The organism is Ditibartonella apihabitans (genome assembly GCF_002007485.1).
Lineage (GTDB): Bacteria > Pseudomonadota > Alphaproteobacteria > Rhizobiales > Rhizobiaceae > Bartonella > Bartonella apihabitans.
Genome location: NZ_CP015820.1, coordinates 1 through 115,343, shown reverse-complemented (window position 1 = coordinate 115,343; position 115,343 = coordinate 1). Strand labels below are relative to the sequence as shown.

General features: G+C 45.3%; 105 protein-coding genes (1 of these 105 running past the window's edge). 47 read left to right on the top strand and 58 right to left on the bottom strand.

What is annotated here, in order from left to right:
* The 4 genes from rpoN to lptC all read right to left on the bottom strand — a co-directional run.
* Nucleotides 1–960, bottom strand: the 5' portion of a protein-coding gene (gene rpoN / locus BBC0178_RS00525; protein WP_078038823.1) for an RNA polymerase factor sigma-54. 603 nt of this gene lie to the left of the window's left edge; the window shows 960 of its 1,563 coding nt (coding positions 1–960); it begins with the start codon at nt 958–960; the stop codon falls past the left edge of the window.
* Between the two features lie 876 nt (nt 961–1,836).
* Entirely contained in the window at nt 1,837–2,574 is a 738-nt protein-coding gene (gene lptB / locus BBC0178_RS00520; RefSeq protein WP_149867498.1) for an LPS export ABC transporter ATP-binding protein, read from the bottom strand.
* A 73-nt stretch (nt 2,575–2,647) separates the two neighbouring features.
* The gene (locus BBC0178_RS00515; RefSeq protein ID WP_078038821.1) at nt 2,648–3,304 is read right to left on the bottom strand and encodes an LptA/OstA family protein; all 657 of its coding nucleotides are present in this window, start codon (nt 3,302–3,304) and stop codon (nt 2,648–2,650) included.
* 56 nt (nt 3,305–3,360) lie between these two features.
* Nucleotides 3,361–4,008 (bottom strand): LPS export ABC transporter periplasmic protein LptC, encoded by a 648-nt coding sequence (gene lptC, locus BBC0178_RS00510; RefSeq protein ID WP_078038820.1) that lies wholly within the window; start codon nt 4,006–4,008, stop codon nt 3,361–3,363.
* A gap of 405 nt (nt 4,009–4,413) precedes the next feature.
* Between lptC and BBC0178_RS00505 the strand changes: the two genes are divergently transcribed.
* From BBC0178_RS00505 to BBC0178_RS00475, 6 genes are all read left to right on the top strand, one after another.
* Nucleotides 4,414–4,695, top strand: a complete 282-nt coding sequence (locus BBC0178_RS00505; protein WP_078040284.1) for an integration host factor subunit beta — start codon at nt 4,414–4,416, stop codon at nt 4,693–4,695.
* Between the two features lie 4 nt (nt 4,696–4,699).
* Nucleotides 4,700–5,035, top strand: a complete 336-nt coding sequence (locus tag BBC0178_RS00500; RefSeq protein ID WP_077969819.1) for a lipopolysaccharide assembly protein LapA domain-containing protein — start codon at nt 4,700–4,702, stop codon at nt 5,033–5,035.
* Between the two features lie 684 nt (nt 5,036–5,719).
* Complete coding sequence (locus tag BBC0178_RS00490; protein ID WP_149867496.1) at nt 5,720–6,649, top strand: RsmD family RNA methyltransferase; 930 nt, start codon at nt 5,720–5,722, stop codon at nt 6,647–6,649.
* 1 nt (nt 6,650) lies between these two features.
* Entirely contained in the window at nt 6,651–7,502 is an 852-nt protein-coding gene (locus BBC0178_RS00485; protein WP_078038818.1) for a TrmH family RNA methyltransferase, read from the top strand.
* Nucleotides 7,499–7,987, top strand: a complete 489-nt coding sequence (gene lspA / locus BBC0178_RS00480) for a signal peptidase II (RefSeq protein ID WP_077969816.1) — start codon at nt 7,499–7,501, stop codon at nt 7,985–7,987. The genes BBC0178_RS00485 and lspA overlap by 4 nt, the downstream gene beginning before the upstream one ends.
* 476 nt (nt 7,988–8,463) lie before the next feature.
* Nucleotides 8,464–9,201, top strand: a complete 738-nt coding sequence (locus tag BBC0178_RS00475) for a hypothetical protein (protein WP_078038817.1) — start codon at nt 8,464–8,466, stop codon at nt 9,199–9,201.
* 256 nt (nt 9,202–9,457) lie between these two features.
* Here the strand turns inward: BBC0178_RS00475 and BBC0178_RS00470 are convergent, their stop codons facing one another.
* Nucleotides 9,458–10,282, bottom strand: a complete 825-nt coding sequence (locus BBC0178_RS00470; RefSeq protein WP_149867383.1) for a transporter substrate-binding domain-containing protein — start codon at nt 10,280–10,282, stop codon at nt 9,458–9,460.
* A gap of 83 nt (nt 10,283–10,365) precedes the next feature.
* Nucleotides 10,366–11,247, bottom strand: coding sequence for a LysR family transcriptional regulator (locus tag BBC0178_RS00465; RefSeq protein WP_078038816.1), 882 nt, complete (start codon nt 11,245–11,247; stop codon nt 10,366–10,368).
* Between the two features lie 104 nt (nt 11,248–11,351).
* Here BBC0178_RS00465 and BBC0178_RS00460 point away from each other — a divergent pair, with 104 nt between their 5' ends.
* A complete protein-coding gene (locus BBC0178_RS00460) occupies nt 11,352–12,368 on the top strand; it encodes a YeiH family protein (protein WP_078038815.1) in 1,017 nt (338 codons plus the stop codon).
* A gap of 94 nt (nt 12,369–12,462) precedes the next feature.
* On the opposite strand, the gene hslU is transcribed toward BBC0178_RS00460, so the two are convergent.
* Both hslU and hslV read right to left on the bottom strand, forming a co-directional pair.
* Complete coding sequence (gene hslU, locus BBC0178_RS00455; protein WP_075915317.1) at nt 12,463–13,773, bottom strand: ATP-dependent protease ATPase subunit HslU; 1,311 nt, start codon at nt 13,771–13,773, stop codon at nt 12,463–12,465.
* Nucleotides 13,774–13,852: 79 nt separating this feature from the next.
* Complete coding sequence (hslV, locus tag BBC0178_RS00450) at nt 13,853–14,410, bottom strand: ATP-dependent protease subunit HslV (protein WP_075869579.1); 558 nt, start codon at nt 14,408–14,410, stop codon at nt 13,853–13,855.
* Nucleotides 14,411–14,674: 264 nt separating this feature from the next.
* Here hslV and BBC0178_RS00445 point away from each other — a divergent pair, with 264 nt between their 5' ends.
* The 9 genes from BBC0178_RS00445 (at nt 14,675) to BBC0178_RS00405 (ending at nt 22,238) form a co-directional block, all read left to right on the top strand.
* Nucleotides 14,675–15,682: an asparaginase gene (locus BBC0178_RS00445; protein WP_149867495.1), complete on the top strand. Its 1,008-nt coding sequence runs from the start codon at nt 14,675–14,677 to the stop codon at nt 15,680–15,682.
* Between the two features lie 200 nt (nt 15,683–15,882).
* A complete protein-coding gene (gene hisB / locus BBC0178_RS00440) occupies nt 15,883–16,479 on the top strand; it encodes an imidazoleglycerol-phosphate dehydratase HisB (RefSeq protein WP_077969792.1) in 597 nt (198 codons plus the stop codon).
* Between the two features lie 4 nt (nt 16,480–16,483).
* Nucleotides 16,484–17,134 (top strand): imidazole glycerol phosphate synthase subunit HisH, encoded by a 651-nt coding sequence (gene hisH, locus BBC0178_RS00435; protein WP_078038813.1) that lies wholly within the window; start codon nt 16,484–16,486, stop codon nt 17,132–17,134.
* Nucleotides 17,131–17,889, top strand: a complete 759-nt coding sequence (gene hisA / locus BBC0178_RS00430) for a 1-(5-phosphoribosyl)-5-[(5-phosphoribosylamino)methylideneamino]imidazole-4-carboxamide isomerase (RefSeq protein WP_078040281.1) — start codon at nt 17,131–17,133, stop codon at nt 17,887–17,889. The genes hisH and hisA overlap by 4 nt, the downstream gene beginning before the upstream one ends.
* Complete coding sequence (hisF, locus tag BBC0178_RS00425) at nt 17,886–18,680, top strand: imidazole glycerol phosphate synthase subunit HisF (RefSeq protein ID WP_078038812.1); 795 nt, start codon at nt 17,886–17,888, stop codon at nt 18,678–18,680. The genes hisA and hisF overlap by 4 nt, the downstream gene beginning before the upstream one ends.
* Nucleotides 18,677–19,000: a phosphoribosyl-ATP diphosphatase gene (locus tag BBC0178_RS00420; RefSeq protein WP_078038811.1), complete on the top strand. Its 324-nt coding sequence runs from the start codon at nt 18,677–18,679 to the stop codon at nt 18,998–19,000. Before hisF ends, BBC0178_RS00420 begins: the two co-directional genes overlap by 4 nt.
* Entirely contained in the window at nt 18,993–19,988 is a 996-nt protein-coding gene (gene coaA, locus BBC0178_RS00415) for a type I pantothenate kinase (protein WP_077969781.1), read from the top strand. Before BBC0178_RS00420 ends, coaA begins: the two co-directional genes overlap by 8 nt.
* Before the next feature lie 7 nt (nt 19,989–19,995).
* Nucleotides 19,996–21,387: a leucyl aminopeptidase family protein gene (locus BBC0178_RS00410; protein WP_078038810.1), complete on the top strand. Its 1,392-nt coding sequence runs from the start codon at nt 19,996–19,998 to the stop codon at nt 21,385–21,387.
* Nucleotides 21,387–22,238 carry a C40 family peptidase gene (locus BBC0178_RS00405; RefSeq protein WP_078038809.1) on the top strand — a complete coding sequence of 284 codons (852 nt, stop codon included), beginning with the start codon at nt 21,387–21,389 and terminating at the stop codon, nt 22,236–22,238. Before BBC0178_RS00410 ends, BBC0178_RS00405 begins: the two co-directional genes overlap by 1 nt.
* Before the next feature lie 192 nt (nt 22,239–22,430).
* Here BBC0178_RS00405 and BBC0178_RS00400 read toward each other — a convergent pair whose 3' ends face one another.
* Both BBC0178_RS00400 and BBC0178_RS00395 read right to left on the bottom strand, forming a co-directional pair.
* A complete protein-coding gene (locus BBC0178_RS00400; RefSeq protein ID WP_078038808.1) occupies nt 22,431–23,444 on the bottom strand; it encodes a zinc-binding alcohol dehydrogenase family protein in 1,014 nt (337 codons plus the stop codon).
* Nucleotides 23,445–23,640: 196 nt separating this feature from the next.
* Nucleotides 23,641–25,419, bottom strand: coding sequence for an ABC transporter ATP-binding protein (locus BBC0178_RS00395; protein WP_078038807.1), 1,779 nt, complete (start codon nt 25,417–25,419; stop codon nt 23,641–23,643).
* Between the two features lie 344 nt (nt 25,420–25,763).
* Here BBC0178_RS00395 and BBC0178_RS00390 point away from each other — a divergent pair, with 344 nt between their 5' ends.
* Nucleotides 25,764–27,455, top strand: coding sequence for a rhamnan synthesis F family protein (locus BBC0178_RS00390; protein ID WP_078038806.1), 1,692 nt, complete (start codon nt 25,764–25,766; stop codon nt 27,453–27,455).
* 141 nt (nt 27,456–27,596) lie between these two features.
* On the opposite strand, the gene BBC0178_RS00385 is transcribed toward BBC0178_RS00390, so the two are convergent.
* From BBC0178_RS00385 to infC, 3 genes are all read right to left on the bottom strand, one after another.
* Nucleotides 27,597–28,562, bottom strand: a complete 966-nt coding sequence (locus BBC0178_RS00385) for a hypothetical protein (protein ID WP_078038805.1) — start codon at nt 28,560–28,562, stop codon at nt 27,597–27,599.
* A 111-nt stretch (nt 28,563–28,673) separates the two neighbouring features.
* Nucleotides 28,674–30,125 (bottom strand): amino acid permease, encoded by a 1,452-nt coding sequence (locus BBC0178_RS00380; protein WP_078040280.1) that lies wholly within the window; start codon nt 30,123–30,125, stop codon nt 28,674–28,676.
* A gap of 214 nt (nt 30,126–30,339) precedes the next feature.
* On the bottom strand, nt 30,340–30,876 hold the full coding sequence (gene infC / locus BBC0178_RS00375; protein WP_078038804.1) for a translation initiation factor IF-3: 537 nt from the start codon (nt 30,874–30,876) through the stop codon (nt 30,340–30,342).
* A gap of 321 nt (nt 30,877–31,197) precedes the next feature.
* Here infC and BBC0178_RS00370 point away from each other — a divergent pair, with 321 nt between their 5' ends.
* A complete protein-coding gene (locus BBC0178_RS00370) occupies nt 31,198–31,971 on the top strand; it encodes an alpha/beta hydrolase (RefSeq protein WP_078038803.1) in 774 nt (257 codons plus the stop codon).
* A 328-nt stretch (nt 31,972–32,299) separates the two neighbouring features.
* Nucleotides 32,300–32,986, top strand: coding sequence for a M48 family metallopeptidase (locus BBC0178_RS00365; protein ID WP_225868326.1), 687 nt, complete (start codon nt 32,300–32,302; stop codon nt 32,984–32,986).
* 162 nt (nt 32,987–33,148) lie between these two features.
* On the opposite strand, the gene tenA is transcribed toward BBC0178_RS00365, so the two are convergent.
* The 7 genes from tenA to BBC0178_RS00325 all read right to left on the bottom strand — a co-directional run bounded on the left by tenA (nt 33,149) and on the right by BBC0178_RS00325 (nt 40,496).
* Nucleotides 33,149–33,829, bottom strand: coding sequence for a thiaminase II (tenA, locus tag BBC0178_RS00360; RefSeq protein WP_078038801.1), 681 nt, complete (start codon nt 33,827–33,829; stop codon nt 33,149–33,151).
* Nucleotides 33,829–34,191, bottom strand: coding sequence for an MliC family protein (locus tag BBC0178_RS00355; RefSeq protein WP_077969754.1), 363 nt, complete (start codon nt 34,189–34,191; stop codon nt 33,829–33,831). The genes tenA and BBC0178_RS00355 overlap by 1 nt, the downstream gene beginning before the upstream one ends.
* 175 nt (nt 34,192–34,366) lie before the next feature.
* Nucleotides 34,367–35,077 (bottom strand): L,D-transpeptidase, encoded by a 711-nt coding sequence (locus BBC0178_RS00350; RefSeq protein ID WP_078038800.1) that lies wholly within the window; start codon nt 35,075–35,077, stop codon nt 34,367–34,369.
* Between the two features lie 142 nt (nt 35,078–35,219).
* Nucleotides 35,220–36,392, bottom strand: coding sequence for a M20 aminoacylase family protein (locus BBC0178_RS00345; RefSeq protein WP_149867382.1), 1,173 nt, complete (start codon nt 36,390–36,392; stop codon nt 35,220–35,222).
* 365 nt (nt 36,393–36,757) lie between these two features.
* Entirely contained in the window at nt 36,758–37,921 is a 1,164-nt protein-coding gene (locus tag BBC0178_RS00335; RefSeq protein WP_078038797.1) for a M20 aminoacylase family protein, read from the bottom strand.
* Nucleotides 37,922–37,970: 49 nt separating this feature from the next.
* Nucleotides 37,971–39,155 carry a M20 aminoacylase family protein gene (locus BBC0178_RS00330; protein ID WP_078038796.1) on the bottom strand — a complete coding sequence of 395 codons (1,185 nt, stop codon included), beginning with the start codon at nt 39,153–39,155 and terminating at the stop codon, nt 37,971–37,973.
* Nucleotides 39,156–39,191: 36 nt separating this feature from the next.
* Entirely contained in the window at nt 39,192–40,496 is a 1,305-nt protein-coding gene (locus BBC0178_RS00325) for an MFS transporter (protein ID WP_078038795.1), read from the bottom strand.
* Nucleotides 40,497–40,661: 165 nt separating this feature from the next.
* Between BBC0178_RS00325 and dapE the strand changes: the two genes are divergently transcribed.
* Complete coding sequence (gene dapE, locus BBC0178_RS00320) at nt 40,662–41,837, top strand: succinyl-diaminopimelate desuccinylase (protein WP_078038794.1); 1,176 nt, start codon at nt 40,662–40,664, stop codon at nt 41,835–41,837.
* A gap of 251 nt (nt 41,838–42,088) precedes the next feature.
* Here the strand turns inward: dapE and dnaJ are convergent, their stop codons facing one another.
* Both dnaJ and dnaK read right to left on the bottom strand, forming a co-directional pair.
* On the bottom strand, nt 42,089–43,249 hold the full coding sequence (gene dnaJ, locus BBC0178_RS00315) for a molecular chaperone DnaJ (protein WP_078038793.1): 1,161 nt from the start codon (nt 43,247–43,249) through the stop codon (nt 42,089–42,091).
* 201 nt (nt 43,250–43,450) lie between these two features.
* Nucleotides 43,451–45,373: a molecular chaperone DnaK gene (gene dnaK / locus BBC0178_RS00310; protein ID WP_077969743.1), complete on the bottom strand. Its 1,923-nt coding sequence runs from the start codon at nt 45,371–45,373 to the stop codon at nt 43,451–43,453.
* Nucleotides 45,374–45,904: 531 nt separating this feature from the next.
* Here dnaK and BBC0178_RS00305 point away from each other — a divergent pair.
* Entirely contained in the window at nt 45,905–46,210 is a 306-nt protein-coding gene (locus BBC0178_RS00305; protein WP_077969741.1) for a hypothetical protein, read from the top strand.
* A 458-nt stretch (nt 46,211–46,668) separates the two neighbouring features.
* On the opposite strand, the gene BBC0178_RS00300 is transcribed toward BBC0178_RS00305, so the two are convergent.
* Complete coding sequence (locus BBC0178_RS00300; protein WP_077969738.1) at nt 46,669–47,511, bottom strand: LOG family protein; 843 nt, start codon at nt 47,509–47,511, stop codon at nt 46,669–46,671.
* Nucleotides 47,512–47,609: 98 nt separating this feature from the next.
* Here BBC0178_RS00300 and dapD point away from each other — a divergent pair, with 98 nt between their 5' ends.
* Nucleotides 47,610–48,458: a 2,3,4,5-tetrahydropyridine-2,6-dicarboxylate N-succinyltransferase gene (gene dapD / locus BBC0178_RS00295; protein WP_078038792.1), complete on the top strand. Its 849-nt coding sequence runs from the start codon at nt 47,610–47,612 to the stop codon at nt 48,456–48,458.
* A gap of 827 nt (nt 48,459–49,285) precedes the next feature.
* Here the strand turns inward: dapD and lepA are convergent.
* From lepA to argB, 4 genes are all read right to left on the bottom strand, one after another.
* Complete coding sequence (lepA, locus tag BBC0178_RS00285; protein WP_077969731.1) at nt 49,286–51,091, bottom strand: translation elongation factor 4; 1,806 nt, start codon at nt 51,089–51,091, stop codon at nt 49,286–49,288.
* 290 nt (nt 51,092–51,381) lie between these two features.
* Complete coding sequence (locus BBC0178_RS00280) at nt 51,382–52,278, bottom strand: DMT family transporter (RefSeq protein ID WP_078038790.1); 897 nt, start codon at nt 52,276–52,278, stop codon at nt 51,382–51,384.
* Complete coding sequence (locus tag BBC0178_RS00275) at nt 52,279–52,947, bottom strand: pyrimidine 5'-nucleotidase (RefSeq protein ID WP_188317743.1); 669 nt, start codon at nt 52,945–52,947, stop codon at nt 52,279–52,281.
* Nucleotides 52,948–52,961: 14 nt separating this feature from the next.
* Entirely contained in the window at nt 52,962–53,867 is a 906-nt protein-coding gene (gene argB, locus BBC0178_RS00270) for an acetylglutamate kinase (protein ID WP_078038788.1), read from the bottom strand.
* A 202-nt stretch (nt 53,868–54,069) separates the two neighbouring features.
* Here argB and BBC0178_RS00265 point away from each other — a divergent pair, with 202 nt between their 5' ends.
* Nucleotides 54,070–55,986: an AMP-binding protein gene (locus tag BBC0178_RS00265; protein WP_418214922.1), complete on the top strand. Its 1,917-nt coding sequence runs from the start codon at nt 54,070–54,072 to the stop codon at nt 55,984–55,986.
* A 385-nt stretch (nt 55,987–56,371) separates the two neighbouring features.
* Here BBC0178_RS00265 and BBC0178_RS00260 read toward each other — a convergent pair whose 3' ends face one another.
* A complete protein-coding gene (locus BBC0178_RS00260) occupies nt 56,372–57,283 on the bottom strand; it encodes a LysR family transcriptional regulator (protein WP_078038786.1) in 912 nt (303 codons plus the stop codon).
* Nucleotides 57,284–57,415: 132 nt separating this feature from the next.
* Between BBC0178_RS00260 and BBC0178_RS00255 the strand changes: the two genes are divergently transcribed.
* Entirely contained in the window at nt 57,416–58,405 is a 990-nt protein-coding gene (locus tag BBC0178_RS00255) for an aldo/keto reductase (RefSeq protein ID WP_078038785.1), read from the top strand.
* 589 nt (nt 58,406–58,994) lie between these two features.
* Here the strand turns inward: BBC0178_RS00255 and BBC0178_RS00250 are convergent.
* Complete coding sequence (locus tag BBC0178_RS00250; protein ID WP_077969715.1) at nt 58,995–60,413, bottom strand: helix-turn-helix domain-containing protein; 1,419 nt, start codon at nt 60,411–60,413, stop codon at nt 58,995–58,997.
* Nucleotides 60,414–60,689: 276 nt separating this feature from the next.
* On the opposite strand from BBC0178_RS00250, the gene BBC0178_RS00245 reads away from it, so the two are divergent.
* Genes BBC0178_RS00245 through mce form a run of 4 tightly spaced genes read left to right on the top strand, consistent with a single transcriptional unit; the run spans nt 60,690 to nt 66,829 of the window.
* On the top strand, nt 60,690–62,222 hold the full coding sequence (locus BBC0178_RS00245) for an acyl-CoA carboxylase subunit beta (RefSeq protein WP_078038784.1): 1,533 nt from the start codon (nt 60,690–60,692) through the stop codon (nt 62,220–62,222).
* An 8-nt stretch (nt 62,223–62,230) separates the two neighbouring features.
* Nucleotides 62,231–64,237, top strand: a complete 2,007-nt coding sequence (locus BBC0178_RS00240; protein WP_078038783.1) for an acetyl-CoA carboxylase biotin carboxylase subunit — start codon at nt 62,231–62,233, stop codon at nt 64,235–64,237.
* A gap of 2 nt (nt 64,238–64,239) precedes the next feature.
* A complete protein-coding gene (scpA, locus tag BBC0178_RS00235) occupies nt 64,240–66,378 on the top strand; it encodes a methylmalonyl-CoA mutase (protein WP_078038782.1) in 2,139 nt (712 codons plus the stop codon).
* 43 nt (nt 66,379–66,421) lie between these two features.
* Nucleotides 66,422–66,829, top strand: a complete 408-nt coding sequence (gene mce / locus BBC0178_RS00230; RefSeq protein ID WP_077969705.1) for a methylmalonyl-CoA epimerase — start codon at nt 66,422–66,424, stop codon at nt 66,827–66,829.
* A 601-nt stretch (nt 66,830–67,430) separates the two neighbouring features.
* Here the strand turns inward: mce and hemW are convergent.
* Genes hemW through rph form a run of 3 tightly spaced genes read right to left on the bottom strand, consistent with a single transcriptional unit; the run spans nt 67,431 to nt 69,969 of the window.
* Nucleotides 67,431–68,591 carry a radical SAM family heme chaperone HemW gene (gene hemW, locus BBC0178_RS00225; RefSeq protein WP_078038781.1) on the bottom strand — a complete coding sequence of 387 codons (1,161 nt, stop codon included), beginning with the start codon at nt 68,589–68,591 and terminating at the stop codon, nt 67,431–67,433.
* Entirely contained in the window at nt 68,591–69,235 is a 645-nt protein-coding gene (rdgB, locus tag BBC0178_RS00220) for an RdgB/HAM1 family non-canonical purine NTP pyrophosphatase (protein ID WP_078038780.1), read from the bottom strand. The genes hemW and rdgB overlap by 1 nt, the downstream gene beginning before the upstream one ends.
* A gap of 14 nt (nt 69,236–69,249) precedes the next feature.
* Complete coding sequence (gene rph / locus BBC0178_RS00215; protein ID WP_075869534.1) at nt 69,250–69,969, bottom strand: ribonuclease PH; 720 nt, start codon at nt 69,967–69,969, stop codon at nt 69,250–69,252.
* A 107-nt stretch (nt 69,970–70,076) separates the two neighbouring features.
* Here rph and hrcA point away from each other — a divergent pair, with 107 nt between their 5' ends.
* The 6 genes from hrcA to grpE all read left to right on the top strand — a co-directional run bounded on the left by hrcA (nt 70,077) and on the right by grpE (nt 76,101).
* Nucleotides 70,077–71,147 (top strand): heat-inducible transcriptional repressor HrcA, encoded by a 1,071-nt coding sequence (gene hrcA / locus BBC0178_RS00210; protein ID WP_078040279.1) that lies wholly within the window; start codon nt 70,077–70,079, stop codon nt 71,145–71,147.
* A gap of 171 nt (nt 71,148–71,318) precedes the next feature.
* Complete coding sequence (locus BBC0178_RS00205) at nt 71,319–72,389, top strand: ABC transporter substrate-binding protein (protein WP_078038779.1); 1,071 nt, start codon at nt 71,319–71,321, stop codon at nt 72,387–72,389.
* A 47-nt stretch (nt 72,390–72,436) separates the two neighbouring features.
* Nucleotides 72,437–73,222: an ABC transporter ATP-binding protein gene (locus BBC0178_RS00200; protein WP_078038778.1), complete on the top strand. Its 786-nt coding sequence runs from the start codon at nt 72,437–72,439 to the stop codon at nt 73,220–73,222.
* A 65-nt stretch (nt 73,223–73,287) separates the two neighbouring features.
* On the top strand, nt 73,288–74,055 hold the full coding sequence (locus tag BBC0178_RS00195) for an ABC transporter permease (RefSeq protein ID WP_078038777.1): 768 nt from the start codon (nt 73,288–73,290) through the stop codon (nt 74,053–74,055).
* Between the two features lie 254 nt (nt 74,056–74,309).
* A complete protein-coding gene (gene hemC / locus BBC0178_RS00190) occupies nt 74,310–75,263 on the top strand; it encodes a hydroxymethylbilane synthase (protein ID WP_078038776.1) in 954 nt (317 codons plus the stop codon).
* Between the two features lie 151 nt (nt 75,264–75,414).
* The gene (grpE, locus tag BBC0178_RS00185; protein WP_078038775.1) at nt 75,415–76,101 is read left to right on the top strand and encodes a nucleotide exchange factor GrpE; all 687 of its coding nucleotides are present in this window, start codon (nt 75,415–75,417) and stop codon (nt 76,099–76,101) included.
* Nucleotides 76,102–76,554: 453 nt separating this feature from the next.
* On the opposite strand, the gene BBC0178_RS00180 is transcribed toward grpE, so the two are convergent.
* The 3 genes from BBC0178_RS00180 to BBC0178_RS00170 all read right to left on the bottom strand — a co-directional run bounded on the left by BBC0178_RS00180 (nt 76,555) and on the right by BBC0178_RS00170 (nt 80,820).
* Nucleotides 76,555–77,922, bottom strand: a complete 1,368-nt coding sequence (locus BBC0178_RS00180) for a serine hydrolase (RefSeq protein WP_077969681.1) — start codon at nt 77,920–77,922, stop codon at nt 76,555–76,557.
* A gap of 1,199 nt (nt 77,923–79,121) precedes the next feature.
* Nucleotides 79,122–80,237: a 3-dehydroquinate synthase gene (gene aroB / locus BBC0178_RS00175; protein ID WP_078038774.1), complete on the bottom strand. Its 1,116-nt coding sequence runs from the start codon at nt 80,235–80,237 to the stop codon at nt 79,122–79,124.
* 13 nt (nt 80,238–80,250) lie between these two features.
* Nucleotides 80,251–80,820 (bottom strand): shikimate kinase, encoded by a 570-nt coding sequence (locus BBC0178_RS00170; RefSeq protein ID WP_225867935.1) that lies wholly within the window; start codon nt 80,818–80,820, stop codon nt 80,251–80,253.
* 134 nt (nt 80,821–80,954) lie between these two features.
* On the opposite strand from BBC0178_RS00170, the gene BBC0178_RS11775 reads away from it, so the two are divergent.
* The 3 genes from BBC0178_RS11775 (at nt 80,955) to BBC0178_RS00155 (ending at nt 83,334) form a co-directional block, all read left to right on the top strand.
* On the top strand, nt 80,955–81,359 hold the full coding sequence (locus tag BBC0178_RS11775; RefSeq protein WP_078038773.1) for a hypothetical protein: 405 nt from the start codon (nt 80,955–80,957) through the stop codon (nt 81,357–81,359).
* The gene (locus BBC0178_RS00160; protein WP_078038772.1) at nt 81,356–82,294 is read left to right on the top strand and encodes a site-specific tyrosine recombinase XerD; all 939 of its coding nucleotides are present in this window, start codon (nt 81,356–81,358) and stop codon (nt 82,292–82,294) included. Before BBC0178_RS11775 ends, BBC0178_RS00160 begins: the two co-directional genes overlap by 4 nt.
* Before the next feature lie 80 nt (nt 82,295–82,374).
* Nucleotides 82,375–83,334, top strand: coding sequence for an acetyl-CoA carboxylase carboxyltransferase subunit alpha (locus BBC0178_RS00155; protein ID WP_078038771.1), 960 nt, complete (start codon nt 82,375–82,377; stop codon nt 83,332–83,334).
* Between the two features lie 598 nt (nt 83,335–83,932).
* Here BBC0178_RS00155 and BBC0178_RS00150 read toward each other — a convergent pair.
* Nucleotides 83,933–84,547 (bottom strand): L,D-transpeptidase family protein, encoded by a 615-nt coding sequence (locus tag BBC0178_RS00150; RefSeq protein WP_078038770.1) that lies wholly within the window; start codon nt 84,545–84,547, stop codon nt 83,933–83,935.
* A 73-nt stretch (nt 84,548–84,620) separates the two neighbouring features.
* On the opposite strand from BBC0178_RS00150, the gene BBC0178_RS00145 reads away from it, so the two are divergent.
* Entirely contained in the window at nt 84,621–85,304 is a 684-nt protein-coding gene (locus tag BBC0178_RS00145; RefSeq protein WP_077969668.1) for a response regulator transcription factor, read from the top strand.
* A 113-nt stretch (nt 85,305–85,417) separates the two neighbouring features.
* The gene (locus tag BBC0178_RS00140) at nt 85,418–85,867 is read left to right on the top strand and encodes a cyclic nucleotide-binding domain-containing protein (RefSeq protein ID WP_188317742.1); all 450 of its coding nucleotides are present in this window, start codon (nt 85,418–85,420) and stop codon (nt 85,865–85,867) included.
* 247 nt (nt 85,868–86,114) lie between these two features.
* Here BBC0178_RS00140 and BBC0178_RS00135 read toward each other — a convergent pair whose 3' ends face one another.
* Nucleotides 86,115–86,888: a class I SAM-dependent methyltransferase gene (locus BBC0178_RS00135; protein ID WP_077969664.1), complete on the bottom strand. Its 774-nt coding sequence runs from the start codon at nt 86,886–86,888 to the stop codon at nt 86,115–86,117.
* A 17-nt stretch (nt 86,889–86,905) separates the two neighbouring features.
* The gene (locus tag BBC0178_RS00130) at nt 86,906–87,232 is read right to left on the bottom strand and encodes a hypothetical protein (RefSeq protein WP_225867934.1); all 327 of its coding nucleotides are present in this window, start codon (nt 87,230–87,232) and stop codon (nt 86,906–86,908) included.
* A 258-nt stretch (nt 87,233–87,490) separates the two neighbouring features.
* On the opposite strand from BBC0178_RS00130, the gene BBC0178_RS00125 reads away from it, so the two are divergent.
* Together BBC0178_RS00125 and cysK are read left to right on the top strand one after the other, a co-directional pair.
* On the top strand, nt 87,491–88,447 hold the full coding sequence (locus BBC0178_RS00125; protein ID WP_078040278.1) for an aldo/keto reductase: 957 nt from the start codon (nt 87,491–87,493) through the stop codon (nt 88,445–88,447).
* Between the two features lie 266 nt (nt 88,448–88,713).
* Complete coding sequence (cysK, locus tag BBC0178_RS00120) at nt 88,714–89,685, top strand: cysteine synthase A (RefSeq protein WP_078038768.1); 972 nt, start codon at nt 88,714–88,716, stop codon at nt 89,683–89,685.
* 11 nt (nt 89,686–89,696) lie between these two features.
* Here the strand turns inward: cysK and BBC0178_RS11660 are convergent, their stop codons facing one another.
* From BBC0178_RS11660 to argH, 6 genes are all read right to left on the bottom strand, one after another.
* On the bottom strand, nt 89,697–89,912 hold the full coding sequence (locus BBC0178_RS11660) for a hypothetical protein (protein WP_149867381.1): 216 nt from the start codon (nt 89,910–89,912) through the stop codon (nt 89,697–89,699).
* 83 nt (nt 89,913–89,995) lie between these two features.
* Nucleotides 89,996–90,379 carry a CopM family metallochaperone gene (gene copM / locus BBC0178_RS00115; protein WP_077969660.1) on the bottom strand — a complete coding sequence of 128 codons (384 nt, stop codon included), beginning with the start codon at nt 90,377–90,379 and terminating at the stop codon, nt 89,996–89,998.
* Between the two features lie 824 nt (nt 90,380–91,203).
* Nucleotides 91,204–93,642: a TIGR02302 family protein gene (locus tag BBC0178_RS00110; protein ID WP_225868325.1), complete on the bottom strand. Its 2,439-nt coding sequence runs from the start codon at nt 93,640–93,642 to the stop codon at nt 91,204–91,206.
* Nucleotides 93,643–93,759: 117 nt separating this feature from the next.
* Complete coding sequence (gene lysA, locus BBC0178_RS00105) at nt 93,760–95,034, bottom strand: diaminopimelate decarboxylase (RefSeq protein ID WP_078038766.1); 1,275 nt, start codon at nt 95,032–95,034, stop codon at nt 93,760–93,762.
* Complete coding sequence (lptM, locus tag BBC0178_RS00100) at nt 95,035–95,223, bottom strand: LPS translocon maturation chaperone LptM (RefSeq protein ID WP_077969654.1); 189 nt, start codon at nt 95,221–95,223, stop codon at nt 95,035–95,037.
* 85 nt (nt 95,224–95,308) lie between these two features.
* A complete protein-coding gene (gene argH, locus BBC0178_RS00095) occupies nt 95,309–96,709 on the bottom strand; it encodes an argininosuccinate lyase (protein ID WP_078038765.1) in 1,401 nt (466 codons plus the stop codon).
* 175 nt (nt 96,710–96,884) lie between these two features.
* On the opposite strand from argH, the gene BBC0178_RS00090 reads away from it, so the two are divergent.
* Nucleotides 96,885–97,445: a TlpA disulfide reductase family protein gene (locus BBC0178_RS00090; RefSeq protein ID WP_225868324.1), complete on the top strand. Its 561-nt coding sequence runs from the start codon at nt 96,885–96,887 to the stop codon at nt 97,443–97,445.
* Between the two features lie 70 nt (nt 97,446–97,515).
* Here BBC0178_RS00090 and BBC0178_RS00085 read toward each other — a convergent pair whose 3' ends face one another.
* Complete coding sequence (locus tag BBC0178_RS00085; protein ID WP_225868323.1) at nt 97,516–98,001, bottom strand: YaiI/YqxD family protein; 486 nt, start codon at nt 97,999–98,001, stop codon at nt 97,516–97,518.
* The gene (locus BBC0178_RS00080) at nt 97,979–98,926 is read right to left on the bottom strand and encodes a YihY/virulence factor BrkB family protein (protein WP_078040277.1); all 948 of its coding nucleotides are present in this window, start codon (nt 98,924–98,926) and stop codon (nt 97,979–97,981) included. The genes BBC0178_RS00085 and BBC0178_RS00080 overlap by 23 nt, the downstream gene beginning before the upstream one ends.
* A 221-nt stretch (nt 98,927–99,147) precedes the next feature.
* On the opposite strand from BBC0178_RS00080, the gene BBC0178_RS00075 reads away from it, so the two are divergent.
* Nucleotides 99,148–99,708 carry a cob(I)yrinic acid a,c-diamide adenosyltransferase gene (locus BBC0178_RS00075; protein ID WP_078038762.1) on the top strand — a complete coding sequence of 187 codons (561 nt, stop codon included), beginning with the start codon at nt 99,148–99,150 and terminating at the stop codon, nt 99,706–99,708.
* 15 nt (nt 99,709–99,723) lie between these two features.
* Entirely contained in the window at nt 99,724–100,596 is an 873-nt protein-coding gene (locus BBC0178_RS00070) for a 3-hydroxybutyryl-CoA dehydrogenase (protein ID WP_078038761.1), read from the top strand.
* A 402-nt stretch (nt 100,597–100,998) separates the two neighbouring features.
* Here the strand turns inward: BBC0178_RS00070 and BBC0178_RS00065 are convergent, their stop codons facing one another.
* Entirely contained in the window at nt 100,999–102,006 is a 1,008-nt protein-coding gene (locus tag BBC0178_RS00065) for a 2-hydroxyacid dehydrogenase (RefSeq protein WP_078038760.1), read from the bottom strand.
* Between the two features lie 191 nt (nt 102,007–102,197).
* Between BBC0178_RS00065 and BBC0178_RS00060 the strand changes: the two genes are divergently transcribed.
* Entirely contained in the window at nt 102,198–102,749 is a 552-nt protein-coding gene (locus BBC0178_RS00060) for an SH3 domain-containing protein (protein WP_077969639.1), read from the top strand.
* 277 nt (nt 102,750–103,026) lie between these two features.
* Here BBC0178_RS00060 and BBC0178_RS11770 read toward each other — a convergent pair whose 3' ends face one another.
* The 3 genes from BBC0178_RS11770 to BBC0178_RS00050 all read right to left on the bottom strand — a co-directional run bounded on the left by BBC0178_RS11770 (nt 103,027) and on the right by BBC0178_RS00050 (nt 104,744).
* On the bottom strand, nt 103,027–103,194 hold the full coding sequence (locus tag BBC0178_RS11770; RefSeq protein WP_188317741.1) for a hypothetical protein: 168 nt from the start codon (nt 103,192–103,194) through the stop codon (nt 103,027–103,029).
* A gap of 57 nt (nt 103,195–103,251) precedes the next feature.
* Nucleotides 103,252–103,938 (bottom strand): fumarylacetoacetate hydrolase family protein, encoded by a 687-nt coding sequence (locus tag BBC0178_RS00055; protein ID WP_078038759.1) that lies wholly within the window; start codon nt 103,936–103,938, stop codon nt 103,252–103,254.
* Between the two features lie 164 nt (nt 103,939–104,102).
* Complete coding sequence (locus BBC0178_RS00050; RefSeq protein ID WP_077973385.1) at nt 104,103–104,744, bottom strand: LysE family translocator; 642 nt, start codon at nt 104,742–104,744, stop codon at nt 104,103–104,105.
* A 184-nt stretch (nt 104,745–104,928) separates the two neighbouring features.
* Here BBC0178_RS00050 and BBC0178_RS00045 point away from each other — a divergent pair, with 184 nt between their 5' ends.
* Together BBC0178_RS00045 and BBC0178_RS00040 are read left to right on the top strand one after the other, a co-directional pair.
* Entirely contained in the window at nt 104,929–106,149 is a 1,221-nt protein-coding gene (locus BBC0178_RS00045) for an argininosuccinate synthase (protein ID WP_078040276.1), read from the top strand.
* A gap of 275 nt (nt 106,150–106,424) precedes the next feature.
* The gene (locus BBC0178_RS00040) at nt 106,425–106,622 is read left to right on the top strand and encodes a YgaP family membrane protein (protein ID WP_077969633.1); all 198 of its coding nucleotides are present in this window, start codon (nt 106,425–106,427) and stop codon (nt 106,620–106,622) included.
* An 80-nt stretch (nt 106,623–106,702) separates the two neighbouring features.
* On the opposite strand, the gene BBC0178_RS00035 is transcribed toward BBC0178_RS00040, so the two are convergent.
* The 8 genes from BBC0178_RS00035 to BBC0178_RS00005 all read right to left on the bottom strand — a co-directional run bounded on the left by BBC0178_RS00035 (nt 106,703) and on the right by BBC0178_RS00005 (nt 115,298).
* Nucleotides 106,703–107,248, bottom strand: a complete 546-nt coding sequence (locus BBC0178_RS00035) for a hypothetical protein (protein WP_078038758.1) — start codon at nt 107,246–107,248, stop codon at nt 106,703–106,705.
* Nucleotides 107,249–107,502: 254 nt separating this feature from the next.
* Nucleotides 107,503–107,655 (bottom strand): hypothetical protein, encoded by a 153-nt coding sequence (locus BBC0178_RS11765; protein WP_188317740.1) that lies wholly within the window; start codon nt 107,653–107,655, stop codon nt 107,503–107,505.
* Between the two features lie 121 nt (nt 107,656–107,776).
* A complete protein-coding gene (polA, locus tag BBC0178_RS00030; protein WP_078038757.1) occupies nt 107,777–110,725 on the bottom strand; it encodes a DNA polymerase I in 2,949 nt (982 codons plus the stop codon).
* Between the two features lie 644 nt (nt 110,726–111,369).
* Nucleotides 111,370–112,071 (bottom strand): DNA polymerase III subunit epsilon, encoded by a 702-nt coding sequence (gene dnaQ, locus BBC0178_RS00025; protein ID WP_077973384.1) that lies wholly within the window; start codon nt 112,069–112,071, stop codon nt 111,370–111,372.
* A gap of 340 nt (nt 112,072–112,411) precedes the next feature.
* Nucleotides 112,412–112,999, bottom strand: coding sequence for a dephospho-CoA kinase (gene coaE, locus BBC0178_RS00020; protein WP_078038756.1), 588 nt, complete (start codon nt 112,997–112,999; stop codon nt 112,412–112,414).
* Nucleotides 113,000–113,857 (bottom strand): shikimate dehydrogenase, encoded by an 858-nt coding sequence (locus tag BBC0178_RS00015; RefSeq protein WP_078038755.1) that lies wholly within the window; start codon nt 113,855–113,857, stop codon nt 113,000–113,002.
* Nucleotide 113,858: 1 nt separating this feature from the next.
* Complete coding sequence (locus BBC0178_RS00010; protein ID WP_078038754.1) at nt 113,859–114,455, bottom strand: Maf family nucleotide pyrophosphatase; 597 nt, start codon at nt 114,453–114,455, stop codon at nt 113,859–113,861.
* A 21-nt stretch (nt 114,456–114,476) separates the two neighbouring features.
* On the bottom strand, nt 114,477–115,298 hold the full coding sequence (locus tag BBC0178_RS00005) for a pyruvate, water dikinase regulatory protein (protein ID WP_077973686.1): 822 nt from the start codon (nt 115,296–115,298) through the stop codon (nt 114,477–114,479).
* Nucleotides 115,299–115,343: the final 45 nt, after the last annotated feature.

Here is a 115,343-nt window from a genome sequence, read left to right as displayed (position 1 = left end):
AAATTCTCCATTCGGATTCTCGGAAATAATCACATCAGGCACGACAGGGATTGGTGTCGATGCGCTATAAGCTGTCCCCGGTTTGGGATCGAGGCTGCGAATCTCGTTCAATATATCGACTACTTCGCTTTCTTCGAGACCGGAAAGTCTGGAAAGCGTGACAAAATCACGTTTGGCCAAAAGCGGGAGATTATCAAGTATGACACTGATTGCCGGATCAAGCCGGTTTTGCCGTTCAAGTTGCAATGACAAACATTCGCAAAGTGAAGTAGCAAATATGCCCGGCGGGTCGAGCTGTTGTAAACGTTTCAGAATATTGTGAACCAATGTTTTTGAAACTGACAATTCATCAGCTACCTTATCAACCGAACCGTTAAAATATCCCGCTTCATCAAGTTCGGAAGAAAGGTAGCAAGCAATATCGTGCTCCTCTTTATTTTTGAATGCAAAGCCGATTTGCTCGGCAACAAAATCCTGCAAGCCAGGTTTATATGCAACCGTTTCGACAATATTCACATCTTCGATTGGCGAAGATCCAATGAAAGAAGTCGTCCAATCGGATGAATATTCTTTTTCCCCAAAATGTTCTGGCGAAGACTTTTGCGAAAAGACAGCCTCATCGCCTCCATCGAACATATTGGATAATGTTTCCGGATCAGGTGTCTCATAGAGATTTTGATCGCTATCGATATTTTGCTCGAAATTTTCAGGTGCGCCAGCCGAATTGTCGAAAACATTATTGGTTTGCGCGTCACTATTTTTAATGGCTTCATTATCGGTTTTTTCTGTAAACTCTTGCCCATTTTGACGCTCGAGCAAGGGATTTTTTTCCAAAGCCTCCTCGATAAAATGTTCAAGTTCCGCGGCCGTCATCTGAAGAAGCTTGATCGATTGCATCAACTGGGGAGTCATCACCAATGATTGTGACTGACGAAGCTCAAAAGATGGTGACAGTGCCATAAACCTTATTCCTCCCCAATGGACCCCACGCGAAACGGCCAATGAACATCACACGAAACGAACCGGTTTTTGTAACCTCGATCGTTTAATTTGTTAAAATTCTTCTCCTTAACGAAAATGGTATGATCCTTGCTTGTCAACTAAAAAATGAGAAAAATAACAAGCTTCAATCCTTGTCCGCAATTTGAAATCGTCCATGTCGTCGCAGAAAAGTAAAATTATATGGCTTTCCCGAACCGCTTCCTGATGATCTAGTTTTCCAATTTTTCAGGAAAAAACAGCCCGATAAAGAGGTTTTCGGGACGCTTGTTTTTCTGTTATATGGCGATCTTTAAAAAGTTATCCAAAACACTTATACAGCGCGTTATGATAAAGCTAATAAGCGGTTTTTAAAAAAATTCCACGGCAATTCTTTTCCTCCCGACTTTTAACCTTTATCGGCAACAAAACGCTTTTCATTGTTTTACTTAGGAAGAACCGGCAAAAAGCCCTCTATATCCGGATCATCAATTCAGATAAATTCTTGGCCGATATCATTTTATCCAAATGCCGGAAGCAACCGCCTATATCTTCATGTTTCTCCAATATGCGGTCGCCTCGTTTCAAAAGCTCTATATTGGAAAATCGCCCCCCGGAATTCGTCAACCTTCCAGAAAATGCGCTTTTTACGATAGTCTTTGAAATAACAAAAACCGGCCACCCCATTTATATTGTGTTGCAGGCTTAATATCCGTGTTTCTCTGCTCACAATTTTTATTTTCGCAAAATAACGTACCACAGACCGACAATAGCTTTACCCAATCGTGAGCCGGTCCGGTCAATCTGTCAAAAAGCACGAAATTTTATATCGGGTAGAGGTTACACGCGATATAAAGATTATAGCGAGAATTGGTCGCCAAGATAAAGGCGGCGTACATCCGCATTGGTGACAATATCATCCGGCTGCCCATGGGTTAAAACCTGACCATCGTGGATAATATAGGCGCGGTCGACAAGGCCCAATGTTTCACGAACATTATGATCGGTTACCAAGACCCCGATACCACGACTTTTCAAATGGCGTACCAATTGCTGAATATCGGCAATCGCAATCGGATCAATACCGGCAAAAGGTTCGTCAAGCAGCATGAAGTTCGGACGAGAAGCGAGTGCACGGGCAATTTCCAGGCGCCGTCTTTCACCACCGGAAAGAGCGAGAGAAGGACTCTTACGCAAATGCGCAATCTTGAATTCATCAAGAAGCGCGTCAAGCTCTTCTGCACGTTTCTTTCGGTCTTTTTCGACCACTTCCAAAACCGCTTTAATGTTGTCTTCCACCGAAAGCCCCCGAAAAATGGAAGCTTCTTGCGGCAAATAACCGATGCCCAAACGTGAACGGCGGTACATCGGCATATCCGTCACATCAAAACCGTCAATCTCGATGCTACCGCTATCAACCTCGACGAGTCCGGTCACCATATAGAAACATGTCGTTTTACCAGCTCCGTTGGGACCGAGAATACCGACAATCTCTCCTGCGCGCACCCCGAAAGACACGCCCTTGACAACTTTACGCCCACGATATGTTTTCGTTAAATCGCGAGCAGCCAGTGTCCCTTTGAGGCGTTCCTTCAGATTGTCGCCCGAACCATCACCATAGGCGATCTGTTCAAAAGCCACTTGCGAATCACTTTGTGACATAAAACGCTCATTTTCCGTTTTGTTCGTTGCGATTCATAATGATCGATACACGACCATTCTGCCCCGCTGATTTACAGCTTTCAAGGAAAGCTTTTCCAGTATCCATATGGGCGGTCAATTTACAACCGGTCGCCACATTATCACCATCTGCCAAAATGACGCGTTTGCCCGTCAAAACCATCAGCTTGGATTTACCATCGAAAACACCTTCATCACCGGTTGCAACCTGTGTTGCTGTTTTGATGTAAACCTTTCCCGAGGCTTCCATTTTTTCGACACCTGTCGAGCCGAGACCTCCGGCACCTGCTGCTGCCGGTTTCGCCGAAGCATTTTGGTTGGCATCTGTGTCTTTATCTTTCCCCTCGCCGGTTTTATCTTTCTTGCCCTCTTCAGGGGCCTTGGCATAATGCACGATCAGTTTTGAGGTTCGCAAAATACGGTCGCCCTGAACAACAGAAACATTGCCGCTGAAAATAGCGACACCTTCTTTATCGCGCATTTCCAGATTATCGGCATTGAGTTCGACAGGCTCTTTTCCACCTGAAAGATTGACACCGAAATTTGTTTGTTGTGCCAATGACGGCGTCTGTCCGAGGCTCATGAAAGCCAATCCCGTTGCCATGACTGCACCAAGGTGAGAAAAGTACTGCTTTAAAGGCTTCATTTTAAAATCCTCAAATAAACCGACACCGCTTTTTTAAAAGACAAGCATTTTATTCCTTATTGCGCATTTGCATTGTCGATGACAAGACTGACACCGCGATTAAAGAATAACACTTGTCCATTATCACGTATTTGTAAACCGTTTGCCTTCAAATGTTGTCCACCGCGAACAATATCAACCGGCTGGTCGGTACTCAATTGGCTTGTCGACAAATTCACGTCGGCTGAATCGAGTTTGGCAACCATCCCGTCATTTGTTTTGATTTCGAACGGCTTATCAAATTGCAAGCGTCCGTTAACATTATCATAAAACGCGCCGATTGCATTGACTGCAGCTTCGCCCCGTTGTCCGAGAGGAAGAGTAGCAATAATCTGTTGCAATTCTATCATGCCCGGATGACGGGGATCTTGAATAGCCTTGTTGGCTTTTAATGAATAAGGCTTGTTGTCCGATGTATAGCCTTCAAGCTTGGGGTCTGTCATTGTCAACTGCCCGTTGCTTCCCTGATCATTGTTTAAAATAACCAAATCAGTTGTGCCGGGAGTTGCAAAAAATGTGAACCATGAGAAAACCAGCGCAATAACAATTGCAATGACGGGCAGCAGAAATTTCAATATATGAACACGTACTGAATGACGCCGAGCAGCATCGAAAACAGCATCGGATTTATAACTCGCTGAAAAAATTTCCGAACTGTCGTCCATTATACCCCTAAAAATTTTTGCCCATTTTCGCGACAATAACCGCCATAAGGAAGTTCCATATACCAGTTCAATATTTAGAGCAATTCTCAACGCTATTCAACATTTGCCGGATTTGATCGATTTTGCATGATTAACCGGAGGAAAAAGCTGGTAACACACTTATTTCTATGATTTTTATATGATTACGCATATTTTTTAACTAAAGAGCGTTGACGAAATGCGATAGACAGACAATAAACTATCACGTCAATTATATTTTGTAATGTTTAAGGACAACTGGCAGAATTTTTAAACGGGAAGTTAAAATACCTGCCAGTCATGGGACTATCGATCGGCGAATCGTCATTGGCCTTGGATTTTAAAAAGGGGCGATCGTCACTGCGCCGATCAAAATTGGAGGCTGTCTTGATTAAGTCGGAACTTGTACAGATTATCGCTAACCGCAATCCTCACCTTTTCCAACGGGATATTGAGAATATTGTCAGTGCTGTATTTGACGAAATATCCACGGCTCTGGCCGAAGGAAACCGGGTAGAGCTGCGCGGATTTGGTGCGTTTTCTGTTAAAAATCGGCCGGCACGTTCCGGTCGCAATCCGCGCACGGGGGAATCTGTTTCGGTTGAAGAAAAATGGGTTCCGTTTTTCAAAACCGGCAAGGAATTAAGGGACCGCTTGAACAACGAGTGACATCATGACCCTAAAGCAGATCGTTAGTCTGATTATATTGATTCCGGTTGGCATTATCCTGATTGCTTTTATCATTGCCAATCGGGCGAGCGTTGCTTTAAGCCTCAATCCATTTGATACAGCCGATACCAGCCTTGTCTACCATGCTCCGCTGTTTGTCTGGCTGTTTCTGGCACTTATAATCGGCATTATTATTGGCGGAATAACTGTCTGGTTTACCCAACATCGCTTTCGTAAAGCCCTGAAAGACACACAAACCGAGTTGCAAGGGCTAAAAATGGATATGTCGAAAAAACCGGATTTGACGAAAACAGATCTCACCGTTGTCGATCATTCCTGAATATCAAGCCCGCTGGCCAAGCAGAATTTTTTCACGCATCTTTCTTTTCTATTCGCGGATTTTTTTAAAATTTTGACCAGCGTCCTTGAACAAAAATACGGCGATTATAAGCGTGTGGCGGTTCAAACACTTTATGCGCATATTTTATTGTTTTTTGCCGGCTTTTTCAGGTCACCGTTATCCGTTGTTTTTGAATATTTGCGACACCAAAAATTGCTTTCGCCATTCAAGTTTCAGAAAAATTTTGGGAATTAACGGCCTATCTCCCGCATCTTTCAAGACTGCATAAACGAAAATTAAAAATAATCATCATGCTAAAATTTTATGCTCGTCGTGATAGTGGAACGCGTTGTCCATGAGCTAAATCCTTCTTTCGAATGTGCAAGAAAACTATACCTTTTTGAAAAAGATGTTTTATAAACAAAGAACATCCTGAAACTTATTGGAAAACGCCCGATTGTGAAAGCACAACACCCAAAAGAAAAAAAACGCGGATTAAAAATATCGCGCAAAGGTGCTCCCTATAGTCCGAAAAAGGCCCTCGAAACAGGAGATAAGCCTGAAAGACGGAAAGCGGTGCGCGCCAATCATTCAGGAAAATTTTATAAAGCGCACACACCGGATAACGCGGTGCGATCAGTTAAAGAATTGCCGCGCGACGACAAGGGTGAAAACACAGTAGAAGTGAAAAGCCGCTTTTTACCGCGCCCGTCAGGAAAACGCCCCGAAGAAAAATTGCCGGTTATTCTTGAGACGGCAGCAAGCGCGAATTACGCATTGATTGACAGCGGTAATGGCCTGAAACTCGAGCGTTACGGAAATTTGCGCATTATTCGCCCTGAAGGGCAAGCTTTGTGGCAACCCGCATTAAGTGAAAAAGACTGGCAGGATGTCGATGCGATTTTCACCGGAAATACCGATGAAGAAGGCATGGGGCGCTGGAATTTTCCGAAACTTCCCCTTGGAGAGACATGGCCGCTTTCATGGGATGGAATGTCATTTCTCGGCCGCTTTACGTCATTTCGCCATGTCGGGGTCTTTCCCGAACAGGATGCCCATTGGCGTTTTATGGAAGAACTTATTAAAAAAGCAAACCGTCCGGTTAAGGTATTGAACCTTTTCGGCTATACCGGTCTTGCCTCGCTTATTGCGGCAAGAGCGGGAGCCGAAGTCACCCATGTCGACGCTTCCAAAAAAGCTATTTTATGGGCTAAAGAAAATCAGGAAGTTGCACATTTGACAGATCGCCCCATTCGCTGGATTTGTGATGATGCGATGAAATTTGTCGAACGTGAAGGGCGTCGCGGCAAACATTATGACATTATTTTACTTGATCCGCCGGCTTATGGGCGCGGCCCCCATGGCGAGGTTTGGCAACTTTTCGATCATTTGCCCGAAATGGTCAAACGATGTCGCGCTATTTTGTCTGATAATCCGATTGCCGTGATATTGACTGCCTATTCTATTCGTGCCTCATTTTTTGCAATCCACGAATTGATGCGTGACGAATTTACCGGTCTTGGCGGACTTATCGAATCGGGTGAACTTATTTTGCGTGAAGAAAAGGCAAAAAGGGCGCTTTCCACTTCTCTTTTTAGCCGCTGGATTTTTTAATATGACAACACAAAGACAACACGGTCAGGTTAAAGAAATTACTTCGCTTGCCAATCCGATCATCAAGGATATGAAATCCTTGTCGCTTAAAAAAAACCGTGATCGTGAAGGCGTTTTCATGGCCGAAGGGTTGAAGCTTATTATTGATGCTCTTGATCTTGGCTGGACAATACGCACACTTCTGTTTTCAAAAGCCGGTCTTGGCAATCCGTTGATTGAAAAAACGGCTGCCCGCACGAAAGCCGCTGGTGGTCTCATCATCGAAGCAAACCAGAAGGTTATGGAATCCGTAACACGGCGCGACAATCCGCAAATGGTGGTTGGTGTTTTCGAACAACGCTGGCATGACATGTCGACCTTTAACGCCAAGGGAGAGGATGTCTATGTTGCACTCGACCGCATTCGTGACCCCGGCAATCTCGGAACCATTATCCGCACAGCCGATGCAGTCGGGGCGAAGGGGCTGATACTCGTTGGCGATACAACCGACCCCTATTCCCTTGAAACGGTACGCGCAACCATGGGCTCGATTTTTGCCCTTCCGCTTTTTAAAATGAGCGCTGACGAGTTTTTAAAATGGCGCACCGGATTTCATGGTCAAATCATTGGTACACACTTGAAAGGTTCCGTTGACTACCGCACAATCGACTATAAAAAAGGACCTATCATTCTTTTTATGGGTAACGAACAACAAGGCCTTCCGGATAATCTTGCCGATAGTTGCGATCAACTTGCCCGCATTCCGCAAGCGGGACGTGCTGATTCACTCAATCTTGCTGTGGCAACCGGTGTCATGCTCTATGAAATCCGCCGTCATAACCTGACGCTTGACCCGCGAGAGGCCCGTTCATGAAGGCAAAATCCCTCATCACACTTATAGCGGGACTTGTTATTACAGTTGGCCTTGACCAATTGATCAAATATTGGGTGGTGAATACATTGGAAGTCGGGGAAGAGATCGACCTTTTGCCATTTCTTTCACTTTATCATGCCCGCAACCCCGGAATTGCGTTTTCCATGTTGTCATCAGTCTCCGATTGGGGCCTGATTGCATTGACATTATGCATTATCTGTTTCGTCATCTGGTTATGGAAAAATGCAGGACCGGAAAAATCACTCTCGCGATTTGGCTTTCTGCTGGTGATCGGTGGAGCCATCGGCAATCTGATTGACCGCATACGTTTTCACTATGTCATAGATTACATTTCTTTCCATATCGACGGTGTTTTCTCCTTTGCCATTTTCAACCTTGCTGACAGTTTCATAACGGTCGGCGCTGTCCTGATCGTGCTCGATGAATTGCTGCACTGGAAACGGGAAAAGCAAAAAGCAAACTAGAATAACCGCAAGCCACTTGAAACATTCCCCGTTTATAAGCTCAAAAATTTAAAAGCCCGTCAGCAGCTTCTCATCCAAATTTTCTAACGACGAAAAAACATCCGTTTCGATAACAACGTCTTTCTAGAAAACGGTTACGACAAAACAATTTCGATCGGTCATCAGCCTTTATGCGAGACGAAAAAGGACAAAAAATCATATCCATTTTTGGCACATCCGCTCTCCGACATCTGTCTTTGCCTTTTTTTGACAGAAATAAAATTGCGGTTCTAAACCGGCTAACCAATCTCAAGCTCTTATAAACATAGAAAAAAGCCTATATTTACCAATTGTTAATCCTGTTTCAGGCCGATTGTGAATTGCCTTGAAAAAATCACTTTCCCGTCATTGTCATGCAATAAGAAAGTTCTAAATCGACAGCAGGACATGATGTTGGTTGCTTTTAAATCAACAACGCTTCAATGAGGAGCATTGAAATGACAGCTTGTGCAAGGACAGTTCTGAAAACATCGGGTAATGAAAATTGCGATAAGAGCGATTCTCTCTTGCTTGCAACATTCGGTTCTCTGGAAGCCCGCTTGCAGAGAATATCCGACAGCCTTGAAAAAACGGTTCCGGCAAAAGAAAATGTGCCGGATGACCGTGACGAATGGGTTATGGTTGTCAATGATAAAGCTGATCCGCAAAATCCTGTTGCACGTTGCTATATGACACTTACGAATGTTCTCGGTGCCAATCAAAATCTTGACGGAACAAGTCTCGGCGAAAGTTTTGAAGTCGAAGGCGGCCAGAATGCACCGGTATTTTTGACAATTGCTCCTTTTGAATGTTTTGACAAATCGAAGGCCCATCGTGCCCAAGGGCTTTTATGGCAGGCGATTTCGAACTTTTGCGTTCTCCGGAATGTCGATTACGTCATTGGAAGTCTGGCATTCGACAGCCGCTATCCTGCCGCTCATGCTTTGGAACTTTCCTATCTTTATCATTTTTGTCGCGCGCAATCAGGCGTTCATTTGCGTGCTGCCCATGGTGTGACCATGGATATTATGCCTGAAGAGGCCATCAAGCCCGATGAAGCATTTTCTTCGCTTCCGCCCATGCTGCGCTATTGCTTGCGTGTTGGAGCAAAAGTTGCCGATAATGCTGTGGTTGACCGTGCAAGCAATGAAACACGCGTATTTTTATTATTTCCAGCCAAAAAAATTGTTGGTTGAAACAACACCTATAAAAGACAGAAATGTTTTTGCCCATAAACTAAAGTTCAAGAAACGGAGGCCGTAAAATGCTTCCGTTTTTTGACATTTTAGAGCTATTTAATATTCTTCTGTTTGCAGCAACTGCAACCGGCTAACTCTGTTGATTTATCGAGAAATTTAAAAAAACACATCAGACAACATGAGACTGTTTTGGTGAATGAACGGGGTATCTTATTTCGGCAATTTACACCAATCTTAGTCCGGCGAGCTATATTTAGTGGCTATGTTTGGTTGTGGCATGTTTTTTATCATGATGTCCAACATCATCTACCTTCAGCCAATGGGCGGAAATTGCATTATATTCGCCATTTTTCTGCATCAAATGCAGCCATTGGTCGACATAAAGTTTCCAACTGATATCGCCTTTCGGAAGCATGTAGCCCTTCTCGAAAAATTCCAAAGGTTTATCCGGATTGACAGCACATAAAGTCGGATAATACCGTTTTTGATAAAGAGCTTCGGATGCATCGGTAATCATGACATCGGCTTTTTTGTCGACGAGATTTTTAAAAATCGTCGTATTGTCATGAAAAAGTTCGAGTTTTGCATTCGGCATATATTTTCTGACAAATGCCTCATTGGTTCCGCCGGCCGGTTCGATCGCACGAACAGTCTTGTGGTTGAGTGCACTTAACGTATTATATTTTTTAGCATCTTCACAGCGTACAAACGGAATTTTGCCATCCACTCCAAGTGGTTCCGACATATAAACCTGTTGTTGGCGGGCAAGCGAAATGGAAATTCCGCCCATTGCTATATCGCATTTGTCATCAAGGAAATCCGCCATCAGCGTTTTCCAGCTTGTTTGCACAAATTCTACCTCGGCACCAAGCGATTTGGCCAGAGAATGCGCCATGGAAATGTCGATACCTTCGTAAGTGCCATCCGTTTTCAAAAAGCTATAAGGTTTATAGTCACCGGTGGTGCAAACGCGTAATGTTTTAATGTCAAGGACATCATTGAGTTTCGACGCATCGGCATGTGTCAGTGTTAAGAAAGAGCACCCCCAAAAAAGCATCATAAGAGTTTTCTTCATCATCGGTCCCATCCGGCAGTTCATTATTCGTCTGACTGTTTCTTTCCCACATTGTTTTAACCTTATTGCTTGTCGGTTTAACCAAATCAGCCATCAAGCAAATCAATAAAAGCACCAACCGCTTTGGTTTTGAAGCGCTGCGGATTGAGTAACAGTAAAAAATCCCGTTTTACGGATAAAAAATTCAACTTTTCAACAAGTCCTGCGGCAAGCGAAGCCGAAACCGCACGTTTTGAAATGGCAGTCAGAGCATTTGATGCCGCAACCGCCGACAGCACCGCTTCATTCGAGGGGAAAGTCTGCATCACTTCAAGATCTGCCAGGTCATAACCATGGTTTGAAAGCGCTTGCTCGAAAATGGCTCGTGTTCCCGAGCCCTTTTCACGCAAAATCCACGGAAACGCTGAAATATCTTTATACTTCACCGACGGTTTATTCGTAAGAGGATGGTTTTTTGCGGCAATAATGAACAATTCATCATCAGCCACTTTTTGACGATGAAGGCTTTCATTTTTTATAGTCCCTTCGGCAAAACCGATGTCTGTTACCCCCGATAGAACAGCATTTTCGACCTGTTCGGTGTTACCGATCGACATTTTGACAGTAATTGCCGGATATAAATTGCGAAATTTTGCAATGACCGGTGGCAAAAAATAATTGGCGATTGTCTGGCTCGCAAATAAACCAAGTGCTCCACGTTTAAGACCGCTAAATTCACGCAAAGTTGTTTCCGCGACTTTGACTTGCGCCAATGTGTGGCGGCAATCTTCAACAAAGACAGAACCCGCATCACTCAACTGGATACGTCGGCCAATGCGATTGAAAAGACGCACCTGATAATGTTCTTCAATCATATGGATGGCACTGGAAACGGCAGAAGGTGTCAACAAAAGCGCTTTTGCCGCTTCGGTCAAATGCTCGCGTTCGGCGACAGCCAGAAATATCCGCATCTGTTCAAATGTAATCATTGCCGTGCCAATGTTCGATTAAATCGAACAATTCATAACATATTTGAAAATTGATTACATGATTAAACCGCGCTAGCAGATTTTAAAAAAAAGGATATTTCAACATGGCTAGCCGAATTCAGGCAATTTTCTTTCGTTTTGCACCGGGCATTATATTATGCGCGGTTATTTCGGCTGTTGCCATTGTTCTGGAAAAGCTTGAAAAACTCATCTTCGGCGAGGCCTGGCTTGAAAGTCTGGTTCTTGCCATACTGATTGGTGCAATCATCCGGACAGTCAAAGGCATTCCATCCCAATATGCGGAAGGGGTGGGATTTTCGGCAAAAATTCTTCTTGAATGTGCGGTTCTATTATTGGGTGCAAGTATCAGTGTGAGCGCGGTCATCGCGGCCGGTTTCGGATTGCTTGTCGGCATTATCGTCATTGTGGCCTGTGTGATTGCCATAACCTATGCAATTGGCAGGCTTTTGGGCCTTGGCCCCCGTCTCGCCTTGCTTGTTGCCTGTGGCAATTCGATTTGCGGAAATTCGGCGATTGCGGCTGTTGCACCTGTCATCAAGGCAGAAGGCTCGGATGTGGCTTCGTCAATCGCTTTTACAGCCGCGCTCGGTATTGTTGTTATTCTGGTCTTGCCACTTGCAGTCCCGTTAGCAGGTTTAAGCTTTAAGCAATACGGGGTTCTTGCCGGTATGACTGTTTATGCTGTGCCGCAAGTTTTGGCTGCGGCTGCACCTGTATCACTTATCAGTGTACAGACAGCCACGCTTGTCAAACTTGTTCGTGTGTTGATGCTTGGGCCGGTGATATTCGTGATCGGCCTCATTTACGGGCTCGGTGCCAACACCAAACTCAAATTCAGCAAAATGGTGCCGTGGTTCATTATCGGCTTCGTCATTCTTTTGCTTGCCAATTCCTGCGCTATCATTCCGCAATTGGCACTCGACACCATGGCTTTTGTGGCAAAAATCCTGACCGTTATTTCAATGGCCGCTTTAGGGCTGGGTGTTGATATAAAGGCTTTGAAAAAATCCGGACCACGAGTTGTCCTGACAGCTTTCATATCCATCATCATTCTGGCGACCGCAAGCCTGACAATGATCTCGCTCCTTCAATTGTCATAAATAGCCGGAAGTGCACTAAACGACGATATATTCAAAATAAAACAGCCCCGAAGGGCTGTTTTAATAGATTAAATGCAATCTCTTTGTTTTGAAATTACAGAATAAACCGCGACAAATCGGCATTGGCTGCAAGGTCACCCACTGCTTTTTTGACATAAGCCGCATCAACCTTGAAGGTTGTGCCCGATTTATCGGGTGCTGTGAAGGAAATTTCGTCAAGAACGCGTTCCATCACTGTTTGCAGACGGCGGGCACCGATATTTTCTACAGTAGAGTTCAAATCTACTGCTATATCGGCGAGAGCATCAATGGCATCATCGGTAATTTCGAGCGTCACATTTTCAGTCGCCATCAAAGCGATATATTGCTTGATAAGACTGACTTCCGTTTCGGTAAGAATGCGGCGGAAATCTTCCCGTGTGAGCGCATTAAGTTCGACCCTGATTGGCAAACGCCCCTGAAGTTCAGGCAAAAGATCGGAAGGTTTCGAAACATGAAACGCACCGGAAGCGATAAACAGAATATGATCGGTTTTGATTTGACCATATTTGGTGGCAACGGTTGTTCCTTCAATCAAAGGTAACAGATCGCGCTGCACACCTTCGCGCGAAACACCGGCACCAAGGCCGCCTTCACGCGCTGCGATCTTGTCGATCTCGTCAATAAAGACAATACCGTCATTTTCAGTGGAACGAAGCGCTTCCTGAATAATCTGATCCTGATCGAGAAGCTTGTCAGACTCATCTTCAATCAATGGTTTGAATGCATTTTTGACCGTGGTTTTCCGTGTCTTGGTGCGTCCACCCATCTTACCGAAAATATCGGACAAATTCATAATGCCCATTTGCGCGCCCGGCATACCTGGAATGTCGAAGGTGGGGGCACTATTCGGGCTGTTATCGGCAACCTCTATTTCAATTTCGTTATCATCAAGCTCGCCCTCACGCAATTTTTTGCGGAAACTGTCGCGCGTTGCAGGACTTGCGGTTTTGCCAACCAGCGCATCCAGAACACGTTCTTCTGCGTTGATATGGGCTTTGGCTTTCACCGCTTCACGTTTTTTTTCACGGACAAGATTAATGGCCACTTCAACAAGATCACGAATAATCTGTTCGACATCACGGCCGACATAGCCGACCTCTGTAAACTTGGTGGCTTCAACCTTGACAAAAGGTGAGCCGGCAAGTTTTGCAAGGCGGCGGGCAATTTCGGTCTTGCCGACACCGGTCGGCCCGATCATCAGAATATTTTTCGGCATCACTTCTTCGCGCATTTCGCCTTGAAGCTGCTGACGACGCCAGCGGTTACGCAATGCTATAGCAACAGCACGTTTGGCATCTTTTTGTCCGATAATAAAGCGATCAAGCTCGGAAACTATTTCGCGGGGGGAAAATACAGAACTCATCTAAAAGTGCTCTCTCTTTCGCACTTCTTGTCAGGTTTAAAGCTCTTTCGACAAGAAGTGACATGGAAACATTCAATCATTATTCGGCATCAAGCGTTTCAACAATAAAGTTGCTATTGGTGTAAACGCAAATATCGGAAGCAATCTTCATGGCTTTGCGGGCAATTGTTTCGGCATCCATATCGGTGTCGATCAGTGCACGCGCTGCCGAAAGAGCAAAGTTGCCGCCCGAACCGATTGCCATAATGCCATCTTCAGGTTCAAGCACATCGCCGAGCCCTGTCAAAGCCAATGTTACATTTTTATCGGCCACCAGCATCATCGCTTCCAATTTACGCAAATAACGATCGGTGCGCCAATCCTTGGCAAGTTCAACACAGGCACGCATCAATTGGTCAGGATATTGTTCAAGCTTGGTTTCAAGCCGTTCAAGCAAGGTAAATGCGTCGGCTGTTGCACCGGCAAAACCGGCAATAACCGATCCATTCTTGCCAATGCGGCGTACTTTTCTTGCATTACCCTTCATGATTGTCTGCCCCAATGTCACCTGTCCATCGCCGGCAATGACAACCTTATTGCCTTTACGAACTGTAATGATGGTCGTGCCATACATTGTATCGGGCTTATGTTCTGTCACAAGTAAACTCCTTTTATCCACACGCTCCATCCTCGTTAAAAGCAATGAAAAGCGGCTATACAGAGTGCATATTTAGGAATTCGCACATTAAAACTCAACCATATTGACAAAGACATTTTAAAAACCGTCCCGATTTTTAAAAAAACATTCATTTTTGAACAAAACCGCTCGATTATAACTTGTTATCAAAGCGCATTGTTGACTTGATCAAATGCTGCTAATGCTTGGCAAATTCGAACTCTCAAAGGAAAACAGAAAATGCCATTGCCGACAGTTGCTATTGGTGCATTGGGTGGCACAATTGCCATGGTTGCCGGAAAGTCCGGCGGAGTGGAGCCTGAACTTTCGGCCGACCAGCTCGCAAAATCGGTTCCCGGTATTTCCGAACTTGCTACAATACATGCCGAAACATTGGCAAAACTGCCAAGCGGTTCGCTTTCCTTCAAAGTGTTGTTTGAAGCTCTTGATTGGGCAAATAACCAGATTGATGAAGGTGCAAAAGCTGTCATTCTGACGCAAGGCACTGACACGCTTGAAGAATCAGCATTTCTCCTTTCACTTTATTGGCAAAAACCACAGCCGCTTGTTATTACCGGTGCTATGCGCGCACCAATGGCAGCCGGTGCCGACGGGCCAGCCAATCTTTTATCCTCTTTGCTCGTGGCAATAGATGAACAAAGCATTGGCCGCGGCGCTTTGGTGGTGATGAATGACGAAATCCACTCTCCCTATTTTGTAAGAAAAAGTCATTCGCTTAAAGTTGAAACTTTCAAATCAGGTTTAGTCGGCCCGCTTGGTGTGATTGTCGAGGAAAAACCGGTTTACTTCCACTCTATCGATAGACGACCAAAACCGCTAAGCCGGCCGAAAACGCTTGATAAAAAAGTTGCGCTTGTCGAAGCCTGCCTTTCTTCAGGAGGAGATCATCTTGAACTCTTATTTTCAAGAGGCATTTATCAGGGCGTTGTGATTGCCGGTTTCGGCTCAGGCCATGTCAGTTTCGAGGAAGCCGATATTATTAAAAATTATGCGGGCACTCTGCCGGTTATTGTGGCAACACGGGCCTATAGCGGGCCAACGAGTGAGAGAACCTATGGCTATAAAGGTTCGGAAATTGATCTGATGAAAAACGGCGTGCTGATGGGCGGGTGGCTTTCGCCCTTAAAAGCGCGGCTGTTATTATGGGCTCTCCTTTCAGCCGGTCATGATAAAGAAGAAATTGAAAAAGAATGGGGTCACTGGCAAATCGGCGAGACAGTCGAAACCGTTTAAAGTCACAAAAGCGGTTCACCAATGAAAAAAACGTGAAAGCAATTGGATATTTTGCACGAATGATTTAACATATTTTACTTCAAAAGTGACGCTGGCAAAGCTTATAAATAACACTGCTTCGTTAAGCCTTGTGCTCATCGTCAGGTTTTGAAAATGACAACAAGTGGAGCTTCTTTCAAGCTTCTTGGAACGGGAACAAAATGACGCGCTCAGCAACGATAAAACGCAAAACCAATGAGACAGATATTTCGGTTTCGGTCAACCTAGACGGAACAGGAACATTCGAGATTGATACCGGTGTAGGATTTTTCAATCATATGTTGGAACAACTTTCCCGCCATTCATTGATTGATATGAAAATCAAGGCTGTCGGCGACACCTATATTGACGATCATCACACGGTTGAAGATTGCGGAATTGCGTTGGGTGAAGCTATCAAACAGGCTTTGGGCGAGCGGCGCGGCATTCGCCGTTATGCTTCGCTTGATCTTGCTATGGATGAAACCTGCACGAGAGCGGCCATTGATGTATCGGGGCGCCCGTTTCTTATTTTCAAGGTTGAATTTCCGACACAAAAAATCGGCTCTTTCGATACCGAATTGGTCAGAGAGTTTTTTCAAGCCTTTTCCCAACATGCCGGAATAACGCTTCATATTGTCAATCATTATGGTTTGAATAGCCACCATATCGCTGAGACCGCATTCAAATCGGTAGCCCGCGTTTTACGTGCTGCAATCGAGGAAGACCCGCGCCAGAAAAACGCTGTGCCCTCGACCAAAGGCACTTTGAAAGGCTGATAAAATGCAAGTCGCAATTATCGACTACGGCTCCGGCAATTTACGCTCGGCCACAAAAGCTTTCGAGCGCGCAAGCCATGACCATGGCATAAATGCAAATATTGTCCTCACCAATCGGGCAGAAGATGTTATGAAAGCCGACCGCGTGGTTTTGCCAGGCGTCGGTGCCTATGCCGATTGTCGGGCGGGACTTGATGCCGTTCAGGGAATGGTTGAAGCTTTGAATGAAAGGGTGCTCAAAGGCGGCTATCCCTTTATGGGGATTTGCGTTGGCATGCAGCTCATGGCGTCCCGTGGAATGGAAAAAACAACCACCAACGGACTTAACTGGATTAAGGGTGATGTTACTTTGATAAAGCCTCAAGACGCTGCTTTGAAAGTGCCCCAGATCGGCTGGAACACGCTCGAATTGAAACGGAGCCATCCGCTATTTTCCGGCATCCTCACCGGTGAACAGGGGCTTCATGCCTATTTTGTCCATTCCTACCAACTTGATTGCCAAAATCCTGATGAATTATTGGCAGTCACCGATTATGGCGGGCCGGCCACCGCAGCAGTTATCCGCGACAATATGTTCGGGACGCAGTTTCATCCGGAAAAAAGCCAGCGTCTCGGCCTTCAACTCATTGCCAATTTTCTGGAATGGAAACCATGATTCTTTACCCTGCAATCGATCTTAAAGACGGGTTTTGCGTCCGCCTGAAACTCGGCGATATGAATAAGGCAACAGTTTATAGTGCCGATCCTGCCGCACAAGCCCACCACTTCCAGTCGGAAGGTTTCAAATGGCTTCACGTTGTTGATCTCAATGGCGCATTTGAAGGTGTTACAGTCAATGGTTCGGCCGTCGATGCAATATTGCGGGCAACGACAAACCCAGTCCAGCTTGGTGGCGGTATCAGAACCCTTGCCCACATCGAAAACTGGCTGAAAAAGGGTCTCGCCCGCGTAATTCTGGGCACTGTTGCCGTCAGAAATCCGCAACTGGTTCGTGAAGCTTGCAAACTTTTTCCGGGAAAGATTGCCGTCGGTATTGATGCTCGTGGTGGCAAAGTTGCCGTTGAAGGATGGGCTGAAGAGTCCGAACTTTCCGCCCTTGAACTGGCAAAGCGTTTTGAAGGTGCGGGCGTTGCCGCTATTATCTATACCGATATTGATCGTGATGGGATATTGACCGGTATCAACTGGAATTCGACCCTTGATCTTGCCCGCTCTGTTTCAATACCGGTTATTGCTTCCGGTGGTCTTGCTTCAATGGAGGATATCAAACGGCTTTGTTCGCCCGATGCTGCCATATTGAACGGTGCAATTTCGGGACGCGCTCTTTATGACGGGCATATTGATGCAAAAGAAGCATTGGCATTGATTGACGAGGCAAATAAAAAAGCCGGAAAGAGCGGGCAATCATGACACTCAAAGCGCGTATTATTCCTTGTCTTGATGTCAAAGACGGCCGTGTGGTCAAAGGGGTCAACTTTGTTGATCTTATTGATGCGGGTGATCCGGTTGAAGCCGCAAAAGCCTATGATAGCGCCGGCGCCGATGAATTATGTTTTCTCGATATTACCGCAAGTAGCGACAATCGCGAAACATTATTCGATGTTGTTGCCCGCACAGCCGACCAATGTTTCATGCCTGTCACTGTTGGCGGAGGTGTGCGCACTGTAAACGACATTCGCAAACTTCTGCTTGCCGGTGCCGACAAGGTGTCGATAAACACCGCCGCTGTCAAAAACCCCGATTTTGTTGCCGAAGCTGCCGATAAATTCGGCAACCAATGTATTGTGGTTGCCATTGATGCCAAAGAGGTGGCAGGCGATGGTAAAAACCGGCATTGGGAAATTTTTACCCACGGTGGCAGAAACCCGACCGGCATTGATGCAATCGAATTTGCCCGTCTTGTTGAAAAAAAAGGTGCCGGTGAAATTCTGCTCACCTCTATGGATCGTGACGGGACAAAAGAAGGCTATGACATTGCTTTGACCCGTACCCTTGCCGATGCGGTGGACGTTCCCGTGATTGCTTCGGGCGGGGTCGGAACACTCGACCATCTTGTGGCCGGTATCCGTGACGGGCATGCAACAGCCGTGCTTGCCGCGTCGATTTTCCATTTCGGAACCTATAGCATTGGTGAAGCAAAACACTACATGGCAAAAGCCGGCATTCCGGTACGCATGGATAAATTTGGAGAAGGTGAATGACTGATTTTAGCTTGCATAGCCTTGAAGATATTATTGCAAAACGTGCAATGGTTGACGATGGCAGTTCCTATACGGCAAGCCTCGTACAAAAGGGAATGGGGCGTGCGGCCAAAAAAATGGGGGAGGAAGCTGTCGAAACAGTTATTGCTTCGCTTGATGAAGATGACAAACATTTCATCAGCGAGAGTGCCGATCTCATCTATCATTTGCTGGTTATGTGGCATATTCGCGGAATAAAGCTTGATGACGTGGTTAAAGAATTGGCAAGACGCACCGCTCAATCAGGACTAGAGGAAAAGGCATCCCGCAAGAATGGTTGACGCGCTAAAGCCCACCAATCAGACCGCCGATCTCGGTGATTTTGTTTTCGGCCGTTATTCGCCCTATAGCATTTTCACGGCCTATGAATGGTCTGTCTTTCGTGCGGATACTCCATTGACCCTGACCTTCGACGAGGTCAAACGGTTACGCTCTATTGGTGATCCGATTGATCTTCACGAAGTGCAACGCATTTATCTTTCTCTATCCCGTCTGCTTTCGACCCATGTCGAAGCAATCCAGATGCTTTTTCAAAAACGCAAACGTTTCTTGCGCACGCAAAACACCGCAAAAACACCGTTCATTATCGGAATTGCGGGTTCGGTTGCCGTTGGCAAATCAACCACCGCCCGCATTTTGCAAGAACTCCTTAAACGCTGGCCCTCGAGCCCCAAGGTGGACCTGATAACAACAGACGGTTTTCTCTATCCCAATGCTGTCCTGAAAGCTGAAAACAGAATGGATAGAAAAGGCTTTCCCGATTCTTATGATGTCGGCAAACTTTTACGTTTCCTTTCTGCTATCAAGGCAGGTATGGGCGATGTTGTGGCACCCCTTTATTCCCATCAGGCTTATGATGTTTTGCCAAATGAGCAAATTGTTGTCGACCGGCCGGATATTCTGATTGTCGAGGGTATCAATGTGCTTCAGGTCAGGGATTTACCGCGTGATGGAAAAGCCGTGCCATTCGTTTCCGACTTTTTCGATTTTTCTATCTATATCGATGCAAAAACCGAAATTATCTATCATTGGTATATGGAGCGGTTCCGCCGTTTCCGCCTCACAGCATTCCAGAATCCCGATTCGTATTTTCATCGTTATTCAAAAATGACAGAAAAAGAAGCTATGGATGTCGCGGAAAATCTGTGGAACACAATCAATTTGAAAAATCTTGAAGAAAATATTTTGCCAACAAGACCACGCGCCGATCTCATTTTGCGAAAGGGCAGCGATCATCTGGTGGAATATGTCGCACTTAGAAAATTATAGGTGAAATATGTCACGAATTTTGGCCCCGATAACGCCTTGTCCGATTGAATTTATGACCGAACGATCGGGGCAAAGCCACCCGATCATTCTGGTCGGCGAAAATGATCAATCTTTTTTTTCCGAAGACACTGTTGCAGCCACGTGGGCAAAAGCCAACCACTTCACTGGAAAATGCGGTGACATATTGATCGTTCCTGATAATGACGGAACGGTTTCCAAAGTCTATTTGGGCTTCGGCGACGGGAATGATGTTTTTGCTATCGGAAATCTGTTTAAACAATTGCCCGAAGGTGACTGGCATTTTGAACATTTACCGGAAAATGCCCTCAACCTCTTTTTGGGACTTGCTCTGGGAAGCTATAAATTCGCGCGTTATCTTGAAATAACCGGAAACAAGAAAATCAGAATTACCCTTCCTGCAGATATTGATAAAACTGAACTGAAACGTCTTATTGAAACAACATTTTTCGTTCGCGATCTTATCAATACGCCGACCAATGACATGCAGCCCGACACAATCGAGGAGGCTATACGTGAATTGGGAAGAACTTACAGCGCGACTGTTACCAGTATCTGGGGTGATGATCTTCTCAAACAGAATTTTCCGATGGTTCATGCAGTCGGCCGCGCCGGCTCGGTAGCCCCGCGCGTTATTGATCTTCGTTGGGGAGACGAGAACCACCCTAAAGTGACATTGGTGGGAAAAGGCGTTGCTTTTGATAGCGGCGGCCTTGATATAAAATCCGCAAACGGCATGTTGCTAATGAAAAAAGATATGGGGGGAGCTGCAAATGTTATGGGGCTTGCCAAACTCATTATGGACGCAAAACTCCCTATCCGTTTGAGACTAATCGTTCCTGCAGTCGAAAACTCGATTTCGGGAAATGCTTTTCGCCCCGGAGATGTTTTAAAAAGCAGAAAAGGATTGACTGTCGAAATCGGCAATACCGATGCAGAGGGGCGGCTTATTCTGGCTGATGCACTCGCCTATGGTGACGAGGAAAAACCGGACTATCTTTTCGACATGGCAACCTTGACCGGTGCAGCACGTGTCGCATTGGGACCGGATGTCCCGCCCTTTTATTGTAACAACAATGAATTGGGCCAAATAATCTCCCGTATATCAATGGAAATTCAGGATCCGTTATGGCAATTGCCACTCTGGAAACCCTATCAGAAAAAACTTTCCTCCCGCATTGCCGATCTCAATAATGTAACGACAGACGGATTTGCCGGTTCTATTACGGCTGCTTTGTTTTTACAGAAATTCGTCGACCAAGCGGCAAACTGGGCGCATTTTGATATTTATGGCTGGACACCGGCCGAAAAACCCGCCTTCCCGATTGGTGGTGAAGCCCAAGGGATTCGCGCTCTTTATACAATTCTGAAAGGCCTTTGATGGATAAACTTGATCCCCGTCTTCATGCCTATCGCCCTGATCTTGCAGACGAAGCTTTGCGTGGGCAGGTAGAAGCGTCCCGATTTGTGCGCGGCTCTTTGAAGCGCATTGTCGCGCCTGTTGCTGCTCTTTACAAAATTCCGGACACGCTCTCTGAACGGCAAAGCGAATGTCTCTTCGGCGAAGATGTAAAAGTCTTTGAAGAAAAAAACGGCTTTTGCTGGGTTCAAGCCCAACAAGATGGCTATGTCGGTTACGTAGAACAATCAAAAATCGGACCTATCAGAAGTCAACCCACACATTGGGTGAACGTACCACGCACTTTCCAATATCGTGATGCGGACTTGCGCAGCCCCATGATAGGCCCTTTATCCATGGGAAGCCGCATCAACGTGGTTTCAGAGGCAGAAACACGCGGCACCCGTTATGCGAGGCTTGATAATGGAAGCTTTGTTGTTTTCAACCATATTATACCTGTCAGCACGGTGGCAGATGATTATGTAACAATAGCAGAATCATTCATTCACACGCCCTATCTTTGGGGTGGCAAAAGTGGTTTGGGAATTGATTGCTCGGGCCTTGTGCAACTTGCACTGATGATGACGGGGCGTACAGTTTTGCGCGATACCGATATGCAGCAAGCGACAATCGGGAAAGATATTGCACCTGAAAATGGTCTCCAACGCGGTGATCTCGTCTTCTGGAAAGGGCATGTAGCCATTATGGTTGATTCCGGAACACTTATTCATGCCAATGGTGCGTCAATGGATGTGAGAAAAGAAAATCTTGATCACGCTATCGAACGTATTGCAAAGAACCATTCGGTTCCAACCGGCTATCGGAGGTTATAACCTAGGATTTTCTGAAACTTCATCAAAGGCTCTACTTTTCTGGAATAACCGCTTTTGCCGGAATAACCACTTCTTGTAAAACGTTTCCATCATCATTCTTATTTTATCCGATAAAACAGAAATAACAGACTTCAATAACAATCATTAATGCCATTGAAGCCCGAAATATTCTGTGAGCTTTTCCGAATAGAATCAGAATCCCTCGACAACGAGTTTGCCAACCGACCGCTGCGTTTCGATCAAACGATGCGCTTCACGTAAAGTGGCTGCATTGATTGGTGACATAACTTTTGACAGTGTCGGCAAAATTTTCTTTTCGTCGATTAAACGCGCTACATGAGAGAGTATTTCACCTTGGCGCGCTATATCATCTGTTCCAAACATAGAACGCGTAAACATGGATTCCCAATGAACCGACACGCTTTTCATCTTTAGCGGATTAATATCGAATGTTTTCGGTCCATCGATCAGACCAAGTCGTCCTTCGGGTGCAATAATATTGACATATTGCGGCAAGTAACCGTCTGAATTTGCTGTCGAGAAAATGAATGAAGGATGAGGAAAACCGATTTTCTCAAGCTGTGGAGTAAAATCTTTTGTATGATCAATGACGTGATGAGCACCCATTTTCAAGGCCCATTCCTGCGATTGTGGACGCGATGCGGTTGCAATGATTTCCACATCCGAGAGGTGGCGCGCCAATTGAATGGCAATCGAACCAACGCCGCCTGCACCGGCGATCATCAATAGAGCATTTTTCCCTTCATGAACCGGCTTCAAAATATCAATACGATCAAACAACATTTCGTAAGCAGTGAGCGAGGTAAGCGGCATCGCTGCCGCTGTCTTGAAATCCAGACTCTTGGGCTTTAACGCGACCAGACGGCTATCTATCGCTTGAAATTCACTGTTTGAACCTTGCCGATTGATAGCACCGGCGTAAAAGACTTCATCCCCCTCATGGAAACCGGTAACATTTTTACCGAGTTTTTGCACAATGCCGGAAGCATCAAAGCCCAAAATTCTCGGCCCATCGGAAAAAGCTTTGCCGGTTTGACGTGTTTTCACATCAATCGGATTGACCGAAACAGCCTTCACAGCAACCAACAGGTCGTAATCACCGATTTTCGGCACATCAACGGTTAAATCCTGCAAGGACCGATCATCACTAATCGGCAAATTCTCGAAATATCCGACGGCTTTCATAATGGTTTTCCTTTGGTGAGAAACATTTAAAACATCTATAAAATGGCATGGATGAGGGGGCAATTACCTCCTAAACCACCAATTTAGAGTATTTTTGAAAGAAAGCCAATTGAACCGGACAAATAGGTGATTGCATTATTTTGCATCTGCCAGAGAAGCCCATGCAAAGTGGAACCGGAATTACAAAGAACCCGAATTATTTGGCAATTTTTTTCTGATTTTTCGACGAGGTTTCTACATGGTCAATATCGTCAAAATCGGGGTCCTTGAATTGTAAATCATGGAGATGCTTATAAAGGCCACCTTCAATCTGCAACAATTGATGTTGGGTTCCTTGTTCGACAATCTTGCCATTTTTCATAACGACGATTTTATCAGCACGCGAAATTGTCGAAAGCCTGTGGGCGATAACAATAGTTGTACGGTTGGTTGTCAACCGTGCCAAAGCTTCCTTGATCAGGGATTCGGATTCTGAATCAAGAGCACTGGTTGCTTCATCCAGAATCAGAATTTCGCTATTGCGCAACATGGCGCGTGCAATGGCAATACGTTGTTTTTGACCACCCGAAAGATTGCCACCATTATCACCGACATCGGTATCGTAGCCATTCGGCAGTTCCATAATAAAGTCATGCGCATTGGCAAGCTTGGCGACCTGTTCGATCTCTTCTTCGGTTGCCCCTTCACGCCCGAGCCCAATATTATAGCGGACAGAGCCTTGAAAGAGGAACGTATCTTGCCCGACATAAGACATCAATTCGCGCAACGATTTGAAGCTTACATCACGGATATCTTGTCCATCAATAAGAATACGTCCTTCTTGTGGATCATAAAGACGCATGATCAAATTGATCATTGTCGATTTACCCGATCCGGAAGGTCCAACCAAGGCAGTCATCTTTCCTGCCGGAATATCAAGATTGATATCATGCAGAACCATGTGGTCCTTCACATAGGAAAAGCCGACATGTTCAAGCCGGACATCACCCTTCGAGCGGTCAAGATCAACAGGATTTTCCTTTTCCATAAGGGTGAGCGGATGATCAAGAATTTCGAACATCATACGCACGCCGATCATGCCTGATTCGATTTTGACACGCACATTGGCAACCCGTTTTGCGGGTTCATAAGCCAGAAGAAGCGCGACAATAAATGACATCAGCTCGCCTTGAACGCCAACTCTTTGGGTTGCCATGTAACCGGAAAAACAAATAACCACGGCTATAGCAACACCGGCAAGCGTTTCCATAATCGGATTAGTTGCCGATTCGAGCATCGCAATACCATTCGAGCGCATTTCCACATCGGTAATAGCCTTGTCCATGCGCCGTTTCATGAGCTCTTCCAGTGAGAAAGCTTTAATGACGCGAATACCGATTGTGGTTTCCTGCATAACTTTAATAATTTCGGCAATAGAGGAAAGTTCTTTTTCCATCAGTCCCCGAACGCGTTTCAGAACCTGACGAACGCCGATAAAAGCAAGAGGGCCGACTGCCAGAGCAACAATGCTCAGCAGAAAGTTCTGATAAAGCATAACCGCAAGAAGACTGATAACCGAAAAAAGATCACGCACAAATGTTGTTACGATCGTATCGATAATGCTGCGAGCGGCATTCGCATTTTGCGTGACACGCACGAGCAGATCGGAGGAAGACGTATTCTGATAGAAAGCAACGCCTTGTTGCATAAGGCGCGAATAAATACGACGCTGTTGTTCTGCAACAATACTATTGCCTGCTTTACTTAAAAAATAGCTTTGCGCAAAAGTAGAAAATCCTTTGACAATAAAGATAACCGCCACACCGACTGAAACCATTGCAATGATTTTAAAGTCCTTGGCTTCTATGATGTGATTAACCACATCACGCATAATCCATGCGCTTGCGCCGGTTGTTGCCGAGATAACCAGCATAGATAAGATGGCGCAAATATACCAGAATGCATGTTTGCGGAAATTATCATGAAGCAAACGCATAATGAGTTTTTTATCAAATGATGATATCTGCTTTTTTTGGCCATAAACAGCTTAACCTTTAAAAACCACTGCTTTTAGTGAAGGATAGCTCTCAACCTCACCAACAATCACTCCCGTTCCTACCCTCTTCAATGGGGGGATGCAAGAAGCCCGTCTACTTTGTAATACGATTTGAGAGCAATTATGCAGTATAAATGTTATTATCTCTTTGATAATATGGCAGTTAGGAAAATATGATATCCCAAAAGCGTACAGACGGGAAACAGGCGCTCGAATTAGCCGTCAAACGTCCATGGAAAGGCGAATTTTCGTAAATAATTCTTTCAACTATCGGAAATAATGGAATGGGCTTTTTAAACAAGGGAAAACTAAACACTTTTTTCTGGAAAACTTTCAGTTTCTTTGTTGCAAAGGCAAAAAGACACGTCGGTTATGCGCCTTTTAACAAAAGGCTCCCTTCTGTTGCCATTATTTATGACCCTTCACATGACCCGAATTTCCACCTTTCCGATTATCTCGGTTATTTGACGGATAATTTTAATATTATTCTTTTTCTACCGGAAAGTTATCGATCGTCTCCGGAAATAAACATCGAAAAATGCTGGCGGGTTTATTATTTCGGTCCCCATGAACTTCAAAACCGTATCAAATTTTATTTTTCCCGGTTTTTGCTATCTGCCCACCCCATTCGTTTTGTCCTGATTAACGCCAATGTCGGCCGGTTCCTGATGCATTACCTATGGCAAAAACATATTGCCAGCCTATTGCTTATTGGGGAAAATTATCCGCTTGAAGGAAAGACTTTAAACAGAGTCATCGCTTATGCCACAAGGGTCATTTATGATCGTTATGAAACATTTATGAAAACCCTTACAAACGCTTTGTGGGCCTTTCCTGACAGTGTCGATTATCTTGTTCCTCCAGATAGCAAAAATGCCGAAGAGTTACAAAACTACATTTCCAGGATCACTGACATTGGTTATAAAGCTCAAAAACAACTTATTCAGGAAAACAAGGATGCTGAGTTCTTAAGCAATTCCTCTGAATTTGATATTCCTTATTGGACCGGAAAAAATAAACCTAGGTTCAACCGCTTCCGTTACGCCCGCCATTACGTTCGTAACTATAAAAGCGGTGCAAGTGCAGCACGCCCGAGAGCCGGTTTTCACCCCGGCATTTACGCCGAAAATCACGATCGTGGCGAGGAACGCGTCGATCCTTTTGTTCATTACCTAAAATCTGACAAACCCGATGGAAAATGGAACTGGAATGTACTGACTTCTCCTGACATTGTTTCCTCGCCCGATATTGGATTGAAAATCGCGCTCCATATCCACGCTTATTACCCACATATGTTAGAGGCAATACTTGAAAAATTGAGGGCAAATAAAATACGTCCCGACCTGTTTATTAGTGTTAAAAGCGAAAGCGATAAATTATCTGTTCAACTTCTTGTCGACAAATATGAAGGGAAAACCGTTATAGAAGTGGTTCCCAATCGCGGAAGGGATATTGGACCATTGTTTACCGAATTCGGAAAAGAACTTGTTCAGCACTATGAGATTATCGGTCATATACACACAAAACAAAGTCTTCACAAAACCGACCGGAAGATGGTTGCGAGTTGGAACACCTTTCTTATGACCAATCTTTTGGGCGATGGCAAAACGATAAAGATGGCAGATGTGATTTTGCATTATATGCAAACACATGAAAAAACAGCGCTGATTTTCCCTGATGATAAATATGCGGTCGGTTGGGCAGGTAATTATCAAGCAGGCCTTGAGCTCGCCAAACGCCTGAAAATAGAGACATTGCCAAAATATATAGTATTTCCCACAGGGACGATGTTCTGGGCCAAAGCAGACGTGCTAAAACCGTTTGTCAATCTCGACTTGCAGTGGAACGACTATCCTCAAGAGCCCTTGGCGCTTGATGGAACTTTCTTACATGCGATCGAACGCATGTTTACTTTGACGTGCTATCAAAAGGGCTATGACATCGTGACCACCTATTTGCCCCACATATCACGATAAGCTTTTTTGAATTTCCACTCTATCTTGAAAAACGGATAAAAATTCATCGGATCTGTTTTTGATGAATGTTATGGCAGCTCCGATTGTTTTATGGACAGAAAACCCGAACAGATTTTTATTTATCTATTTTGTTCGACATTTCTATTTTTGTACGTCATTGCGTAATTTGATGCTTTCAGCTGTTTTTTCAATTTCTGTGTTATATGCTGCCAATGTACCTTTTTCTCCGGTGGCATGCATAAAAATAGGACGCCCATCATTTCCAATGGCTGCGTAAATAACGAGATCAACAGGATCACCCTTCATAAGAGCGGTTGCCTGAAGCTTCAGCCCCGGGTGGCCGGCAAATTTTGTCGTTGATGTTTTGCGATCTTCAACATTATCCACTGTACCTTTGATCGATTGGAGATAGTTATCTACGACTTTATCAAGTGGCGCCCCTTTGGTATTTTCGAGCCCCTTGGTCACGATAATATCAGGACGCTCGGCGTCTTCCTTAATATAGGCCGGAATCGTCAACATTGCGGAGCTGTTCATAATAGATCCGACAAACTCGAACGGAGGTTGAGCACCAAAAGTGAAAGGAAGTGCACTTAGCTGATCGGATTCATCATTATGACTGGCAAGTGAAACCGACCCAAAAATCGTCATGGCATCATTATTGGAGAATTTTGCTTTCTCCGGTGCCTGAACAGTAATGATATAGGAAGCATTGGGCGCAAATAACATGGACGACCATTTGTCAAAAATACCATTGGCTGCCGTCTGTTTGCCCTGATAAATTTTCAATGCATAACCATCGCGGGATTTTTTGTCTGACTGCGAAACAATATCATAATGCTGGGCTGCCATAGCAGGCTTGAACTTGCTCTCGTCACTGAAAAGCTGTTTTATATGATCACTGGCCGGAGGCATTGTCGCCACAACAATCGCAGCACCGGTTTTTTTATCAATAAATCCGCTAAAATCGGTCGTTAAAGTAAAACTATCAGGTACACTAATATAAACTGCTGTGCCGGGAACTTTCTGGTAAACTGCTGCACGAGCCCCCATTGGAGCCAAGCATAAAGCAATAATAAGGGAAATGAGTTTCATCGACTTAAACACTGAACTAACCTCGGGTATCATAAACTCGCAAAACATACCAAACTACTTCAACATTATTATTATAATACCTGCAACGCTTTGTAGGTAGGGATTGTTCATCATAACTTGCCATCAAGACTGCTTGCTCACGGTAATGTGATCCGCCAGCTTGCTCTTGCGGTACCCGTAACAAAAATAGAATACGATGCCAATAAGGTTCCATAATAGAAAATAATATTGGGTTTTTGACGGCAGGCTGAAGAACAGGTAGATGCAACCGATGGCACTTAACGGTCCGACAATAAAGACCAGAGGCGTTTTGAATTTTCTTGGAACGTCGGGTGCTGTTTTGCGTAAAACAATGAGACATATGCCAACAGAAGTAAAGGCAACCAATGTACCTGCATTGGCGAGAGCTGCTATTTCATCAAGCCGGAAAAGTCCGGCAATAGCAGCAATGATCACGGCAGTGAAAAGTGTTGTCGCAACAGGTGTACCTGTTTTTGCGTTCACGCGGGAAAGAAAAGAAGGAAGCGTTCCATCCCGCCCCATGACGAAGAATATACGGGTTTGACCGTAAAAAAAGGCCAATAAAACAGTGGGTAGAGCAACGACTGCTGCTATACCGATGAGACCTGCAATATGATTGGAACCGAGACTACGCAAAATATGGGCAAGAGGTTCCTCGCTATGGGCAAATTCCGTGTAATGCAAGGAGCCGACAGCACCGAGGCCAACCAGAACATAAATAATGATACAGGCAATCAATGAACCGACAATACCGATTGAAAGATCGCGCCGCGGCTCTTTGGTTTCTTCGGCGGCCGTCGCGATTGTATCAAAACCATAAAAAGCGAAGAAAATAATAGCCGCGGCTGCCATGACACCGCGCTCCACACCATCCGGAGACATAACTTTTGAAAATCCGTTCGGCATGAATGGATGCAGATTTTCTAAATCAAAGTGGGGAAGTGTAACAATAATAAATAAAACCAGCGCAGTTATTTTGATAACCACCAGAAAAAGATTCAATGTTGCGCTCGCTTTGGTGCCGATCATCAACATAGCAGCGATAACAAAGACGATGAAAACTGCAGGAAGATTGACAAGACCGTGAACACCCGTTGCAGGATCAACCGCATTATAACCGGCAGTCAGCCAGAATGGCAGATGAATGCCGATGCCGTGCAAAAATCCGGTTGCATAAGCCGACCAGCCGACTGCAACGGTGCTGACCACCAGAGAATATTCGAGAATGAGACTCCAACCAACGATCCAGGCTATAAGCTCGCCCAATGCCGCATAAGAATATGTGTAGGCGCCTCCCGCGAGCGGAATAAGAGTCGCAAGTTCCGCATAAGCAAAAGCAGCACAAGCACAAACTATTCCGGCGATAACAAATGCAAAAAGTACAGCCGGTCCAGCCCTGTCAGCTCCGATACCAATCAGTGTATAAATGCCTGTGCCGACAATTCCACCCACACCCAAAGCGACAAGATGCGGCCACCCCAATGTAGGGACGAGTTTCCTTTCCCGTTGAACATTTTGTTGAAGAACGGGTTTCCGTCTGAGCCATCCCGACATTTTACATTCCTTACTCTTCCGCCGGTTAAGGTTTTCCGAATGCAAAAAAGCCTTAACCGAACGGTACAAATTCAAATTTTCCGTATTTTAAGTCTTACAAGACTAAATACGTGACACGATGCGCCCAGTATTTCATGTATTGTTTTGCGATTGCAACCAGAAGTTAACAAAAAAGCACCGTTTATAACGATGCTTTTTAAAATGATCTTAAGTGTTATTTTGGAGCGACCACCATCATCATCTGTCGGCCTTCCAGTTTTGGTTCAGCCTCGACTTTCGAGATAGATGAAGTATCTATCTTTACCCGTTCGAGAAGCTGCATACCCAACTCCTGATGGGCCATCTCGCGACCACGGAATCGAAGGGTTATTTTGACCTTGTCACCGCCCTCAAGAAATTTGCTGATCGCCTTCATTTTGACCCCGTAATCATGGGTATCAATATTTGGCCGCATCTTGATCTCTTTAATTTCCACGGTCTTCTGCTTTTTGCGAGCCTCGGATGCTTTTTTCTGATTCTGATATTTCAGCTTACCAAGATCAATTATTTTGCAAACAGGCGGTTCGGCATTTGGAACAATTTCGACAAGATCAAGGCCCGCTTCTTCAGCCATAGCCAAAGCATCATGTGTCGGTATTATTCCGTGATTATGCCCCTCATGATCAATAAGCTGTATACGAGGAATGCGAATATCCTGATTGGAACGCGGCCCATCTTTCGGGGTTGGCGTTGTTTTAAACGGTCGGCGAATGGTCGATTCTCCCTATAATAGTTTCAATTATTCAGTTCTGAAATAAATTACCCAATCAAAAACCGGCGTGATGACTTGCGTCATTCAAAAAAACTCGTCAGATGCTTGTTCGAGATCAGGATAAACTTATCTCTTTTTTCGTCATATACAAATTAACGTGCAAAAACAACCGAATTAACGTGCAAAAACAACCGAAATGCCTAGCTTTTAATGAATATTGGCTTGAAATTGGCATAAAGGGTTTAAGTCACGATTTTCTATGATTAGAATAAGTATGTTGTGATCAAGTTTAAAGATATGAGCTGAATAAGGAGTTTTTTCATGGAAAATGGTGCTCTCGAATTTTTAACTATAGGCCATCAAAAACTCGCTATACGCGCTCTGAAAGGTGACAAACATCCCGGTCTCATGTGGCTACCGGGTTATCGTTCACATATGATGGGTGGTAAAGCCGTCGCATTGAACGAATTTGCCCAAAAAAACAATTATCCATTTTTGCGTTTCGATTATTCAGGGACCGGCGAATCGGAAGGCGATTTCTATCAAGGCAGTATTTCGTTGTGGCTGGAAGAAAGCCTGACACTTTTTGAAAAATTTTGCCGAGGTCCTCAAATTATCGCCGGATCATCAATGGGAGGCTGGATTGCACTCCGCATGGCACAAGAATTGGCCAAGAAAAACATACCGCTTGCCGGTCTGTTACTTCTCGCCCCTGCACCGGATTTCACCCGTGACCTTGTTCGCCCGCAAATGAGCAGCAAACAAAAACGGGAACTGGAGGAACGCGGCTTTTTTGAGGTTCCTTATGAAAACGAGCAGGAACCTGTTCCTTTTACCAAAATTTTTCTTGATGACGGCGATAAAAATCTGGTTATGGAAGGCCTCATCGATATTCATTGTCCCGTTCATATTATTCAGGGAATGGCCGATAATGAGGTGCCTTATCAGCATACGCTCGAACTTGTTGAACATCTGCCTTTCGATAATGTTACTCTAACGCTGATCAAGGACGGCGAACATCATCTTTCTCGCCCTCAAGATATTGCAACGATTATCAATGGGGCGGAAACTCTTATTGCAAACAGCAATCGTTGATCGTTACGCTAATCTCTAGAGAACGAGAGGTGAGGGTCGGATTCGTATTTTCTCGAAATTTCGTTGCCGTCGGATAAAATCGGAATTAACACTTTGAAAAATATAACTATCCGACGGGGCTATCGTGCAAAATAACGAATTAAAACCGGATAATAGTTCGGGAATTCATCTCAAAAGCTGATTTTATCATGTTTTTCCGTTTATCTTCGCCATCTCTTCAAAAACGATTTTTATTACCTAAATAACCGACATGTTTTTTGCGTCAAACAGCTCTGACAAATCCCTCCTTAAAAAGTTGCAACTGACACTTCAATTGTCGGATCGTTCTTTGCCGCTTACAATTGTGCGAAGTGCACGGGCAAGCCGGTTGACATTACGGATAGAAACAGGTGGCAAAGGTGTTCGCGTGACCGTACCACCAACAACACCGGAAACCGAAGTAACAAATTTTATCGAGCGCTATAGGGGGTGGATAGAAAGCCGGATTTCGCGTTTTCCTCCCCCGCAGGATACCCCGATGTTGAAACCCGGTGCCGCGATTCCTATTCTCGGTCACCCTTATCGCATTATTCATCAAGAAGGACGTGGTAACGTCACTATTATACCGGATGATGATGGTAAAGGCGGAAAAATCATTGTTTATGGCGATAGCCGCTATCTTCCAAGACACATTCGCGAAGCCTTAAAAAAACAGGCTGCGCTGATTATTGCCCCTCTTGTTAAAAAACACTGTGCCGTGGTCGGCAGAACGCCCGTTTCAATCCGTTATAAAGATACCAAAAGCCGTTGGGGATCCTGTTCAGCCGACGGCCATTTGTCGTTTTCCTGGCGAATTGTCATGGCTCCGATCGGCGTGATCGATTATCTTGTTGCACATGAGACCGCCCATCTTATCGAAATGAATCACAGTTCGAAATTCTGGTCTTTATGTGAAAAACTGTGCCCGCGCACAAAAGAGTACAGAGCATGGTTGAAACGTAATGGCCAAACTCTTCATGCTATTGACTTCGAATAATGGTGTTTTGGATAATCGAGCCTTCGCTTATTCACTTGATTTTAGCAAAATGATCGCCTGATATTCGATTATTTTAAACAATAATGACTGACTTTATAAGCTGCAAAAGGCTTGTTATTTTAGCAAGAGTCTATCCTGTTTTCTCTAAACGCAGAAAAGCAATTAGCGGGCTTCCAGTCCCATCTTCCAGAATTCTGTTTCAAGCCGGGTAGCCGTGTTAAAAATTTTACTCAAGTGCTTGAAATGCACTTCATCATGACTTTGTTCGGCCAGTTTATTGAAGCTATCAAGAAATGTTTTCACGCCTTTAACGTAATCATCACTTTGGTAATTTTTGATCCATTGTGAATAGGGATTTCCTTCAAACACAGTGTCTGGTGATTCGACAAGGCGCAGACCGATTTCTGCATAGCCCGCAACACATGGAATCAAGGCTGTCATCAAGTCGAGCCGGTCACCTGAATATCCAACGTCCAGAACAAAACGGGTATAGGCAATGGTTTCGATAGCTTCTTCTGCCCCGCTCATTTCTTGTTCCGAAATTCCCCACGTTTTTGCATAGGCTACATGAAGCGGCATTTCTGCTGCAATATCATTTAGGCCGTCAAGCGCTTCCCGAATATCTTCGATATTCGTTGATTTTGCCGCAAGAAGTGCATAAGCACGGGAAAAATGAACGAGGAACAGATAATCCTGCGTCAAAAACTTTTTGAAACATTTTTCTTCCAATGTTCCAGCGGCCAATTGATTGACAAAAGAATGTTCAACATAAGCTTGCCACAAACCACCGGCATTTTTTCGCAAATGTCCAAAAGTGCCTTTCTCGAAATCGGGCTTTTCCATCAATCCTCCGCTATATCTGCCTGACAGGCTTGTAAAATCGTCTTTTCCGCTTTAGACGGATCGCTGTCCTTATAGGTCAGGAATGCATCATTCCCTTTTATATGAAGACGGTAATTATCCTGATCGTCAACAGCGATGAAAAGCTTTTCCGCAGTTTTAACATCCTCACGCAATGCCACCAGTTTTCCGTCGACAGATATGACTGCATAAGAACCATCTTTGGCCTTTATAAAAACTGCCTGCAATGCCACGCCCCGTTCACAGATATAGGTTTGGTTATGCACTGAAGGCTCTTCGGCATTGGCCGCAAAGCCATGAAGAGCAGCAAAAGCAAGCGTTGCAAGGAAAGTCTTTTTCAACATTTTTCAAGGCCTTTACCAAAAGACAAAAAATTTTTTGGAACTTTATATTCAACCACCCGTTAAACGAGCACCAGGACAAAACCTGGTACCCCTAGGTGCCCGATGGAGTTGCCCCCGCTTGTCTAATCGGGCACCCCTTTCTTCTCATTATACGCCTCCTCCCATATAATGAGGACTAACCTACTACGATCGGTGTTCCAACCGGAACCCGATTGTAGAGGTCGATAATATCCTGATTCATCAATCTGATACAACCGGATGACATTGATTGGCCGATGGACCACCATTCCGGTGAACCATGGATTCGATATCCTGTATCGCGACCGTTTTGATAGATATAAAGTGCGCGTGCACCAAGCGGATTGGTGGGGCCGGGCTCCATGCCGTTCTTATATTCAACAAGTTCAGGTTTTCTTCCGATCATTTCTGCCGGTGGTGTCCAACGGGGCCATTCGCGTTTGAATTGAACATTGGCTCGCCCCGACCACTGGAAACCGGCTGCACCAATACCGACACCATAGCGTAACGCATCACCGTCAGGCTGGATGAAATATAGAAAATGGTCTTTGAGGCTAACAACAATTGTTCCCGGAGCTTCGCCTGTCGGGTTAGGTACGATCTGGCGTAAAAATTGTTTTGGCACTTTGTCGTAGGGAATTGCTGCAAGCGTGTAAGGCCCTTCATGGACGGCCGCATACATTTTATCAGGCGAGGTAAAACCTTTATCAATGCCGATAAGCGGGCGTGGAATTGAACCGGTCGTCATATTATTGTAACCGCTTCCCAAAATCCCGTCACTCGTGCAACCGCTCAACACCCCGACAAAAGTTGTTCCACTTCCGATTAAAAAACTGCGGCGGGTAAAAGAGAGACGTGATTTTTTCATAAAGCACCTGAACTCGTGTTCAAACAAATGCAGCCAATTGTGGTTTGAAACGAATCCGGCTTATCAATCCGTTTCCGATTCTTGCCATTATTGAATGCATGCGATTTGTTATGAATGATGCCTAATGATGGTTTCCGAATGGTTAATTCCGATTGTTTAAACTTGCCTCGACCAAGGCATACCAGAAAACCGCACCGTCGATGATATTTTGATCGTCAAAATTATAATGGGGACTATGAAGGCTTGCACTTTCGCCATTCCCGAGGAAAAAAAACGCACCCGGACAAGCTTCCAGCATAAATGCAAAATCCTCACTTACAGTGGTTGGTATCTCGGTCTCGACGACTCTGTCCGCTCCCAAAACACGTTTGGCAACATCAAGAGCAAAATCACTATGCTTGGGGTGATTGACCACCGCAGGAACAAGCCTCTCATAATTCACCGATGCGGTTGCACCGAAGCTTGCAGCCTGAGCTTCAACGATTTGTTGGATGCGCTCTTCAACAAGATTTTGAATATCTGCGGAAAAGTTGCGCACAGTCAGCGATATCGTTACGCTATCAGGGATAATATTAAAGGCTTCGCCGCCATGAATAGAGCCGGTTGATATAATAGCGGATTGAAGCGGTGGAACATTGCGAGATACAATCGTTTGCAACGCCATCACGATAGAAGACGCAACAACAATAGGATCAATTGCAGATTCCGGTCGGGCTCCATGACCGCCCTTACCATAAATGACAATTGTTGCTTTATCGACAGAAGCCATCATTGCCTTTTTGGTGAATTGTATTTTTCCTTGTTCCAGTCCTGGCCAGTTATGGAGTCCATAGATGGCATCACAAGGAAATCGTTCGAACAATCCGTCATTAATCATTGCTTTTGCGCCGGCACCAATTTCTTCGGCCGGTTGAAAAATAAGATGCACTGTCCCGTCAAAATTTTTTGTGGCAGCCAAAGCACGCGCGGCTGCAAGGAGTGTTGTTGTATGCCCGTCGTGACCGCAAGCATGCATCACACCTTCATTTTTGCTGGCATATTCCAGATTTGTTTCTTCCCTTATCGGGAGAGCATCCATATCAGCTCTGATGCCAATCGATTTTGGCCCATTGCCATTTTTCAAACTTGCAACAATACCATTGCCACCAATGTGGCGGGTTACTTCATATCCATAGCGTTCCAGAAGTGTCGCTATCCGAGCCGAAGTGGCCGTTTCTTTTCCGGATAATTCGGGATTATTATGCATGGCATGTCGGAATTCGGTCATTTCCGGCAAATAGGAGAGGATCAAATTTTTGATTACTTCTGTTGCCATCTTTCCCGTTTCCATTGTTGATCATGTCAATTATGGATTTCGCAAGAGGTGGTTATCAAGAAATATCCGTCTATTTTTTCTTCGCAAGCAGCTATTTTTACCTTCTGCGAATTGGCTCGTGTGTGTTGCCTCCAAAGCCCCGGCCAATTGCCAGCGAGCACAAAGTCGCTTCACAAAGTGTGAAAAATCGCCTGTTTCAAAAAAAACGGCAGTCATTTTTTATCGGTGAAACCGACAAGCCCTATCACAATTTTCAAATTTTTTCGTCGCATTTCGAAAGCCGATGAAATTACTGGAGGTTACCTGCACTGACGATTGCCCACACTGGCGGTTGCCTATGTTTCCGTTAAAGAAAAAATCAATTTTCAAGCTCTCGCCAGATATTTTTCAACCAGCGCACCCCACAGGGTTGCACCAACAGCAATACCATCATCGTTGAAATTATAATGCGGCGTATGAAGACCTGTGCTGTCACCATTGCCCATAATGATATAGGCACCCGGTACTTTTTCCAGCATGTAGGAAAAATCCTCACTCGGGGTCAAAGGTTCGGCATTTTCGACGACATTTTTATCGCCAACAACTTGTTTGGCAACTTCCAAAGCAAAGTCGATCGATTCGGCATCATTTACCGTAACAGGATAACCGCGTTCATAATTGATGATGGCCTTTGCTCCATAGCTTTCGGCTTGCGATTTCACCAATTTACAAATTCTTTCCTGCAAAAGGTCCCGTACTTTTGCCGAAAACGCCCGAATCGTCAGCTCCATCTTGACTTCTTCCGGTATGACATTGGAAACACTGCCACCTTTGAACATACCGACAGTGATAAGTGCAGCCTCGAGCGGTGGGACATTACGGGAAACAATGGTTTGCAAGGCCATAACGATAGATGACGCTGCAACAATCGGATCAATTGTTGTTTCCGGACGTGCACCATGACCGCCTTTGCCGCGAACTGTAATATAAGCGGTGTCAACCGATGCCATCATCGGCCCTTTCGTAAAACGCAATGTTCCTGAAGGAAAGCCCGGCCAATTATGCAATCCATAAATCCGGTCGCACGGAAATCTTTCAAACAATCCGTCATCAATCATTTTCTTGCCACCGCCATAGCTTTCCTCGGCAGGCTGGAAGATAACACGGACTGTGCCATCAAAATTTTTCGTTTCGGCAAGATAACGGGCGGCAGTCAGAAGAATTGTTGTATGCCCGTCATGCCCGCAAGCATGCATGACCCCTTTATTCTTGCTGGAATAATCGAGATTGGTTTCTTCTTCGATCGGCAAAGCATCCATATCGGCACGTATACCGATTACCTTTTTGCCATTACCGACTTTCAATGTGCCAACAATACCGGTTTTACCGACACCCCGTACAACGTCGAAGCCCCAACTTTTAAGTAGGCTTGCTACTTTGTCGCCGGTTTTATGCTCGTTAAAGCCCAATTCGGGGTTTTGGTGAATTTGGTGGCGGATCGCCACCATTTCATCAATCGTTTTATCAATATGCTCGCGAATATGTTTCATAGATAAAAGTCCTATATCCTACATTTTTCGGGAATGTAGCTTTTAAAAGTCATTTCAAATATGTTTCAGCCAATGAAACCCAATAACACCCGCCAAGAGGGAGCAATTCATCGTTGAAGTTATAATGGGGACTATGCAAAGGCGCACTGTCACCATTTCCAATGCCAACATAGGATCCTGGTACTTTTTCCAACATAAAGGCAAAGTCTTCACTTCCCGATCGTTTCGGCGTATTATCATCAACATGATCGGACCCGAAAATTTTTGCCGCAACATCAATAGCAAATGCCGTCTCTGTTTTGTGGTTGACCAGCACCGGATATGAACGCTGATAATCAACTTCGGCCGTTGCACCAAAGCTTTCAGCCTGTAACTTTGCGAGTTTTTCGATACGCGATTGCAGCAAATCCCTTACGTCCGGATTAAAGCAACGGACCGTGAGCAACATTTCCGCACTATCGGGAATAACATTTGGGGCAACCCCTGCATGAAAGCTACCAACAGTTACAACAGCCGTTTCAAGCGGTGGCACATTGCGCGAGACAATTGTTTGCAGGCTTGAAATGATCGCCGCACTTGCCGCTATCGGATCAATTGCCTGATCCGGAACAGCACCATGGCCGCCCTTGCCAATCACTTTTATTTTGACAATGTCGCTTGAAGGCATGAATGCCCCGGTATTCGCGGAAATTTTGCCGGTCGGAAACCCCGGCCAGTTGTGCATACCAAACACGGCATCACACGGGAATTTTTCAAAAAGTCCGTCATCAATCATTGCTTTTGCACCGGCAAAACCTTCTTCTGCCGGCTGGAAAATGAGGTTGAGTGTCCCGTTGAAATTCTTTGTTTCGGCAAAGTAGCGTGCGGCCGTTAACAACATGGTTGTGTGGCCGTCATGCCCACAAGCATGCATTTTGCCTTCATGACAACTCGAATATTCAAGATTTGTCATTTCTGTAATTGGTAAAGCATCAAAATCGGCACGCAAACCAATGGATTTTTTGCCATTGCCTACTTTTAAACGTCCTACAACGCCGGTCTTGCCAAGGCCTGTTGTAACTTCATAACCCCATTTTTTCAAAAAGTCGGCAATAATTTTTGCTGTTCTATGCTCTTCATAAGCGGTCTCTGGATGCGCATGCAAATCGTGGCGCACTGCTTCCATTTCCGGCACATAGGCTTTCATGGTTTGAAGAATTTTTTTCGCTTCTGGCGAAAGGTTTTCATTACTCATTCAAATTCCCCTATTTTCTATAATTAAATTTCATAATTAAATCTCATGGCGCTTTTCGTCGAAAGCCAGATATGCCACCCCACCAAGGACGAGAGAAACACCAAGATACCAGAATGGCGCCATAATATTGCTGTCGGATATTTTAAGAAGGAATGTTACAATCATTTGTGCTGTACCACCAAATATTGAAACACTGAAAGCATAAATAACCGACGTTGCAGTTGCGCGAATTCTTTTCTCGAATGCTTCGATAATGAAAAGAACACATAAGGTAAACACAATCGACATACCAATCACTGCCACAGTGTAAAAAGCCAGAAAAACGCGAATATTTTGTACAAAGTGGAATGCAAAATAGGATGAGATAAAGATGATGATCAGCGTGTTAATAGCTGTGCGTTTACGCCGTTCCAACCGGTCACATAAAAAGCCTGAAAAAACAGTCACAACGATAACAATGACACTTGCATAGCTTGATACAAGGAACGCTTCGGAGCTTCCGATGTCCGTGACCGTCTTCAGGTAACTCGGCATAAAGAACACCAGAACATACATCATGACAGTTCCCGGAAAAATCACAAAAATACCGGCAATCATCTGTTTCGTATGTTGGCTGATAAGCTCTTTGAACGGATGTATTGTGTGTGCTTCAACTGTTGGTGCCTTATGTGTTTCGTTGATATGGGCGCGGATATAAAGCCCGACAGGAATAATGAGGAGTGACAAGATAAATGGTACGCGCCAGCCCCAGCTTTCCATGGCTTCATTGGAAAGGCGCGACATTAATAAGGCGGCAAGAAGTGAACCGCATAAAGTACTCAAGCCTTGTCCGAAAAACTGCCAGCTTACGAAAAATCCGCGCTTGTTACGTTCGGCCGATTCCATAAGAAGCGTCGTTGCCGCGCCAATTTCTCCACCGGCTGAAAATCCTTGACAGAGACGCCCCATAACAATCAACAGGGGCGCAAAAATACCAATTGCTTTATAAGGCGGTGCAAATGCTATCAAGGCACTGCCAATGGCCATTAATATAATTGTCAGTAGCATTGCGTCTTTACGCCCATGGCGGTCGGCATAGGCACCGATAACAATACTGCCTAATGGACGCATGACAAAGCCGACCCCAAAAACCGATACCGATATCAGCAATGAAATCAGCTTGTCTTCAGAATTGAAAAAGACATGTCCGATAATTCCGGCAAAAAAACTATAAACCGTAAAATCGAAAATTTCGAGAAAATTGCCGACACCTGCTGCGACAATCAATTTCGTCTTGCTACCGACAGGTGTCAGGGTAACATTCCCTGTATCATTGTCAGGAGTATTTACCAATTCAGTCATAATGGCTATCCCTTGATAATTTTCCTGCTAATTTAACCCGAGCGAGGAAATTCAGGCACGCAATTTCATTGGCAATCTGACAAAAATATTAACAATATATTTTCTTAATTATTATCATATTGGTGAATAATAACTGTCGACCGTTTCAGACAAAGGACAATAGCTATGTTGACACTCAAAGATCCTGTAGTTTTGGCGCAGGCACTTATCCGTTGTCCATCTGTTACGCCGGATGAAAACGGCGTATTAACGCAAGTTCAAACATGGGCAAAAAGCCTCGGTTTTTCTGTTGAACGACCAGTTTTTACAGATAAAAACACACCCGATATTGAAAATCTTTATGCACGTGTCGGTAAAAATGGACCGCATCTTGCTTTTGCCGGTCATACCGATGTTGTACCGGTTGGTGACGAAAAAGCTTGGAACTTTCCGCCATTTGAAGGTACGATCAAAGACGATAAACTTTACGGCCGTGGCGCTGTTGATATGAAAGGCGGAATTGCCTGTTTTATTGCAGCCGTTGCCCGTTATTTAGAAAAAAATCCACTTAAAGGCTCGCTCAGCCTATTGATAACAAATGACGAAGAGGGCCCCGGTATTAATGGCACGATAAAGCTTTTGAAATGGGCAGCCGACAAAGGCGAAAAATGGGACGCCACAATTGTCGGAGAACCAACAAACCCGAACAATTTAGGCGACATGATCAAAATTGGCCGGCGCGGTTCGCTTTCAGGTGTGATCACTGTCACGGGACATCAGGGTCATGTGGCCTATCCCAAAAGAGCGGCCAATCCGATCAATCTCGTTATAAAATTATGCGAAGCGCTTAAAAATCCGGTTCTTGACAAAGGGAGCGAAAATTTCGAGCCCAGCAACCTTGAAATAACGACCATAGATACCGGCAATACAGCCACCAATGTTATTCCGCAACATAGCGTTATCCGGTTCAATGTCCGCTATAATGACAATTGGACTGCCGAAACTTTAAAGCAGGAAATAAAAAAGCGGCTCGACTCGGTAAAACTTGAAACAAAGGGTTCGCTTGTTCCGACGTTCAAAATCGACTGGGTTATAAGCCCCGGTGGAGTTTTTCTGACGAAAAATGATGAGCTTGTCGGATGTTTGAGCAATGCAATAAAAACAGTAACGGGACGCACACCGGAATTATCCACCTCTGGCGGCACATCGGATGCTCGTTTTATTAAAGATTATTGTCCCGTTGTCGAATTCGGGCTGGTAGGAAAAACCATGCATATGGTTGATGAATGCGTAGCAATAGATGATCTTGAAAAGCTCACAAAGATTTATGAGAATTTTTTAGCGACTTTCTTTAACACTTGAAAATCGGCAGACTTATTGTGATGAACCACTATTTGAGATGAGCCACTATTTTATAACAATTATAAAAAGCCGGTCGACAAACCGGCTTTTAAAGCATTCTTGTAAAGCAAGTTTCTAAAAATCTAGCGTTCACAAGTCATCCAGAATTCGCTTGCACCAAATTGCCAGCCTTTTTAGCTCGATTTCGACATAAAGACAATCAATCTGTTATTGTCGACAAAGCTCGCCGATGCATCACCTATTTTACGAATTTATTTTTTTGTTTGGCTGTCACTATTGCCAATGCCTTCGAAAAATTCTTTCATACGGGCAAAAAATCCATGTGACTGAGGCGAGTTTTCATCAACAGAAAGCTTTTCGAACTCTTCCAGAAGTTCCCGTTGTCTTTTGCTCAATTTTTGCGGCGTTTCGATTGCCACCTGAATATAAAGATCGCCGGTTGTCTGTTGGCGTAAAACCGGCATTCCCTTGCCCTTCAAACGAAACTGACGGCCATTTTGTGTACCTTCCGGTACTTTGACCCGTGTTTTCAACCCGTCAAGCGTTGAAACTTCAAACTCTCCGCCAAGTGCGGCAGTTGTCATGGAAATAGGCACGCGGCAGTAAAGATCGGCACCATCGCGCTGGAAAAATTCATGTGGTTTGATGGATAGGAAAATATAAAGATCGCCAGCCGGTCCGCCATGGCTTCCGGCATCCCCCTCTCCCGCGAGACGGATGCGCGTTCCATCTTCAATCCCTGCCGGAATATTGACAGTCAATGTACGCTCTTCTTCGATGCGCCCCTGTCCATGACATTTCGGGCAAGGATCCTTGATGGTTTCACCGCGCCCCTGACATGTCGGGCAAGTCCTTTCAATCGAAAAGAAACCTTGAGCGCTACGGACTCTTCCGGTTCCGCCACAGGTTGCACAGGGCTGTGGTTTTGAACCTTTCTTGGCACCTGTTCCCGAACAAAGATCACAGGTGATGGAACCCGGAACCCTGATTTGTGCGGTTTTGCCGTGATAAGCCTCTTCCAGAGTGACTTCCATATTGTAGCTGAGATCGGCACCACGTTCGCGCCCATCGGCGCGTTTGCGTCGTGCACCGCCCATCATCTCGCCAAAGAAATCTTCAAAAATATCGGAAAAACCACCCGCAGCAAAACCACCACGTCCAAACGGATTTCCACCACCACCGCCACCATTTTCAAAAGCAGCATGGCCGAAACGGTCATAAGCGGCACGCTTTTGAGGATCTTTTAAAACCTCATAGGCTTCGCCGATTTCTTTGAATTTCTGTTCCGCCTCTTTGTCGCCCGGATTCCTGTCGGGGTGGTAACGCATGGCAAGTTTACGAAAAGCAGATTTGAGCGTTTTTTCATCGCATTCCCGTGAAACGCCCAATGTTTCATAATAATCAACTTTCATCGCTTATTCCTGCAGTTCCTCTGCCATTTATTGACGAGACGACATTTACCATATTCAAAATTCGCTCGAACAATTGTCGCTGGTTTTAAAAAACCGTTGTCATTTTGGCTTTTATTGCGAGCATATTGGCTGTTTTATAACAAAGCCCGCCCTTTTGATAAAAGGTCGGGCTTTTTTCAATTTACAAAGACATCAGAACAATTATTTCTTGTTGTTCTTGTCGTTGTCGTCGACTTCTTCAAAATCGGCATCAACAACATCGTCGTCTTTATGCTCTTCTTTTGCTGCATCATGGGCAGCATCAGCCTCTGCCTGAGCTTTTGAAGCAGCATACATCGCTTCACCAAGTTTCATGCTGACTTCAGACAATTTCTTGGTCTTTTCAGGAAGGCTATCAACGTCATCCGATTCAATGGCCTTCTTGACATCTGCAATGGCAGCTTCAATGGCCGACTTGTCTTCAGCCGAGACCTTGTCACCATAATCGGCAAGCGATTTCTCGGTTGTATGAACAAGAGCCTCTGCCTGATTCTTGGCTTCAACGCCTTCACGCCGCTTCTTGTCATCGGCAGCATGGGCTTCAGCGTCCTTGACCATCTTGTCGATATCGGCATCGCTCAAACCGCCAGAAGCCTGAATGCGGATCTGGTGTTCTTTACCGGTGCCTTTATCTTTTGCCGAGACACTGACAATACCGTTCGCGTCAATATCGAATGTAACTTCGATCTGCGGAACGCCACGTGGTGCCGGCGGAATGCCTACAAGGTCAAACTGGGCAAGCAACTTGTTGTCGGCTGCCATCTCGCGTTCACCCTGAAAGACACGAATTGTCACAGCGTTCTGATTATCTTCAGCCGTCGAGAAGGTCTGCGACTTCTTGGTCGGAATTGTTGTATTACGTTCGATCAAGCGTGTGAACACACCACCCAATGTCTCGATACCGAGAGAAAGCGGTGTAACATCAAGCAACAGAACGTCTTTGACGTCGCCCTGCAAAACGCCGCCCTGAATGGCAGCACCCATGGCAACAACCTCATCCGGGTTAACGCCCTTATGCGGATCCTTGCCAAAGAAGGTTTTTACAATTTCCTGAATCTTCGGCATACGGGTCATACCGCCAACGAGAACGACTTCATCAATATCGCCAGCGCTCAAACCGGCATCCTTCAAAGCAGCCTTACAAGGATTGATTGTGCGTTGAACCAGATCTTCAACCAATGACTCGAATTTTGCACGGGTCAATTTCATGGTCAGGTGTTTAGGACCGGTTGCATCAGCCGTAATGAACGGCAAATTGATTTCTGTTTGCTGCGAAGATGACAATTCGATCTTGGCTTTTTCGGACGCTTCTTTCAAACGCTGCAAAGCAAGCTTGTCTTTTCTCAGATCAATGCCGTTTTCTTTTTCAAATTCTTCGGCAAGATAGGTAACCAGACGCATATCAAAGTCTTCACCGCCAAGGAATGTATCACCATTGGTCGATTTAACCTCGAAAACACCATCACCAATTTCGAGAACCGAAATATCGAATGTACCACCGCCCAAGTCATAAACAGCAATTGTCTTACCGTCTTTCTTGTCAAGACCATAAGCCAAAGCAGCAGCCGTAGGCTCGTTAATGATACGCAAAACATCAAGACCGGCAATCTTACCGGCATCTTTTGTTGCCTGACGCTGGGCATCATTAAAATAGGCAGGAACTGTAATAACGGCCTGCTCGACTTTTTCGCCCAAATAGGACTCTGCCGTTTCCTTCATTTTCTGCAAGACCATTGCAGAAACCTGGGAAGGTGAATATTTCTTGCCTTCTACTTCAACCCAGGCGTCACCATTTTCCCCTTTGACGATTTTATAAGGAACAAGTTCTTTGTCCTTGGTAACCATCGGGTCGTCAAAACGACGGCCAATCAAACGCTTGACCGCAAAAATAGTGCCTTCAGGATTGGTAACAGCCTGACGTTTCGCCGGCTGGCCTACAAGACGCTCGCCACCCTCTGCAAATGCTACAATAGAAGGTGTTGTGCGGGCACCTTCCGAATTTTCAATAACTTTCGCGTTTTTGCCATCCATGACAGCCACGCAAGAGTTTGTCGTACCTAAGTCAATACCGATTACTTTTGCCATATATCTACTCTCCATTCAGCAAGCTGTCGGGACCTCTACCGAGCATTCCAATCAGACAGCTCCTTATCATATGAAAAGCCCGTAATGGCCACTCAAAAATCGGCAACCATAACGAACCTCGTTGACGCGTATATAAGGGCACCCCTGTAGAGGTGCAAGAGATGTTGAAAAGATTCATATGAGAAAGCGGTTTTTTGCCAATATTTTCGTCTTTCTAACTGTTTCCGGTTCGAGTAACAATCCGCCAAGCCCCTGTTTTCATTGGAGCCAAAGTTATTTTCAGAACCCACAAAACTTATAAAGCTAAAAACCGGCTGGCACCTGCGACGAGGTATCTAAAAAATCCGGTTTGCAAATAAAATCCGATTATGTTTCTATGCCATTGTCACAAACTAAATGACCCGGAACAGCTTTGTGACTTGAATAAAACACTGTCTGGAACATTTCTTTATTGTTTATTCAATTCAGGATAGTTTAACCAAGCAGTGTGATGACATGGAGCATCAACGCTTCAAAACAGGAGAAGTTAAAATGAAAAAGATTCTTGCAGTCTCTTTGGCTGGCCTTTTGGCAGCAGGATCGATGATATTGGCAGCTGAAGCCCGCAATGGCTCAGGTGACGGTTCGGTTGAAGATAGCTACGTAGAAGGCCAAAAGGCAAAAGCCCCCGAGGGCGAGGTTCATCATGATCGTGGTGGCAACGCCGGTCGCCACTTTGGTGATGGTTCACGTGAAGACAGTTATGTTCCTGGTGAAAAGAAAGATTCACCCATGGACAAGACCGTTATTCAGGACGATGAAAAAGGCGAATCTGACGACGGTTCACCGCGTAAATAATTCGGTTTTATGAATAAGCGAGGCGGGTTTTACCCGCCTTTTATTTTAATCTATTCTTGGTTCACGTTTATTCTTCTAACAGAAAAATACCAATAAACCGGCTAACCGCTTTTTAAAAAAACCGGCCATTCAATGGCATTCAATATAATTTAAACTCATTTAAAGTCATTCAAAATAAAATTTGCTATAAATTTTCTCTTAAAGAAACAATATTTTTTATAAGAAATATCATTAAACTCATTCAATTCAGATTAAATATAAACCCAATTTATATTAAACATAACGCGAAGAACACTGTTCAAAACAATACTTAGTCGATGAGTTTAACGGGCAGGGATATTCATCGGCGACGATCATCCCGATCTGCCAAGCCGAACCGGCAATGACAGACAAATTCTTCGGCAACAATCTTCCATTTTCCGGATGTCGGTTGATTGGAAAATCAGGATTTTTGTCGATTACACCAATTGGTAAAACTGGCGTATGATCGACCAGCCCTCGTCAGCACTTTCGACATAATTGACGAGTTTTGCATCATCAGGTGAAATCGTCCCTTGTTCGGCAAGATAATCGAGATTGATAACATTTTGCCAGAATTCACGGCCGAACATTAATATCGGCACACGTTTCATACGACCTGTCTGGATGAGGGTGAGTGATTCGAAAAATTCATCCAATGTACCGAAACCACCGGGAAAAATGGCTATAACCTTTGCCCGCATGAGAAAGTGCATTTTGCGCATCGCAAAATAATGGAAGTCAAAACAGAGATCGGGTGTTACATAAGGATTTGGTGCCTGTTCATGCGGCAATACGATATTAAGCCCGATACTGGGAGCACCGACATCGGCTGCACCGCGGTTGCCCGCCTCCATCACACCGGGACCGCCACCGGTTATAATGACAAATTCATGATGACCGGTCGACGCAGAATATTGTGAACAAAGTCGGGAAAATTTTCGCGCTTCGTCGTAATAACGGGAGGCATTTTCAAGATTTTTCTTCTGTTCGGGGGTTTTTGCCGCACGCGGTTCTTTACCCGGTTCCGGAATACGCGCTCCACCAAACAATACAACAGTCGACTTGATGCCGTGTTCAACAAAACTGAATTCCGGTTTCATGAGTTCGAGACCGATTCGGACAGCACGCAACTCGCGCCGCATCATGAAATCTTCGTCTACATAGGCAAGGCGATAGGCAGGTGAACGCGTTTGGGCAGTATCGGGAACTTCATGAACCTTACGGGCATCCTCTTTCGAGTGCCGAAAAGGTGTCCAACCGTTTTTTTCGCCATTAGCCATTCGGAAACTTCCTTTTCATTGACCACAATTGTTTCTTGCATTAGGCCGGATAGAATAAATGCTGATGCTTTCGACTTACTTAACGGAGACCTAATGCCATGACCAATCTGTCCCAACTGGAATCCATCATTGAAAAGGCGTTTGATGAACGCGAAAAAGTAAATATCCTGACAAAGGGAGAAATACGTGACGCAGTTGACCATGTGCTTGATCAGCTCGACAAAGGAGAACTGCGCGTTGCCGAACGCGAAACCAATGGCAACTGGAAAGTTCATCAATGGTTAAAAAAAGCGGTTCTCCTGTCATTTCGCCTCAATGCTATGGGACTTATTTCGGGCGGGCCTGACCAATCATCATGGTGGGATAAAGTGCCATCGAAATTTGACGGCTGGAATGCCGATAATTTCGAAAAAGCGGGCTTCCGCGCGGTCCCCAATGCCATTGTGCGTCGTTCAGCCTATATTGCGCCGAGTGTTGTCTTGATGCCCTCATTCGTCAATATCGGTGCTTATGTCGGTGAAGGCACAATGGTTGATACATGGGCGACAGTCGGCTCTTGTGCACAAATTGGCAAACATGTCCACCTGTCGGGTGGTGCGGGTATCGGTGGCGTTCTTGAACCTTTACAGGCAGGTCCCACAATTATTGAAGACAATTGCTTTATCGGTGCACGTTCCGAAGTGGTAGAAGGATGCATCGTCCGTGAAGGGGCAGTGCTTGGTATGGGCGTTTTCATCGGCAAATCAACCAAAATTGTCGACCGTGCAACCGGTGAAATCACTTATGGCGAAGTACCACCCTATTCAGTCGTTGTGGCGGGAACTATGCCAGGAAAACCTTTTCCGAATGGAGAAGCCGGTCCTAATCTTTATTGTGCAGTCATTGTCAAACGGGTCGATGAAAAAACCCGCTCGAAAACATCCGTCAATGACTTGTTGCGCGACTAGGAAATCCGGTTAAAAAATCGCTCATGTTTATAAAATCCGGATAAATGGAAATGGAATAAAAATTCCAAGTCTATCCGTTTATCCGGTAATCATAAACCGGCGGGGGAAAACCGGATTAGCCGCGAACCAGACTATTCGAGATGATCGAAAATTCTCAAAAAAAGAAAGGCGAAGAAGTTTTAAACTTCTTCACCTTATCTTCTCGAATAGAGTGCAGCAGAGTATGCGGGGGTGTAACTCTGCTGCGCCGGGCCAAGGTCATTAAAATGACCAAAGCCCAACCGGTTTTCGGCCCATGAAAAGCCGGAAAACGAGTAGCTTCTGAAAATTTAAATCGATTATTAGTCGGCTTATTAATAAGCGTCAACACCCAAAGACGCTAACAAATGCGAATAACTTACAAATTAACACCTTATGATTGAAGTTTTGAATTTCGATAAAAGAAAAATTGTATTTTTGGAAATATTAAAAAATTTTCTTGGCTTGGATCAGGCAATTCCTGATCAAATTGAATGCTTTTCAAATTATGCCGAATCACTCCGGTTTTCAAACGAAAATAGATTTCGGACTTGTGTTTTTTTCCTTTGAAGAAAATAGCCCTCTGACATTGAATGGCAAAACAGCGTCGTTCAAGCCGACGTCGATATTCCGCACAAAACCGGTTTCGGCTTTTTCGACCGATTTTTAAAAAACGATAGTGGAGAATCGAATCACTGCAAAATCATTTCTTATGTAAGCAGATCACATTGAATGCACAGATAGTGATAGACACGTAAGATTGTCGCCCCACCATCGCCCGACGTTCAGAATGAACACTGTCACAAGTGCTATTCATTCATTTTTAAAGCCTGGATAAACGCCTCTTGAGGGATTTCCACCTTACCGAATTGGCGCATACGCTTCTTGCCTTCTTTTTGTTTTTCAAGAAGTTTGCGTTTACGGCTCACATCACCGCCATAACATTTGGCTGTGACGTCTTTACGCAAGGCGCGGATATTTTCACGCGCAATAATCTTGCCGCCGATAGCTGCCTGAATCGGAATCTGGAACATGTGTTGAGGAATAAGTTCCTTCAATTTTTCACACATTGAACGACCACGTTTCTCGGCTCCCGACCGGTGCACGAGGATAGAAAGTGCGTCAACCGGTTCACCATTGACCAGAATACTCATTTTGACGAGATCACCTTCCCGATAATCGGTTACGTGATAATCGAAAGAAGCATAGCCTTTGGAAATTGACTTCAAACGATCATAGAAATCGAAAACGACCTCGTTGAGCGGCAGGTCATAGGTAACCATCGCACGTGTACCGACATAGGAAAGATCAACCTGAATCCCGCGACGATCCTGACAAAGTTTTAAAATTGCACCGAGATATTCATCCGGTGACATAATTGTGGCGCGTATCCACGGCTCTTCAATGGAGGCAATTTTAACAACATCAGGCATATCGGCCGGATTATGGAGCTCTTTCACCGAACCGTCCGTCATATTGATGCGATAGACAACAGAAGGAGCCGTGGCAATAAGGTTGAGGTTGAACTCGCGTTCAAGCCGTTCTTCGATAATTTCAAGGTGCAAAAGACCCAAAAAACCGCAGCGGAAACCGAAGCCCAGAGCAGCGGAGGTTTCCATTTCATAAGAAAAACTGGCATCATTCAGACGAAGCTTGCCCATTGCCGCTCGAAGATCGGCAAAATCATCCGCATCGACGGGAAAGAGCCCGCAGAAAACCACCGGTTGCGCGGGCTTGAACCCCGGCAAAGCATGGTCACACGGACGATGATCTTCCGTAATTGTATCACCAACGCGGGTATCGGCCACTTCCTTGATAGAAGCAGTAATGAAGCCTAATTCCCCCGGCCCCAGGTCTTCAATCGTTGCCATTTTGGGAGTGAAAACACCAACCCGTTCGACCGGATATTTTGCACCGGTGCCCATCATGCGGATGGTCTGGCCTTTTTTCAAAACCCCGTCGATTACACGCACAAGAACAATCACGCCCAGATAGGCATCATACCAGCTATCGACCAGCATTGCTTTGAGCGGCTTGTTAATATCCCCTTCGCGGGGTGCTGGCAGTTTGTGGACAATAGCCTCGAGAACCTTGTCGACGCCCATACCGGTTTTTGCCGAAATTTCTATTGCGTCGCTCGCATCAATGCCGATCACTTCTTCAATTTGTTCTTTGACGCGTTCAGGCTCGGCTGCAGGCAGATCAACCTTGTTAAGAACAACAACAATTTCATGATTATTGTCGATTGCCTGATAAACATTGGCGAGCGTTTGCGCTTCCACGCCTTGCGAAGCGTCGACAACAAGAAGTGACCCTTCACAGGCAGCAAGAGAACGCGAGACCTCGTAAGCAAAGTCGACATGACCCGGTGTGTCGATCAAATTCAAAATATAGGTTTCACCATTCTTTGCCTTGTAATGGAGCCGCACTGTTTGCGCTTTGATGGTGATGCCGCGTTCGCGCTCGATATCCATCGAATCGAGCACTTGTTCTTTCATTTCCCTCTGGGCAAGGCCACCCGTCATCTGGATGAGCCGGTCAGCCAAAGTTGATTTTCCGTGGTCAATATGGGCCACGATGGAGAAATTCCGAATATGGTCGCGATCTACTGTCATGAAAAGCGATTTAGCAAGGAACGCAAAGAAACGCAAAGCCGAAATGAATGTTGGGAAGCAAGTTTGCAGAAATCTTCTTCATTCCACAGATGAGCTTATTGATATTGCCCGATTTTTACCTGAAATTCCGACTGTTTTTTTCGTTTTGAGAAAACGTCTTTAAATAATGGCCCAAACCGGAAATAGCACGGCTTCAGATTTTTTATAAAAAAATCATGATTTTTCAAGTGAGCTGCTTTCATTCCTTAGTCCGGATGTGTTTTTAAAAACAAATTTTTTGGCGCTTTTTATCATTCTTGCGCTATTGCCCGCCTTTTCGGCTTCAATTCGGAAACAAGAATACCAATGATAATGCAAAATGCTCCAAGAATTGCAAGGTGAGGCAGGCGTTCGCCGGCAATCCACCCGACAAGCCCTGCCCACACCGGTTCACCGGTATAGATGATTGTTGCGCGCGCTGGTGAAACCGAGCGTTGCGCCCAATTCATTGTAAGCTGAATGAGAGCACTCATCGCAGCCAATCCCAATCCTGCCGACACCCACACCCAAGAAAATGCCGGAATAGTTTCGCCATTAACCGGCATTGCCACAAAGGAAAGGAAGCCCGCAACAAAAAGCTGCACAACAGTGACACGACGGCTATCGACCCGACCGGCAAAAAAGCTGATAAAGACAATTTCCGAGGCAATTGCAAAAGCCGATAAAAGTGTGAGAATTTCGCCCTTTGAAAAATCTATTGCATGAATTCCTTGCCCTGAAACCAGAAGTAAACCGATAAACGCCAAGCTTATTCCAATGAAACTCGTCAAACGCGGTTTTTTACGTAAAATTATCCATTGCAAGAGCGGTACGAGCGGAACATAAACAGCGGTAATAAAGGCCGACTGGCTGCTTGCAATGGTCTTTAATCCGGCAGTTTGCAAACTATACCCCAGAAAAATAGGAATACCGATAACTGCACCGGCGAAAATATCATGCATACTGATATTTTTGAGGCTTCGCCAAAAAATGATGCCGGCAAAAATACCGGCAAGAACGAAGCGGAAACCGACAAAGAACAATGGTCCGCAGGAGCGCATTGCCAAATGGATGATAAGAAAGGTTGCGCCCCATAGAAAAGTTATGCCGATCAGAGCGAGTTCTTGTCTCGACAAGAGATAAAACGCGTTTCCCTTCGCTCCCGCCATTCAGCTTGCCCTGTTCAGGTAATCCGAAAGGCTATGGAGAAAACTTTCAAGTTCCGGTGCTTCAATATCAACAAAAGCCGGAATTTCTTTATCCTCTTTGTGACCAACCAGTATCGTGGTCATGCCAAGTTCTTTGCAGGTTGAAAGATTGGCAAGATTATCTTCAAACATTGCTGTTTTTTCCGGATCGATTGAAAAATGTCCTAAAAATCTGTGATAGGCTTGCCGGTAAGGTTTGGGCAAAAAATCGGTAAATGTGACATCATAAATGCCGTCAAAACATCCGGTTAAGCCACGGTGGGTAAGAACACGTTCCGCGTGAGCACGGTCGCCGTTGGTAAATATGAATTTGCGGCCGGGCAAGCTTTTAATATCTTCGGCAAGCTGCGGATCTTTTTTTAACGGCGAATAGTCGATATTATGAACATCCCTCAAATAGTCTTTTACATCGACAAAATATTCTTCGATCATACCGCGTAAAGCGCCACCATAAGTTTGCCTGAAATATTGGCGAAATTTTTTGACCTCTTCATCATCGTCAAGTTCGAGCTGTTTTTTGACATAGGCACTGATACGTTTGTCGATCTGTGCCCAAAGCCCGCTTTCTCTCGGATAAAGTGTATCATCAAGATCGAACACCCAAACATTCACGGTTGTGAGCTTAGACAAAATTTTTTCGTTTATCATGGCACAATCAACGTACCTGCACCGCGTTCAGTAAAAAGTTCAAGCAAAACCGAATGGGCAGTTTTCCCATTCAGAATAACAACGCCTTCAACACCGCGATTGATTGCCTGAATACACGTTTCGACTTTTGGTATCATACCGCCGGATATGGTCCCGTCACGCATAAGCTCTTCACATTGCTTGACTGTCAGTTCCTTGTAAAGTTTTCCGGCTTTATCGAGAACACCGGGCACATCTGTCAAAAACAGCAAGCGCTTGGCTTTTAGCGCTCCGGCAATGGCACCGGCAAAAACATCGGCATTGATGTTATAGGTATTGCCATCCCTTCCCGGCGCAACCGGAGCAATGACCGGTATCATTTCGGAACGGGCAAGCAAATCAAGAAGTGTGCGGTCGACTTCAACCGGTTCGCCGACATAGCCCAGGTCGAGAATGCGCTCGATATTGGAATCGGGATCGATAACCGTCTTCCTGGCTTTTTCGGCAAAAACCATATTGCCATCTTTGCCGCAAAGACCGATTGCCCATTCGCCCTCGGCATTGATCATCGCAACAATTTCCTTGTTGATCGAACCGGCGAGCACCATTTCGACAACTTCGACAGTTTTTGAATCTGTTACCCGAAGTCCCCCTTCGAACTTCGATTCAATTCCCATTTTAGCCAGCAGTTTTGCAATTTGCGGACCACCGCCATGAACGACAATCGGGTTGATGCCTGATTGTTTGAGAAGCGCAATATCGCGCGCAAAAGCATGTCCGAGTTCAGGATCTCCCATTGCATGGCCGCCATATTTCACCACAACGGTCTTATTCTCGTATTTCTGCATATAAGGCAAAGCTGCGGAAAGCAGTGCAGCCTGTCTTTCTGCAATATCGGCAGCGTTGGTAGTCGGTTCATCCATTAAAATCGCCCTCCTCGGAAGTACAGCAAAATAGGTACTTCCAATTTTAATAACAAGAAATCTTATGCTCTGGAACAGTTAAAACACAACATAACCTTATCGTAATGCAAGATATTTTTCTATTGGTACAATTTAGCACTAGACAAGAATTTTTTACTCGCTAGATTCCGCGGCTGAGGAATTTGCAAACTGGGAGGGTTGCATAATGTCGTCTTACAAACAGATTTATGACAAGTGTTTAAAACATCCTGACGAATTTTGGGGTGAAGCTGCCCGTCTGATTGACTGGTTCAAACCATATGACAAAGTATTCGATAAAGATGCCGGAGTCTATGGGCGTTGGTTCACAGGGGGTAAAACAAACGCTTGCTATAATGCTGTCGACAGGCACGTCAAAGCAGGACGTGGCGCTCAAGTGGCTATCTATTATGATAGTCCGGTGAGCAATGCCAAAAGAGCAATTACTTATCAGCAACTTTACGAAGAAGTGCAGGCACTCGCAGCCTTTATGCAGGATATCGGCATAAAAAAGGGAGACCGCGTTCTCATCTATATGCCGATGATTCCGCAGGTTTTTACTTCGGTTTTTGCCTGTACGCGTATTGGAGCCGTGCATTCGGTTGTATTCGGGGGATTTTCTGCCAAAGAACTTGCGATCCGGATTGATGATTGCAAGCCGAAACTTATCATTGCTGCCTCTTGCGGAATTGAACCGAACCGTATTGTTCCCTATCAGGCAATGGTTAATCAAGCGATAGACATGGCAAAACATGAAGTCGACCATTGCATTGTTCATGAACGGCCGATTACCCAAAAAGCCCCCGAGGGACTTTTTACCTTAAAAGAAGGGCGTGATTTCGATTACGCCAAAGTGCTCAAAGAAAATATGGGGCGCAAAGTCCCGTGTGTAGAGCTTTCCGCAACTGATCCGCTTTATATCCTTTATACTTCCGGTACGACCGGAAAACCCAAAGGGGTTATGCGCGACATTGGCGGTTATATCGTAGCATTGGCATGGACAATGGGGGCTGTATTCAACGTCAAACCTGGCGAGGTTATGTTTACCGCTTCCGATGTCGGCTGGGTGGTGGGCCATTCCTATATCCTTTACGCGCCGCTCATCGTCGGTGCAACAACCGTACTTTTTGAAGGAAAACCGATCGGTACACCCGATCCGGGAACATTTTGGCGTATATGTGAAGAATATAATGTACGCTCGTTTTTCTCTGCTCCGACCGCGTTTCGCTCGATCAAACGCGAAGACCCAAACGGGAATTATGCAAAGCCTTATAAATTACCCAATTTGCAAGCCATGTTTGTTGCTGGAGAACGGGCAGATCCCGATACTTTGCAATGGGTAACCAACCTTTTTCACGTACCGGTTATCGACAATTGGTGGCAAACCGAAACCGGTTGGCCAATTGCAGCCAATCCGCTGGGATTGGAGCTTTTGCCTATTAAACCCGGTTCCCCAACCCTCCCGATGCCGGGCTTTATCATTGACGTTCTTGATGATGACGGCAACAAGGTCGCGCCTGGTACATTCGGCAATCTGGCATTTCGCCTGCCGCTTCCGCCCGGTTGTTTGCCAACTTTGTGGAACGCTGACGAACAATTCAAAAAAACCTATCTTGAGCGTTTCCCCGGGTTTTATAATTCGTCGGACGCGGGCTATATTGATGAAGACGGTTATGTGTTTGTCATGAGCCGCACCGATGATATCATCAATGTCGCCGGTCACCGGCTTTCCACCGGCGGCATGGAAGAAGCACTGGCAGGTCATCAGGATATTGCCGAATGTGCGGTTATTGGCATTAAGGACAATTTGAAAGGGCAGGTTCCCTGCGGTTTTATTGTCCTCAAACACAATGTCGAACGGGAAGACGCCATCATTGAAAAGGAATGCATTGCCCGCATCCGCGAGATTATCGGACCGGTTGCAGCATTCAAACTTGTCATGACAGTACGCAAATTGCCAAAAACCCGTTCGGGTAAAATTCTGCGCGCTGTCATACGAAAAATTATTGACGGTGATGAATGGTCAATACCAAGCACGATTGAAGACCCTTCAACACTTGAAGAAATTCAAGAACTGGTGAAAACCCGCCATTTTGGATGATTAAACGTCAATTATACGGGCTTCATTTAAATGAAAAAAGAGAAGGTAATCCCGACGGTTACCTTCTCTTTAACCTCTTTGAACGGCAAACACCGGTAGATTTTACCAGAAATTCCGGAATGGAATTTTTGTAAAAAGTTTTTGGACAAGCGAACTTTAATTGATCAAAACCGATGAGCGATTTGCCATTTCATTATCGTCATGAACAAAAAATTTCCGATTATAAATGACCGGCAAATAGCAATACTTGATTGAAAGAATTTTTTCGAACAAATTTTCTGATGTTGGTGGGCATCATGTTGCAATCAAGACTGTTGCCCATGATTTTTAGATCACCACAGAACATTGTCATCAGAACGGTTATAACACGCAATTTTTTAATCGTTCAGGTTTTATGACATGTCATATCATCGATTATGTGCGGTAAAAAATCGATAAAAGCACGCAGTGCCGCCCGCATTTTTTGTTGCGGGTAATAGATGTAAAATCCTGGAAAAGACGGCGTCCAATCTTCCATCACTTTGATAAGCTTACCTTCCTTGATTGCGTCCTTTACATAATTTTCGAAAACATAGGCAAGTCCGGCATTCTGAAGCACCGCATCAACCACCAATTGATGGTTGTTGAGGATAAGTTGTTCAGGTGGCGTGACTGTATATTTTTTCCGACCCTTTTCAAATTCCCAAACATAAGTCCGCTTTTCGTTAAACCGGTATAAAATTGCTTTATGGTTTTTCAGATCGGTAGGATCATGGGGAGCCGGATGTGTTTCGAAATATTTTGGCGTTGCCACAAGAACACTTCGCAAATCTCCACCTATTTTTGCCGCTATCATATCCTTTTCGACTTGTTCGTGGATACGGATTCCAGCGTCATAACCTGATTTGACAATATCAACGAAACGATTGTCGATGACGAGATCAAGTGTAATATCCGGATAAGCTTCGCTGAACGCCCCCAAATAGGGCGCGATCACAAATTTGGCTGCCGAATAGCCGGTATTTATGCGCAACAAACCCGATATCTTGTTATGGGTTGCTTTGGCGGCATTAAAGCCATCCTCGATCACTCTTAGAGCAGAAGCGGTTTCGTGCATAAGAACTTTGCCTGCTTCGCTCAAGCCAAGACTGCGCGTTGTACGGTTGAAAAGCTGAACACCCAGACTTTCTTCCAGTTTTCCAACTGCATAAGATACCGCAGACGGCGCAATATTCAGTCTTTTCGCCGCTGTCCGGAAACTACCTTCTTCCACCACTGTCTCGAAAATGAGCAAATGGGAGAGTTGCTGCCTGTCCATAAATCCCGTGCCCTTCAATTGTTCTAATTTTTAGATCATATTTAGCGAATTAAATAGTATAAACAAACAATAAATATTCCTCTAGAATTTTAACAAATAGACAAACAGACAAAAATAAAGAGGAATTGAAGCATGAAAAAACGCAAACTCGGTGTATTGAGTGTCTCGGAAATCGGACTTGGATGCATGGGCTTTACACATGCTTATGGCGGTGATGACGAACAATCGGCGATTAAGACATTGCACCGCGCAGTCGAACTGGGTGTTACCCTGTTTGATACAGCTGAAATGTACGGCCCTTTCAACAATGAAATTCTTGTTGGTAAAGCATTAAAACCTTTTCGCGATAAAGTGGTGATTGCCACAAAATTCGGTTTTAAACTCGAAAAGCAACCTGATGGCCACATTGATGCCACCGGCGTTGATGGCCGTCCGGAACATGTGCGTGAAGTTGCTGAAGCTTCGCTTAAACGTTTGGGCATTGATGTAATTGACCTACTTTATCAGCATCGGGTTGATCCGAATGTTCCGATTGAAGATACAGTCGGTGCTATGGCCGATCTCGTCAAAGAAGGCAAAGTGCGTGCGCTTGGCCTTTCGGAAGCAAACAGCGAAACAATAAGACGCGCTTACAAGGTTCATCCGATCAGTGCACTTCAAAGTGAATATTCGCTCTGGACACGTGATCCCGAAAAGGAAATTCTGGCAACATGCCGCGAGTTTGGCATTGGCTTTGTCCCATATAGTCCTTTAGGACGCGGTTTTTTCGCCAGCGATTTTACAACCAAAAGCCTGGGCACTAACGATTTCCGTCGTCTACTGCCGCGTTTTCAGGAAGGAGCTTTTGAAAAAAATCGGCAAATCATTAGCGAAATGGAAAAAATGGCAAAAGAGAAAAATGCCACTGTTGCCCAGCTTGCATTGGCATGGGTTCTAAGCCGTGGTGATTTTATCGTACCGATACCGGGGGCAAGAAAAATCCGCCATCTGGAAGACAATGTTGCCGCCACCGAAATTCATCTGACAAAAGATGATTGCAAGCGGCTTGAAAATATTGTCAGCCCTGAAAAAGTTGCCGGAAAACGTTATGATGACAGCCGGTTGAAATTGGTTGATAAATAATCAATTTTCGGTTTTTAAAAGCCGGTTAAGCGGGCTTTTAAAAATTTCATCGGTAGACGACTGAATAGAAAATGATCGAGGGTGTGAATGACCATTCAAATTATGGGATTCGCACTCTCGCTTTATAAATTTGAAGACCGGTTTTAACAGTTCACTATGCTGTTTCCGGCTATACACTCATAAAATGTCAACAAGCAGCAACACCGGTTTCATGTGTCGTTTTAAAAATCGGAAATGCGAAATGCAGCGGGGAAGGAAATATCAGGTGCGGAGCGGAAAAAGAAATGTCTTGCGCATAATATAAGCTAACAATACGAGGAGAAATATATCTCTCCCTTCATAATCTTTCCATCGACCAGCTTATTGCCGCAACCGTCATCCATATTGATCAAAAACCGCTCGAATGCCTGAGTTATTTTTTCTTGCATTTCTAATTATGGGCGACCTCGAAAACTTCATTTAAGCCGTCCGGATTTTTAATCTTTTCAAAACAATTTTTCTGGAACGACTAACGCTATCAAAAAAGGTTCGGTCGTTCCTGCATTTATGAGCTGAACCTTTCCAGAGCATCATTAATTGGCAAACAGGTTTAACCGATTTGCTCCAATGTATAAGGTAATACATCGCGCTGATTATAATTGACCGACAGTTTATGCTTGAGCGGTGGAGCAGCCCGACTTGGGCAAGCCGTCCGCGAACAAATCCGGCATGAAATACCGATCGGTTCGTAAGCGGCGTTATTTTCGAGGTTGAGACCATCGGCATAAACAAATTGTGAAGCATTCGATATTTCGCAACCGAAAGCTAGAGCATAATGGGGATGCGGACTGTGATAGCCACCGTTCCGTTTTACCACCTGTACGGCCAGACAAAGATAACGCACGCCATCGGGCGTTTCGGCAAGTTGCCTTATAATATTTCCGGGAGTTTCAAAAGCCTGATGGGCATTCCAGACGGGACAAGCCGCACCATAGCGGCCAAATTGCAATTTCACGGCACTGTGCCGTTTCGTTATATTGCCTGCGCGGTCAATGCGGGCGAAGAAAATCGGAACGCCTTTTTCACCGGGACGTTGCAAGGTCGAAAGCCGGTGGCAAACCTGTTCCAATGACACACTGAAACGGGCCGCAAGCAATTCGATATCATGACGCAACAGATTGGCAGTGCGCAGAAAAGGTTTATAGGGCAAAACCAGTGCACCGGCGAAATAGTTGTAAAGTCCGATACGGCAAATCTGATTGGCTTCTTCCGATTTAAAAGAGGCTTTTTTGATAATCTCGTCGCAAAGCGAATCCGCTTCAAATTGTGCAAGCTGGACCGCCAGTTGGAACGTGCGTTGCTGTGGCGCGACATAAGGGTTTAACGTCAAAACACGGCTCTTGGGGTCAAATTGGCGAACCATGCCATTATCATCTGTGCCCCAGCGTATAAGAACCTGATGGCGTTCTTCAAGTCGCTGGATAATGGCGGAATGATTGTCACTTTCACCGATTCCGATTTCGGCGGCGAGCCGTTCGGCGCTGCGGTCGAGATCGTCGATATAATTATCGACAAAATGGAAAAAGTCGCGCACCTCTTCATAAGGTAAAACTTCCGTGAGGCCACTTGCCTGTAACCGTCCGTCGGTACTTGCCAATTGTTCGGAAGCCAGTCGATAGGCCTGATGACACGTAATAAGTGCACGCGCAAGACCCGGCGCATTTTGCGTAATAAGCCTTAATTCCTGCATGCCTGCCCGATTATTTCTAAATAGCGGATCGCTCAGAGTTTCACTCAAAGCCGAGAGCAGACGGTCATCCTCGCCGGAAGAAAGACTGGAAATATCAATATGGAATTTTTCCGCCAGCGATAAAAGAACCGCTGCCGAAACCGGCCGCTGGTTATTTTCAATCTGATTGAGATAAGAGGTAGAAATGCCGATACGCTCGGCAAAATGGGCTTGCGTCAATTGCTGGTCTTCCCGCAATTTGCGTACTCTCCGCCCGATATAAAGTTTCCCGATAGCCATTTTTCACAATTTCGCAATTTACAATTTGCATTTTTATAACTTATGCATTCGCACACGATCAAGCTTTATTATTTTTTTCGCTGTGATAGCTTTGAATTGTGGAGGAAAAAGGCTTCGCCTTTATTGATCGAATACATGTGGGAGGAAAAGAAAAGGCTGCGGTAAGAGAAAACGCGCCTTTTCTTTTTTTTTCGCTATCTATTCCTCGCATAACAGCATCACGCAAAATCATAAAGGGATGCGCTTTAGCGGTTTTTAAAAACCGAGGGAGAAACAATGCTTGCAACATTGCAACAATTGGAAGAACGACGCCAGAGTGCCCGCCTTGGCGGCGGCGAGCGTCGCATAGAAGCTCAACATAAAAAAGGCAAACTCACAGCGCGCGAACGCATAGAGGTTCTTCTCGATGCCGGTTCTTTTGAAGAATATGACATGTTCGTCAATCACCGTTGTACCGACTTCGGCATGGAAGAGCAAAAATACGCGGGCGATGGCGTGGTTACCGGCTGGGGAACAATCAACGGACGACAGGTTTACGTTTTTTCTCAGGATTTTACCGTTCTTGGCGGTTCGCTTTCCGAAACGCATGCGCAAAAAATTTGCAAAATCATGGATATGGCCGCGCGCAATGGTGCACCGGTTATCGGCCTTAATGATTCCGGTGGTGCCCGCATTCAGGAAGGTGTTGCCTCGCTTGCAGGTTATGCCGAAGTTTTCCGTCGCAATGTCGAAGCTTCAGGCGTGATACCACAAATTTCCGTTATCATGGGACCTTGTGCCGGTGGCGCCGTCTATTCACCGGCAATGACCGATTTTATTTTTATGGTTCGTGACTCTTCCTATATGTTTGTCACCGGTCCCGATGTGGTAAAAACTGTCACCAATGAAATTGTTACTGCTGAAGAATTGGGTGGCGCAACAACCCACACCAAAAAGTCTTCTGTTGCTGACGGGGCTTTTGAAAATGATATCGAAGCATTGGAAAATATCCGGCTGCTTTTCGACTATCTGCCGTTAAACAGCAAAGAAAAGCCGCCTGTGCGGCCTTTTTACGATGATACCGAACGGCTCGATATGAAGCTTGATACGCTCATTCCCGATTCATCCACAAAGCCCTACGACATGAAAGAGCTTATTTTAAGTGTTGCCGATGAGGGCTCATTTTTCGAAATCAAAGAGAATTTTGCAAAAAATCTGATAACCGGTTTTATCCGTATTGAAGGACGCACGGTCGGCGTCGTTGCAAACCAGCCAATGGTGCTAGCAGGGTGTCTTGATATTGACACTGCCCGCAAAGGTGCACGCTTTGTACGCTTCTGTGACGCTTTCAATATTCCGATCCTGACACTTGTCGATGTTCCCGGTTTCCTGCCCGGCACTTCGCAGGAATATAACGGCGTTATCATTCACGGCTCGAAATTGCTCTTTGCCTATAGCGAGGCGACCGTTCCGATGGTGACGGTCATTACCAGGAAAGCCTATGGCGGCGCCTATGACGTGATGGCATCAAAACATATTGGCGCGGATGTCAATTATGCATGGCCAACGGCGGAAATTGCTGTCATGGGAGCAAAAGGGGCCACTGAAATTCTCCACCGGTCACATCTTGATGACAAAGAGGAGATTGCCCGCCTGACGCAAGAATATGAAAAACGTTTTGCCAATCCTTTTATTGCTGCCGAGCGCGGTTTTATTGACGAAGTGATCATGCCTCATTCCACCCGCAAAAGAGTGGCGCGGGCATTTGCTGCCCTTCGGAATAAAAAAGTCGAAAATCGTGATCGCAAACATGACACTATCCCGCTTTGAGGCTTCAAATGATTAAAAAAATCCTGATTGCCAATCGTGGCGAAATCGCTTGTCGCGTCATTCGTACGGCAAAAAAAATGGGCATCAAAACGGTTGCGGTCTATTCGGATGCCGATGCCAATGCTCTTCATGTACGCCAAGCCGATGAGGCTATCCATATTGGCGCCTCGCCTTCATCCCAATCCTATCTCGACATTGAAAAAATCATTGCTGCGGTCAAACAGAGCAATGCCGATGCAGTTCATCCGGGCTATGGCTTTTTGTCGGAAAATCCTGCTTTTGCCGATCGTCTGGAACAGGAAGGGATTATATTGATCGGGCCACCGGCAAATGCCATGCGCGCTATGGGTGACAAGATTACTTCCAAAAAATTGGCCGCGGGAGCCGGCGTTTCAACTGTTCCCGGACATATGGGGCTGATTGTTGATGCCGATCATGCGGTAAAAATCGCGCGTGAAATCGGCTATCCGGTCATGATCAAAGCCTCTGCCGGTGGCGGTGGCAAAGGTATGCGCATTGCATGGAATGATGAAGAAGCAAGAGAAGGATTTCAGGCGTCGAAAAATGAAGCCAAATCAGCCTTCGGAGATGACCGTATTTTTATCGAAAAATTTGTGAGTGAACCGCGCCATATCGAAATCCAGATCATGGGCGACAAGCATGGTGACATTATCTACCTCAATGAAAGAGAATGTTCTATCCAGCGGCGCAACCAGAAGGTGATTGAGGAAGCTCCCTCACCTTTTCTTGATGAAAAAACCCGCAAAGCCATGGGAGAACAAGCGGTCGCGCTCGCCCGTGCCGTCAATTATCACTCCGCCGGTACGGTGGAATTTATTGTTGATGGCAAACGGAATTTCTATTTTCTGGAAATGAACACCCGCTTGCAGGTTGAACATCCGATCACCGAAATGATTACCGGACTTGATCTTGTCGAACTGATGATCCGTATTGCCGACGGTGAAGCTTTGCCGCTTTCCCAAAATGATGTCAAACGGAATGGCTGGGCTTTGGAATGCCGGCTCTATGCCGAGGATCCCTATCGCAATTTCCTCCCCTCTACCGGAAGACTGACACGTTATAATCCCCCTGTTGCAACCGACGACAACAATGAAGTGAAAATCCGTAACGATGGCGGCGTTTATGAAGGGGGAGAAATCTCGATCTATTATGACCCGATGATTTCGAAACTCGTTACATGGGGGAAAAATCGCCAAATGGCGATTCAAGCCATGCAAGAAGCCCTCGACAGTTTCGAACTTGAAGGCATCGGAAACAATTTGCCATTTCTTTCGGCTGTCATGCGGCAAAAACGCTTTCAGGAAGGCAAATTAACCACCGCCTATATTGCGGAAGAATTTCCGGATGGTTTTCATGGTGTCTCGCCGACGCCGGATGAAGCGCGTTCCTTTGCAGCTATTGCCGCGTTTATCAATTTTAAATTGCAAGAACGGGCGGCGATGATTTCCGGTACACTCGACAACCACCGGCGTATTGTAAAAAATGAATGGGTCGTGTCGATTTTCGACCAGTCTTTTCCTTTGGTTATTGAGGTTGATCACGCCGGCGCTAAATTGGAATTTGCCGATGGAGAACAGATTTCTCTCGAAAGTCATTGGCTACCCGGCATGACTATTTGCCAATTTTCTGTTTCCGACCGGTCGAACATGGTTGTGAAGGTCGATGTCAAAGGAACATCCATAAGGTTGCGCCACGGTGGTATTGACGCAATTGCCCATGTCAGGGAACCCAATATTGCTGCCCTTGCAGCACTTATGCCGAAAAAATTGCCGCCTGATACATCCAAAATGTTGTTATGCCCGATGCCCGGCGTCATTACCGCGATTTTTGTCAAAAAAGGCGATGAAGTCGAAGTCGGCCAACCTCTTGCGATCGTTGAAGCGATGAAAATGGAAAATATGCTGAGGTCGGAAAAGAAAAGCAAAATCGGCGAGATTTCGGTGAAAGTCGGACAAAGTCTCGGTGTTGACGAAACCATTATGGAGTTCGAATAGACATGACCGGAAAAGGAGATATGAGCGAGTGGAAAAAACTTGCTGAAAAGGAGCTTAAAGCTTCTCCCGACACACTTGTCTGGCACACCGCCGAGGGTATTGATGTCAAACCGCTTTATACAAAAGACGATCTCGCTCACGACGATCTTTTGGACACATTACCGGGACTGGACCCGTTTTTGCGTGGCCCCAGAGCGACAATGTATACCGGAAGGCCGTGGACAATCCGCCAATATGCCGGTTTCTCTACCGCCGAAGAATCGAATATCTTTTATAAAAAAGCCCTTGCGAGCGGGCAAAAAGGCCTTTCGGTCGCTTTTGATCTTGCCACACATCGCGGATATGACTCCGATCACCCGCGTGTTGTGGGAGACGTAGGAAAAGCCGGTGTTGCGATCGATTCAGTCGAAGATATGAAAATTCTCTTTGACGGTATTCCGCTTGATAAAATGTCTGTCTCGATGACGATGAACGGTGCTGTTATACCCATTCTTGCGAATTTTATTGTTGCGGGTGAAGAACAGGGCGTTGCAAGGCGCGATCTTTCGGGAACAATCCAGAACGATATTCTCAAAGAATTTATGGTACGCAATACCTATATCTATCCGCCCGAAGCATCTATGCGCATCATTGCCGATATTATCGAATATACCGCCAATGAAATGCCGCGCTTCAATTCGATTTCCATTTCCGGTTATCATATGCAGGAAGCGGGAGCCACGCTTGTACAGGAACTGGCCTTCACACTTGCAGACGGGCGAGAATATGTGCGTGCGGCCCTTAAAAAAGGGCTTGATGTTGACCAATTTGCCGGTCGACTTTCATTTTTCTTTGCCATCGGCATGAATTTTTTCATGGAAGCGGCAAAATTACGTGCGGCACGTTTTTTATGGTCGCGCATTATGCACGAATTTTCACCTAAAAAAGCATCTTCCCTGATGCTGCGCACCCATTGTCAGACGTCCGGTGTTTCTCTTCAAGAACAGGACCCGTATAACAATATTGTGCGTACCGCTTATGAAGCATTGGCGGCTGTTTTGGGTGGTACACAATCGCTTCATACCAATTCGTTTGACGAGGCGATTGCGTTACCTACCGAATTTTCGGCGCGCATTGCCCGCAATACGCAATTGATTTTGCAAAATGAAATGGGTCTTACCAAGATCATCGACCCGCTCGCCGGTTCCTATTATGTCGAAACGCTTACCAAAGAACTCGTCGACAAAGCATCGGCTCTCATTGACAAGATAGAAGCCATGGGCGGCATGACCAAAGCGGTGATTGACGGCTTGCCGAAACGCCTCATCGAAGAAGCGGCAACCGCCCGTCAGGCGGCCGTTGACAAGGGAGAAGAGATTATCGTCGGGGTTAATAAATTCCGTTCCGATGAGGAAAAGAAAATCGATATCCTTGAAATTGACAATACAAAAGTCCGAGCCCAACAAATTGCCCGACTGGAAAAGATTAAACAAACCCGCAATAGTCGGAAAGTAGCCGAAACATTGGGGAATTTAGAAAATATTGCCAGAAGCGGAAAGGGTAACCTGCTTGAAGCCGCAGTGGAAGCCGCAAGGGCGCGCGCAACTGTCGGTGAAATATCGGACACAATGCGCAAAGTTTTCGGTGACCATTCGGCAAAACCTGTTGTGGTCAAAAACATCTATGGCAAAGCATTTGCGAGCGAACCCGAATATAAAACATTAAAACAGCGCTTGAGCGATATAATTAATACAACAGACCAACGCCCGCGCATCATGATTGCCAAACTCGGACAGGATGGTCACGATCGCGGAGCAAAAGTCATTGCTTCGGCATTCGGCGATATGGGATTCGAAATCATTGCCGGGCCACTTTTCCAGACACCGGAAGAAGCAGCCGAAATGGCTATTGAAAACAAGGTTCAACTCATCGGTGTTTCTTCGTTGGCAGCCGGCCATAAAACCCTGTTGCCGGAGCTTGTCAAAGCGTTGCAAAATCGCAATTCCAAGATTATCGTGGTCTGTGGCGGCGTTGTGCCCCGGCAGGATTACGAATTTCTGAAAGAAAACGGTGTTGCTGCTGTTTTTGGTCCCGGAACCAATGTGGTCGAAGCAGCCGGCAAAATCCTTGATCTTTTACAAGGGAAATTACGTAATATTTGATGAGACCAATTTATATTGCATGGCTATATAGGGAGTTTTTCCAGTGTACCACTTTGGCCGACTGAACCATGTCGCAATCGCCGTACCGGATATCGAACAGGCTGCCGAACTTTATCGTTCCGTGAACAATGATGTTTCTCCTGTTCAGGACCTGCCTGAACATGGTGTCAGAATTGTTTTCGTCGAACTGCCCAATACAAAACTCGAACTGATGAGCCCATTGGGAGATAATTCACCAATCGCAAAATTTCTTGAAAAAAATCCGAATGGTGGCCTCCATCACATCTGTTTTGAAGTTGATGATATTCTAAAAATGCGCGACCAACTTGTTGCCGAAGGCATTCGAATTCTTGGCGACGGGAATCCTAAAACCGGCGCACATGGGAAACCCGTTCTATTCATCCATCCGAAAGACTTTGATGGAACATTGGTAGAGCTTGAAGAGGTTTAAGGCCAAGGACGCTTCCAAATCCATCGCTTTAGATTTTCTGCCACAAAAATCCTTTTGCATTGTCTGAAAGAAATTCAAAAGCTTGCTCTATAGCTCTATGTTTTTTCACATGCCCCCTTCATGAAAAAGGGTGAGTGTGAAAAAGGGAAGCGTGCTTTTCAAAAATTATAACTGTGACGCCAGCCGGAGCCGGTTTTGCATAAAAATCCTTAAAAAGTGAAAAAAGCAGCCACGTCCTGTTCATCGTTTTCATTTCTCAAGAGAAGAGAGCAGCACACATGAAGTCTTGAAACTTTCTAACACATGAAAGATGCTGACTATCGAAAAGGCGAGATAGCTAAACCTTCGGAGAAAACGACTTGAACGGAGAGATCAAGCATTCCCTCACTTTATCTCATTCAATTCCATAAACTGGCAACTCAATAAAGCGGATATTTGACTAATAATATAAAGGCAAACTTGGCGCGGTTACGTCTTTCTCAGATTGTTTTTGAATATAAAAATTGTTCTCTATGAATTCAAAAGCAATTTTTATAGAAGTGATATTTTCTATTTTCTTTGAATAGAAACCGATCGAATCCGGAAAACCGGATAGAATTTCTCACGCGAGTTCGCTGATAATATAATTCAGCACCACGCGGCCTTTTTTGGTCGCACGGATGCGGCTATTGCCCACCATTTCTACAAGACCTTGTTGTTGAAGATCGGCAACTTTACTCTGGTTCAATCCTTGAATCGCCAGTTTTTCATAACGGGCAAGATCAAGCCCCTCGGCAAGCCGCAGGCCCATCAAGACCATTTCTTCCGCCTGTTCACTTTTTGTCAAATGTTCTTCTTCAACAATACCGTGGCCTTGTTTTTCAACGAGTTCCAACCAGCGCTCGGGAATTTTTTCGGTTATCGTTACCAATCGCCTATCCGGAAAATCGCCATTTGAAGAGGGGAGAAACCTGCCATGCGCCCCCGGTCCAATACCGACATATTGCTGGTAGCGCCAGTAAATGAGATTATGTTGCGACTGCGCATTGGCGGCTGCATGATTGGATATTTCATAAGCCGGAAGCCCGTGACTTTCGGTTATCTCCTGTGTGAGATCATAAAGATCGGCACTCAAATCCGCCTCCGGCAATTTGAGTTTTCCGGCTTTATAGAGCCTGTCAAACCCCGTGCCCTCTTCAATGGTCAATTGATAAAGCGAAAGATGATCGGCTGCGAGATCAATTGCTTCTTCCAGCTCATGTTTCCATGATTGCAATGTCTGGTGGGGCCGCGCATAAATAAGGTCAAAGGAAAGCCGCGGAAAAATCTCGCGTGCAAGACCAATGGCAAAACGTGCCTGTTCGACATTATGAATGCGCCCCAGGCGTTTCAATTCTTCATCATTTAAAGATTGAACGCCCAAAGAAAGCCGGTTGACACCGGCTGAACGATAGCCATGAAAACGCCCGGCCTCGACGCTTGAAGGATTGGCTTCCATTGTAATTTCGGCATTGTCCACAATCGGCCAATAGCGATCAATACTTTTCAACAGTGATTCGACTGTTTTCGGTGACATCAGCGATGGCGTACCACCGCCGATAAAAACAGTTGTCGCCTTATGGGCTCCTGTCCATTCACGCACTGTTGCCATCTCTCTTGCAAAAGCTTTGGCAAAACGGTCTTCATCCACACCTTTTAACCGGACATAGGAATTGAAGTCGCAATAAGGACATTTGGCGGCACAAAATGGCCAATGGACGTAAATACCGAAAGGCTCGTCCATCAGTTTTCCAGTAACGCTTCGGCAAATTGTTTGAAAGCCCGTGCGCGGTGGGACAAAGCATGTTTGTCGCCCGGCTTCCAACCATGTTTTTCCTCTGCCGTCATTTCGCCGAATGTTTTGTCATAGCCTTCCGGCTGGAAGATAGGATCAAAACCGAAACCCTTTTTGCCGCGCGGCGGCCAAACCAAAGTGCCTTCGATTTCGCCACGGAAATATTCCGCATGACCATCCGGCCAGGCAAGGCAAAGTACCGAGACAAAACGGCCATGCCGTTTATCAGGCGTTGTTGCACCCTTCTTTTCCAATGCATCTTCAACTTTTTTCATTGCTTTGTCGAAATCGCGGTGCCCATCAGGTTGAATAGCCCAATCGGCAGTATAAACGCCGGGTGCCTTGTCGAGAGCGTCTGCCTCCAGTCCTGAATCGTCCGACAATGCCGGCAGCCCTGTCGATTTGGCAGCAAAAAAAGCTTTGATATAGGCGTTTTCTTCAAATTTCGTGCCGGTTTCTTCCGGTTCTTCCAGCCCCAATTCGCCCGCCGATGTGGTTTCAAAACCGAACGGGCCAATAAGATCGGCTATTTCCCTGAGTTTGCCGGAATTATGGGTTGCAACAACCAGTTTTTTCCCGTCAAGCTTTCTCATCGATAATCCACCTTTCAGGCTGCAATAACTTTCTTCTGCAATTCAATCAAATCGTGAATGCCGCCTTTAGCCAAAGACATCAAAGTTGAAAACTGCTCCTCACTGAACGGGTCACCTTCTGCGGTTCCCTGTATTTCAACAATTCCACCTTTACCGGTCATCACGAAATTGGCATCGGTTTCGGCATTGGAATCTTCTGCATAATCAAGATCAAGCACCGGTGTTCCCTGATAAATGCCGCAAGAAATTGCCGCAACATGGTCTTTCAGCACTTTATTGCGCAAGACCATCTGGCGCGTTTCCATAAAGCCCAGACAATCATAAAGGGCAACCCATGCTCCGGTAATCGATGCCGTGCGGGTTCCGCCATCGGCCTGAATAACATCACAATCAATCGTAATCTGCATTTCGCCCAAGGCTTTCAAATCAACAACCGCGCGCAGTGAACGGCCGATCAAACGCTGGATTTCCATGGTGCGCCCACCCTGTTTGCCGGAAGCGGCTTCGCGGCGCATTCTTTCACCGGTTGAACGGGGCAACATACCATATTCGGCTGTAACCCAACCTTTACCGGAATTGCGCATCCAGTTGGGGACACGTTCTTCAAGGCTTGCGGTACATAAAACATGGGTATCACCGAACTTGACCAGACATGACCCTTCGGCATGCTTGTTCACATGACGTTCAAATGAAACGGCGCGCATCTCGTTGCTGGCACGATTGGACGGACGCATAAATTTTCCTTTCCGTGAAGTATTGTTTCAAGCATCTTTAGACCATTTGACCCGTCTTTGGCAAAACTTATATAGAAGGAAAGAAATGCGATCATTGAAGGAATATGATGAAACACGCCGCCATTCCGGATGAATTGAAAAGTCTCGACGAAAGATCCCGCGATATATTCAGGCGTATTGTCGAAACCTATCTGAACGAAGGGGACCCTGTCGGGTCGGCCAATCTGTCCCGACAATTGCCACAAAGCCTCTCGCCGGCAACCATCCGCACAATTATGAGCGATCTCGAGCATTTAGGGCTTATCTACTCGCCCCATATTTCTGCCGGTCGTATGCCGACGCAATCTGGTTTGAGGTTTTTTGTAGATGCTTTTATCGAAGTGGGAGACCTTCCGGAAGATGAACGCAAAGCTATAGAAACACAGGTTGAAGAAGCAGGCCATAGCCAATCGGTTGAACAATTCTTGACCGGTGCAAGCCAAATTCTATCCGGTTTGTCACGCGGTGCCGGACTGGTTTTGTCGACAAAAAACGAAGGAACACTCAAACATATCGAATTTGTGCGCCTCGATTCGTCGCGTGCCATGGCAGTTCTGGTAACCCAAAACGGTGATGTGGAAAATCGTATCGTCAATTTACCCGAAGGGGTAACATTGTCACAATTGAGCGAAGCCACCAATTTTCTGAACGCCCATATTCAGGGACGTACTTTAAGTGAAGCCAAAGCCGAAATCTCAAGACAGAGAGAAGAGACCAAGGCCGCTCTTGATGAATTGTCGCAACATCTCGTCGATCAAGGGCTTGCCGTTTGGGGCGGCGAAGATCAGGGGCGTAAAACCCAGCTTATTGTGCGCGGGCGCGGCAACCTTCTGGAAGATGTCAAAGCTGCAGAAGATATTGAACGTTTGCGCCATCTTTTCGACGATCTTGAAACACGTGAAAGCATGATGCAGCTTCTTGACCTTGCCGAGGAAGGTTCGGGTGTGCGTATTTTTATCGGGTCTGAAAACAAACTGTTTTCGTTATCCGGCTCGTCTCTTATCGTTGCTCCTTATTGCGATTCAAACCAGCATGTTCTTGGTGCTCTCGGCGTTATTGGACCGACCCGCTTGAACTATGCCCGCATTGTTCCGATGGTCGACTATACTGCCCAACTGGTCTCGCGACTTCTCAAATAGACGTAAATAAACGCCGTTAAATGTCGTAAAACCTTACCCTCTATTGCACTTATCGGCTGGTGATGGGATACTTTCCGGATAGGCCCTGTCATCGTCCGCCCCTTTCCGCAAGTCACATCTGTTTTATGGGCTGCATTTGTGTTTTACGGAAAGTACAAAGGAGAGCATCCCATGAAAGCCGCTTTCATCCATGCCGTTGTACTACTCAATGCGTTTTTATTTTTCGCTATATCCGGATTTGCCGAACCTGTGCATTTTGTTCTGGCGCTCGCCCGCAGCACAACAACGCCGGCGGAAGAAACATTTACTTATGCCATACCCAAACAACTCGGCTATTTTGAGGAAGAAAATATCAATCCGACATTGCTCTTTACCGATGGCTCCACAGCAGCTCTTCAGGCAGTTGCATCCGGTTCGGCCGATATTGCCTATGCATCGTCTGCCAATATTGCAGCCGCTGTCGACAAAGGCGTGCCACTCAAAGCATTTGCCGGAATAACGGTCAGATGGCCTTATTTTATCGGTGTCCCGAAAGGCTCCACTATCAAATCCATTGCCGATCTTAAAGGAAAACGGGTGGGCGTAATTAGCCTCGCTTCGGCTTCTTATGCAGATTTACGGGCGAATTTGAAAATTGCCGGCTTGAAAGAAAGTGACGTTACAATTGTCCCTGTTGGTGCAGGTGCGCGCGCGGCAGCCGCGCTCAATGCGAAGGATATCGACGCAGTCGACAGCTATTCGGATAGTTTTACCGTCATGCGTCAAAACGGCGTTGAATTCGATCTTCTGCAACGACCGGAAGAAATGAACCGCCTTTTCAGCGTTACTATGGTCACAAGCCAGAAAATATTCGATGACAAGCCGCATGAACTTTCGGCTTTTGCACGCGCTGCCTATAAAGGCATGATCTACACCAAACTTTATCCCGATAGTGCCTTGAAACTTGCTTTTAAGGAATTCCCCGAACTGGGCGGCTCTGATAATCCGACGGGACAAGATGCCAAAAATACGGCCGAAGCTATGGCCATAGCACTTGCCGATTCGACACCGGCTGACAAACCGGATCCGGCAAGTTGGGGAAAATGGCTTGATATTCCTGATGAACGCTGGCAAGCAGTTTTATCTTTTGCTCATCAAACAGGTTCAACTGAACGCCTGCTTCATGTAAAAGACGTCTGGAACAATTCCTTGATGCAGGAAATTTATAATTTCGATATCAAGACAATTGTTAAAAAGGACTAACCCGTTTAAAGCGAAGGCTGTCATTCTGAAGGATTGAGAAAACGTCTATGCCGTCTATCAAAAAGCCCCTTATCACCATCAAGGGATTGCATAAAAGCTATATAAGCAAAAAAGACGGCACGATTGACGCGTTGAAGAATGTCAATCTGGAAATTGCCGAAGGCGCTTTTGTTGCACTTGTGGGGCCATCCGGCTGCGGCAAAACAACGTTACTTAAAATCCTTGCCGGTCTTGTGGACAATTTTGTCGGTGATGTGATGCTTAACGGCGTTGCCGTTACCCGTCCTTCGCCGGAAGTGGGATTTGTTTTTCAGGACCCTACACTGCTTCCGTGGCGTACAATCCTGCAAAACATCCTCTTGCCGGTCGAATTGATGCATCTTGACAAAAGAGAGTACCATGACCGCGCTTTGATGCTCATGGAAACGGTGGGACTTAAAGGATTTGAAAACAAATTGCCGACCGAGCTTTCAGGCGGAATGCGACAACGTGCGGGAATTTGCCGTGCGCTTATTCGTGACCCGAAAGTTCTGCTTATGGATGAGCCATTCGGGGCGCTTGATGCAATGACCCGCGAAGTTTTAAATGGCGAATTGCAAAATATCTGGCTTGAAAGCAAAAAAACTGTCCTTTTTGTTACCCATTCCATTCCCGAAGCGGTATTTCTTGCCGACAAAGTGGTGGTGATGAGCCCGCGCCCCGGCCATATTGAAGAAATTGTCGATGTCAAATTGCCCCGTCCACGCGAGCTTCAGGAATTAACCGATAAAAAGGTCGGAAAAATTTTAGGTCAAATAAGACAGCATTTTGAAAATTTTAGTATGAATTGTTGAACTGCTGTTGCATATCCATCAAATCCTGTGATTGAGAAATCGGCAAAACCGCAGAAAGGCTGGCAATGTTTAAAAATGAAAAAACACTTCAAGCATTGCTTGTTGTTGTTGTTTTTATTCTGGTTGTCGGCTTCTGGGAAACATCGGTCCGGCTATGGCAGGTTCCTACCTATCTTTTGCCACCGCCCAGTCTCATCTTCTACCAGCTTGTCCGGCTGATAAGGTCGACTCTTTTCTGGGATAATCTCGGTGTTACCATGGCTGAAGTTTTGCTCGGCTATATTTGCGGCATAGTGCTTGCGGCAATTCTTGGCGTTGCTATTTCTCAAGTTCGCGTTTTCCAGCTTGCGTTTTTGCCCTATATTATCGCTTTCCAGACGATACCGACAGTTGCCCTTGCACCGATTTTTCTGCAATGGTTCGGCTACGGCATTACATCAAAAATTGTTATGGCCGCACTTATTTCGTTTTTCCCGATGCTTATCAACGTGATTGCCGGTTTACAATCGGCAGGACGGGAAGAAATCCAGATGCTCAAGGCATTCGGTGCCAACGAAATACAGATTTTGCTGAAAGTAAAATTGCCGGCTTCCCTGCCATTTGTTTTTGCAGGTCTCGGCCTTGGCATTATCTTTGCCCTGATTGGCGCAATTGTTGCCGAATTTGTCGGTGCCCAAAAGGGCTTGGGCAAAATGCTTATGCAATTCAACGAGCAGTTCAACATTGCCGGTCAATTTGCCATTCTTGTCATTCTGGCACTTATTGGCGTTATTATGCATTTGATGGTCGGTTTTGCAAAACACAGAATCATTTTCTGGGGTGGACAAAGATAATCCGGAATTTTCCGCATTTGCCCTGCAACATATCGCTTCAAAAAACGTTATAATCAACACGAAAAGTGGGGAATCATTTGTTTCTTTTCCTGACATTTTAAGGAAAAACTGCCTTAAAATTTGAAAATGGCACTCCGAAACACAATTTAAGCGAAGAGAACTTTCTTTTATGCGCAAGTTGAGTTAGATACTCTTAGAAACGCTCTAAAGAGTGTCGGTTTGATTATTGGAATTTATGGAATAGGCTTAGAGTTATGCGGATAAGGCTTGGAACACGGAAAAGTGCGTTAGCGCGCGTGCAAGCGGAAAGTGTGGCTAAGCTTTTGCGGGAGCTTGATCCTACATTAACAGTCGAAACTGTTTTGCTTGGCTGTGTAGGTGACAAAGATAAGCACACAAGTTTTCAGGATATTGGCAATGTCGGGGTTTTCACCAAAAGTGGTGAAGAAGCTCTGTTGAACCGTGAAGTCGATGTTGTTGTCCATTCTTTGAAAGACCTACCGACTGTTCAGCCGGAGGGACTTGTTCTTGCCTCTGTGCCAAAGCGCGAAGACCCGCGTGATGTTCTATGCGGCTTGAAATTTGACGATATTCGCGGCAATCATCACAAAATCGGCACCGGTTCCATTCGTCGCGCCGCCCAGCTCAGGTCGTTTTTCCCGGATATCGAAATTGTGCCGGTTCGTGGCAATGTACCGCCGAGATTACGCCGCGCTGTCGATAAAAACGGTATTGATGCAACAATTCTTGCGGCTGCGGGATTGAAACGGCTTGGCCTTTTTGAAGACAGCATGGAATGTCTCAACCCGCAAATATTCCCTTATGCCGTTGCCCAAGGGGCGCTCGGCATAGAATGCCGCCAAGGTGACAGAGATATTTTGCGGCTTCTCAAAGCGATTGAATGCAAAAAATCACGTGCGGAGACCGATGCAGAACGCTCATTGATGAAATATCTCAATGCCGGATGCAATTTGCCTGTGGGTGTTTGCTCTACATGGAAGAACACAATGCTTTACATGAAAGCCACTGTAACGGGCGTTGACGGTTTGAAGCAGATTGTCGATTACGCGACAACTTGTACTTATGGTGTGGAAGAAATGGGCAAGGTCTTGGCTGAACGGTTGCTTGATAAGGGAGCCGGCGAACTACTTCGGGCCTGTACAGTCAATGGTAATAAAAAAATGGTTGAAAGCCTGCTAAAAGCCTGAATTGCGTGAAATTTCCATCCGGTTATCATTTATCGGTTAAAAGCAGGGAGGCGAACCTATTTAAGCGTTCCTTTTGCGGTTTGCCTCTTGATTTTTCTCGCTAAAATTTCGATATCGAATTTAACAACTATTATCGAAAAGTAGGAATCCTATGTCTGAGGAAAAAAAGAAATCTGCTGAAAGTGATATCAATAACCGCGACATTAAGAATCCGGCTGACAGAGATGCGTTGAAACGCGCAGCCGATGATTTTTTGAAACAGCGCAAGGAAGAAGCGAAAGCCGAAGTCGAAGATGATCAGGTTGCCGATGAAGGTGCCGATCCGGTTGCAGCCATGCAAGCTGAAAATGACGAGCTGAAAGATCAGGTTTTGCGCCTTGCTGCCGAAATGGAAAATTTACGCCGCCGTACGGCTCGTGATGTTGCCGATGCGAGAGCTTATTCCGTTGCCAATTTTGCACGTGATATGCTTCAGGTTTCGGACAATCTCAACCGCGCTTTGCAGGCGATCCCCGACGGCGCACGCGAGAAGGATACAGGGCTCAATGCTTTGGCAGAAGGCGTGGAAATGACAGAACGCGCCATGATGGCTGCTCTGGAGCGCAATGGCGTTAAAAAATTAGAGCCGGAAGGGCAGAAATTCGACCCGAATTTTCATCAGGCAATGTTTGAAATTCCAAATACTGATGTTCCGAACAACACAGTTCAACAGGTTGTTCAGGCCGGTTATGTTATCGGAGACCGTGTATTACGTCCCGCAATGGTTGGTGTTTCCAAGGGCGGTCCAAAAGAAACGGCGGCAAAAACCGAACCGCAGAACGAGAAAAAGCCGGAATGAACCGGTTTTTGTTCAATCAAAATCGATAATAGAAGTCAAGAATTTCTCCTAATTCACATTTTACTTCTAAAAAGGCGGGCTTTCCCCGCCTTTTTTATAGGTCATTCCGGCTAATCCTTCCGCTTAAAAATCCGGCGACGATTTCACACGTCGGGGGAAGTCGCAATATTTAACCCGATAAAATATTGATGTGAAAGTCCGCTTTCCTCTCACCACATCAATTGGTTCGAATCTTCGCGAATTTTGATTGACGACAGAAAAGCCCGAAGTCTTGACGGTTTCAAGGCACATGTGTTCATAGTAGCGCAGTCGCAACCCGTTTTACACGTGAGAAAAACTGCTACAACAATGACAAATGTCATAATAACCGGTGTCATAATCGCCGGTTAGAAGCAGGACACACGCGAACTACAATGCGATTTTGTTTTCTACCCAGCAGGACGGAAGCTGTGTTCAGTTTGCGACAACAAAACAGGAATATGCTTGCGCTGTTATCTTGCCACATGCAGCATTTGCTTCACTTTCGCTACCGAATGAACCAAAGCGCACCCGATAGACTTGTTTGCCATCAATTTTGGCTGGTTCGACATGTCCGAGCGAAGCGACTTTCGAATCTTTCAAAGACTTTTGTATCGTTTTCAAAAATCCGTCGGCAGAAGCTTTATCCGGTAGTGCTGCTACCTGTACAATGTAGCTTAGCTGAATTTCATTTTTCAAAATATCGGTAACAGTCTTTTTGCCTTCATCGGCATAAGCCATGGTTGTCGGAGCGGTTTCCATTTTAACTGTTTTTTTGACCGGAATGGATATAGTAGACCGTGTTTCAGTAACTGTTTTTGCAGGTTCGACCGCCCGATTACCACGTGAATTAACAGAAGCAGTTACGACTTCCGCGTTTCTTTTACCCGATTGCGCAATTGCCGGTTGGGGCTGACCACGCCAGGCTGATTGCGCCACACTCCATTGGGCAAAAATACGTTTTTTGGTCGAGCGGCTTGCACTATCCATATAAGCATTGGCTAACAAGACAACGACATCGTCACGCTGGCGCCCCGACGTTCCACCAAGAACAACAATAACCAGTTTTTTGCCGTCCTTGGCAATTGTGGTGGTGATGGTAAAACCGGCAAGACCGGTAAAGCCGGTTTTTAACCCGTCTGCTCCGTCAATCCTGTCGAGAACACGATTGTGGCCTTTATAGACCTGACCGCGGTAAACAAATTCACGTTGGCTGAAGAGATGATAATATTGCGGAAAATGTTCACGCATGGCAATCGACATCAAAGCAATATCACGGGCTGTCGAAACATGCCCCTGTGCAGGGAGCCCGTTCGGATTTTTGAAAGTGGTATTGCGCATACCGAGGCTTCTTGCCTTCAAGGTCATAACACGGGCGAAATTCTCTTCGCTCCCGCCGAGATATTCAGCCACGACAACAGCCGCATCATTGGCTGAAAGAACAATCATGGAATTGACTGCATCACGGACCGAAAGCTTTGAACCGGCAGGCATACCGAGCTTCATCCTCGGTTTGCTGGCTGCATGTCGGGAGACGGGCATTTCGGTATTCCAATTCAGACGGCCGCTTTGTATTGCATCAAAAACGAGATAAAGCGTCATTACTTTGGTGATTGATGCAGGCGGGCGTATTTCATCAGCACGGTTTGCAAACAAGACATTGCCGGTATTCGCATCGACAACAATTGCCGGAAGTTCAACCGCATTGGACTTGGCCTGCACCGGCGCCAGCGCAAAAAATAGAACACTCGCAACTGCAATAAGTACCGCGACCGAAAACCGTAAAACCTTAAAAAAACGCATCAGTCTTCCCTGCCTGAAATGAAGCAATACAAAAATATACGCAAACAACAAAACCGGTTACATCATGCGGCATATGAATGACAACGTTAATAGCTTGCCATGTAACAACGTTAATTTTCAGTAAATAACGTTGAAACGTTCATAACCCCTAAAACCAGTTATACAGGATTCAAGATGATAATCAACCTGAGCGTTCTGTCATTGCGTTACGCGCGTATAACGCAATAACCCTCAAAAATTTATTTTTTATTATTTTAAGAGAATTATACTTATTTATTATTTATTAATATTCTATTTTTTATGACTATTATCTAAAAATAGTTTTTTTCGAATAGGAAATTATTAAAATTTCACCTTTCCGATCTATGTCATAGTTTCAATTTGATAAAAATTTCCAAAAATAGAGCCTATAAACCTTATTATATGCTTTCAAACCATGATTTCGGAAAACGAACGCCTATAAAAGATATTGAAATTCGATATTGAAACTTCCTATAGCTCACAAAAAATAGACAATTTGTTTTATGTACATAATGGCAATTAAGGTTTTTGTTGCAGGTGATCAAAAGGAAATATTTTAAAAGATAAAACGAAGAAGCCTTATTTTCATTTATTCTTCATAAAAGGAACGATTTTCTATCAAACGAGATAATCCTCATAATCGGAACAAAATTTTACCTTCTGTGAAGGAAATGGCCTTCAACAATTTATCCTTGAGATAACTGTATCTTAGTCTCTGCAATAAAGGCGATTGCCGCTATGTGTTCCGGATTTCAAGATGGGAAAAAGAAGGGGAGCAATTTCCGGATAATTCGTATAAACAATAATTTTATAATATCATGACGATGGTGTCCGCGGTGGGATTCGAACCCACGACCCCAGGATTCATACCACTTCGACTTTCGCCGCCAGTCAACACGCTATGACCGTTTGTGGTCTGGACTGTCCCTTCACCATCGGCTTAACCCGTAAGGTGCTGCCCGTCCAGTCTCTACACCTTCCCTTTTTGAGGGCTTGGCTCGGGATTGGCAATGACTTTGAAAAGTCATAAGCGTTCCCCGACTTTGAGCAGATCCGCTTCAAAAGTTTCCTTGAGAGGCGCCCAATTTCAATGTTTCAGGAATCCTGTGCTCTATCCTGCTGAGCTACGCAGACTTCATCGCAGTGGAAGCATTAAACAATATAGCGGCTCCGATCAATCATTTTTCGCCAAGTTTCTGTTTAAGAAACGCCAATACTTTTTCCGGCGGCACATTTTTGGCAATGAATGACTGGCCCAACCCGCGTGTTAATATAAAGGTCAGACTGCCATGTTCGACCTTCTTGTCCTGAGCGATAATTTTCATCAATGTTGCAGCATCCGGCACGCCGCCCGGAACATCCTGCAAAGCCACAGGAAGGCCGACAGAACTCAAATGGGTTTCCACCCGCGTTGCAACATCGGCAGGACAAAGTCCCAGATAATTTGAAAACTGGTGTGCGAGAACCATGCCGATAGAGACCCCTTCTCCATGGACAAGGCGATTCGAATCATAATTTGTAACCGTTTCCAAGGCATGACCGAAAGTGTGCCCCAAATTCAATAATGCACGTTCTCCCGCCTCATGTTCATCATGGGCGACCACATCGGCTTTTGAACGACAGGAGCGGGCTATCGCCTCGATCCGTTCGTGCCCCCCGAGAAAAATCTTTTGCCAATTTTTTTCAAGCCACGAAAAAAAGTCCGGTTGATTGATCAATCCGTATTTGGCAACTTCGGCATAACCGGCTCTGAATTCCCGTTCAGGAAGAGTGTCGAGAATCTCGGTATCGGCAATGACAAGTTTCGGCTGATAAAATACACCAATCAGATTTTTTCCCTGACGTGTGTCGATACCGGTTTTGCCCCCGACAGACGAATCAACCTGCGCCAGAAGGGACGTTGGAATCTGGATAAAATTCATTCCACGACGCACTATTCCGGCAGCAAATCCTGCAAGATCACCGACAACACCACCGCCAAATGCAATGACAAAATCGCCACGCTCCAGACGATTATCAAGAATATCATTTGTGACATTTTGCAGTGTTTCGAAACATTTCGATTTTTCACCGGCTTTAACCACTACCGGAACCACATCAATTCCGCCATCACGCAAACTTTGTGTCAACATTCCCAAATGCAGTGCTGCAACATTTTCATCTGTCACAACAACAACACGTTTTCCCGGAAAACGGCGGGCAATCTCGTGACCTGCCGAGACAACCAGACCGGGGCCTATCAGAATATCGTAACTACGTTTCCCCAGTGTTACTTGAACTGTCTGATTTTCCATTTTTAGCTGCCTTTTATTGCGGTTTTTCAGGTTTTGAAAGATAGCTTTCGACAGAGCGTATAACAGAACGGGCAACCACGTCACGACGCGTCTTCCGACTACTTACACGAATGTCTGATAAAGCATAGACGGGATAACGCTCCGCCATCAATTTTTCCATAAAGGCACGCGGATCAGGTCTTTGCAATAAGGGGCGATTTTGACGGTGCGATACCCGCTCCATCAATACGTCAAGCTCGGCGTGAAGCCAGATAGAAATACCCTTCTCGGCAATGGCTTTACGTGTCTCCCCGTTCATATAGGCACCGCCACCGGTAGCCAGCACCATGGGCCCCTCTTTCAGCAAACGGAGAATCACCCGCCGTTCGAGATCCCGAAAAGCAGGCTCGCCATAACTTTCGAACAATTCCGGTATTGTCATACGTGCTGCTTGCTCGATCTCGTAATCCGCATCATGAAAAGGAAGTTCCAACATGGTCGCAACACGTTTGCCAATTGTGGATTTGCCCGCTCCCATGAGCCCGACAAGCACAAGCGAGCGACCATCGAGATGAGACAACAGTCGATGCGCGGTTTTTGCCATTGGACCAGTTTTTGAAAATCTGCTTTTCATAATTTCGTTTCGACATTTATCTCGGAATAAGTCAATCCCTGTTAATCTTTATAAGGCATGATAGTGTTTAAAACTTTTTCAATTTTGGATAATTTTGCGCCGGTATGCCCACTCTTACTCGTTTATTCATCGCTTTTGCCATTCTGGTTGCACTCGTTTATGCTGCAATGGTCGGACTTGTTTATATCGTAAAACCGGTGACCACCGATATAACAATCGAAATTCAACCGGAAAATCTGCATTTGCGTGATCGCTCCGCACTGTCTCAAGTTTCAGGCAGTCAAAATCCCGCAAATGGTGAGGTAAACACAAATGATCAGGAAAACAAAAGGCACTTGTCCAGTGACCAGAATAGCAAAGAGGCTGACACAAAGCCGAATGATGTGACGGACCACGGTTCAAATAATGTTAATCTCCGGAAAGCTCGACAGACTACCGGAAATTTGCCTTCCCGTCCGAAAACTCCTGACATAACCACGCCTTCAAATACCAAGAAGGATAAGAAATGAACCTCTCTGCGACAATCGACAATTTTCTTGAAATGATGAGCGCCGAACGCGGCGCCTCGAAAAATACACTCGAAGCCTATCGACGCGATCTTTTATGGGCAAATGAAGAACTGGCAGGAGCGGGAACATCTCTTATTGATACTGGAAGGGAACAACTTACGAAAATATTGGCATCCATGCAAAAAGACGGTTTTGCTGCTACCTCCCAAGCAAGACGTTTGTCGACATTGCGTCAATTTTTCCAGTTTCTCTACGCAGAAGGTTTACGCAATGACGACCCTTCAGGCGACCTTCTATCCCCGCGCAAACACCCGAATTTGCCGAAGATTATCAGCGAAAAACAGGTGGACAATCTGCGTGATCTTGCTGAAAAAAATGCTCAACGTGCCGATTTCACTGCGGCCGAGCATAAAAAAGCGATGCGGCTTCATACCATTGTCGAACTGCTTTACGCGACAGGTTTACGCATCAGCGAACTTGTCACTATGCCGGTCCGCATTGTTCGCGGTGCGCCGGATTTTCTATTGATCCGCGGTAAAGGGTCAAAAGAACGAATGGTGCCCTTGTCCGGAAAAGCCAAGGAAGCAATCAGGAAATGGCTTGAATTGCGAGATAAAACAACGGATAGTGACAGTTCCTATCTTTTTCCTGCCCATAGCGAACAGGGGTATATTGCGCGACAGGTTGTTGCGCGCGAACTTAAAATTCTTGCAATAGATGCCGGAATCAATGCCCATAACATTTCACCACATGTTATCCGCCATGCTTTTGCCAGCCATTTGTTACAGCATGGTGCCGATTTGCGCGTTGTCCAACAATTGCTGGGACATTCGGATATATCTACGACACAAATCTATACCCACGTTCTTGAAGAAAAGCTGCAAAGTCTTGTAAATGAGCATCACCCGCTTGCCGAGCGCTCTCATGCAGAGTAAAGAAAATGTTATGTTATTTATAAGACACCGTTAAAGCTTAAAACAAACCACAAAAATGGTATCATAAAAAGTTGGAGCCGATGTATAATTATCTTGATTTCGAAAAGCCGGTTGCTGATCTGGAAGGGCAAATCTTCGAACTGAAGAAAATAGCCCAGGAAAAAGGTAGCGTCGATATGGGGGATGAAATATCCCGTCTTGAAGAACGCTCACAAGCGGCCTTGCGTGATCTTTATAAAAAACTTACGCCCTGGCAAAAGGCGCAAGTTGCGCGCCATCCGGATAGACCGCATTTTCTGGATTATTCAAAAGAACTCTTTACCGATGTGACACCTCTGGCCGGTGACCGGAAATATGGCGAAGATGAAGCGATTCAAGCAGGTTTTGCCCGTTTCAACGGTCAGGCAATAGCCTATCTCGGACAAGAAAAAGGTTACGACACCCAATCGAGATTGCGCTACAATTTCGGCTCTGCCCGTCCGGAAGGCTACCGCAAGGCTGTGCGCATCATGGAATTGGCCGATCGTTTTTCGCTTCCTGTTATTACCCTTGTCGATACCGCCGGTGCCTATCCGGGAGTAAGTGCAGAAGAACGCGGACAAGCTGAAGCCATTGCCCAATCAACAGCCGAAACCTTGCGGTTAAAAGTGCCTGTCGTTTCTGTTATTATTGGTGAAGGCGGTTCAGGCGGTGCTATTGCAATTGCGGCTGCCAACAAAGTTTATATGCTTGAACACGCAATCTATTCTGTTATCTCTCCCGAGGGTGCAGCTTCCATTTTATGGCGCGATGCTACACGGGCAAAAGATGCGGCGACATCTATGCACATTACCGCTCAAGATCTCTATAAATTGAAAATTATTGACGGTATTATTCCTGAGCCTCTGGGCGGTGCACACCGCAATAAGAAAGAAGCCATTGACGCAGCCGGTCAGGTAATCGAAGCGGCATTGAAGGGCATGGCCGAAAAAGATGGTGACACTCTGAAAAGAGAACGCTGGGATAAATATCTGGAAATTGGCCGCTCGCTTGCCAAATAATGTTGATTAGCCTGCAATAATCGAAGCGACTATTTCTACGTCGGATAAGCCGACATCTATCCCTTATAATCCCGATTGAGGATTATTGTTCTTGTGTTTCACGTGAAAACATCGGGGTGGGAGCTTCCTGACCAGCACTTTATCCAGAGGGTGATTTGTTTTCAAAGATATCCGATTACCGAACCGGCAGAGTGTGACTCCAGCATTCTGTTCAATCCTGTTTTCCCGATAGAAAAATTGTCATGTAAAATATCAATTTTATTGATGAATTTTATCTATAAAATATCGATAATTCAACATTAGTATTTTCATAGACTAGTTTTCTCACTCACCTATTTTATAGTGAAAATACATTAAGAAAACTCATGAATTCATTCAATGGTGAATATTCATTCATCTTTTGATTTTCCGATTTAAAAATAGACTTATCCAAAATATCTATAATAATCTTGCGAATTGGTCACTCAATCTCACCGACATTATTGTTACTTTCCAATGTGTATTGCGAAATGAACAGAAAGGGCCGGTCACATCATTCTGGTCAAACATCGCGGCCAATAACCGAGAAGAGGTTCTTGCCCAAATCAAGCAACGAATATTATCGTTTACGACTTCTCGCGCGTACACTTGCAGGTTTTGATCTCGTTATGGTTCCCAATGTCATTATTTTTGTTTTGCGCGATATAAAAGGCAGGATTCGCTCCATTGTGCGCCGCGAGACAGCAATACACCCCTCTGTCGGAGCAAACCCCGGCCTTGCCAGATGAAAAAAAATGGCACTGCCATTGTTTTGAATTCTGCAACGGATATTCCAATCCGGTATCAATACCATGTCATAAAGCTCATCTCTGCGACAAAGTTTTTCAGCGCTATTTCTGTAAGGCAACTTTACCCGACGATTATAATTGGCGTCCCATGGCTGGTCGCACCATCCGTCAGTTAATTTTACACGTTGGAGCATTAACGCATGATGTGGTAGACTATGTAAATCATTCTTTTGAAAACCGCCAAGAATTGGCATAACAGCAATGGGTGTTGCGCCGTCACCTTCGCGTTTTCGGGCTGAAAAACCGTTTCTGCCCAAAGCGCACAGAAAACGATATTGGCCGATTGCCAAGATTCCTTTTGTTGTTGTACCGCATTTCTTGCGCACAGCGATAAACGAAACAATTTTTGGTGTTTTTAGCGGATTTCTGATTAAAGGCACTTGCATGATGTTCAGTTTTTCGTGATTGTGACTGCAATTATTACATAACGCCCGATAGCGTTTTTTATAAGGACAGAAAATGACCGATCGCACCCTTTTGATTGTAGATGATGACGAGGATCTGCGCTCTATTCTGGTAGAGCAACTACAAATGCATGAAGAATTCAATGTTCTTCAGGAAAGTACGGCTGCAAAAGGGCTTGAAACCGCAAGAAACGAAAATGTAGATCTTATTATTATGGATATCGGTTTGCCCGATCTTGATGGCCGTGAAGCTGTAAAAAAATTGCGTCAGGAAGGATTCCGTGCGCCGATCATCATGCTGACGGGTCATGATACCGATTCGGATACTATTCTCGGTCTTGAAGCCGGTGCCAATGACTATGTAACAAAACCGTTCCGATTTGCTGTTTTGCTGGCTCGTATCCGTGCACAATTGCGCCAACATGAACAGAGCGAAGATGCAACCTTCCAGGTAGGGCCTTATACATTCAAGCCCGGACAAAAATTGCTTATTGACGAAAAGGGCAGCAAGATCCGCTTGACCGAAAAAGAAGCCGCCATCATAAAATTCCTCTATCGTGCAGGAGACAGTGTTGTAAGCCGGGACACTTTGCTGGAGGAAGTTTGGGGTTATAATTCAGGGGTAACCACCCATACTTTGGAAACTCACGTTTATCGCCTCCGCCAAAAAATCGAGAAAGATCCCGCTAATGCGCAAATCTTGATAACCGATAGCGGTGGCTATAGATTGAATCCGTAAACATTGGTGAATACTGTCAAACAGTTTATTCACCTAAGCTTACGCTCCAAAGAAATCTCATGAAATGGATTGGCCACAATAAAAGGCCAGTTTATGAAAGTCGGGAGTTTTCGGTGGCAATTAATGATGACATTATTTTATTGAAAAAGTTCGACTTTTTCAACAAAATGACACCGGAACAACTGCGCTTGTTGATATTCGGAGCCGAGCGACAGGAATTTGCTTCGGGAGAAATGATTTTCAAAGAAGGCGAACTTGCCGAAAGTGCCTATGTCGTTCTTTCAGGAACTGTCAATCTTTACCGGCAAAACAACAATTCCGGACAACCGATCGACATCATCAATAGAAATGCGCTCATCAACGAGCTTGCTTTGGTAACCGAGATCAATCGTCCGTTTACAGCTATTGCACAATCCAATTCAAAAGTTTTGGAAATCGAACGCACAGTATTCCTCCGGTTAATCAAGGAGTTTCCTGACATTACCCGTTATATTTATGACTATGTGAACGAGCGAATTCACGAGCTTGCCAACAATATCAACCGGATGTCCGAACTCAAATAGGCTAAAACCCGCTTTTCGAGCCAGAAAAGACCGGATGTACCATGGTTGCGAAACGGGAAATACCGATAAATTCTGAAAAGAAGCGCGTCTTTAAAAAACGAGCCTTCAGGTTAAAAGCCGGTCTTCCCGATAAAACAGGGCAAACCCCTTTGAGAAATAGAGGAATTTCATTGGGCGTTTCCTATCTCGAATCGGCAAAATCAATAAACTAGGTACTGCCTATCGGTGCGACAAATCAAGCAAGGCTTTACCAATCCGAACTCTCGTGGTCGCTTCTGATTTCGACAGCATGAGAAGGTTTACGATTGGTAATCTGGGGCGACAGAGCCGGTATAAATACCCGCCGCGACTGGCGACGATGTACCGGCAATCCCTGAAACAGGCGTTTTTGGGCTTCACAGACGATAATTCCACCAAAATACGGAAAAAAGTTCCTCGCCAATGGCTCATAAATTGCTGAAAAACCGCGAGCCAATGCACGACCGGATGGGGAAAAATAGAGCGCTTCGCTAATATTGACGACGCTAAAATTGGTTTCGTGTAACAATAATAACAATTGCTGACGGCTATAAGGTTGGCCACTACCAAAGGGTGTATGATCATTTCTGGCCCAAAGACCGCGTCTATTGGGAACAACGATGATAACGCGCCCGTTCGGTGCCAATACACGCCACATTTCACTGAGCATTTCGCGGGCATTTTCGGCAAATTCCAGTGAATGGACGAGCATAATCCGGTCAACAGCAGAATCCGGCAAAGGCAAATCTTCTTCAAATACCAAAGCCGTTGCAACTTTTTCTGCAGAAGGCCACACACAGGCTCCTTGACGCGCCGGCATAAAAGCAAAACACCTCTCTGCCCGTGGTTTAAGCCATTGAAGATAGGGGGTAACATAACCCAGTCCCATCACCCGCTCGCCGGAAACATCACGGTCTTTTAATCCAAGTTTATTGGTAATGGTCGAAAAAACCTTTTCGCCAAGTGGTGTTTCGTAAAATGATCTGAACGTCAATATGTCCAAATAGCAACCCTAAAGCGTTATTGTGCCTGACTTGAAGTCAACGCACCTGACTGGGGCTGAGGGCTTTGTATCAAAGGCTGTGCCGAAGACGATTGTACATTTCTGTCCCAACAGCCCAGATTTTTCCCTCGTAAATTATGCGCATCAATATCGACCAGAGCACGCTGATCTTCTTTCATCATAAAATAGCGCGTCCTTGTCTTTACTTCGATTTTTTGCCAGCCGGCACATTCTGTTGGCAGTTCAACTTTTTGAGTGGTAATTTTCTCGGTCCATGCCGTGGCTTGCGTTGCACAACCGGCAAACATCAAAAGGCACGGAAGAACCAATGTTTTAACAGACATAAAACTATCCAGCATGCCCATGAAATTTAATCCAATCATTCGACTTTCACGCATTTTACTCGTGTGACCATACCAAACTTTATTCGAAAAAGAAAATAATCGTGAATTTAAGGTTAAATTCTGACAAAACCATGAAAACTATCAAAATACTGTGAAACACTTTCCCTCAAGCCAAAACCGTGACTACTTTTAAAAGACGCCGTTGCTCGCGATTAATTTGCGTTCGGTTAAATCCAACAAACAATGAAAGGACGTTTTATGAAACATCGCGCTTTAGGAAATACAGGTTTTAATATTGTTCCCCTTGTTTTTGGAGGCAATGTCTTTGGTTGGACACTGGATGAGAAGCAATCCTTCACGATGCTTGATGCAATTGCCGAAAGCGGATTGAACGCTATTGATACAGCCGACGCCTATTCGACATGGGTTGAAGGCAATAAAGGCGGTGAATCGGAAACCATCATCGGGAAGTGGTTAAAACAAAATCCGTCCAAGCGAGACAAATTCTATATTTTCACAAAAGTCGGTTCGGATATGGGCGTAGCCGGCCATAAGGGCCTTTCCGCCCGCTGGATAGAACAGGCTGTAGAAGATTCTTTACGCCGTTTGAATATCGATGTCATTGATCTCTATCAGTCACACTGGTTCGATCCTCATACACCATTTGAAGAAACTCTCGAGGCCTATGGCAAGCTTTTGAAAGCAGGAAAAATCCGCGCTACCGGCTGCTCCAATATAACGGCAGAGCAACTTGAAAATGCAATGCAAACAGCCAAGAAGAACAATCTTCCCAGCTATCAAACATTGCAACCCCAATATAACCTTTATGACCGGAACACATTCGAAGGAAAATTGGCCGATACTGCACAAAAATACGGTCTCGGTGTTATCACCTATTATAGTCTTGCTTCCGGATTTCTCTCGGGCAAATATCGTTCAAAAGCCGATCTTGCTGGACATAAACGCGGCTCGAGAGTTGAACAATATATCAATCCACGCGGGATGCGCATTCTGAACGCGCTTGATACAATCAGTGAAAAACATAATGTGACACAAGCCGAGATTGCGTTGGCGTGGCTTATTGCGCAACCCGCCGTAACGGCGCCAATAGCGAGTGCCACAAAGCTTGACCAACTATATAGCCTCGTCAAAGCAACAATGATAAATCTGAGTAAAGAGGATATTGACGCTCTTAATCACGCAAGCAGCTATTAAAGCTCTGCCAAACATCAAACCGGAAAGGACGGGGAAAACACTCGAGTAGCTTCTCCGTCCTTTCAATAAGGGTTATTTTTCTAGATTATTCGATTTTTGTAGGAAAAATTTTTATTTTAATCGCTCCTAAAGTATATAATCGCTATATCATTCTAGGAATTGGTTCTATCCTGATATTTATCAAGACAAGTATTTATCAAAATAAGGGCTATGAGCATTCCTAGCCTATTTGATTAATCCGGATAATTTCACCAGGGAGACCGGTCATGACTGATAAAAATTCATCTCGAAAAGGACGCGGCTTTATTTATAGCTCTGTTTTGGAGACCATTGGTAATACACCACTCGTCCGGATTGACAAGTTCGCCAAAAAGAAAGGTGTTAAGGCCAATCTTCTTGCAAAGCTTGAATTTTTTAACCCTTTGGCCAGTGTCAAGGACCGTATCGGTCTTGCTCTGATCGAAACCCTCGAAAAACAAGGAAAAGCAAAACCGGGAAAAACTGTATTGATTGAACCGACATCCGGCAATACCGGAATTGCGCTCGCATTTGTGGCGGCAGCAAAAGGTTATAAACTGATTTTGACAATGCCGGAAACCATGTCCGTCGAGCGACGCAAATTATTGAAGTTTCTGGGTGCCGAACTGGTATTGACCGAAGGTGCAAAAGGCATGAAAGGCGCTATCGCCAAAGCCGAAGAACTGGCTGCCAATAATCCGGATGCAATTATTCCGCAACAGTTTGAAAATCCCGCAAATCCGGAAGTGCATCGTCAGACAACGGCTGAGGAAATCTGGAACGATACGAATGGAAATGTCGATTTTCTCGTAGCCGGATTCGGTACAGGTGGTACCATCACCGGTATCGGGGAAGTCATCAAGCAACGCAAACCCGATTTCAAAGTTGTGGCGGTAGAACCTAAAGATTCACCTGTGTTGTCGGGTGGGCAACCGGGGCCCCATAAAATTCAGGGTATAGGTGCAGGATTTGTTCCAAAGATACTGAACACAAAAATTATCGATGAGATCGTTACAGTTTCAAGCGATGATGCTTTTCAAAATTCCCGCGATCTGGCACATATTGAAGGTATTCCTGTTGGAATTTCTGCCGGTGCGGCATTGACAGCAGCAATCGAAATAGGAAAGCGTCCTGAAAATACCGGAAAAAACATAGTGATCATCATTCCGGATTTTGCCGAGCGCTATCTTTCGACCCAACTGTTTGAAGGACTCGATTAAAACTTTGCCAGTCAAACTTCGCGAGCGGATTTCAACCGCTTACGGCCATTGATCCGTCCTGATCGGCCAACAAACGACTTTGCCGAAATAGACGACGCGATACGATTTGTCGAAAACGCACGCCTCGGACGGGAGTGCCTTGCACTCCCCCTCAAGAAAAAGGTGAGGTTCAAGCGTTGCGCTTGTTGTTCGGGGCGTAATTGTGAGGAGCGTGTTTTATCGTCCATGAAACATGGCCTTTCATAACTGGAGAAGCTTGACGCGTTGTCATTTTAAAAAGCCTCCCCAGCATGTAGGCTTGTTCAGGAAATTACTTCTTTTCGTTCGCTTTCAACCAATCTTGCATTTGCGCAATTTCTTTTTGTTGAGCGGCAATAATTGTCTCGGCGAGCTTTCTGGCTTCCGGGTCTTTGCCATATTTCAATTCGACCTCTGCCATATCGACAGCACCTTGGTGGTGAGCCAACATCATCTTTATAAAATCAACATCAGCATTGCCGCTCATCTTGATCGACATGTTTTTCATCATCGTTTCATTGACTTTATCCAAAGCCGACGAGGAAGCCGATAAAGCCTGAGAAGCGGTCGAAGCTGCGCCTTTTGCCATATCCATCATGTTACTGTTCTCACTTTGTGCTGCTGCATAGCTGACTGACGCACAACAAATGCATAAGGCTGCGATAAATTTTTTCATTTTCAAATCCTCTTTTTATTGAAACGCATTAAATAGAATATAGTTCCATATTTAGCACGAAATAGTGCAATTTATTTGTCCATTCATATTCATTTCAGATTTGTATTAACGTTTTGAACAAAATCGAATTGAAGATCAATTTTAAAAAAATGCCCTTTTTCTTGTGTTTTCTTAGGCTGTTTTCAAGCGCGTCCATATTCCTGACCGCCTGAGCTTTCGATCAGGCAGTAGTCAACATGAATCCGTGGTTTCGACAGGTCATCTATTTTTCGTAAGAGCCGCTTCCATTAAGCTTTTAAAAAAACATATCGATTTTACCGGAAATGCCGCACGAATTTTATAATGACTTTTTTACAGTCATTATCGCACGTCTTCTTTGGGTGCGTGAGTATCGGAATCCATTAAAATCACTGTCGAACGGCTATTTCATATATAAGCAAAATACCAGATATAGTCTTTTAATATAATGTTTAGCTGTTCTATCTATTTATCAATGCGAATACCGATAAGTGCTTAAAAAATCGTCCATTCAAATAAACTTCTTAAAAAATTTATGTAAATTTGTTTTCTTCTTTAGAACTACGGATAACAAAATGATTTTCTCGTGCGCTCACGCAAACATAACTATTCTTTAAGAGCTTTACCCTATATATCGAAAACGGATTGACAATACCGCTTGAATTTTTGTTTAATTTTGCGTCGCTTGATGAAACCAGCGCGTCTTCCCTTTTTAAAAAAACTGAAAAAACGATAAGAAACCGAATGGCGAGAATATAAAAAAGCCTATTTCAAATGAACGTGTTTTGTCGACAGGCGGTCAAAACTCAATAAAATTTCAGTAATCTTTCAAGATAGTCTTTTTCACTATCAGGCAGCGCGGATTGTCCCAACTTTTTCCGGATTTCATCGAGAATGCGTCTTGCCCGTTGCATATCACTTTCTTGAGAAAGTCCATCTTTTTCCGACTGGTGTCCGGCTGAACCAAGTTTTCGTCCGAGTGGATCTTTGGACGAGCCGTCTCCGTCTTTTCCTGTTTCGCCATTTTTTTTCATGGCTTCCTGCATTTCTTGCATCAGTTCTTTTGCGCCATCGCGCATCGCATCCAAAGCCTGCGATTGCTGACCTTCGGATCCGGCAGCATCTCCCTGTTGAAGAGCCTCACCGGATTTGTCCATCTTTTTTTCAGCCTCTTTTAATCCATCGCCCGACTTGAACCCTTTATCGGATAAATCCTTGCCGAATTTTTTCAATTCCTGCTGCAATTCATCTTGTCTCTTTTTCAGGTCATCAAGATCTTTGCGATATTCCTCCGGCGTTTTTTCGCCGCGTTCACGATCAGCTTCAAGCTTATGCGTATCATTGAGAGTTTCTTGTTGTTTCCTCATCAAATTACCAAGCTCGTCAAGCTGCTTTTGCATTTCGCTTGTTTGGCTTCCCCCTTCTCCCGATCCGCCACGACTTACCTGAAGATTGTCCATGAGTTGTTCAAGCTCGGACAAAAGCTGCTCGGCACCAGCGCGGTTACCCAATTTGGCCATATCTTCAAGTTGCTTCAGTTTCTCGGCGAGTTCATTAGGTGAAAGATTTTGTGCCTGTTGAGAAGGCTTTTGTCCAAGACCGCCGTTTTGTTGTTGTTCGGCAAGGGCGGCAATATAGTCATTCATCGCCTGACGCAATGCGTCCGTCAGACGTTCGATTTCCTCTGGCGAAGCACCATTTCTCAAAGCATCACGCAAGGCTGCTTGAGCCGCTTTCAAGTTTTTTTCAGCCTGATTGACATTGTCTCCCTCGATACCGATGGCTGTCTGCCACATAAAATCGGCTACATTTTTCAAGTTTTCGTCGGTTTCTGCGAGATGGAGTCGCGTCCATATGCTCCGCAATGCCAGATAATGGGTAAAATTGTCGATCGTTTCTTCCGGCCGCAACGTTAAGGCCGACAACATATCAAGAACCCGATCGCGGGAAAGTGTATCAAGAGCCAGAAGTCGACGTTGTTCAACCACGGCACGGGCAAGCGGATTGCCGAAATTTCTTTGCGGCAATGTCATGGTGCGCGTTTCACTTCTTCCCTGATGACCGGCGCCATCTTCTGCAACCAGTGTCAAACGCACTTCCGAACCTGCCCAAGGATGGATACTGACATCCTGCACGGTACGCGCATCCCCTTTACCACCACGCGGAATCATCAATTTGATTTCCGGTGCATCATAAAGAGGGTGTCCGGTTTCCTTGATAGTGGATGTGGGCGTTATTTCGACGTAAGCTTTCTCGACACCATAATCATCATCAAGAAAATAATTGAGTTCCAGTGACCCATTGAGAATACGTCCCGGTTCCTTGGTCAATTTGATAGTGGGGGCACGGTCGGCAACAACATCAAAATGCCAATTTCTGTCATAATGGCGCGTTCTCAATGTCACATTGCTCGACTTGGCGAGCACAGTCTCGAATGTTTTGCTATTCTGCTTTATAGTGTCAAAGCTACCTTGTGCAGTAATATTGACAGTCTTGCCAGATTGGCTTTCAGTCGACTTCAATGTTGCATCGCCACCCTCGACCACACGAATAGTCAGTTTGCTTCCTTCCGGCACTTTGGCGTTCCGGATATTGGCTTCGGTCAAATAAACAGGGGCTTCGCCGGTATAGGTGGGAGGAGTGACCCAAGCATCCACGCGCATTTTTGATAAATCGACCGGTTGCGAAAAATCCAAGAGATCACCCATTTGCCCTCCGGAAGGACCAAATGAATAGGCAAAAGCTGTAACAGCAAAAAGGACAACCAATGCCCGCAGCGCCAACGGGTCGGCACGGGCAATTCCGGTGTCGGGCACACCTGCTTCCAGATTTTTGAGTTCGGCAGCCATACGCCGCTGATGTTCTTTCCATAGAACTTTTACAAAATCATTCGCCTCGCTATTTGCCGGTGCATCATAAAGCGCTTCGAGTGGCTGATTTTGCAGTCCGCTCGCTTTTTCTATCCGCCGATCGATTTCGCTTAAAGAGGGAAAACGGAAACCGGAAACAAAGAAAAGGGAACCGACAGCGATAAAAAGCAAAATCCATAACAGGATAACATGCGGCCAATAGGAGAGGCGATCGAAAATGCCGAGCCATGCCAAAGAAAACAATATCAACAAAGCAAGAATGCTTGGAAGAATGCGTGGCCACAACCGTTCGAATGTCAGGATACACCACGCCGAAGCCCGTGCTCTTACAAGCGCTGCCATAGTTCCATGAAAAGGGCCTTTATCACTCCGCAAGATATATGTTCTTCCCTTCGCACCGGTTTTGCCACATCATAGCAATGAAACAAACAAAGGCGAGACCCTTTGCAAATATTTTATACCACCTTCACTCGAAAATATCTGTTTCAAACCTCAAGAGTTTTTCACCCATTCCGGTACATGGTCAAACCCTATCAGCTCTTCATATGAAATACGCGGACGAACAATGTCAAAATGGTTATCACTCACCAACACTTCCGGTACCAACAGACGTGTATTATAGGTACTTGCCATATCCGCACCATATGCTCCCGCACTCCAAACAGCCAACAAATCTCCGGCTTTTGGGCGGGGAAGATAGCGCGCAAGCCCCATATAATCGCCGGTTTCGCAAACCGGACCGACAATATCGGCTTTCATCGGTTCATCATTCGGATTCGGTTCTTTAATCGGTACGATGTCATGCCAGGCATCATATAAAGTCGGGCGGATAAGATCATTCATTGCTGCATCGACAATAACGAAATTTTTTCCGGCTCCGTGTTTTATATAGATGATGGATGTAACCAGAATGCCTGCATTACCGACAATATTACGACCCGGTTCCATGATGATCTGGACATTAAGCGGTGCGAAATGTTTTTTGACAACATTTGCGTATTCGGCCGGCGAGGGCGGGGGCAAGTTATCCTTGCGATAAACAATGCCAAGCCCACCGCCGACATCAACATGACGGATATCGTGCCCCTCGCCCCGCAGAACATGGACAAAATCCGCAACGAGTGAAAAAGCATCCTCGAACGGCTGCAATTCGCAAATCTGGCTACCGATATGAACATCAACCCCATGAACATCCAGACCGGGGAGTTTTGCTGCCTGCTCATAAACCTCGCGTGCGACCGCAATAGGAATGCCGAACTTGTTTTCGGATTTGCCGGTAGCAATTTTCTTATGTGTTTTTGCGTCAACATTCGGATTTATGCGCAAAGAAACACGTGCTTTTTTCCCAATCGCTACGGCGCGGGCGGACAATTGTTGCAATTCCGGTTCCGATTCGGCATTGAAACAATGGATATCGTGACCAAGGGCAAAGTCGATTTCTTCAACGGTTTTGCCAACACCGGAATAAACTATCTTGTCGGCAGGAATACCGGCTTTGAGCGCCCGACGCATTTCTCCACCAGACACAACATCGGCACCGGCACCTTGTTTTGCAAGAAGGGTCAGAACAGCCTGATTGGAATTGGCTTTCAGTGCAAAGGCGACAAGCGCATTGGTGTCGGCAAAGGCCTGACGATACTGTTCAAATTGTTGCTGAATGGCTTTAGCCGAATAGCAATAAAAAGGCGTTTCCACCTTTTTTGCCAAATCGGCAACAGCAATTTTTTCGGCATAAAGATGACCGTTAGAATATTGAAAAGCCTGCAATTAGTGCCTCTGCTTAATCAATGGATCAAGAATAAACGGTTTTTCTACTTTCGGTTTTTGAACCATTTTGCCGTTAGAGTCCTCAATCATCGTGGACGGCGGCGGTTCAAGCGGACCTTTACGTCCGCAACCGGCCAAAGCCACGCCACAGATTGTGACAACCACCAAACCGGTCAGAGTTTTTTTCATGATCGCGTCTCTTTCAAAAATAGCAAGCTTTACGCTCTATCTGATCTATTCTCTATTTAATCTACTCTTTGTGTAATGGTCAAATTCAAGCTTTGGCAAGGCGTTTTTTCCAATAGTCGATTTGGCGTTGCACTTCCTGAGGGGCTGTACCGCCATAACTCTTGCGGCTTTGAACCGATTTCTCAACGCTCAGAACGTCAAACACATCTGCCGTAATATCGGGATTAATTGTCTTCAGATCTTCAAGGGTCAGGTCAGCAAGATCGCACTTCTTCTTTTCTGCCAAAGCCACAGCGTGACCGGTTATATGATGAGCCTCTCTGAAGGGTATTCCCAATTTCCTAACAAGCCAATCAGCAAGATCGGTTGCCGTCGAATAGCCGGTACCGGCCGCCTTTTTCATTATGTTTTTGTTCACTTCTATATCAGCAATCATACCGGCCATTGCGGCAAGCGACAATTCAAGCGATTGAGCTGCATCGAAAACCTGTTCTTTATCTTCTTGCATATCTTTCGAATAGGCAAGCGGAAGGCCTTTCATAATGGTCAATAAAGCAATCAGTGACCCATTGATCCGTCCGGTTTTCGCACGGACCAGTTCTGCCGCATCGGGATTTTTCTTTTGCGGCATAATGGACGAACCGGTTGAAAAAGAATCAGGCAAATGGATGAAATTGAACTGTGCTGTCGACCAGATAACAATTTCCTCGGCAAGGCGCGAAAGATGAACCGCGCAAATTGCCGAAGCACTCAGAAATTCCAATGCAAAATCGCGGTCGGAAACACTGTCGATCGAATTTCTGGTTGGTTCCCTGAAACCGAGTGCTTTAGCGGTCATAAAACGGTCTGTCGGGAAACTGGTACCGGCCAGAGCCGCTGCACCCAAAGGTGATTCGTTCATTCTTTCGCGGGCATCATACATGCGGGATAAATCCCGCCCGAACATTTCGACATAGGCCATTAGATGATGACCCAGAGTTATCGGTTGAGCAACCTGCAAATGGGTAAATCCCGGCATAATCGTCTCAACTTCCTGTTCGGCCCGCTGCAGCAAGGTCTCGATTAAATGCCTGATGGACTGAATGGTCTTGTCTGTTTCCGTTCTCACCCAAAGGCGAAAATCCAACGCGACCTGATCGTTTCGCGACCGGGCTGTGTGGAGCCTTCCGGCGGCGGAACCGATAAGTTCGGCAAGGCGCGCTTCGATATTCATATGAATATCTTCAAGCTTTCGGGAAAAAGCAAATTTGCCGCTTTCAATTTCGGAAAGGATCGTTTTCAGGCCTTTTTCTATCTCGTCATAATCGGCTGCCGATATAATGCCTTGTGCGGCCAACATAGCCGCATGGGCCGATGAACCTTTTATGTCTTCTTTATAAAGCTTTTTATCGAAATCGATCGAAGCATTGATCTCTTCCATAATGGCTGCCGGACCCGAGGCAAAACGTCCACCCCACATCTGGTTGCTTGATCCACTGTTATTCATATATGTTAGCCCCCATCGAAAGGACGAAAAAATGGTTGCAAGAATTCCCGAAAACGTAAAATTTTCTAGAAAATTCCGGAAAATAATTTCCAAGATTGCACTTGGCACACTGAGCATATACGCGATAATGACGGCGTCTGACAACCAAGTTTACTCTTTTCCATCACTGATTTCTGTGGCTCAAGCCGAAACCGGTTCGGGGTGCACAGCAAATTCCGGAAAAATCGATAAATTGAAGCAGTCGGCAGACGGGTTTTTCAAGAATATGCGTTTTGCCGAAGAGCCTTATGATGCAACCAAACTCACCTTCAAAGATGAAACCGGCAAAGATCATAGATTGGCAGAATTTTCCGGCAAAACCTTACTTGTGAACCTATGGGCAAGCTGGTGTGTACCCTGCCGCACCGAAATGCCGGAACTTGCCAATCTCAAACGTTCTCTTGGTAATGACGCATTCGATGTCATAGCAATCAATATTGATAAAACAGCAAGCGATGAAAAAGTAAAAGATTTTCTAAAAAGCATCAAAGCCGACAATATTGTTTTCTATCGCGACCAGTCGATGGATGTTTTTAATGAAGTGCGCAAACAGGGTCTCGCTATGGGGCTTCCTGTCACCATGTTGATTGACAAAAATGGCTGCCTGCTCGGATCCTATAACGGTTCGGCTCCATGGAGCAATGCCGATTCGGAAAAACTGATGAAATCTGCCATGGAAGCCGATAAAAAAGACTGATCATCGGTTCTCTATCCGGAACAGCACTTTTAAATTGATCAAAATGTAAAATTGACCGGTTGCAAACCGGTCAAAGCCGGTTTTTGCTAAAATCAGGCTCAAAACCTTGACGTTTTTTGCGTTGCACAGCCAAATCGAGTGCCCCCAGAAATGCCGAGCGGTCACGGCCGGAAAACGGGCGCGGTCCACCGGTTACAACACCACTTTCCCTGAGATTTTCAAAGAGATTGCGGGTGGCCAATGCCGCACCGATTGTGGCCGCATCAAAGAGCCGGCCGGATGGGGAAATCGCCACTCCACCCTTTTTGACCACACGATCGGCCAATGGCACATCATTGGTAACAACAATACTCGCCTCATTGGCCTTTTCTGCAATCCAGTCGTCTGCTTTGTTCAACCCTTGATCAACAATGACAGCTTCGAGAAAATCCTCGTTCGGGATCTTCATGAAACTGTTCGAGACGATAAAAGTCTTGATATGATAACGTTCGGCTACCCGATAGGCTTCGGTTTTGACGGGACAGGCATCACCATCAAGAAACAACTGTATGATCATTTTGTCCGTCATTGTTTTGCTGCTTTAGCCCTTCTTCTTTTTCCTCTTTTTGTTCAATGGCGCGCACCAATTGGCCAGGCTGTTGCTGACGGTTGCGATAAAACATAATGGCTGCGTTGATTTCTCCACCAAGAATAAAAATGGCACTCAACATATAGAGAAAGATGATTGCCACCATGATCGAAGCGAGCCCTGCATAAGTGGAAACATAATTGGCAAATGTCGCCAGATATTGTGCAAAGAGCATCGAGGCCAAGACCCAAACCACCATGGTTACACCAATACCGGGCAAAATATCGGCCAATTTCCGTTTTCCGGCAGGAAGCCATTTATGGGCAATCAACAGACTGATTAACAGAACAACCACGGCAATGGCATAACGCCAGAAGCGGATTGTGCCGACATATTGGCCAATAACCGGATAATCATGTTGAAGAATATTGATAACAAGCGGTGCCAGCACCAGAAGAAAGCTGATAACCATCAACCCTATCGTGCCGACGATAACGAAAAACAGACTTTGAAACCGGCAAAAAAACAGGCTGCGTCGATCGACCACGCGATAGGCACGATTAAGTGCAGTTCTCAATGCTTCCACGCCGTTTGAAGCAAAATAGGCCGTCCCGATGACCGAAATGGTCAACAGACCACCGCGCTGAATGGTCATGACATTGACGACTTCCTTGACAATCGGACCGGCAATAGCATCGGGAAGCATTTTCAAAAGCGCATTGACACTTTGCTGGGTATAGGCACGTGCACCAATAAAACTTGCGAGTGATGTTGCAAAAATCAGGAAAGGAAACAGTGCCATCAAACCGGACAAAGCTATATGACTGGCAAAAGCACTGCCAGAATCACGGAAATAGTGGCTGACAGCGTTATATAAAATGCGCCAACAAAAGCGTAAGGGTCTCAGCGTCAAATCAATGTCTTTCCCGTTAATCAACCCGCTTGTAACGGGCTAAACGCACAGACTACCGTATAAAATTATTTTAATTGAGAACGCAATCTATACAAGCGTTACAATAGCTAATTCAATGTTTTCCCGTCATTTGATCACATCACACTGCTTTAATGGACTTTGCCACAAGCCAATCTATCTATATTTTTAAATGAGACAGATGATTTTCCGAGGAGTCCAAAATGGTCAAAATCAATAAAATCTACACGCGTACAGGTGATGATGGTACAACCGGCCTCGTTAATGGCCCCAGACGCTCGAAAGCCGATTTGCGCGTTGATGCTTATGGCCTGATTGATGAAACCAATGCGACGATCGGACTTGCCCGTCTCGAAACGGTAAGCGATCTCGACAAAATGCTCGAAGAAATACAAAATGACCTGTTTGATCTTGGGGCCGATCTGGCAACTCCTGAACAGAGCGAAAATAAAACAGATTTACGCGTTCTCTCCACCCAGACAAAACGGCTTGAAGATGAAATCGACAGGTTGAATGAAAAACTCTCGCCCTTGAAATCCTTTGTTTTACCTGGCGGGTCCAAAGCATCCGCCTTTCTACACCTCGCCCGCACTGTCGCAAGACGTACCGAACGGACCATTGTTGCGTTGAGTAAACAGGAAAATGTCAGCAAGGATGTTCTGGGCTATATCAACCGGCTTTCGGATTTTCTGTTTGTTGCTGCCCGTTATGCTAATGATTGTGGTAAAAATGATGTATTATGGGTACCGGGAAAGAATCGCTAGAGGAGGAATCAGCGCATGATAAAGACGGTCGCTATTGTCGGAGCAGGACAAATGGGGGGAGGAATTGCCCAAACCGTTGCGACTGCCGGTTTCGAGGTTCTTCTTTACGATATTTCGTCCGAACAGATTGAACATGCCATTTCGACGATAAAATCAAACCTTGCCCATCTCGTCAAAGCCGGAAAAATGAGCGAGCAAAGCCGCCTTGATACAATCAAAAGGCTTTCAACCCGACTGACTTTGGATGAATTGAAAAATGCCGATCTTATCATTGAAGCAGCAAGCGAGGACGAGAATATCAAAAGAGATATTTTCATTAGTCTATGCGAGAATCTTGCCCCTGCAACCATTCTGGCTACCAATACATCGACCATTTCGATTACCCGTCTCGCTGCAACCACAAACCGGCCGGAAAAATTCATTGGCACGCATTTTATGAATCCGGTGCCACAAATGAAGCTTGTTGAAGTGGTGCGCGGCATTGCAACCAGCGAAGAGACCTTTTCGACAATTTGCGATTTTGTCACTTCAATCGGAAAAACTTTTACTGTTACCGAAGATTTTCCGGCCTTTATCGTCAATCGTGTCTTGGTGCCGATGATTAACGAGGCGATCTACGCTCTTTATGAAGGCGTGGGGGATGTCAATGCAATTGATACAGCTTTGAAACTCGGGGCCAATCATCCGATGGGTCCATTGGAACTTGCCGATTTTATCGGGCTTGATGTCTGCCTTGCTATTATGCATGTTTTGCATCAAGGCTTATCAGACTCGAAATACCGTCCCTGCCCGTTATTGATAAAATATGTCGAAGCCGGCTGGTTGGGGCGCAAAAGTGGCCGCGGTTTTTACGACTATAGCGGTGAGACACCAGTCCCCACACGTTGAGGCTTCTTAAAAAGCAAGAAGGCATAAAGCGCTATCAAAAACCAAAGACGATAAAATTACGGCTTTGGACTTCAGAAATCTCACGACTCATAATGAAATAAACCATTGCACCTTGGAAAAGAGTTAAGGCAACTCTTTTCCGGTTTTCGGACAAAATTCTTCAATGACTGGTTCATGAAAAACAACAAGACTTGTCGAAAAAGCCTTTTCCAAATGGTCTTTCAATTTTGCTTAACGACCAAAGCAAACACGGTCAGTTTAAAACCGGCTGGCAACAAAACATAGGTCACCGAACTCAAGTGTTTTCAAGCCATAACGCTTGGTAAGATGCGTCAAACCGCGTGCCTTAAATTTTTAGCCACACCGCTTTTTATAAAGGTCGAAGACTCGCTAAAAAACGAATCAGCTACGCAATTTTTCAGGGATAATGCGATCGGGTGGACGATGGTGATCGATAAAAGCTCTGATATTGATGATGACTTTTTCCCCCATATTGATCCGGCTTTCCACCGTCGCCGATGCCATATGTGGCAAAAGCACCACCTTGCCTTGCTTTGCCAATTTTGCAAGAGACGGACTGAAATTCGGTTCTTTTTCGAAAACATCAAGACCTGCGCCGGCAAGTTTGCCATTTTCTATCTGTCGGGCGAGGGCATTTTCATCAATAATTTCACCACGAGCCGTGTTAACGACGTAGGCTGTTTCCTGCATCAAAGCGAGACGTTCGGCTGAAAGGAGATGATAGGTCTTCTCGGTAAGCGGGCAATTGATTGAAAGAATATCAATCGTCTTCAACATATCATCAAGATCGGCCCAATAGGTCGCTTCAAGCTGTTCTTCGATTTTTTCGCTGACGCGGGTGCGATTATGATAGTGGATCGAAAGCCCGAATGCTTTGGCGCGGCGCGCAACCGCTGTACCAATGCGCCCGAGACCGATAATGCCGAGTTTTCTTCCGTAGATGCGTCGTCCCAACATCCAGTCCGGCGACCAACCCGGCCAGATACCGCTTTCATTCAATACATTGGCACCCTCGACAAGGCGACGCGGCACCGCCAGTATCAGTGCCATTGCCATATCGGCGGTATCTTCTGTTTGAACATTCGGGGTATTGGTCACAAGGATACTACGACCGGTTGCCGCGTTAATGTCGATATTATCGGTACCATTGCCGAAATTGGCAATCATCCTGAGATTATCTCCCGCCTGATCGATAAGGTCCTTGTCGATAATATCGGAAATTGTCGGCACGAGAACATCTGCGCGTTTTACAGCATCAACCAGTTCCTGTCGTGACATTGGCCGATCTTGTTTGACAACCTCGGTATTGAAAAGCTCGCACATGCGTCTTTCAACCTGTTCCGGAAGCTTGCGTGTCAAAATGACCAACGGTAATTTTTTCCCCTGCATAGAAAACCTCGAAATATTTCCAATATTTTTCGCGATTATTGAGACCTCTTTAACCAGCACTATGGCATAGGATCAACAGGCTGTCATGAGTCTGGTCTGCTTATAGCAGAAAAGAATTGATTGAACACAAGAGAAGAGAGGCACATACGGTGGACAGTTTCAACAAATTCCGTTTTTCGAACCTCGGAAGAATGTTTTGCCTGGCAAGCATTTGTTCGGTTTTGACGGGTTTGTCTTTGTTATTTTTTCCCGCTTCCGGCTTTGCAGAAGAAGAAGCGGCTCAAGAAGCTTCCCAAAATGTGGGGCCTAGCGGTTTGCCATTGCCGCGTTTTGTTTCTATCAAACCGGCGCGTGTCAATGTACGCGTTGGTCCCGGACGTAATTATACGGTTGTGTTCTCTTATCAAAAACAGGGATTGCCTGTGGAAATTACACAGGAATATGACCAATGGCGTAAAATTCGCGACTCGGATGGTGATGAAGGTTGGGTCTATCAGTCCCTTTTATCGGGCCATCGCACAGCAATGATAACGCCTTGGCAAAAAGACAAATCCAAGCTTGCCCCCATGCGTCGGGAACCGAGTGAAAATGCACCGCTCGCTGCCGAACTCGAGCCCGGTGTTATCGCCACAATTCATAAATGTGACGGTAAATGGTGCGAACTTGATGTCAACCATACACGCGGCTATGTTGCCCAAGATCAACTTTGGGGTGCCTATCCCGGAGAGACCGTCAAGAACTGATGTTCCGCCACTGATAGCGGCTTTCAAATTGCGCCCGCCAGAATCATCTGGTTTTGATGTCCGTCGCGTCCTTAATCTATCAGGAAGTCGGTTTAACGCTCACAGTTTTCAAAAAAAACCATACCGGCTTTTCGGGATGCAGCTTTTAAAATATATGCACATCTTATCCAAAAACCGTTTCACACTTTTTGGGATGTGGCTTTTTAAGTGCACGCACATCTTGTCCAAAAACCGTTTCACACTTTTTGGGATGTAGCTTTTTAAGTGCACGCACATCTTATCCAAAAACCGCTTCACACTTTTTGGGATGTGGCTTTTTAAGTGCACGCACATCTTGTCCAAAAACCGCTTCACACTTTTTGGGATGTAGCTTTTTAAGTGCACGCACATCTTGTCCAAAAACCGTTTCACACTTTTTGGGATGTAGCTTTTTAAGTGCACGCACATCTTGTCCAAAAACCGTTTCACACTTTTTGGGATGTGCGTGTGAATCCCCCTGCCTTCAGCTAACTTTCACCACCAGATCATCCAGCCCGTCAATATGACCTATCAATTCGTCACCTTTTTGCACCGGCCCCACGCCTGCCGGCGTTCCCGTCATGATAATATCTCCCGCCTGCAACACAAATAATTGCGACAAATAGGCAATCATTTCAGGAATTTTCCAGATCATCTCGTTCAAATTGCCCGATTGGCGACCTTTTCCGTTTACCGAAAGGGTAATCGAACCTTCGTTCATGTCTTTGGTTTCAGATTTTTCAATCAAATGAGAACAGGGAGCCGAATGTTCAAAAGCTTTTGCCGTTTCCCATGAACGCCCCGCTTTTTTAAGTTCTGCCTGCAAATCACGCCTTGTCATATCAAGGCCGACAGCAAAACCGAACACACAATCCTGCGCCTCTTTCGTTGTCAGATTTTGTCCACCTTTTTGAAGAGCAACAACGAGCTCTATCTCATGTTCGACATCATGGCTTTTCGGCGGATAAGGGAAAACACCATCAAATACCAGATTATCGGGATTTTTCTGGAAAAAGAATGGTGCTTCCTTTGACGGGTCATGCCCCATTTCTATTGCATGATTTGCATAATTGCGACCAACGCAATAAATCCTGTGAACCGGAAAAACTTTACTGCTCCCTTTGATCGGGATACCGACAATTGCAGGTGGCGTAAATATGAAATCACTCATTTCTTTATCCTCTCGTTTAAAAGAAATTTTCGAGGCCGGAAAAGCCGGATGACGGGATTCAATGGAAAATTGAATTTTATAAAGTTTTTAACCGTTTTTCCGAATACAAATTTTTGCAACCTTCAAATTTATAGCCATTTTCACCGATGAGATGAAGCCGATATTTATTTAACTTCGGTCACGATCAGCCGGACTGCAAAGGCTGTGAAAATTCCGGCCATTAAAAAATCAAGTATTCTTATAAAATGGGGATTTTCTTTTAAGGCTTTGGCAAATTTGTCGGCAGCTAAAACCATCGAAACCGTGAAAGGAAGGGATATCGGAATGAAAGAAGCTCCGAGAAAAAATATTTTTTCAGGTGCATGCGGGTCGAGCGCGTCGACAAATTGCGGCAAAAAGGTCAAATTGAAGAGAAGAACTTTCGGATTTAACAAATTGATCGCAAGGCCGGTAAGGTAATTCCGTTTTACGCTGAGTTTCTTCTGCTTTTTTCCTTCGACCAAAAAATTCGACCGGTTCAAAAGCGCTTGTAGTGCAAGCCATAAGAGATAGACGGAACCGGCCACTTTGAGAATAAAAAACGCCATTGGCGAGGCTATTATCAACGCCGAGAGGCCGACAGAGACCGCAAAAACCTGAATAATAATGCCTGTTGTACAACCGGCAATGCAGGCAAGGCCAGCCGCTTTTCCCTGCGATATAGCACGGCCGACAAAAAGCGCCATATCCGGCCCCGGAATGAGTGTCAAAATGATTGCTGCACCGGCAAATTCCAAAAACACATGGGCGTCTGGCAAGAAAGACATGATCATGATCTCTCGTTAATCATCTTTGTCTTATTGTTTTATCAAACCATTTCAATCTGTTTTTATAAGTTTTATGTAAGAAAAAATTTTTGATTGCTTGCATGGTTGCTATCTCCTGATAAAACAGCTCATATCAATTCAATCGGGTCAATCAATTGGGGCCATTAATTATCGGACAGAAAAAATGGAAAAGTGGAAAGACGTTAAAAAAGTTGTACTGGCCTATTCAGGCGGCCTTGATACTTCAATCATATTAAAATGGTTGCAAACCGAGCTTGGTGCTGAAGTCATCACCTTTACAGCCGATCTGGGGCAAGGAGAGGAGCTTGAGCCGGCACGCCGCAAAGCCGAAATGCTTGGTGCCAAACAGATTTTCATGGAAGACCTGCGCGAAGAATTTGTTCGCGATTTCGTATTTCCGATGTTTCGCGCCAATGCAGTTTATGAAGGTGTCTACCTTCTTGGAACATCGATTGCCCGCCCGCTCATTTCAAAACATCTGATCGAGATTGCCAAAAAAACCGGTGCCGATGCGATTGCTCATGGTGCAACAGGTAAAGGCAATGATCAGGTTCGTTTCGAACTTTCAGCTTATGCTTTGAACCCCGACATCAAGATCATTGCGCCATGGCGTGACTGGAATTTCAAGAGCCGTACAGAACTTCTGGATTTTGCCCAAAAGCACCAGATTCCTGTGACGAAAGATAAACAGGGCGAAGCGCCGTTTTCGGTCGATGCGAATTTGCTACATTCGTCTTCAGAGGGCAAAGTGTTGGAAGACCCGTCACTTCCGGCTCCAGAATATGTGCATTTGCGCACCGTTTCACCTGAAAATGCACCCGATAAACCGACCATTATCACCATCGGCTTCAAAAAAGGCGACGCTGTTTCAATCAATGGCAAACAAATGTCGCCGGCAACATTGCTGACCGAACTTAATAAATATGGTCATGATAACGGAATTGGTCGTGTCGATCTGGTTGAAAACCGCTTTGTTGGCATGAAGTCACGCGGCGTCTACGAGACTCCCGGTGGTACAATTCTGCTCGCAGCCCACCGCGCTATTGAATCGATCACGCTTGATCGCGGTGCAGCACATTTAAAAGATGAGCTGATGCCGCGTTATGCCGAGTTGATTTACAACGGTTTCTGGTTCTCTCCGGAACGCAAAATGTTGCAGGCAGCAATAGATCTGTCGCAAGAAAATGTTGAAGGGGAAGTCAAGCTGAAACTCTATAAGGGCAATGTCATTATTCAGGGTCGCAAGAGTGACAAATCGCTCTATTCGAGTTCGCTTGTGACATTTGAAGATGACCACGGTGCCTATAACCAGAAAGATGCCGCCGGCTTCATCAAATTGAATGCTTTGCGTCTTCGCACTCTTGCTGCGCGCGACCGCAAATAAGCAGATTTTATCCATATTTTACAAAAGCTCCGGAATGAATCTTCCGGAGCTTTTTATTGCCTTTTTGTTGTCTCCAAATCCGGCCCACATCTGGCAAGTTACGTCGCTAAAACATTTCTACAAAACACCAAAAAAATGCCGATAACGGTAACGATCACCAAGCGCGTTTCGTCCCAAGTGCCAAGGTGAAGAACCCCGAATACCGGCTGAAGGATTGTTTTTTCCAATCCGCAGGACTAAATCTAAAAAAGAACTAAATTGGAAAGGCTTCTCGGATGACACAAAATCTTGGTAGCGTTGATCGCATTATCCGTATCATTATCGGTATTGTTCTACTTTCTCTTATTTTCTTTCTTGATAGTGGTGCGCGCTGGTTCGGTTTGATCGGCCTTATACCACTTCTCACCGCAATTATCGGTTTTTGCCCGCTTTACAAAATATTCGGCTTGTCAAGCTGCCCGTTGAAACACTGATAAAAAGATTCGCCGCTTTGGTACATTGACCCAAAAACATCATTCCGTTAGCGGGTTCCCATGTACAGTAGTTCCGGAATTCAGTAGATGCTCGGATAAGTCACCAACATCATTCCGCCTGTGAAACTCAATGTGAAAATAATTGTTGCGACGATGACACCGGTTGCACCATTCATAAAAGCCGGTGTTCCAATCGGGTTCCGGTTGATCGGCTTTTCTTCTTTGTCTTCCGGATCATCATCAAGCGTGACAATGAATAAGCCAAGATTAAGAAGTGGTATGATCAGAAGCCAGGCAGCGCCTTTTTTACCGAATCCGTCCCGCGCACGGGAAACAGAAAGGTACATGGCGACATAACCGAACAGAAATGGCGGGACAGCTGCGAGCAATACCAGAAATGCCAGTGGCAATGTGCCAATTAATCTGAACACTAGCAAATTGATTGCATAAGTTAATAAAACATAGCCCAAAAAAGCTACGGCAAGCATGAACATATAGGGAATGCGATAAAGCGTCTTCAAACTGATATTGGTAAAATAGGCAAGCACAGCACCAATCAGGAACGAAAGTAGAAGTCCATCCAGTGAAAGAACAAAACCTTTAATAGAAAAAATGTAACTTAACATTTCTATTACTTCTTCCCTAAATTGCTGTTCGAGTAATTACAAAACTTCTGTGAATAATTCCGCCTTTTCAAAAAGCTTTTTTAAGATACCAGACTTCTCTCTTTTAGAGAATAGTATCCTTAACCCAATCGAGCTATATTATATCTTGATCGGGACGGGGGTGTGAACAACAATGCAATTACAAGATTAATGACGAGTGAAAAACACGTCGCCTTTAGCTGTTATCATTCTTTAAATATTGTTTTATCGGAACACTAGTGACGATCGACCGAAACACCATTTTTATCGATTGTCATTTCGATGCCGGATGGTTTTTGCTGCTGTTTCTGTTGGTAAAATTTATAACCCAAGCCCGCAACAACAACGATAAGAACGCCGATAATAAGAAAAAGAAAATTCCGGTTCATCAAATTGCTCCCTGTTCAAAGTAATAGGGAGCAATATGGAGCATTATTTTCTATTTCAAGTGCAGCATCATCCGGTTTTCAAGTCACAATAAGCAGAATAATACTTTCGATATGGCTCATTTTAATGGGCTTCATCCCAATTTTTAGCTGCGCGTGCATCGACTTTAAGTGGCACAGATAAGGATAGAGCCGGCATTGTCGCATTCTCCATCACATTTTTTACAAGTGCGGTGGTTTTTTCAACTTCGTTTTCAGGCAATTCAAAAATCAGTTCATCATGAACCTGCAACAACATTTTGGCCGATAAGCCGGCTTCCTTCAGCGCGTCATCCATTTTTATCATGGCACGACGGATAATATCGGCGGCGGCCCCCTGAATTGGTGCGTTGATTGCAGCCCTCTCGTTAAAAGCCCGCACTTGTGCACTTTTGGAATTGATATCCGGATAATGTGCACGCCGTCCGAAAATTGTCTCGACAAAACCATGCTCATGCGCAAAAGCCTTGGTCTTTTCCATATAGTCTTTAATGCCGGGAAAACGTTCGAAATAGGTGCGGATATATTGGGCTGCTTCCTCGCGCGGAATCGACAATTGATTGGCAAGTCCGAAAGCGGAAATGCCATAAATAATGCCGAAATTGATCGCTTTGGCACGGCGACGAACTTCCGGTGGCATACCCTCGATCGGCACACCGAACATTTCCGATGCTGTCATTGCATGAATATCAAGGCCGTCTGCAAATGCTTTTTTCAAAGCTTTGATATCGGCGACATGGGCAAGAACACGCAGTTCAATCTGGCTGTAATCGGCAGACAGTAGCAAATTTCCGGGACCGGCTATAAAAGCGGCACGGATTTTTCTTCCCTCCGGTGTGCGAACCGGAATATTTTGCAAATTCGGGTCTGACGAGGCAAGCCGTCCGGTTGACGTTGCCGCCATTGAATAGTTCGTATGAACGCGCCCTGTTTCAGGTAAAATATAATTCGGGAGTGCATCGGTATAGGTCGATTTCAATTTTGTGAGCTGGCGCCAATCAACAATCTTGCGGGGTAATTCATGCCCCTCTGCTGCCAGATCTTCAAGAACCTGAGCCGATGTCGACCATTGGCCAGTTTTGGTTTTCGAGCCTCCCGGCAAACCCATTTTACCGAACAATATTTCACCCAATTGCTTGGGCGAGCCGATATTGAATTTTTCTCCGGCAAGTTGATAAATTTCATCTTCCAATGCTGCTGCCGACTGGGCAAGCTCACCGGATAATCGCGACAGTAACTGCCGGTCAACCAGAACACCGCGTTCTTCCATACGGGCAAGAACGGTCACCAATGGCCGCTCCAGACGCTCATAAACACGGGTAACACCGCGGGCGACAATTTGGGGTTTTAAAACCCGCCAAAGTCGCAACGTAACATCGGCATCTTCGGCCGCATATTGGGTTGCCCGTTTCAAATCGACAGCAGCAAAACCAGTTGCCGTTTTTCCACTTCCGGCAACCTCTTTGAATGTTATCGGCTTATGCCCCAACCAGCGCTCGGACAATGCGTCCATTCCATGGGTCAATGTTCCGGCATCCAGAACATAGGAAAGCAACATCGTATCGTCGAAAGACCGGATTGTGACATGATACTGTCGCATCACCAGCCAATCATATTTCATATTTTGCGCAATTTTTAAAATCGCCGGATTTTCCAATACCGGCTTCAATAAAGCGACCGCTTTTTGTGTATCAATTTGTCCCTTTAAGCGTCCACCGCCCAGCAAATCATTGCTACCATCGACATGGTTAAGTGGCACATAAGCCGCTTCACCGGGTTTAAGACCTATAGAAAAGCCGACAAGTTCCGCTTGCATAGGGTCAAGCGAGGTCGTTTCGGTATCAAATGCAAAGAACCCCTGATCGAGCGCCCGATCAAGCCATTGTTTCAATTCGGCTTCGTCAGTTATAGTGTGATAAGCGGTCGTATCTATTTTTTCTGTGAGAGCTTCTTTTTTACGTTTTTCTGCAAGAAGCTGCGGGGTGTTTTCTTGTGAATCATCAGAATCACTTTTTTGTTCTTGTTGACCATTGCCACGCACGTCCGGCTCTCCGCCGACATCCGAACCCGCTTCGAGATCAGGCCCATGGGCACTCTTGCCCCATTCCACATCAAGCTCCACCGGCTCGATCAAAGCCGCATCACAATTGGTCGCTTCTGCAACACGACGCGTCAAGGAATTGAATTCCATTGCTTTCAAAAAGCCGATAAGCCGCGGCCCGTCGGTTGGTTCCAACAGGAGGCCATCAAGACCGGTTTCAAGCGGAACATCGGTTTTTAATGTTACAAGCTGACGTGCCAATCTTGCCTGATCGGCAAATTCGATAATATTTTCACGACGTTTTTGTTGTTTAATGTCGCCGGCATGAGCCAAAAGCGTATCAAGATCGCCGAATTCGTCAAGAAGCTGGGCTGCCGTTTTCGGGCCAATACCCGGCACACCTGGAACATTATCGGTGGAATCACCGGTAAGCGATTGCAAATCAATCATCTTTTCCGGCGGAACGCCCCATTTTTCGATCACTTCCGCAACGCCGATCGGACGGTCTTTCATACCGTCATACATCCCGACCTGTTGATTGACGAGTTGCATGAGGTCTTTGTCGGAAGAAATGATTGTGGTTTTCGCACCACTTCGGGTGGCCTCAGACGCATAAGTTGCAATAATGTCGTCTGCCTCATAACCTTCTTTTTCAATGCATGGCAGGTTGAAAGCGCGGGTTGCCTGTCTGATAAGGCTGAATTGGGGAATAAGATCGTCGGGCGGAGTAGGGCGGTTCGCTTTATATTCGGGATATATCTTTTTCCGGAATGTTTCCGACGAATAATCAAAAATGACAGCAAAATGCGTTGGCACGACGCCAACTGCAGTATCACGCGCATCGCACAGCAATTTCCACAGCATATTGCAAAAACCGGCCAGCGCGCCAACCGGCAAACCGTCTTTTTTCCGTGTTAATGGCGGCAAGGCATGATAGGCGCGAAAGATATAGCTTGAACCGTCAACGAGAAAAAGGTGATCATTTTTTTGCATCGTCAATCCTGACATTGAATTTTAAAAACATTATATAAGTTTAAAAGCACATTGAACACGAAAAGCCCATGAGCAAACGATAGAAAATGTGGTGCAGGCAAAATTTATCGTTAGCCTTTTTAAACATTTTTCACGCATTTGTTACAAAATGTTAATATAGTTGCCCTTGAAAAGCCATTTTTAAATTCTTTTATATGACCTATCGACACTGCGTCGATATGTCCGGTTGTCCGGCTTTGTCCCCCGCCGTTTACCGGATACAACAGTCTACTTTCCCTCTCCGGACTGTTGAGTGAGTGCAGTAAAAAAGACCGTTGTGGTTCCCCCTCTCCGCAACGGTCTATTTTTTTAAACTGATTTTCCGAAAATAGCCCCTGAAGATATTGATCAGATCGATTTGAAGCGCGGTTTTACGAAGGGATGCGAAAAAATTATTATTGAAGTTTGAATAATCATACAGATTTGAATGCGGGCGTTAAAATCAAAGTCCGCTTTTTCCTTAAATTTTCAAGTGCTATATCCCGCTATCATAAACTCCGGATAGTCCGGATGCCGATATAATCTTCATTGGAGATTTTATGAAAATCAACTTGGCTGGCATCAGGATATTTCCGGTCTCTCCGATTGCCGGTTTTCCCGACACTTCAATTTTTTATGTGGCTCCACATGGCTTTTTCGCCGATTTTTGCAAGCAATGCGTCATGGGCCGCCTTATCCTCTTCGCTCAAACGGCTTGGCAATGGCTCAGGGCGCGTTTTCAGAACAATTTTATTCTGATCATCATTTTCGTTGGATTTGCTATCTGAATTCGCTCCATCAAATCCCAAAGCTCCCTGTTTGCCGCCAATCAGTTCGATATAAACATCGGCAAGAATTTCAGAGTCGAGCAAAGCACCGTGTAGCGTCCGGCGTGAATTATCGATACCGAAACGTTTGCACAAAGCATCGAGAGAATTAGGCCCCATCGGAAATTTCCGTCGCGCCATTGCCAATGTATCAATAATACGATCAACACTGATGAGGGGCTTATGGATACGCTCCAATTCTGCATTCAAAAATCCAAGGTCGAAGTTTGCATTATGGGCAATCAATGTCGCGCCTTCGATAAAGGAAAGAAAATCATCGGCTATTTCTTCAAATTTCGGCTCGTCCTTGAGGCGCTCATTGGTAAGACCGTGGACTGCTACAACTTCGTCGGGAATAATCACCCCTTGCGGATTGAGATAGACGTGAAAAGTTTTATCAGTGAGATAGCGATCAACCATCTCCACACAGCCGATTTCGACAATACGGTCTGTTTCTTTGTGAAGGCCTGTTGTTTCAGTATCAAAAATAATTTCTCTCATAAAACCTGCTCTCATCAGCCCTTTAAATTGCTCCGGCATTTTTGCACGAATTGTACCTTCATAATGGATTATTTCCCATCTTTCTTGCGTTTTGAAGATGCAATAAACAACAAATCCTGTTTCCGGTACTGTTGGCGCCTATATTCGCGTGAATACGACCGGAAGGTTAGCTATCAAAAATAGTCGACGCAAAATCATTTTGACGATTTTTACATTTATATATCTTTGAAAGAAACTATGGATAATCCGGATATAACGTTGCTAAAATTCGCGATTGAGCCGTCATTTCAATTTTACAAAAACAGCGCCGAAAATATCCACATTCTCATGGGCGGGCGGTTTATTTCAATGTCAAACGGGAAATCAGATGTTTTACCTGTTCTCTGGCATCATCAAGACTCTTGCCCGTATCAATAACAAAATCGGCACGCCTTCGCTTTTCTTCGTCCGATATCTGACGCGACAAAATACGGTTTAATTTTTCATCATCCCAGCCGCTGCGGGCTAGTACACGTTGCCGCTGAATTTCGGTTGGTGCCGAAACAACCGCTATTTTGTCAACCCGTCCTTCAGGCCCTGTTTCAAATAACAAAGGAATATCGAGAACAACAAGCGGGTCACCCCGATCGCGGTGAATTTTTACAAAGTCTTTTTCCTTTTTTCGCACCAGCGGGTGAATGAACTTTTCCAAAAGGGCAAGTTTTGACGGATTCTTCACAATTGTTTTTGATAATTTTGACCGGTCTATCCGGCCATCTGTCAAACAATCAGGGAAAATACGGCTTAAATCTTCAATAACCGGCTTACTTTCATAAAGTTCATGAACAGCCCTGTCAGCATTATAAACGGGAACACCGGCTTCTTCAAAAAAGCCGGCTGTCGTCGTTTTTCCCATGCCGATAGAACCTGTAAGCCCGAGGATAATCATTTATTGGCCCATTTTACCCAGTATTTCTTGTCGTAATTCATTATCAACAACAGGTCTTATTCCAAACCACCGTTCAAACCCCGGTACAGCCTGATGAAGCAACATTCCGATTCCGTCAACATAATTGAGGTTTCTAGCTTTGGCCTGTAAGAGAATTGGCGTCATCAAAGGAGTATAAACAATATCTGTCACGAGAACCGACGGCTTTGCCTGATCAAGGTGAATAAACGGTTCGCTGTCTTTTTTAATAAGATTATTTGTCATCCCCAGAGAGGTCGTATTAACGATTAGATCTGCCAGAGGAACGAGATCATCAATTTCGCTCCAATTTCGTGCTTTTACCTGATGGCCAAAATAACCGGCAAGCTTGTCAGCACGTGCTCTCGTCCGGTTTACAAGATAAATGTTCTCAAACCCGCGTTGTTCAAGCGTATAGATCACTGCGCGCGCCGCACCTCCGGCCCCGATGACAAGCGCCGCATTTCCACCCCAGCCAGGAGCAAAATCGTCAAGATTGGCTTCAAAACCATAACCATCGGTATTGCTTGCACAAAGTATGTTATTCTCGAACCATAATGTATTGGCGGCTCCTATCCTTGTTGCAGCCTGATCTTTTTTTTCGGAAAGGCGAAAGGCTTCTTCTTTATGAGGCAGCGTAACATTGCCACCGCAAAAACCTTTTTTTTTCAACGAATTGATAAATGTTTCAAAATTTTCCGGCTTAACCTCGACTGCATCATAAGTTCCGGCCAAGTTATATTTTTTGAGCCAAAAGCGATGAATTTGCGGTGAAAGGGAGTGTCCGACCGGATAGCCGGTTACAAAAGCATGGGGTATTTCTGGTATTATATTTGTCATCTTATCGAATGATGATTCCTGTCTCGCGTAATTTCTGCAACAATAATAAGAGGGGTAAACCGATAATGGTAAAATAATCACCCTCTATTTTATCAAATAGCTGGATACCCAAGCCTTCAACCTGATAGGCACCGACACTTGATTGAACGTCATCTCCTGTTTTATCGATATAATAATCAATAAATTCGGGCGATAATGAACGGACAATCATTTTCGCCGTTGAAAGCCCGACCCAATCGGCTTTACCGGCTTTTGCCAAAGCGATGCCGCTATGAAGATAATGTGTTTTACCTGATAAGGCGGCAAGACGCTGACGCACTTCCTCAAGATTTGCCACTTTATGAAGTGCATTTCCTTCAAGCTCCAGTGTTTGATCGCATCCTATAACAAGTGCATTTGGAAACCGGCGGGAAACATCTTCTGCCTTTTTTATTGCCAATTCTTTGGCAAGCTCCTCCGGTGTGATTTTACCTAGAGTTTGTTCGAGCTGACGCTCATCTATTTTTGCTCCTTCAACATCGAATTCGAGACCGGCATTTTCCAAAATCGATTTTCTGAACGGGCTTAAAGATGCGAGAATAAGCAGTTTATGAGACATGGTTTTTCTTTTTATTAAAATTCAGATTTGATGATCGCGCAAATAAAGCTCGAGAATCGCGGTTGCTGTTTCTTCGATAGAACGGCGTGTAACATCGATAACCGGCCAATTGTTACGCATACAAATCTGTTTGGCATTATTGAGTTCCTGCGCGATATTTGCCCGGTCAATATAGCTTTCTGTTGAAAGCCCGCCACCAATGTTACGACTTTGCCGCACCTGACTTATCCGGTCGGCAGAAGCGATAAGACCGACGATCATAGGTTTTTTCGACAAAAAGAGCTGATTGGGTGGTTCAACACCCGGAACCAGTGGAACATTGGCTGTTTTGATGCCACGATTGGCAAGATAAATACTTGTCGGCGTTTTTGACGTTCTCGAAATTCCTACAAGAATCACATCGGCATTTTGTAAGCCATCCGGCAATTGGCCGTCATCATGATCCATTGTGTAATCGAGCGCCTCGATTCGTTTGAAATAATTTGCATTAAGCTCGTGCTGGGCACTGGCGCGCCTGTTTGCCGGCAAACGCAAATAGGAATGGAACGCTTTGAAAACCGGATCAAGAACAGAAACCGAAGGCACACCCATTTTTTCACATGCCGAATGCAGTAAATGTGCGATTTTTTCGTCCACAATTGTATAAAGCACAATTCCCGGCTCACGATTGATCTGGCCGATTACTTCCTGCAACTGGGCTTCATTGCGAATAAGCGGATAAACATGTTCAATAGCGTTTGCTTCTACATATTGGGAGGCCACTGCGCGACCTGCCGAGAGGAGAGTCTCTCCGGTCGCATCAGAAATCATATATAAATGAAAGTCCAATTTTTCTTTTGTCACAGGATTCACAGGCCCTTGTTGATAGATGTGCAAATGAACAATCAT

Coding starts and splice junctions, on each gene's coding strand:
- BBC0178_RS00370 (WP_078038803.1), top strand. CDS start 31,198: ATGGAAAATGGTGCTCTCGAATTTTTAACTATAGGCCATCAAAAACTC.
- BBC0178_RS00330 (WP_078038796.1), bottom strand. CDS start 39,155: ATGAGTAATGAAAACCTTTCGCCAGAAGCGAAAAAAATTCTTCAAACC.
- cysK (WP_078038768.1), top strand. CDS start 88,714: ATGACTGATAAAAATTCATCTCGAAAAGGACGCGGCTTTATTTATAGC.
- lptC (WP_078038820.1), bottom strand. CDS start 4,008: ATGGACGACAGTTCGGAAATTTTTTCAGCGAGTTATAAATCCGATGCT.
- BBC0178_RS00350 (WP_078038800.1), bottom strand. CDS start 35,077: ATGAAAAAATCACGTCTCTCTTTTACCCGCCGCAGTTTTTTAATCGGA.
- BBC0178_RS00395 (WP_078038807.1), bottom strand. CDS start 25,419: ATGCGTTTGCTTCATGATAATTTCCGCAAACATGCATTCTGGTATATT.
- hisF (WP_078038812.1), top strand. CDS start 17,886: ATGACACTCAAAGCGCGTATTATTCCTTGTCTTGATGTCAAAGACGGC.
- BBC0178_RS00060 (WP_077969639.1), top strand. CDS start 102,198: ATGTTTTGCCTGGCAAGCATTTGTTCGGTTTTGACGGGTTTGTCTTTG.
- copM (WP_077969660.1), bottom strand. CDS start 90,379: ATGAAAAAATTTATCGCAGCCTTATGCATTTGTTGTGCGTCAGTCAGC.
- dapD (WP_078038792.1), top strand. CDS start 47,610: ATGACCAATCTGTCCCAACTGGAATCCATCATTGAAAAGGCGTTTGAT.
- BBC0178_RS00250 (WP_077969715.1), bottom strand. CDS start 60,413: ATGGCTATCGGGAAACTTTATATCGGGCGGAGAGTACGCAAATTGCGG.
- BBC0178_RS00345 (WP_149867382.1), bottom strand. CDS start 36,392: ATGGCAACAGAAGTAATCAAAAATTTGATCCTCTCCTATTTGCCGGAA.
- BBC0178_RS00280 (WP_078038790.1), bottom strand. CDS start 52,278: ATGGCGGGAGCGAAGGGAAACGCGTTTTATCTCTTGTCGAGACAAGAA.
- BBC0178_RS00130 (WP_225867934.1), bottom strand. CDS start 87,232: ATGTCTGTTAAAACATTGGTTCTTCCGTGCCTTTTGATGTTTGCCGGT.
- lspA (WP_077969816.1), top strand. CDS start 7,499: ATGAAGGCAAAATCCCTCATCACACTTATAGCGGGACTTGTTATTACA.
- BBC0178_RS00390 (WP_078038806.1), top strand. CDS start 25,764: ATGGGCTTTTTAAACAAGGGAAAACTAAACACTTTTTTCTGGAAAACT.
- BBC0178_RS00355 (WP_077969754.1), bottom strand. CDS start 34,191: ATGTTGAAAAAGACTTTCCTTGCAACGCTTGCTTTTGCTGCTCTTCAT.
- BBC0178_RS00070 (WP_078038761.1), top strand. CDS start 99,724: ATGATAAAGACGGTCGCTATTGTCGGAGCAGGACAAATGGGGGGAGGA.
- BBC0178_RS00420 (WP_078038811.1), top strand. CDS start 18,677: ATGACTGATTTTAGCTTGCATAGCCTTGAAGATATTATTGCAAAACGT.
- BBC0178_RS00405 (WP_078038809.1), top strand. CDS start 21,387: ATGGATAAACTTGATCCCCGTCTTCATGCCTATCGCCCTGATCTTGCA.
- hemW (WP_078038781.1), bottom strand. CDS start 68,591: ATGGACGAGCCTTTCGGTATTTACGTCCATTGGCCATTTTGTGCCGCC.
- grpE (WP_078038775.1), top strand. CDS start 75,415: ATGTCTGAGGAAAAAAAGAAATCTGCTGAAAGTGATATCAATAACCGC.
- BBC0178_RS00160 (WP_078038772.1), top strand. CDS start 81,356: ATGAACCTCTCTGCGACAATCGACAATTTTCTTGAAATGATGAGCGCC.
- BBC0178_RS00260 (WP_078038786.1), bottom strand. CDS start 57,283: ATGGACAGGCAGCAACTCTCCCATTTGCTCATTTTCGAGACAGTGGTG.
- aroB (WP_078038774.1), bottom strand. CDS start 80,237: ATGGAAAATCAGACAGTTCAAGTAACACTGGGGAAACGTAGTTACGAT.
- hisA (WP_078040281.1), top strand. CDS start 17,131: ATGATTCTTTACCCTGCAATCGATCTTAAAGACGGGTTTTGCGTCCGC.
- BBC0178_RS00170 (WP_225867935.1), bottom strand. CDS start 80,820: ATGGCAAAAACCGCGCATCGACTGTTGTCTCATCTCGATGGTCGCTCG.
- hisB (WP_077969792.1), top strand. CDS start 15,883: ATGACGCGCTCAGCAACGATAAAACGCAAAACCAATGAGACAGATATT.
- BBC0178_RS00465 (WP_078038816.1), bottom strand. CDS start 11,247: ATGATTACATTTGAACAGATGCGGATATTTCTGGCTGTCGCCGAACGC.
- dapE (WP_078038794.1), top strand. CDS start 40,662: ATGTTGACACTCAAAGATCCTGTAGTTTTGGCGCAGGCACTTATCCGT.
- BBC0178_RS00470 (WP_149867383.1), bottom strand. CDS start 10,282: ATGATGAAGAAAACTCTTATGATGCTTTTTTGGGGGTGCTCTTTCTTA.
- BBC0178_RS00180 (WP_077969681.1), bottom strand. CDS start 77,922: ATGCGTTTTTTTAAGGTTTTACGGTTTTCGGTCGCGGTACTTATTGCA.
- hemC (WP_078038776.1), top strand. CDS start 74,310: ATGCGGATAAGGCTTGGAACACGGAAAAGTGCGTTAGCGCGCGTGCAA.
- scpA (WP_078038782.1), top strand. CDS start 64,240: ATGACCGGAAAAGGAGATATGAGCGAGTGGAAAAAACTTGCTGAAAAG.
- BBC0178_RS00245 (WP_078038784.1), top strand. CDS start 60,690: ATGCTTGCAACATTGCAACAATTGGAAGAACGACGCCAGAGTGCCCGC.
- BBC0178_RS00400 (WP_078038808.1), bottom strand. CDS start 23,444: ATGAAAGCCGTCGGATATTTCGAGAATTTGCCGATTAGTGATGATCGG.
- BBC0178_RS00410 (WP_078038810.1), top strand. CDS start 19,996: ATGTCACGAATTTTGGCCCCGATAACGCCTTGTCCGATTGAATTTATG.
- BBC0178_RS00460 (WP_078038815.1), top strand. CDS start 11,352: ATGGCTAGCCGAATTCAGGCAATTTTCTTTCGTTTTGCACCGGGCATT.
- BBC0178_RS00045 (WP_078040276.1), top strand. CDS start 104,929: ATGGAAAAGTGGAAAGACGTTAAAAAAGTTGTACTGGCCTATTCAGGC.
- BBC0178_RS00075 (WP_078038762.1), top strand. CDS start 99,148: ATGGTCAAAATCAATAAAATCTACACGCGTACAGGTGATGATGGTACA.
- BBC0178_RS00035 (WP_078038758.1), bottom strand. CDS start 107,248: ATGTTAAGTTACATTTTTTCTATTAAAGGTTTTGTTCTTTCACTGGAT.
- argB (WP_078038788.1), bottom strand. CDS start 53,867: ATGGATGAACCGACTACCAACGCTGCCGATATTGCAGAAAGACAGGCT.
- BBC0178_RS00200 (WP_078038778.1), top strand. CDS start 72,437: ATGCCGTCTATCAAAAAGCCCCTTATCACCATCAAGGGATTGCATAAA.
- BBC0178_RS11765 (WP_188317740.1), bottom strand. CDS start 107,655: ATGAACCGGAATTTTCTTTTTCTTATTATCGGCGTTCTTATCGTTGTT.
- BBC0178_RS00475 (WP_078038817.1), top strand. CDS start 8,464: ATGACAGCTTGTGCAAGGACAGTTCTGAAAACATCGGGTAATGAAAAT.
- BBC0178_RS00515 (WP_078038821.1), bottom strand. CDS start 3,304: ATGAAGCCTTTAAAGCAGTACTTTTCTCACCTTGGTGCAGTCATGGCA.
- polA (WP_078038757.1), bottom strand. CDS start 110,725: ATGCAAAAAAATGATCACCTTTTTCTCGTTGACGGTTCAAGCTATATC.
- lepA (WP_077969731.1), bottom strand. CDS start 51,091: ATGACAGTAGATCGCGACCATATTCGGAATTTCTCCATCGTGGCCCAT.
- BBC0178_RS00380 (WP_078040280.1), bottom strand. CDS start 30,125: ATGTCGGGATGGCTCAGACGGAAACCCGTTCTTCAACAAAATGTTCAA.
- BBC0178_RS00145 (WP_077969668.1), top strand. CDS start 84,621: ATGACCGATCGCACCCTTTTGATTGTAGATGATGACGAGGATCTGCGC.
- BBC0178_RS00065 (WP_078038760.1), bottom strand. CDS start 102,006: ATGCAGGGGAAAAAATTACCGTTGGTCATTTTGACACGCAAGCTTCCG.
- coaA (WP_077969781.1), top strand. CDS start 18,993: ATGGTTGACGCGCTAAAGCCCACCAATCAGACCGCCGATCTCGGTGAT.
- lptM (WP_077969654.1), bottom strand. CDS start 95,223: ATGAAAAAAACTCTGACCGGTTTGGTGGTTGTCACAATCTGTGGCGTG.
- rdgB (WP_078038780.1), bottom strand. CDS start 69,235: ATGAGAAAGCTTGACGGGAAAAAACTGGTTGTTGCAACCCATAATTCC.
- BBC0178_RS00125 (WP_078040278.1), top strand. CDS start 87,491: ATGAAACATCGCGCTTTAGGAAATACAGGTTTTAATATTGTTCCCCTT.
- BBC0178_RS00335 (WP_078038797.1), bottom strand. CDS start 37,921: ATGAAACATATTCGCGAGCATATTGATAAAACGATTGATGAAATGGTG.
- hisH (WP_078038813.1), top strand. CDS start 16,484: ATGCAAGTCGCAATTATCGACTACGGCTCCGGCAATTTACGCTCGGCC.
- BBC0178_RS00085 (WP_225868323.1), bottom strand. CDS start 98,001: ATGATCATACAGTTGTTTCTTGATGGTGATGCCTGTCCCGTCAAAACC.
- BBC0178_RS00500 (WP_077969819.1), top strand. CDS start 4,700: ATGACCCTAAAGCAGATCGTTAGTCTGATTATATTGATTCCGGTTGGC.
- BBC0178_RS00050 (WP_077973385.1), bottom strand. CDS start 104,744: ATGTCTTTCTTGCCAGACGCCCATGTGTTTTTGGAATTTGCCGGTGCA.
- hslU (WP_075915317.1), bottom strand. CDS start 13,773: ATGAGTTCTGTATTTTCCCCCCGCGAAATAGTTTCCGAGCTTGATCGC.
- BBC0178_RS00055 (WP_078038759.1), bottom strand. CDS start 103,938: ATGAGTGATTTCATATTTACGCCACCTGCAATTGTCGGTATCCCGATC.
- tenA (WP_078038801.1), bottom strand. CDS start 33,829: ATGGAAAAGCCCGATTTCGAGAAAGGCACTTTTGGACATTTGCGAAAA.
- rph (WP_075869534.1), bottom strand. CDS start 69,969: ATGCGTCCGTCCAATCGTGCCAGCAACGAGATGCGCGCCGTTTCATTT.
- BBC0178_RS11775 (WP_078038773.1), top strand. CDS start 80,955: ATGCCCACTCTTACTCGTTTATTCATCGCTTTTGCCATTCTGGTTGCA.
- hrcA (WP_078040279.1), top strand. CDS start 70,077: ATGAAACACGCCGCCATTCCGGATGAATTGAAAAGTCTCGACGAAAGA.
- BBC0178_RS00150 (WP_078038770.1), bottom strand. CDS start 84,547: ATGCAAGTGCCTTTAATCAGAAATCCGCTAAAAACACCAAAAATTGTT.
- BBC0178_RS00015 (WP_078038755.1), bottom strand. CDS start 113,857: ATGACAAATATAATACCAGAAATACCCCATGCTTTTGTAACCGGCTAT.
- BBC0178_RS00010 (WP_078038754.1), bottom strand. CDS start 114,455: ATGTCTCATAAACTGCTTATTCTCGCATCTTTAAGCCCGTTCAGAAAA.
- BBC0178_RS00040 (WP_077969633.1), top strand. CDS start 106,425: ATGACACAAAATCTTGGTAGCGTTGATCGCATTATCCGTATCATTATC.
- BBC0178_RS00240 (WP_078038783.1), top strand. CDS start 62,231: ATGATTAAAAAAATCCTGATTGCCAATCGTGGCGAAATCGCTTGTCGC.
- BBC0178_RS00300 (WP_077969738.1), bottom strand. CDS start 47,511: ATGGCTAATGGCGAAAAAAACGGTTGGACACCTTTTCGGCACTCGAAA.
- BBC0178_RS00205 (WP_078038779.1), top strand. CDS start 71,319: ATGAAAGCCGCTTTCATCCATGCCGTTGTACTACTCAATGCGTTTTTA.
- dnaK (WP_077969743.1), bottom strand. CDS start 45,373: ATGGCAAAAGTAATCGGTATTGACTTAGGTACGACAAACTCTTGCGTG.
- BBC0178_RS00255 (WP_078038785.1), top strand. CDS start 57,416: ATGAAAAAACGCAAACTCGGTGTATTGAGTGTCTCGGAAATCGGACTT.
- BBC0178_RS00485 (WP_078038818.1), top strand. CDS start 6,651: ATGACAACACAAAGACAACACGGTCAGGTTAAAGAAATTACTTCGCTT.
- coaE (WP_078038756.1), bottom strand. CDS start 112,999: ATGATTATCCTCGGGCTTACAGGTTCTATCGGCATGGGAAAAACGACG.
- BBC0178_RS00305 (WP_077969741.1), top strand. CDS start 45,905: ATGAAAAAGATTCTTGCAGTCTCTTTGGCTGGCCTTTTGGCAGCAGGA.
- BBC0178_RS00325 (WP_078038795.1), bottom strand. CDS start 40,496: ATGACTGAATTGGTAAATACTCCTGACAATGATACAGGGAATGTTACC.
- BBC0178_RS11660 (WP_149867381.1), bottom strand. CDS start 89,912: ATGGACGATAAAACACGCTCCTCACAATTACGCCCCGAACAACAAGCG.
- BBC0178_RS00195 (WP_078038777.1), top strand. CDS start 73,288: ATGTTTAAAAATGAAAAAACACTTCAAGCATTGCTTGTTGTTGTTGTT.
- dnaJ (WP_078038793.1), bottom strand. CDS start 43,249: ATGAAAGTTGATTATTATGAAACATTGGGCGTTTCACGGGAATGCGAT.
- dnaQ (WP_077973384.1), bottom strand. CDS start 112,071: ATGAGAGAAATTATTTTTGATACTGAAACAACAGGCCTTCACAAAGAA.
- argH (WP_078038765.1), bottom strand. CDS start 96,709: ATGAATAACAGTGGATCAAGCAACCAGATGTGGGGTGGACGTTTTGCC.
- BBC0178_RS00155 (WP_078038771.1), top strand. CDS start 82,375: ATGTATAATTATCTTGATTTCGAAAAGCCGGTTGCTGATCTGGAAGGG.